Below are 114410 nucleotides of genomic sequence, written 5' to 3'. Positions count from 1 at the left end.
GGATGGTCTTGCCGTCCTCGCCGAGGATCGAGCCGAACCCGATGTGCACGGCGCTGTGGTCCCCGGTCAGCCAGCCCGCGTCCCGCGAGGCCGCGAAGACCATCTGGAAGTGCTGGGACTGCGGGGTTCCGACGACGTAGAGCAGATCGTCGACGTGCCGTTCGCCGGTCCAGTACCGGACCGTGGCGAGGTCGGTGCTGTGGTAACCGTAGCCGCCGTCGCTCTTGCGCATGATCAACGGCAGCGGCTCGCCCTCGCGGTTGGTGAAACCCGCTGGGAACACACACAAAGCGCCGTCGCTGACCTGGGTCAGTCCTTTGCGCTCGAGCTCTTCGACGGTGTCGGCGAGGTACGGGTTGTAGAAGCTCTCGCCGTACAGGTCGTCGTGCGTGAGCCCGATGCCAAGCAGCTCATAGGCTTTCTCGAAGTGCCGGGTGGACTCGTCGACCAGGTCCTGCCACAGCGCCAAAGTCCGCTCGTCGCCGCCCTGCAGCAGCACCACCCGGCGGCGCGAGCGGTCGGCGAAGTCCGGGTCGGCGTCGAACTTCTTGCGCGCCTCCTGGTAGAACCCGTTGAGGTCGCTGATCTTGTGGTCCGCGCCGGTGCCCTCGTCGAGGAGGTGCTCGATCAGCATGCCGAACGGCGTGCCCCAGTCGCCGAGGTGGTTGTGCGGGATGACCTCGTGGCCCTGGAACCGCAGCAGCCGGGCGATCGCGTCGCCGATGATGGTCGACCGGATGTGCCCGATGTGCATCTCCTTGGCCACGTTCGGGCTGGAGTAGTCGATCGCGATCCGGCGCGGCGACTCGGCGGCCGGCACGCCCAGCCTGCGGTCCGCGAGCAGCGAAACACTGTGCCGCGCAAGGAACTCCGTGCGCAGGGTCAGGTTGACGAACCCGGGGCCGGCCACATCGGGCGTCTCCACCAGGTCATCGGCGTCCAGGGCGGCGACGATCTCCTCGGCCACCTCGCGGGGGTTGCGCCGGCCCAGGCGCTTGGCCAGGCCCATCGCCGCGTTGCACTGGTAGTCCGCACCCGGTCGCGTGGACGGGCGGATCAGCGCCTCGGCCGGAGTGATCTGAAGATCCAGCGCGGTGCGAACCGCGTCCGCCACCCGGCGGCCGAGTTCCTGTCCGATGTCCCCATGCAGCAGCTTTCCCACGTCATCGAGTATCCCAGCGGGCGCTACCGGCTTTGCAGCTGGTCCCAGTGCTCCTGCGCGGCCGGTCGCCATTCCTGGTGCCTGCGGTGGAACAGCTGCGCGGCCTGCTTGCCGCGCCAGTTCTCCGGCAGCAGGTCCGACGGCAGCTGCGGGTCGAGGAACGGGAACCGCCGCCACTCGTGCACCAGCAACGTCTGCGCGTGCAGCACGGCCGGCCCGTCGAGGAGTTCCAGCTCGCTGAACCCGGCGATGAAGTCCTCGTACCGGCGCTCCACTTCGGACAGATCCCAGGCGCGGGCGACCATCGAGCCGACCTCGCCGATGGTGCCGTAGGTGGCCACGAACGACATCGCGCCGCGGGAGAGGTCCAGCGAGTCGAGGATCTCGGCCGCCTCGTCCTGGCGGCTGACGTCCGGCGAGATCCACACGCCCGCCTCCGGTGAGCCGAACCCGGCCCAGGTCAGCCGGGTGCGCAGCCGGTGCCGGAGATCCCTTTTGGACTCCGGCACGGACACCAGCAGGACCAGCCACTGCCCGTCCCACGGCCGTTCCGACTTGCCGAACTCGTAGATCCGGCGGGCGCCCTCGGTGAGCAGCTTGCGGCCGGGCGCGGTGAGCGACCAGCGGACCCGCCGCCCCACCCGGTCGGACTCCATCCAGCCCTCGGCCGCGGTGCGGGCCAGCGCCTGGCGCGCCGACTTCTCCTCGACGTCGAACGTGGCCAGCGTGTCCACCAGCGCGGACGTCCAGACGGGGACTCCGCGTGGCAGGACGTACTCACCGAGTAAGGTCATCAGCAGGGAGCGCGCACTGGTGTGGCTGACCTCCCGGCGCCGGGTGACCACAGGCTTGCTCATCCGCCGGATCGTACAGGATTCCCAATATCCGCCAGGGTTTTGTAGAAAATTAAACTCTCAACGGTTGCCGGACCGGCGTCAGCGCGAGCGCGGCCACGGCCAGCACCTCGGTGAGCAGCATCCCTCGTTCGACCGCGCCCAACGGGATCGCCAGCCACCACCGCGTTCCCGTCACCGGCTGCATGAGCACCGCGCCCAGGATCACCGCGAACCACAGGAACGACAGCACCCCGAGCCACAACGGCCACGGATTGCGGGTCATCCGGCCGACGATGATCGCGGCGAGCGGCAGCGCGACGAACGCCACCACGCTCGCCGTCCGGTGCACCGTCCCGCCCATGCTCGGCCCGATCGCCCAGTTGTTCTTCGGGAACGCCACGATGAGCAGCAGCGACGCGCTCCAGACGGCGATCAGCGCGGACGGTACCGAGATCGGCTTGATCACAGCACGACTGACCAGTGACACGATCACGGCCAGGGAACCGATAGCCAATGCTGTGACCCCGAGGTTGAACACCCACCCGTCCTCCAGCAGCGCGTATTCGCTGATGGTGCGGCGGACGGCGCTCACCTGTGACGAGGGCGGGACGACGTGCAGCACGCCGATCAGCAGGATCGCCAGCGCGACCCCGGCCAGGCCGAGCGTCCTGGCCACCTTCGTCACGGCCATTGGGAGTACCTCCAAGGGGGAGCAGCTGGGACGAACGGACCAACTTGGAAAAGTTCGGCGTGGTTCCCGCCGACACATGTTTGACAGCTTTGAAGAGGGGGTATCCCGCCGCCATGTTTGTCGGCGCCGAAGACCGCATGCTAGGCCCGTTGGTCTGGGTTCACCTGGTCATGTACCGGCCCGTTTTGCTGCCGGACCGGCCAGTCCCGGACGTCGTGCGCGATGTGGAGGACCTGGCCGGGCACATGGCCGACCTCCTCGCGACCGACCCGGCGCAGCAGCCGTCCGCGATCGCGGCGGCCAACCGGGTGCTCGACGCGTGCTGTGAGTTCGTCGAGCGCTGGACCGTGGGCGGCGCCTCGCCGCACGGGTTCCGCGGCGACGTGCTAAGGCTGCGGATGCGACTGGACGTGATCGCCAACCGGCTCGTACCGGCGGATCTCGAACTCGACCGCGTCGCGTCCTGACCCATGCCTGCTGGGGAGCACATCCGCTGGGCCGGCTACCGCAAGGCGCTGGCGGATGTGCCACAGGCGGAGGAGACCGCCCTGGTGGCCTCGGTCCTGACCGACCCGGACCAGGTCATCGCCGAGGCGGCCGTCTCGGAGCACATCGAACGCCGGGCCACCGCGTTGTTGCGCTGCCAGGGTTTCGCCGAGTGGGCGGCCCGCGTGGCGCCGGTCGTCGACGGTCACCCGTTTCTCACCCAACGCCTGCAGGAATGGGCTTTGCTGCGTGCCATCACCCGCACCGAGCCCTGGAGTCCTGCCGCTCTGCTGACGGCGTCCGACTACCTCCAGCGCTTGGTCACCACCCACACCGACTGCCCTGAGGCGTTGACGTTGCTGGCCGAGAGCGGCAAGACCCGCCGCATCCGCACCACGGCGAAGGCCAAGATCTCCTAGGGGGACGTGCAGGCGACGGTGGGGGTTTCGGGGTTGGGGCCGTTGGTGTTGGCGAGGAAGCCGAAGGTCGTGGTGCGGTCGACAGCGGTGTTCCAGGCGGCGGGTTCGACCTTGGTGGTCGAGCCGTCCTGGCTGTAGGTGCCGTTCCAGATCTGCTTCATGCTCTGGCCGCCCGGGAACGTCCAGCTGACGGTCCAGCCCTTCAACGGTTTGGTAGCGCTGTTCTTCACCGTCACCAGGGCTTCGTAGCCGTCCGGCCAGGAGTTCGTGATCTCGTAGACCGCCTCGCAGCCGACGGAGACGGGTGTCGTGGTGGTGGTTGTTGCCGGGGCCAGCAAGCCGGGCTGGCCCGCTTGTTGCTGCGGGGGAGTGCCGCGGACGAGAAGTCCTACGGTCAGACCGGCGCCCACCAACGCGATCGCTGCCGCGGCGGCCAGCAGACGCGTCTTTTTCCTGCGGGGAACGCCTTGCGGCGGCAGGGTTTTGGTGTCGGTGCGGGGCGCGAACACGGGCGGCGGCTTGCCGTTCGCGAGGTGGTCCTGGGCCTGGCGCATGGTCGGGCGTTCGCTCGGGTCGGACCGCAACAGCCACATCAGCAACGGCCCCAGCGAACCCGAGCGGCGCGGCGGGTTGGCGTCCCCTTTGGACACCTTGAGCAGCATGGCGATGGTGTTCTCGTCCATGCCGAACGGCGGAACGCCCTCGGTCGCCGCGTACAAAGTGGACCCGAGCGAGAACACGTCGGACGGGAACCCAGCTGTACCACCGGCTGCGACCTCTGGTGCGAGGTACGCGGGGGTGCCGGCGATGATGCCGGTCTTGGTCACCGACGCGTCGCCGATCGCCTTGGAGATGCCGAAGTCGGTGATCTTCACCGTGCCGTCCGGCGCCAGCAACACGTTGTCCGGCTTGACATCCCGGTGCACGATGCCGGCGTCGTGCGCGGCCGCGAGCGCGGCGGCGACCTGGGCGCCGATCCGCGCGACCTCGTCGGACGGCAGTGCCCCACGCTCGGCGATCACCTCGGACAGGCTCTGCGACGGCAGGTACTCCATCACCAGGCACGGGTGGTCCTCGTGCTCGACCACGTCGTGGATGGCGATCGCGTTGGGGTGCTGGAGCTTCGCGGCCAGCTGCGCCTCGCGCATGACCCGTTGCTCAAGGTCACCACCATCGCTGCCGTTGAACACCGCCTCGAACGACAACAGCTTCACCGCGACGATCCGGTCCAGGCGCTCGTCGCGTGCCTGCCAGACCACACCCATCGCACCCCGGCCGATCCGGCCGACCAGCCGGTAGCGCCCACCGATCAGGTCACCCTTTCCCGTCACAGAACCGATTCTAGGTTCGGCTACGCCATTCGGCAGCGAGGATCGACCAGACCTGCACGTCGTAGCGGGTGCCGTTGAGCGTCCCGAGGTCCCGCAGCACGCCTTCGCAGGTCAGCCCTAGTCGTTGTGCCGCAGCGATACTGGGTTTGTTGTCGACGTTGCAGTACCACTCGACCCGGGACATGCCGCGTGCGCATACCGCCCACTCGATCATCCCGCGCACGGCCGTGGTGACCAGGCCGCGCCCGGTCGCGGAGGGCTCCAGCCAGACCCCGACCTCGCACACGCCGACGCGGGCGTCGAACGTCCGGAACAGCGTTCCGCCGACCAGGGTGCCGTCCAGCCAGATGCCGTAGATCCGGCGGCCGCCCTTCGCCTGGTCGTCGGCGAAGGACTGCAGGAACTCGCGCGCGGTCTGTTCGTCGACGATCGTCGTGCCCCAGGGGATCCACGGCCTGAGGTGGTCCCGGGCGCGGGCGACGTGCTCGGCGAACTCGCCCGCGTTCCACGGCTCCAGTGCCCGCAGCTCGGCCCCCTCGGCGAGGTGGTGTGTCAGCATCCGAACCTCCGTACCAAACGTTTGTTATGTACTCTACCCACATGGCACCCCCTCGCGGCGACCACGAGGCCCGGCGCCGGGACGTCTCCGAGGCGGTCTGGCGCGTGCTGGCGGCGCACGGCTTCGGCCAGCTCACGCTGCGGGCCGTGGCGGCCGAGATGGGCGTGTCCACCGGCCTGCTGACGCACTACTTCCCGACCAAGAAGGCGCTGGTCCGGTACGCGCACGGCATCGCCGAGGAACGCACCCTCGCGCAGCTGCAGCGGGACATCACCGAGGAAGGCCTGCCCGCGCTGCGGTTGGCGCTGCTCGACGTGCTGCCGTTGACCCCCGAGTCGTTCGCGATGAACCGGGTCTGGGTGAGCTTCTGGGACGCGGCCATCGGCGACCCGGAACTCGGCGCGAGCGAGACCGCCCGGTACGAACGCTGGCGCGGCAAGCTGCGCGTCCACGTCGAAGCCGCCGTGAAACTCGGGCAGATGACCGGCGATGTCGACGCGCTCGTCGTCGCGTGTGCCGCCTTCACGCACGGCCTGGTCGTCCAAGCCCTGTTCGACACCGACCGGTTCACCCCCGAACGCCAAACCCAGCTGCTCAACGACTTCCTAGTGAGGACGACACCGTGCCCATCGAAGAACGGCTGACCAGCACCCCCGGCGTGTTCGCGATCCCCGGCCTCGCCCAGGCCGTGGTCACCTCCGGCCGCACCGCGCACATCTCCGGCCAGGTACCGCTGGACGAGGACGGCAACCTCGTCGGCGCCGGCGACCTGCGCGCCCAAGCGACCCAGGCGTTGACCAACCTCGAGCGCGTCGTCAAGCAACTGGGCGCGACCTGGCACGACGTCGTCCGCTTCACCTGGTTCACCACGGATCCCCATGGGGTGCAGACGATCCGGGACGTCCGCGACGAGTTCCTCGGCGACGCACCGAAACCCGGCAGCTCGCTCATCGTGGTAGCGGGTTTGTTCCATCCGGACGTGGTGTTCGAGGTCGAGGCGGTCGTCGCGCTGCCATAACGATGTTCGTGCTGGTGGGCGGCTGGCCCGCGTCGGGCAAGAGCACGGTCGCGGCGGCACTGGGACCCGAGCTGGGCCTTCCGGTGCTGGCCAAGGACGAGATCAAAGAGGCGATGGCGGACGGGCTGGGCCGCCCTTCGACCGTCGCCGAGTCACAGGAACTGGGCCGCGCTGCGGTTCTGGTCGCTTTGCGGGTTGCTTTGCGTTGTCCCGGCGCGGTCATCGACAGCACGTGGTTCGCGTACACGCGACCGCTGGTGGCGGCGCTGCCTGGGCCGATCGTGGAAGTCCGTTGCGTGGTCCCGATCGAGGTCGCCCGGGAGCGGTACTACGCGCGAGCGGCCGAGCGGCATCCCGGCCACCTCGACCTGGACCGGACCACCGAGGAACTGTGGGGTTCGCCGGTACTGCCGTTGGGGGTGGGGCCGGTGGTGGAGGTGGATACCACTGTGCCGGTTGATATCCCGGCCTTGGCGGCGGCGATCCGGTCGCACTGCACTAATGGCGGTAGCACGGACGGCTGGGCGGCGGGTACGCCGGAAGGATGAGAACCGTGTGGCGTGGCACCGTGTCCATCGGGCTGGTGTCGATCGGCGTGCGGGTCGTCGCCGCCACTGAGGACCACGACGTCCGGTTCCGGCACGTGCACCGCTCGGACGGCGGGCAGATCCGGTACCGCCGGGAGTGCGAGGCGTGCCTGGAGGACGTCGACTACACCGATGTCGCGCGCGGCTACGAGCTGGACGACGGCCGCATGGTGCTGCTGGAGAAGAACGACTTCGACTCGTTGCCCAGTGCCGCGGACAAGTCGATGCGCGTGGTGCACTTCGTCCCGGTGCACGAGGTGCATCCGATTTTCTTCCAGCGCAGCTACTATCTGGAGCCCGAGGACAACGCGGTGCACTCGTACGTGTTGCTGCGCCTCGCACTGGAACGCACCCAGCGGATGGCCATCGTGAAGGTCGCCATGCGCCGCCGCGAGATCCTGGCCGCCGTGCACACCCGCGACGACATGCTGATGCTGCACACCATGCTGTGGCCGGACGAGGTGCGGACCCCCGATTTTCCTTTCCTGCAACGAGAGGTGACCGTCAAGCCGCAGGAACTGGCCGCCGCCACGTCCCTGGTGGTGAGCATGGGCGACACGTTCCGCCCCGGCGAGTTCACCGACGAGTACCAGCAGGCCCTCGCCCAGCTCATCGCCGCCCGCACCACCACCGCCCAGCCTCAGCCCATCCCACCCCAGCGTGACGGCGACACGCCGATGGATCTGTTGGAGGCGTTGAGGTTGAGCGTCGAACGCACCCGCTTCGAGGACTAGGGCGCCCGGCCGGTCCTCAAGCGACTCGGTGTGGACAACGAGCAGCAAGCCAGCAGCCGCAAGGAAACACCGTCATCGGCGGTCCATGTGGACGGTGGTTCCCAGCCGGATTTCACGGCCTCGCGGTAGATGTCGTCGGTGTAGATCGCCAGCAGGACCACGTACGGGGTGGGGGTGAGGGCGGCGCGGGCGGTGCGCTCGGCGTCGAGGTGGATCCTGATCGCCTGGACGTGCTGGTCCAGCGCCGCGGCCAGGCCGGGGTCGCGCTCGACCGCCGCTCGGCCGGACTCGAGCCGGGAACGCAACCGGCGGAGCCAGCGACGAGCGGACCACTGGGCGGCGAGGTCCCATATGTTCAACAGCGCGGTCTTCGTTTGTCGGCGGAAAGGGACGGCCGCTCAAACTTACGCTCCAGCGGCCGTCTTTCTCTCACACTGTCTCGGGAACCCGTTCGGGCTGCTCCGTTTGCCCGACGTGGCGGGCGAGTGTCTCACCCTCGACGTCCACGTTCGGGGTAATCCGATCGAGCCAACGGGGGAACCACCATGCCGCCCGGCCGAACAAGGTCATCAGGGCGGGCACGAGGGTCATCCGGATGACGAACGCGTCGATCAGCACCCCGAAGGCGAGCGCGAAGCCCATCGACTTGATCACCGTGTCGTGGGAGAACACGAAACCCATGAACACCGAGGTCATGATGAGGGCGGCCGCTGTGACGACCCGTGCGCTGTGGCCGAACCCGTTCACCACGGCCTGCTTCGGCGTGTCGCCGTGCACGTAGCTCTCCCGCATACCGGACACCAGGAACACCTCGTAGTCCATGGCGAGGCCGAACAGGATCCCGGTCATCAGGATCGGCAGGAAGCTGATGATGGGCGCACCGTGCGTGACGCCGATCAGCGAACCGAGCCAGCCCCACTGGAAGATCGCCACGACCGCGCCGATCGAGGCAGCCACGGTGAGCAGGAACCCGGCGGTCGCCTTGACCGGCACCAGGATCGACCGGAACATGATCGCCAGCAGGATCAGCGACAGCCCCACGATCACGACCAGGTACAGCGGCAACGCGTCCGACAGCTTCTGCGAGACGTCGATGTTCAACGCGGTCTGCCCGGTCACGCCGATCGACGAGCCGGTCTGCGAGTGGATCTCCGGGGTCAGCGACCGCAGCCGCGCGACCAGGTCCTTCGTCTCCTGAGTGGACGGTCCGCTGGCCGGGATCAGCTGCAGCACAGCCGTTGTGCCGTCCTGCGACACACCGGCGGGAACCACCCGGGTCACGTCCTGGACCGTGCTCAGCTTGCCGACGAGGGCACCCATGGCGTTCTGCGGGTTCACCCCGGACGGCAGGTCGGCCACGACGATGAGCGGGCCGCTGAAGCCGGGCCCGAACGCCTCGGTGACCAGCGCGTTCGCCCGCTGCTGCGGGCTGCCCTGTGGCGCGGTGGAGTCGTCCGGCAGGCCGTTCTCCAGCGAGAACGCCGGAATCGCCAGCGCGCCAAGGGAGAGCACGATCAGCACCAGTGCGGTGACCGGCCGCTTGGACACGCCGCGGGCCCAGCGGTAGCCGAAGGCCTCCTTGCTGTCCTCGGCCTTGGCCCGCGCCTTCGCGGACACGATCCGCTTGCCGACGAACCCGAGGATCGCCGGGACCAGCGTCAACGCGATCAGCACGGCGACGGCCACGGTCGCGGCGGCCGCGAGGCCCATCACCGACAGGAACGGAATGCCCACAATGGTCAGCCCGACGAGCGCGATGATCACCGTCAGACCGGCGAAGAACACCGCGCTGCCAGCGGTTCCGATGGCCCGCGCGATCGACTCGTCGACGTCCATTCCGGACAGCACCTGCTTGCGGTGCCGGTGCACGATGAACAGGGCGTAGTCGATGCCCACCGCGAGGCCCAGCATCATCGCCAGCACCGGCGCGGTCGAGGACATGTCGATCACGCTGGTCAGCGCGTACAGCCCACCGATCCCGATGCCCACGCCGACCAGCGCGGTCAGCAGCGGCAGCCCGGCGGCCACCAGCGAGCCGAACGTCAGCACCAGCACCAGGGCGGCGATCAGCACGCCGATGCCCTCGGTGGCGCCGATCGCGACCATCTGGCCGGCGATCTCCTGGCTGTAGGCCACTTCCAGGCCCGCGTTGCCCGCCTGGCCGACCGCGGCCTTGATGGCGTCCTTGGTCTGGTCGGTGACCTCCGGCGGCGACACGGAGAACTGCACCTGGGCCAGGCCGATCCGCTGGTCCGGCGAGATCGCCTTGGTGACCGACGGGCTGAACGCGCCCGCGACCTGCGAGGTCTTGCCGACCTGGGCCATCACGCCGTCGATCAGCGCCTGCGTCTGCGGGTCGGTGATCGTTTTGCCCTGCGGGGCGGCGAACACGATCCGGCCGGACGCGCCGGCGGCCTGTGGCAGCTTGTCCCGCAGGTGGTCCAGGGCCTGCTGGGAGGCGGTGCCCGGGATGGAGAACTGGTTCGTGGTGCTGCCGGACAGACCGATGGCCCCTCCCGCGGCGATGGCCAGGATGAGCAGCCAGACGCCGAGGACGAGTCCCCGGCGGCGTCTCGCGAAGTGCGCGAGCCGATAGAGCAGCTTGGCCACGATCGGGCTCCTTAAAGCTGAGTTTCAGGCGGTTGTGTGGTGAACCGATCAGCGTTGATCAGCCCGATGTAGTGGGATCGAACCCCGTGCGCAGGTAGTGGAACGCCTCGTCTATGAAGCCTTCGACGTCGCTGCCGGGGGTCAGCGCGGCGCAGCCGAACGCCGCGGCGAGCACCGCGAACGTGGCGTGCACCAGCGCGAGCGAGTAGAACCCGGAGCACTGGTCCGAGGTCAGCCGCTCAGCCAGCGCCTCGTGCGCGGCGGTGACCATGTGCTCCCGGTTGGCCAGCTCGTAGGGCACCAGCTCGGGGTACTCCCGGCCGAGCGTCATCGACCTGGTGATCAGCTCCCGGTTCTCGGCGGTGCTGATCAGGGTGGCGACCGCGCGCAGGGACTCGAACACCGGCTCGTCGGCCGGGCGTTCGCGCAGCAGCGCCATCCCGTCCTCGAAGACGAACCCGCCGACCGCGACGACCGCTTCTTCCTTGCGGGTGAAGTAGTTGAAGAAGGTCCGGCGGGAGACTCCTGCCTCAGCGGTCACGTCCTCGACGACGAACCCGTGCAACCCGCGCTGCACGGCCAGCTCCTGCGCGGCGAACCCGAGCGCACGTCGCGTCTCGTGTTTCTTCGCCTCGCGGCCGACCGGTCTGGGTGTCACACGATCAGGCTACGAGTAGTTTTGCCCGGCGTGCAACTTTGCCCGTTGTGCAAGACCTGTGACCTTGATCATGCGTTACGGTGCGTTCGTGGACGTGTTCGACCCGCACGTGTTCGCCCGCGGCCTCCCGCACGAGCAGTTCCGGCAGCTCAGGGACACCGCGCCGGTGTTCTGGCAGGAGGAGCACCCGGTGCTCGACTGGCCCGCCGGGCCCGGCTACTGGGCCGTGACGCGCTACGACGACGTCAAGCACGTCCTGCGTACGCCCGAGGTGTTCTCGTCCTGGCTGGGCGCCACCCAGATCCGCGATCCGCAACCGGCCGATCTGGACTTCATCCGCCGGATGATCCTGAACATGGACCCGCCCGAGCACATGCGGCTGCGCAAGGTCGTCTCCGCGGTGTTCACCCGCCGTCGCCTGGAACGGTCGACCGAGCAGATCACCTTGCGGGCACAGGCTTTGCTCGACGCGGTGGCGTCTCGCGGGTCGTGCGACCTGCCGGTGGACGTGACCGACGACTTCCCGCTGGCCAACCTCGCCGACCTGCTCGGCGTGCCGATGGCCGACCGGAACCTGTTGCTGCGCTGGACGAACCGCGTGATCGGCTACCAGGACCCGGAGCACGCCGAGGTGCTGCGGGACCCGTCCGGCAAGCCGGTCAACCCGCGGTCACCGGCCGCGCTGGCGGACATGTTCGGTTACGCCAGCGAACTGGCCGCGTACAAGAAGGACAACCCCGGCGACGACCTGATGACCGCGCTGGTCAACGCTTCCGTGGACGGCCGTTCGCTGGACGACGCCGAGCTGCGGATGTTCTTCTTCCTGGTGGTGATCGCGGGCAACGACACCGTTCGCAGTGCGTTGCCCGGCGGTGTGCTGGCTCTGGTCGAGCACCCGGCCGAGTACGCGCGGTTGCGGGACGATCTCTCGTTGCTGCCCTCGGCGGTGGAGGAGGTGCTGCGCTGGCATCCGCCCGTGCTCTCGTTCCGCCGCACGGCCACTCGGGACGCGGTGCTGGGATCGCAGGAGATCCGGGCGGGCGACAAAGTGGTCGTGTACCACGCTTCCGCGCACTACGACGAGCGGCAGTTCCCGGACCCGTTCCGGTTCGACATCACCCGGTCACCGAACGACCACATCGCGTTCGGCCAGGGGCCGCACCTGTGCCTTGGCGCCCACTTTGGACGGTTGCAGCTGCGGATCTTCTTCCGGGAGTTCCTGACCCGGCTGCCAGTGGTTCAGCTCGCGGGGCCGCCGGTCCGGCTGACGTCGAACTTCATCAACGGAATCCTGCACCTGCCGCTCAGCTGGTGACCTCGGCCAGTACGGCGTCGCTGAGCACCGGCCACACCTCGGCCGCCCATTCGCCGAACGCGCGGTCGGTCAGGGCGACGCAGGCGATGCCGGCGACCGGGTCGACCCACAGGAACGTACCCGACTGTCCGAAGTGGCCGAACGTCTCCGGCGAGTTGTTCTTGCCGGTCCAATGTGGACTCTTGTGGTCCCGGATGGAGAAGCCCAAGCCGAAGTCGTTGGGTTTCTGGAAACCGAACCCGGGCAGCACTCCGTTGAGGCCGGGGAACACGACGTGGGTCGCCTCGTCGAACAGCTCCCGCGAGATGAGACGTGGCGCGAGCAGCTCGGCGGCGAACTTGGCCAGATCGGCGACGGTCGACTCGCCCGCGTGCGCGGCGCTGCCTTTGAGTGTCGTGTTCGTCATGCCCAGCGGGCCGAACACGGCCTCGGCGAGGTAGGCGTTGAACGGGATGCCCGAGGACTGCTGGACGGCCTCGGCGAGCGCCTCGAAGCCCTTGTTGGAGTAGATCCGTTTGGTGCCCGGCTGGGCCTGGATCTTGTCCTCCTGCATGGCCAGCCCGGACGCGTGGGCGAGCAGGTGGCGGATCGTCGACCCCTCCGGCCCGGCCGGCTCGTCCAGCTCGACCGCGCCCTCCTCGACGGCGATCAGGGCCGCGTAGGCGGTCAGTGGCTTGGTGACCGACGCCAGCGGGAACACCCGGTGCACATCGCCCCGGGTGCCCAGCTGCCGGCCTTGCCGCCCGACGACCCCCACCGCGACGTTGTCGACGGGCCACTCGTCCACCAGTTCCAAGCTCCGCATGGCAGAGACGTTAGCCGGGCGGGACGCCTCGTGTCCCACCCGGCCGATCGCTACTTGGCCGACCCGAGGCAGATCGTGGTCGGCGGCTCGGGGAAGGTCATGGCGATACCGTCGTCACCGCAGAGCTTCTCGTCGGCCTTGCCGGTGTCCACCTTGGTGACCTTGACGACCTTGCTGCCACCGTTGCCGCAGGCGGTCTTCGGGTACGACATGTCCGAGCTGGCCATGTCGTAGCAGGCGCCCTCGGCGAGCTTGGGCACCAGGCACAGCTTGGTGGACGGCGCGTTGCGCCCGGTCAGCGTGAACTCGTCGTAGTCACCGCCGCACGAGGCCGACGTCGAGGACAGCGCCTTGCCAACGGTGTGCGTGACCTCGGCCGAGCCGCAGTCGACCTTCTTGTAGTCCGGTTTGGACTCGGTGCCGGACACGTGCGCGCAGTCACCCGCCTTGGCCTGCGCGACATCGCTCGTGAAGTAGTTGAAGGCGTAGACCCCCGCGCCCACCACGACGATCGCGATCAGGCTGATCAGCCAGCGCGGGAAGCCCTTCTTGCGCTTGGGTTGCGCGGCGCCCTGCGGCCACTGGCCCTGACCGGGCGGCGGCGGCAGCTGGCCGACCGGCTGCCCCTGGGGCGGTGGCGGCATCATCGGCTGCTGCGGATACCCCTGCGGCGGCGCGATGGGCGGCGGCGGTTGCTGACCGTACGGCTGCCCCTGGGGCGGCTGTAACGGCGGGTTCGGAGCGGACATTTCGGACTCTCCCCTTCCTGGACAACAGGACCGGACGCGCACTGTAGAACACATACCGGACACCGTTGCGATGGGGGTCGCATTCCCGATGGGGAGCGCCGATCCGCTGTTGCCCCAAGGGTTTTTCCACCGCCGCGGGAAGCACATCGCCCGCGGCGGCTCCGGCACCGGCTAGCTCACGGTTTCCTCGGCGTCCAGGTGGGTGGCGATCAGCCTCAGGAGGAGGTCGTTGTTGACGGGTTTGGTGACGTAGTCGTTGGCGCCGGCGGCGAGGGTGCGTTCGCGGTCCTCGGGCATGGCCTTGGCGGTCACGGCGATGACGGGAAGGTCCTTGTGGGACGACATTTCGCGGATGGCGCTGATGGTGGCGTTGCCGTCGAGCTCGGGCATCATGACGTCCATCAGGACGAGGGCGATGTCCTTGTACTGCTCCAAAGCGCGCACGCCGGCCACGCCGTTGTCCGCGTAGACGACGTCGAGGCCGTGTTGTTCCAGCATTGCGGTGAGGGCAAAGACGTTCCGGAGGTCGTCGTCGACGATCAGGATCTTCTCGCCGTGGAAGCGGGCGATCGCCGGTGACTCGTCGGTCTCGTCGGTGGCCTCGATCTGCGGGATCGAGGGGCGGATCACGTCCTGGGCGTTGGAGACCGGGAGGTACAGCGTGAATGTGCTGCCGGCGCCCGGTTCGCTGGTGACGTGCAGCTCGCCGCCCAGCAGTTGAGTCAGTTCCCGGCTGATCGACAGGCCCAGGCCGGTGCCGCCGTACTTGCGGCTCGTCGTGCCGTCGGCCTGCTGGAACGCCTCGAAGATCACCGCGAGTTTGTCCGGGGCGATGCCGATTCCGGTGTCCTCAACCACGAACGCGACGACAGCCGGGGCTGTGCGCAGCGCGGTCGTGTGGGTGACGGCGGGGTCGGCGAGGGTGATGCGCAGCCGGACGCTGCCCTCGTGGGTGAACTTCACCGCGTTGGACAACAGGTTCCGCAGGATCTGCTGCAACCGGTGCTCGTCGGTGTACAGCGTCCCCGGCACCGGCGGCTCGACGACGACCGAGAAGTCCAGGCCCTTCTCGGTGGTCAGCGGGCGGCACAACGACTCCACGTAGCTGACCAGCTCGGGCAGCGCGGTGTCGGTCTTGTGCGGCTCCAGGTGCCCCGCCTCCACTTTGGTCAGATCGAGGATGTCGTCGATCAGCTGCTGCAGGTCGCTGCCCGCGGAGAAGATCGTCTTGGCGAACTCGCGCTGTCGCGGCGTGAGGTTGCCCTCCAGGTTGTCCGCCAGCAGCTTCGCCAGGATCAGCGCGCTGTTCAACGGGGTCCGCAGCTCGTGCGACATGTTCGCCATGAACTCGGACTTGTACTTCGACGCCGTCGCCAGCTGCCGCGCGCGGTCCTCCAGCTCCTGGCGCGCCTGCTCGATCTCCGAGTTCTTCACCTCGATGTCCCGGTTCTGCCGGGCCAAAAGCGCCGCCTTCTCGGCCAGCTCGGTGTTCGACTTCTGCAGCTCGTCCTGCTGGGCCTGCAACTGCTCGGACCGCGCCCGCAGCTCCCGGGTCAGCCGCTGCGACTCGGCCAGCAGCGTCTCCGTGCGGGTGTTGGCGAGCAACGTGTTCATGTTGACGCCGATGGTCTCCTTCAACTGCTCCAACAGGTCGTGGTGCACCGAGGTGAACTCGTTGACCGACGCCAGCTCGATCACGCCGAGAACCTGACCCTCGAACAGGATCGGCAGCACGATGACGTTCTTCGGCGCGGCGGAGCCAAGTCCGGACGACACCCGGATGTACTCCGGCGGAGCGGCGGTGATCAGCAGCGTCCGCTTGTCCACCGCGGCCTGCCCGACCAGCGACTCACCCAGCGCGAACCGGACCGTGCCGTTGGCCTCCGCGCGTCCGTAGCTCGCGATCCGCTTGAGCCACACCGAATCGTCGGCCGTCTCGGCCAGGAACACCGCGCCGTACTGGGCCCGCACCAACGGCGACAGCTCGCTCAGGATGAGCGACGCCACCGCGCCCAGGTCCCGGTGGCCCTGCATCAGACCGGCGATCCGGGCCAGGTTGGTCTTCAGCCAGTCCTGTTCCTCGTTGGTGCGCGTGGTCTCCTTGAGCGTCAGGATCATCTGGTTGATGTTGTTCTTCAGGTCGGCCAGCTCACCGGACGCGTCCACGGTGATCTGCCGGGTCAGGTCGCCGGCGGTCACGGCGGTGGCGACCGCGCCGATCGCGCGCACCTGAGTGGTCAGGTTGCCTGCCAGCTGGTTCACGTTCTCAGTCAGCCGCTGCCAGGTCCCGGACACGTCGACGACGTTCGCCTGACCGCCGAGCTTGCCCTCGGTACCCACCTCACGGGCCACCCGCGTGACCTCGTCGGCGAACGACGACAGCCGGTCCACCATGGTGTTCAGCGTGTTCTTCAGCTCGAGGATCTCGCCGCGGGCGTTGACGTCCATCTTCTTCGACAGGTCACCGTTGGCCACCGCGGTCGTCACCTGGGCGATGTTGCGCACCTGAGTGGTGAGGTTCTCGGCCATCACGTTGACGTTGTCGGTCAGCTCTTTCCACGTACCCGCCACGTTCGGCACGCGCGCCTGACCGCCCAGCGTGCCCTCGGTACCCACCTCGCGCGCCACCCGGGTCACCTCGTCACCGAACGCGCGCAGCGTGTCGACCATACCGTTCATGGTGTCCGCCAGCTGGGCGACCTCGCCCTTGGCGTCGACGTTGATCTTCTTGCCCAGGTCGCCGTTGGCCACCGCGATGGCGACCGTGGCGATCGACCGCACCTGAGTGGTGAGGTTCTCGGCCATCACGTTGACGTTGTCGGTCAGGTCCTTCCAGGTACCCGCGACGCCTCGCACCTGAGCCTGGCCGCCCAGCTTGCCTTCGGTGCCCACCTCACGGGCCACCCGGGTGACTTCGTCGGCGAAGGCGGAGAGCTGATCGACCATGGTGTTCATGGTGTTCTTCAGCTCGAGGATCTCGCCGCGGGCGTCGACGTTGATCTTCTGGGTGAGGTCACCGCGCTGGACGGCGGTCGTCACCTGGGCGATGTTGCGGACCTGGTCGGTGAGGTTGCCGGCCATGAAGTTCACCGAGTCGGTGAGGTCTCGCCACGTTCCGGCGACCCCGGGAACCTGCGCCTGGCCGCCCAGCCGCCCATCGCTACCGACTTCACGCGCCACTCGGGTGACTTCGTCGGCGAAGGCGGAGAGCTGATCGACCATCGTGTTCAGCGTGCTCTTCAGCTCCAGGATCTCGCCCCGGGCGTCCACGTTGATCTTCTGGGTGAGGTCACCGCGCTGGACGGCGGTCGCCACCTGGGCGATGTTGCGGACCTGGTCGGTGAGGTTGCCGGCCATGAAGTTCACCGAGTCGGTGAGGTCTCGCCACGTTCCGGCGACCCCGGGAACCTGCGCCTGACCACCGAGGATGCCCTCGGTGCCGACCTCGCGGGCGACTCGGGTGACTTCGTCGGCGAAGGCGGAGAGCTGATCGACCATCGTGTTCAGCGTGTTCTTCAGCTCGAGGATCTCGCCCCGGGCGTCGACCGTGATCTTCTGCGTCAGGTCACCACGGGCCACAGCGGTCGCCACGGTCGCGATCGACCGCACCTGGGTGGTCAGGTTCTCGGCCATGACGTTGACGTTGTCGGTCAGGTCGCGCCAGATCCCGGCGACCCCCGGGACCTGCGCCTGACCGCCCAGCTGGCCCTCGGTGCCGACCTCGCGGGCGACTCGGGTGACTTCGTCGGCGAAGGCGGAGAGCTGGTCGACCATCGTGTTGAGGGTGTTCTTCAGCTCGAGGATCTCGCCGCGCGCGCTGACGACGATCTTCTGGGTCATGTCACCCCGCGCGACCGCCGTCGCCACACGGGCGATGTCACGCACCTGATTGGTGAGGTTGCCGGCCATGAAGTTCACCGAGTCGGTGAGGTCCCGCCACAGGCCCGCGGCGCCGGGGACCTGGGCCTGACCACCCAGGATGCCCTCGGTGCCGATCTCCTTGCCGACCCGGGTGACCTCGGTGGCGAACAACGACAGCTGTTCGACCATGCCGTTGACGGTGTGCCCGAGCTCGAGGAAGTCGCCGGTGAGCTGGTGGCCGCTGACCTCCAGCGCCATCCGCCGGGTCAGGTCACCCTCCGCGACCGCGGCGAGCACCCGGTTGAGCTCCAGCGTTGGCCGGGACAGGCTGTCGATCAGCTCGTTGACCACGTTCGTGGCGACCGCCCAGCCGCCTTCGCCCTCGACCTTGCGCAGCCGTTCGTGCAGCGCACCCTCGGCCGCCACGCTGTCGCGCACCCGCAGCAGCTCGTTGACCAGCTGCTGGTTGCGTTCGGCGATCTCGTTGAACGCGGCCGCCAGACGCGCGGTCCGGCCGTCACCCTTGGTGACGATCCGGCGGCGGAAGTTGCCCTCGCGCAGGTCCTCCATCGCGGCCAGCAGCCGGTCGAGGGTGGTCTCCTCGCCGTCCTGGCTGGTGGGCTCGGTCTCGATGCGCGTCGTCACAGCACTGCTCCTGGTGATCGAGGCGGGGGTCAGGCCTCTAACCTTGCCACGGTTCCACGCGGATGGTGACGCAGGCGCTACGGTAGGGGCGAAGTTGCCGAAGCGTCAGCGAGGTGCGGAATGACCGATGCAGCGGCATCGGCACGTCCGGCCGACGCTGCTCAGCAGCGTGACGTCGCCTTTCTCGCCGAGGTCGGCGGGCGGCTGTGCGGGCGGCTGGACACCGAGGGCACCGCCGCGACGGTGGCCGAGCTGGCCAGCCCGGTGCTCGCGGACCGCTCCGTGGTGCTGATGCCCGCCAGCCGCGGCCGGTGGGAGTGGTGGTGTCACAAGCTGGACGGCTCGGCGGGGCACGGGAAGGTGCGCCGGCTGGCGCCCTCGGCCGCTCCGGTGCTGGCCAGAGCCATGTTCGCGACCCAGTCGACGATCCGGGTCATCCCCCCGGCCGAGCTCACCGCGCTGCCGGGGGTGCTGCGTGAGCAGCTGACCGGGTTCAACGAGGTGAGCGCGGTCCCGCTGGTCTCCGGCCTGGGCGACACGCCCGGGGTGCTGCTGCTGGCCCGGTCCGAGTCACTGGCCGACTCCGAGCGGCACGTGGTGCGGGAGTTCGCCGAACGGGCGGGCGCCGCCCTGGGTTCGGCGAGCCTGTTCGGCAAGCAGCAGGCCGCGATCGAGGGCCTGGAGACCACGCTCCACCCCGCGGAGATCCCAGCGGTCCCCGGCGTGCAGATCGCCGCGCACTACAGCCCGGCGGCCGGCCCGTTGCGCGTCGGCGGCGACTTCTACGACGTGCACCCGCGGTCGGACGGGACGCTGTTGTTCCTGCTCGGCGACGTGTGCGGCAACGGCCCCGAGGCCGCCGCCCTGACCGGCAACATCCGGCACGCGCTCGGCGCGTTGCACCTGGTCGAACGCGAACCGGACCGGCTGCTGGACCTGGTCAACACCATGTTGCTGGGCAGCGGCGGCAGCCGGTTCGCCAGCCTCGTGGTGGGCTCGATGACCTCGCGGAGCGCGGACACCATGCGCCTGGCCCTGGGCTCGGGCGGTCACCCGGCGCCGCTGGTGCTGCGGTGCGACGGCACGGTCGACGAGGTGATCATCTCCGGCATGCTGGTCGGCGTGACCAGCGCCGCCCGGTTCGGCCAGGAAACGGTGGAGCTGCACAGCGGCGACGTCTGCCTGCTCTACACCGACGGCGTCACCGAGGCGCGCGGCGGCCCCACCGGCGACGAGATGTTCGGTGAGGAACGCCTCAGCCACCTCCTGGGGACCTGCTGCGACCTCCCCCTCGAGACCATCCTCGCCAAGATCAACGCCGCCGTCGCGGAATGGCTCGGCGGCAACGACCACGACGACATCGCCCTGCTCGCCATCCAGCCCCAGGCCTCATAGCAGGTCAGCGAAAAAGACGGGTGAGATCCAGCGTTATCGGGACAGGCGCCGCGGTGACCGTCGCCGGTCCGTCGGCCTGGATCTTGTTCTCCAGGGTGTACTGACCGTCCTGCAGGCGGAAGGCCGTCAAAGTCAGGCCGTGCAGGCTGTTGCCTTGATCGACGGTCCACACGAACGGCACTTTGGCGCCCGCGTATCCGGCGAGTTTGGTCTCGCGCTCGTCCCGCGGGTTGCCTGGCGACCACACCTCCACCGCCAGAACGAGGTTCTCGGCGTCGAAGATGACGTCTGCCGGTTCGCAGTTCAGCACCGCGATGTCGGGGATCACCGCGGTGCGCCATCCGGTTGAGATCCGTACGTTCACGGCGGGGACGACGTACAGGTCATGTCCCTCATCCGCCTCCAGTACGTCCTCCAGCCAACGTGTCAGGCGGGAGGTGGCGCGCTGGTGCGGCCCCGAAGGAGCAGGAGTCATCAAGAGGTGTCCCAGGATCAGTTCAAGGCGCGACCCGTCCGCGGGGTTGTCCATGGCCAGCCATTCGGCAACGGTGTGCGGGCCGATCATCGGGTGCTTGAGAGCTGCGGACACGCTCCACCTCCATGCTCGACTCACAGTCTAAGGGTGGCACAGCTGTAATGGTTTGGTTGCAGTGGGTCATCGCGGCTGGTGAGACTGGGTGAATCTGGATTCTCGACAGGTGCGGTGGGTGAGAGGGCGCGACTCTCTGCTGTGGGCACAAGGTTCTGTAAAGATCCAGTCCCTAGACTCTGGGGTAAGGGCCAGTATGACCAGGGGTGAGGGGATCGGTCATCAGGATGGCGGCGGTGCGCGCGCTCGCGGAAGCGGCGCCGCGGTATGCGCTCTGGTTGCGCGCCGCGATCGTGGTGCTGTCAGGGGTGTTCAGTCTGGGGTCGGACGCGAGGTTGTGGTGGTTGGTGGCCATCGCAAGCTTGTGGTGTGCCGTCAGGATCGCGTGGAAACGGCAGCCGGTGTGGGTTCTCGGCGGGGATGGGCTGCTTGTTGTTGTCGTCGGGCTGAGTCAGCTCGCGTATGGCTCACAGTCGGTCAGTAGCTGGGTGTTCGCGGTCGCGTCGATCAGTTCCGTGACGTGCCACTACGAGTGGGGCGCCAGGGGGTGGATTGTCGCTGGGCTGAGCATCGGCGCGTACACGGCGGGCAACGTCATCGCCGGACCCGACCCGGGCCTGGCCGGCCTGACAGGCAGGCTCATCGTCCAGTCGATCCTGTGCTACCTCAGCCTCCGGTTCCTGCGGCGCGCCGCGAAAGCAGCCGACGCGACAGCCGCCAAAGCGGCCGCGAGAAGGCGCGCAGCGGCGGTGGCCACAGCCCGCAGGAACGCCGAACGCGAATACCTGGCGACCCTGCACGACACGGCCAGCACGACCCTGCTGATGGTCTCGTTGGGCACAAGCAGCGACTGGCTCCCGGAACGCGCCCGGCGGGACCTCGAAGCCCTGAGCGTGCACGACATCCCCGAAGGCGACGTCGACCTGGCGGCGATTCTCAAGCCCCTGGCCGACGAACCCGACATCACCGTCACCCTGCACCTCGACGACGACCTGACCATGCCCGCCGCCCCCGCGGTCGCGATCTTCCTCGGCCTGCAGGAAGCCCTCACCAACGTGCGGCGGCACGCGGGAGTCGACGCGGTCACCCTGCACGCCCAGCGCGACAACGACCGGATCAGCGTTGAGCTCAAGGACAACGGCCGCGGCTTCGACGGGATAACCCCGCAGAAACGCGGGATCCAACACTCCATCAAAGGCCGGATGGACACGGTCAACGGCGACGCCGAAGTGACGTCGGCACCCGGCCAGGGCACGACGGTGCGCTGGAGGTGGCCCGGTGAGTGACCGTCTGATCCAGCGCAGCCTGCTCAACGCGGCCCGCACGGCCCTTCTGCTCATCGCGATCGTCGTCCAGTTCGGGCTCAGCTTCGCGCCCGGAACCCAACGCCCGCAAGGCGCGGGCTGGGGTCAGACCGTCGCGTTTGGACAGTTGGCGGTCATTGCCATCGCCGGACTTTTCTACCTCCGCAAGCCGATCGGGCCGAGACTCCGCTGGGCCGGGGTGGCCTGGCTGCTGAGCGCATCGGTGATCCTGACGATCACATTGCCGCGAGACCCGGTGATCCGCGCCGAACACTGGTCGTTCGGACTGATCGGCTGGTACGCGCTGTTCCTGTTGTTCGACCAGCGACTCAGGACGACGGCGACGTTCCTCGCCGTCCACGCCCTGATCACGATCGTGCCCGTTTTCGGCTTCACACCAGGGTTCTCGGCGATGGCCATCTCGGTCGTGTCGGTGATCGGGTTCCAGATCGGGGTGGCGATGGCGGCCGCGGTCATCCGCCGGATCGCCGCCACCGCGGCGCAAGCCCAGCGGGAGGAGGAGAACATCAGCACCCGCGAGGCCGCCGCCGAACTGGTCCACCGCGACCGCGAACGCAACCACCAGGACCTGCTCGCCACCACGATCCCGGTCCTGACCGGCCTGGCGAACGGCACGCTTGATCCGTCCGAAGAGGACACAAAACGACGCTGCGCGATCGAGGCCGCCCGCATGCGCAGGCTCTTCGCCGAACGCGACGAAAGCCCGGATCCCCTTGTACACGAACTGAAAGCCGCGATCGACGTGGCCGAACGGCACGGCGTGGAGGTCCACCTCGCGACCCGCGGCGAACCGGGCGACCTGCCCATCGAGGCCAGGCGCGCCCTGCTGGACCCGGTCTCCGAAGTCCTGGCCGCCGCCGTCGACAACGCCCGCGTCACCGTCATGCGCGGCCCGGACTCGGTCCGGCTCAGCGTCAAATGCGAGGTCACCGCGGTACCAGGACTCGACCAGAACCCGAACCTGCGCCTGGACACGATGGGGAGTTCACTGTGGATGGAGGTGCAGTGGAGAAGCCGTTGACGGTGGCGATCGTGGACGACCACCCCGCGATCCGCGCCGGCCTGCGTGCCTGGTACGCCGCCGCCGACCCGCCCATCCAGGTCGTCGCCGCAGGCCCGACGCCGATGGTCGCGTGGACCCCGCCGGGCGACGGCGCCGACGTCGTGATCTTCGACCTGTACCTGGTCCCGGAACGCCCCGCGGCCTACGGCGAGCTGCGGCGGCTGGTCAACGCGGGCCGCAAGGTGATCGTCTACACCATGCGCGAGGACGAGGACATCGCGCTGAACTGCCTGGACCTGGGCGCGGTCACGTTCCTCACCAAGGCCGAGGGCGAGCGCTACCTCGTCGAGGCCACGGTCGCCGCCGCCGGGGACCGCCCCTGCATCCCGCCGGCCCTGGCGGGCGCGATCGCCGCGAGCGCCCGCTCGACCCAGCCGCGGCTGTCCGACCGGGAACTGGAAGTCCTGGTCGAGTGGTTCCAGAGCGAGTCGAAACAGCTTGTGGCGCAACGGATCGGCATCACCGTGCGGACGGTGAACACCTATCTCGACCGCGTCCGGCTGAAGTACGCGAACGTCGGCCGCCCCGCCTCCACCAAGGCCGCGCTGGTCGCCCGCGCGATCCAGGACGGCCTCGTCGCCGCGGAGGACCTCTAACTGTCCACAGTGGTCAAAGCCGTCAGCGCGTCGGCTACCGACGGGTAGATGGGCAGCACGTCGTCGAGGCCGGTGACCCGCAGCGGGCGCTGGATCGGGCCCTCACCGGCCACGACGGCCCACCGGATGTTGCGGCGCTCGGTCTCCTGATGGGTCTCCACCAGTACCGAGAAGCCCAGCGACCCCATGAAGGTCACCCCGCCGAGGTCGAGCACGAACACCTCGCCGCTCGCCAGCCGCTCGGCGACGCCCTCGCGGAACTCCTCCGCGGTGGCGAGGTCGATATCGCCGGTCACGTGAGCGACGGTCACCGCCGGGGTGTGCTGTTCCAGTGAGATCCGGATCACCTCGGACAAGGGATTCGCTCTCCTTACTGTCGTTTCCTGCGGAAGGTGCGCTGCAGCACCAGGGTCGCCACCGCGCCCGCCGCGACCAGCCAGCCCATCGTTGCCAGGCGCATCGGCTCCGCCGGTTCGGTCCGGTACTCACGGTACCGCGTGGGCCGCGCCACCGGTTCCCGGACGGGAGTCGCGACCCAGGCCGCCACCAGCAACAACATCCGCGCCACCAGGTAGATGAACACCAGAAGACCAATGACCGAACCGAATGCCGCACTGGTGGGGGACTTGCCAAGCAGGCTCAGGTAGATGTTCGCGGCCTGCTTGAGGATCTCGAACCCGACCGCCGCCGCGAGCGCACCCCGCACGGCGTTGCGCGTGTCGACCTTGTGCCGCGGCAGCCGCGCGAGCACCCACAGGAACACCAGCCAGTCCGCGATGATCGCCAGCGGCACGGACGCCAGCGACAACACCGTTCCGGCCCACGGCTCGTGGGACAGACCGACCAGCCGCAGCAGCACCTCGTTGAGCCAGCCGCCCGCCGCGGTCAGCCCGAACGACACCACGAACGCCACCGAAAGGCTGAGCAGCGAGAGGAAGTCCATCAGGATCGTGCGGAAGAACGGCATCGGCGGGCGGTCCCGGTCCCACATCGCGGTCAGCGCGTCCCGCAGCGCGTTCATCCAGTTCCAGCCCGTGTACAGGCCGATCACCAGACCGAACACCCCCAGTGAGGTCCGCTGAGTGAGCAGGGTGTCGTACACGTCGGTGGCGAACGAGCCCAGCCCGGCCGGCAACGCGACGATGATCGTGTGCCGCAGCTCGTCGATCACCTGCTTGTCGTCGGCGATGATGAAACCGGCGACCGACAGCCCGACCATCAGGATCGGCACCACCGACAGCACGGTGAAATAGGTGATCGAGGCCGCGTACTGGTACGCGTTGTGCCCGATGTACCGGTCCAGCGCCCGGACGACGTGATCGAACCACACGTAGCGTGCACGCACGCGTCTGATCAGGGACTCCTCCGCCACACGGCGATTGTTCCGTACCGGGATGGGTACTACGCCATTGGACGGTAATCACTGCCCCGGAAGCCGGATTCTCCGCCCAGCGGAGTTTGTCCGGACCGCCCGGGTGGCATTACCGGTCAAGACCAGCAGAGGAGGTCATGATGTCTACGGGTGCGATCATCGCCATCGTCGTCGTAGTCGCATTACTCATCGCCGCCGGCGTGTTCTTCCTGCTCCCACAGCTGCGCAGCCAGCGTCTGCGCCGCACGTTCGGGCCGGAGTACGACCATGTGGTGGACCGCCACGGTGACCGCCGTGCGGCGGAACGTGAGCTGACGGAACGGGAATCGCGGCACTCGCAGTACGAGCTGCGGCCGGTCACCCCGGAGGTGCGCGACCGGTACCGGCAGGAGTGGACCCGCGTGCAGGAGAAGTTCATCGACTCGCCGCGTGACGCCGTCGGCGAGGCCGACCGGCTGGTCAACGGCCTGGTCGCGGAACTTGGTTACCCCTCCGAGGGTTACGAGCGCCAGCTGGCGGATCTCTCGGTGCGCCATGGCCATTCGGTCAAGCACTACCGCGAGGCGCATGAGACCGGGCAGCGCGAGGACGTCAGCACGGACGACCTGCGCACGGCCCTGATCGGCTACCGCAAGGTGTTCGAGGACCTGCTGGAGCACGGCACGCGAGACAACAAGACGCGAGAGAAGGTGCGGCACTGATGTCGACGGAGTTCAACGACAGGGCCGCGCACGACCGGCCCCTCAACGACCGGCTTTCCGACGTTCCCCCGCGGGACCGGGACACCGATGACACCCGCGACACTCTCGACACCGCCGACACCGGCGAAACTCTCGGCACCGCCGACACCGGCGAAACTCTCGGCACCGGCGAAACCTTCGGCAGCGGCGACACCGTGGCCGAGGGCGCGGAGACCGACGAGCCCAGGAGCACCGCGGCCAAGGGCCGGACCCGCTTCGAGCAACCCGAGTCCGGGGTGGACACCGAGCCGGAGTCCCGGATGGACGTCCGGGCCGAGCCGGTGACCGACGAGCTGCCCGCCCAGGAGACAGCCGCCGGGAGCGCGCAAAACGTTGTGCCGCAGCAGGAGAACCGGACCAGCCTGTTCGAGGAGCAGGAGGCCGAGAAGTTCCGCACGCAGTGGCGCGAGGTCCAGTCCACCTTTGTCGACGAGCCCAAGACGGCCGTGCGCGAGGCGGACACGTTGCTGGCCAAGATGATGGACGAGCTCAAGACCCGGATCGAGTCGAACCGCAACGACCTGGGCAACGGCGACACCGAGCAGATGCGGCTGGCCATGCAGCGCTACCGCTCGCTGTTCGATCAGATCTTGTCCGTCTGAGTCACGGCGAGCCTCCCGGTGAACGAGCCCTTCATCGGCTTGGATCCCTGCTGTGGCACGTAAAAGAAAATCGGCTCCCACCACCCTCGGCGGCGCCGTCGCCCTGCTGTTGCTGATCTCGCTGGCCGTGTGGTGGGCCAACCGCGACCAGTCCACGGCCAGCGCACCGCCACCGGCGCCCAGCAACACGCCGGCGCTGGCCTCCCTGGTGGTCGCGCCGGCCGGGCCGATGACCGGCTACAGCCGCGACCGGTTCCCGCTGTGGGCCAGCGGCCCGGACTCCTGCGACACCAGGGAGACCGTGTTGCAGAAGCAGGGCAGCGGGGTCACCCGCAACGGGCAGTGCAAGGCCGTGTCCGGCACGTGGACCAGCCCGTACGACGGCGTCGTGATCACCGACGCGGCCAAGGTCGACATCGACCACGTCGTCCCGCTGGCCGAGGCGTGGCGGTCCGGCGCGGCGAGCTGGACCGACGAGCAGCGCAAGCAGTTCGCCAACGACCTGACCAACCCGCAGTTGTTCGCGGTGTCGGCGAACGCCAACCGGTCCAAGGGCGACAAGGACCCGGCCGAGTGGAAGCCGCCCGCGCAAGGGTTCTGGTGCACCTACGCGAGGGACTACGTCACGGTCAAGGCCGCGTACAAGCTGACCGTGGACCAGGCCGAGCACGACGCGCTCGCGCAGATGCTAGGCACCTGCCCGAACTAACCGCCGCACCACCTGCTGAAGTTCTTCCCTTGGGCCGGACCAGGCGACCACCTGGTCCGGCCGGACCAGGACCGCTCCTTGCCTGGTGAGGCCCGGGATCTCGACGTCCACCCGGTGGACCTTGACATCCGGGCTCGTCCAGCCGGTGTGGGTCAGCACGGTGAACCCGTCGATCAAGTCCAATGTGGACACTTCGGGTGTGACCCAGACGTGGGGCAGGCGGGAACCCGGATCGCCGTTGAGGTTCAGCGCGAGGTCCTCGGTGGATACGAGTTCCGGCTTGGCGCCGACGATCGCGGCCGAGTCGTACCGGTACCCCATGTGGACGACCGGAGCGTTGATCACGCCAGCTTTCGCGCGTTCCTCCGGGGCCTCACGCCAATGCAGTTCCGGGTGCCTCGCGCGCAACAGGGACTGTTCGAGGGCCATTGCCGCGACTGGGCGCCGTTCGGCGTCGTAGGTCTCGAGGAGCGCGGGGTCGTGGCCGTCCAGCACCGCGGCGAGCTTCCAGGCGAGGTTGTGGGCGTCCGCGATGCCCGTGTTGACGCCGAATGCGCCGAGTGGCGGGACAGTGTGCGCCGCGTCGCCGACCAGGAATACGCGTCCTTTGTGGAACATGTCGGCCAGAACGCCCCTGGGGCGCCAGGGAAGCACGCTCAGGATCTCGACGTTCAGCTCCGGATCGCCGATGGCCTTGCGGATCAGGTCCTGGCAGCGCTCCTCCGGGAATGCCGCGCCGTCGTCGACATGGTGGAACACCCAGTCCTTCTCGTTGTCGACCGTCACCAGCATGCCTGGCGCCTCGGGCGTGGTGATGTCGCAGACCGTGAACGACTGCTCTTTGGTGTACTCGCTGAGGTCGGCCCGGAACAGGATGTTGACCAGCGGGTTTCCCAGTTTGCCCGGCCCGGAGGTGGCAATCCCCACGGCTTCGCGCACTTGGCTGCGCACGCCGTCGGCGCCGATGAGGTAATCGGCGGTGACCCGCTCGCCGGTGTCGAGCGTTGCCGTGACACCGTTTTCGTTCTGCTCGAACCCGATCAGCGTTGTGCCGTACCGGATCTCCGCTCCGCGTTCGCGGGCCGCCGACAACAGGACGGCGTCCAGACGGTTCTGCGGGCACATGCCGCGTGGCCGGACCGGGCTGAGCGGTGACCCGGCGGGCGCCGGAGCGGGCGGCGCGGCGCCCAGGTCGGCCTCGGCGAGCGTCCGGGTCACGATCTTGCCCAGTCCGCCGCCCGGCATTGGCACCGAGGCCGCGTTGAGGGCGTCCTCCAGGCCCATCTGGCGCAGGATCTCGCGAGTGCGCAGGCCGATCCCGGTGGCGCGCGGGTGGATGGACGGACCGGGCTGACGTTCCACCAGCATCACGTCAACCCCTTGATGGGCAAGGAAAACAGCGGCGGACAGGCCGACCGAGCCGCCTCCGGCGATGAGCACCCCAGGCATTTCCGACTCCTTATAGCTACAGTGTTCGCAACTTGAGAACACCGTAGCCACTCCGGTAGGGTGTTGGCAACAACCCGAGGAGGCAGCGGATGGACCCGGCGCTGGTGTGGCAAAAGGACCGGCGGACGCCGCGGCGGCAGGCGCCGAGTGTCGAGCAGATCGTGGCGACGGCCATCGCGATCGCGGACACCGAAGGGCTAGAAGCGTTGTCGATGCGGCGCGTCGCGGGCGACCTCGGCTCGGGAACGGCGTCGCTGTACCGGTATGTGGCCAGCCGCGACGAACTGCTGGACCTGATGATCGACGAGGTCCGGTCCGCGCCGGTCGAGTTGACCGGCGACTGGCGTGCCGACCTCAGCGCGATCGCGCGGGACATCCGGGCCACGTTGCTGCGGCACCCGTGGCTGGTGGCGGAGCTGGCCGGGCGCCCGGCGCTAGGCGCGAACTCGTTGCGGCACTACGACACCACGCTTGCGGCGGTGGCTTCGCTGACTCCGGATGTCGACCTCGCGGCGGGGATCGCGGCGACGGTCACCGCTTACGTTCGCGGCGCTGTCAGCGGTGAACTCGCTGAACTGCAAGCCCAACGCCGCTCGGGCATGACGAAAACCCAATGGCGGCACAGCGTTGGGGCGTACGTGCGGGATGTCATCGAGAGCGGCGAGTACCCGCATTTCGCCCGCCAAGTGGTCGAGGGGAGCGACCGCTCGGCGGACGAACGCTTCGAGTTCGGCCTCGCGTGTGTGCTGGACGGGATCGCGGCTAGATCGTGAAGGGGAGCGCTTTCGCGACCTTGTGGCCGAGTTCCTGGTCACCGTCGAAACGGATCTCGCCGAGCCGGTCGTCGATCGGCGTGCGGCCGCCGCACAACCGCGTGAACAGCGTCGAATCCATGGCCAGTGTGGTGGTCGCGGGTCCGTCGAGCGTCTCGACGACCTTGGCGCGGCCGTCCACGGACACGTTGACCGAGCGCTCGATCGGGCCGGTCAGCTGGATCGTCACGGTGGAGCCGCTCGGTGCCTGGGCTCGTTTGCCGACGATGTAGCCCATCGCCGCGGTGATCTCGTCCAGGGACAGCTCTGCGGCCAGACCGGTCTCGTTTCCCTTGCGGCCGACGGCATCCCGGATGTCCTGCTCGTGCATCCAGCAGTCGAACACCCGGATGCGCATGTACCGGGCGTAAGTGTCCTCTCCGGACGGTGTCCAGCATGGCGCCTGGAAGTCCGCCGCGGGCATCGCCTGCAGCGTCTGCGACCGCGTGGAAGTGGCCTCGCGGAACAGGTCGTGCAAGTGCTGCGGGGTCTCGTCGCGCAGCCAGTCCACCCAGTACTCGTTGACCACGCCGATCTCGTTGCGCACATGGTCGAACGCCTTGACGTCCTTGGTCATCGGCGGCGTCTGTCCACAAAGGCCCAGTTCGGCGCCGACGATGTGCGACACGACGTCCTGCACCGACCAGCCCGGCAGCGAAGTCGGCCGGGACCACTCGGCGTCCGGCAGGCCGGCCAGCAGGCCGTCGATCGACGCCCACTCCTCGTCCAGCGCCCTGACCACGGTGTCTTTCACTGTTGGTTCCCTTCGAAGGACACGATCTCGCCCCGGTTCACGCTCACCCAGTCCCGGCCGTCCAGGTACGGCCGCAGGCGCCGGGCGATCAGCTCGAGATCCTGGGGCGACTTGGGTCGTTGGATCTCGTAGACGTGCGGGAAGGACTGCATCCCGGTGACGACGTCCCACAGCCGCAGCGCGTCGTCGCCGGTGGGCGGGTCGACCAGGACCGGCCCGAACAACGGTGAGCCGTCGGGGAAGAACAGCGTCGGCACGCCGAAACCGCCTGCCGCGACGACCCTTTTATGGTCGGCCTTGATCTCGTCGTGCGTGGTGGGGTCGTTGATGGCCTCGTCGAGCAGATCGGGTGAGTGGCCCAGGCCCGCCAGGATGCGGCGGGCCTCGTCGGGTTCGTGCGGCTTCTCGCCGTCCTCGTGCAGGGCTTTGCCGATCGCGGCGTACCAGTCGTCCAGGTCCCGCATGCTCCCGCGGCGCAGCAGGGCGCCGATCCGCATCAGCGACCAGCCGTAGGACCACGGGCGTTCCCACGGGTGCTTCTTGCCCTCGAACCGGTTGACCTCCTCCAGTGAGAAGAACCGCCAGCCGATGGTGATCCCGGTCTGCTCGCGGACATCTCTGATCCACAAGGAGGTCTGGTACGCGAACGGGCACATCGGGTCGAAGTGGAAGTCGATGTTCATGCGGTCACTCCGGCGATCAGGGTGCGCAGGCCCGCGGTGATCTCGGCGGCCGGCCGCTGCTGCACCTTGGCCAGCAGGATCAGCCCCTGGATCTGGGCGAGGATCATCCGGGCCGTCTCGTCGGGCACGTCGTAGCGGCGGCAGGCGGCCAGCAGCCGCTGTTCCCACCGGGCGAACACATCCGCGACATGGGCCCGCAGCTCGTCGTCCGTTGTGGACAGTTCGGCGGCCAGGTTGCCGAACGGGCAGCCGACGATCCGGCCGAACCGTTCCTCGAACCGGCCCTGCACCTGGGTCACCGCAACGGCGACCGCGTACAGGCCCTCGTCCTGCGCGGCGGTGAGCTGCTTGTCGAACTCGGCGGCGTGCAGGTCGATCACGGCCTTGGCCAGGTCGGCCTTGGACGGGAAGAAGTGGTAGAAGCTGCCCTTGCGGACATCCGCGGCCGCGCACAGATCCGCGATGCCCACGGCGTGGTAGCTGCGGGTCAGGAACAACTTCGCCGCCGCGCGCACGATCCGCTCCCGCGTCTGCTCCATCCCCACCTCCCAGTCATCACCCTCCCCCTCCCCACCCGCCCCACCCACCACAACCCCTCCCCACCCCCGCACCCTAACCACCCCTTGACTGACCGGTCAACTACCCGCGTGTCCCACACTCGCCGCCCCCGTGTCCCACATTCACGGCCCCCGAAATCCCCGCCCGATCCGTCCCGTCGCGGACGAATGTGGAACTCGACCCCCACGAACGTGGGACACGGGGTGCGCGAACGTGGGACACGCGCGGGGTGGGGACTGGCAGACTCGGGGCGTGCCTACTGGTCGTGATGTCCTGGTCGCAGCCCTGGTGGCCTTCGGCGTGCTGGCCAGCACGTTCCTGCAGGACCAGGTGCAGGGCGGGGTTCAGCTCGACTGGGCCGGGGCGCTGCTGATCGTGGTCACCGGCGGGCTGCTGGCGTTCCGGCGGCGGTTCCCGGTCTGGGTCGGCGTGGGCACGCTGATCGGGTGCGGGATCTACTACCCGTTCGTGGGCGCGAGCGGGCCGATGCTCGCCACCTTCGTCATCGCCCTCTACTTCGTGGCCGCCGCCGGGAAGATGATCGCCGCGATCGTGCTCTCGGTGGTGGCCATGGTGGCGATCGTGCTCGGCGAGATGGCGTCCACGGTCCGGCACGTGGACAACGTCGCGATGTTCATGCTGGTCGGCTGGCTGGTCGCGATGATCGCCCTCGGCGCGGTGAGCAACGGGCGCCGGGCGTACGCGGCCGAGGCGTCGCAGCGGGCGACCACCGAGGAACGCCTGCGGATCGCCCGCGAGCTGCACGATGTCCTGGCGCACAACATCTCCCTGATCAACGTGCAGGCCAGCGCGGCGCTGCACCGCAAGGACCAGTCCGAGCCCGCGCTGGAGGCGATCAAACAGGCGAGCAAGGACGCGTTGCGCGAACTGCGCGGCACACTGGGGGTGCTGCGCCAGGTCGACGAGCCCGCGCCGACCCGCCCGCCGGGCCTGAACCAGCTCGCCGACCTGGTCGAACGAACCCGTGCGACCGGCCTCGACGTGACCGTCGACGGTGAGGTGCGCCAGCTGCCGTCCGAGGTCGACCTCGTCGCGTACCGGATCATTCAGGAGGCGCTGACCAACATCACCCGGCACGCCGCCGCGCACACCGCTCGTATACACCTTGTGTACAACGTGGATACCGTGTGCATACAGATCGTCGACGACGGGCGCGGCGGGAAAGTGGTGGCCGGCAACGGGATCCGGGGGATGACCGAACGCGCGCGATCCGTCGGTGGGACACTGTCGGTCGACAGCGGGCCGGACGGCGTCTCCGTCGCGGCCACACTGCCTTTGGGGGCCTCATGATCACCGTGGTGCTGGCCGACGACCAGCGGCTCGTCCGCGCGGGCTTCCGGTCCATCCTGGACGGTGAGCACGACATCTCGGTGGTCGGCGAGGCGGCCAACGGCGCCGAGGCCGTCGAGCTGGCCAGGTCGCTGAAGCCCGACGTGGTGCTGATGGACGTCCGGATGCCCGAGCTGGACGGCCTGGAGGCGACCCGCCGGATCTTGGCCGCCACCAACGATGTCAAGGTCGTCATCCTGACCACGTTCGACCTCGACGACTACGTCTACGGCGCCCTGCGAGCGGGCGCGAGCGGGTTCCTGGTCAAGGACACCGAACCGATGGAGCTGATCCACGGCGTCCGGGTGGTCGCCCGGGGCGACGCCCTGCTCGCGCCTTCGGTCACCCGGCGGCTGATCGCCGAGTTCGCCGGCCGGGTCGACCGCCCCGGCCCGAGCCCGCGGCTGAACTCGTTGACCGAACGGGAACGCGAGGTCATGGTCCTGGTCGCTGCGGGCCTGTCGAACGACGAGATCGCCGCCAAGCTCGTGCTCAGCCCGGCCACCGCGAAGACCCACGTCAGCCGGATCATGACCAAGCTCGCCGTGCGCGACCGCGCCCAGCTGGTCGTCCTGGCCTACGAGTCCGGGATGATCACTCCCGGCTGGCTGAGCTGACCAGCCGCGCCTTCTCGCCGCCCACGGCCACGACGTCACCGTCGTGCAACTGGGCGCCGCGCCGGGTCTCGGGGCGGCCGTTGACGGTGACGTCGCCCGCCTCGATCAGGTCCTTGGCGTGGCTGCCGTTGTCGGCCAGGTCGGCCAGCTTCAGGAACTGGCCGAGCCGGATCGACTCGTCACGGATGGAAACCTCACGGATGGTCATCGCCTGCGAGCCTACGGCTCAGGCGTGTTCGAGCGCGACCTGGGGCAGCCGGCGGTCCAGGCCACGGGGCAGCCACCAGGCGGCGCGGCCGAACAGCCGCATGACCGCCGGCACGATCAGGCAGCGGATCACCAGCGCGTCGAGCAGCACCGCGACCGCCAGGCCGAGGCCGAACTGCTGCAGCATCCGGTCCTCACTGAACAGGAACGCCCCGAACACCACGATCATGATGGCCGCGGCGGCGGTGATCACGCTGCCCGTGCTCGCCATGCCTTCGCGCACAGCCAGTTGCGCGTCGCCGGTGCGCCGCCATTCCTCGTGCATCCGCGACACCAGGAACACCTCGTAGTCCATGGACAGGCCGAACACGATCGCGAAGATCAGCACCGGCACGAACGCCTCGATCGGTCCGCTCTGCCCGAACACCAGGGTGATCACGCCGAGCGAGGCGCCGATGCTGAGCAGGTTGAGCACCGCGGCCTTGAGCGGCACCAGAATCGACCGGAACACCACCATCAGCAAGATCGCCGAGAGTCCGACCACGACCAGGATGAACAGCGGCAACCGGTCGCTGACCGCGCTGGCGAAGTCGTCCGCGGCCGCCACCTGGCCGCCGACCAGGTACCCGTCGCCGAGTTCGGTGCGCAGCCGGTCGACCAGCTCATCGGTGGCCGCGTCCTGTGGTGCGGTTGTGGGAAACAGGATGACCGTGTTGCCCTGTGGCGGCAGAACCCTTGCGACGCCTGGGGTTGTTGTTGCCAGGTCGTAGGCTTTCCTGCCGTCGCCGACGATCACGAGCGGACCGTTGAACCCGGGCCCGAACCCCTTGGCCAGCAGGTCATACGCCTGCCGGGTGGTCGAGGACTCCGGTGCGGTACCGGCATCGGCGAACCCGAGCCGCATTCCGAGCGCTGGCAAGGACAACGCGCCCAGCGCCACGACCGCGATGACGAGCGCGGGCCAGGGACGTTTCTGGACGGCACCCGCCCAGGCGCGCCACCGGTCGCCGTGCGGCTTGCGCTTGCGGATCGTCTTTTCCAGCCGTGGCCCGAAGATGTCCAGCAACGCGGGCAGAAGCGTGAGCGACGCGACCAACGTGAGCAGCACGGTCAACGTGACCGCCAACGCTAGTCCTTGCAGGGAGCCAAGTCCGAGCGCGAGCAGACCCAGCAGCGCGATGATCACCGTGCAACCGGCGAACAACACTGACCGGCCCGCGGTGTCCAGCGCCTTGACCGCGGCCGTGCGGCGGTCGGTGCCGTTCTGGATCTCGGTGCGGAAACGGGCGAAGATCAGCAGCGCGTAGTCCACCCCGACTCCCAGCCCGACCAGGATCATCACCGGCGGCGCGTAGCTGGGCAGGGTGACCAGGTGCGACGCGATCATGATCACGCCGACCGTGCCGCCGACCGCGAAGACCGCCGTGAGGATCGGCAGCCCAGCGGCGAGGATCGAGCCGAACATGAAGACCAGGATCACCAGCGCGGCCAGCATCCCGATGCCCTCGGACGCGCCGTTCGACGACTCCTCGGCGGCCTTCACCGCGTCCCCGCCGAGCTGCGCGCCGTTGGCCTTGGCCACGTCCAGGATCGCCTTGACGTCCTTACTGTCCACTGTGACCGTTGCGTAGGAGATGTCGTCCTTGCCGGTCACCGGTTCGCTGACGTCTTTGACGTGGGGAAGGGGCCGGATCTGCGCCAGGACTGGGGCGATGTCGCCCTGTTTGACGACCTGGACGCTCTCGGCGCGGGGGAGGAGGTCGGCGACGCGCTGCGACTGCGTGCCGGGCATGGAGTTGTCGTTGTGGTAGTCGCTGCCGATCGCCTGCGCGCCAACGGTGATCCCCGCCACCGCCACCACCCAGAGGATGACCGCCAGCCAGCGGTGCCTGCGCGACCAGATCGCCAGCCGCTCGAATCGACTCTGTCCGTTCATGCCGCACAGAGTCCGGCAGCGGCCCGGTTTTCAGCGTCGGACCAGGGCGGACACTTGGCCTACTCCCGCGGTTGTGCCCTACGGGCGATCCCGTACTCCTGGGGTTGCGGTTAATTCCCGGGCGTGCCGATCAGCCGGATTGCTAGTGTCCCGCGCCGTGGAGTCCTTCCCTGAAATAGCCGAGAGATTTGTGAACGAGTACAAATCGTCGTTACCGAACCACCCGTTCACGACGGTCCTGTTCAACGATCGCGCGCTGCCCACGGGCTCGCGCACCACCCCGTGCCCGCCGGCCGAATTCGCCCAGCGCTACGAGCAGATCCGCACCTACAACGCCACGTGGGGCATCATCCTCAGGGCCGATCATCCACTTAACAACACCCTCGTCGTCACCATCGACCACACCCCGGGTCCCGTTGCCGAGCCGGACCGGTTCCTCCTGGTCAACTTCGATATTCCGGAACGCTGACCAGCCATGGATGCGGCCCATAAGTCCGGCGAACGGCCGCGTGCAACCTCGGCCTCGTCGGCCATCACCTGAACCCGCCAAGGCCGGTCCGGCCCGGTCCGGCACCAGATGTCGTGCACCTCCGGTGCCAGTACCTCGCCGTCCGCCCATGGCCGCAACGTCCCCGGGGGATCCGCCGCCCACAGTTCCCAGCCGGCCAAAACCCGTTGTACGGCAGGCAAATCCCGGCGCAACACCAACACGTCGATATCGCCGTGCTCCCGGAACGGCCGCCCCACGGCATGCTCGATCGCGAACCCGCCGGCGATCCACCAGTCCGGAACGTCCGCGAACAGCTCGGCGACCTCTGCCACGGACGCCGGTTCCCACATCGTCGTCCACAATGGACGTCAGCTCACTCCTCGACGGGCGGTTCGGCCGGCTGGGTGGCGCGCGGGATCTGGGCCACGTCGTTCACGAGCTCGCCGAGCTCCCGGACGATGTCGCCGGCCGCTGTCGCCATGATGCCCGCGATGCGGCTCAGGTGGTGCGCCGCGGTCTCGATCACTTCCTGGATGGTCTCCGTCTGGCTGGCCATGGGTTGCCTCCCCCGACTCCTTGGTCTGGTGTCCACCGTAGCCGGATTTGGTCAAGTCAGGCGTAGACATCGGATGTATCAAGGTGGTAAACCTTTTCAGAACCGTTGACTCGGGGCAAGGCATCCGATGAAATCCTCCGCACAGAGCGGCAAGGAGGCCGGCGATGAGAAAGGTCTGGGCCTTAGGGGCGGCCGTCGCGGTCTGCCTGACGGCCTGTTCGGTCAAGCAGGACACGGGCGGCGGCGGCACCGGTTCCACGGGCGCTGGTTCGACGGGGACTAAGGAGATCAGCTTCCTCACCTTCGAGACGCCCAACCTGCCCCCCACCTACTGGGACGCGGCGATCAAGCGGGTCACCGACAAGTACCCCGACATCAAGGTGAACAAGCTGGTCGCGCCCACCACACAGGGCCGCACGCCCTATGCCAAGCAACTGCTGCAGTCCGGCCAGTTCCCGGATGTGATGATCGCTGTCGACCCGGCCGGGTTCGCCGAGGCGGGCAACCTCTACGACTGGAAGCCGGACGAGCTGAAGGACTTCCAGTTCCCGGAGGCCAACCCGATCAAGGGCGGCCACCACCAGCTGCCGGCCAACACGCAGACCATCCCGCCCGTCTACTACAACAAGAAGCTGTTCGCCGACGCCGGCATCACCAGCACGCCGAAGACCTGGGCCGAGCTGCTCGCCGCGTGCGAGAAGCTGAAAGCCAAGGGGACACAGCCGTTCGTGATCGGCGGCGGCAAGGACGGCTTCCCGGCCAGCATGATCATGACCGGCCTGGTCAGCGTCGACGTGTACGGCAAGACCCCGGACTGGCTCACCCAGCGGCGGGCCGGCAAGGTCAAGTTCAGCGACCCGGACTTCACCAAGGCGGTGCAGAAGTTCGCGGACCTGTCCACGAAGGGCTTCCTGAACAAGGACAGCGTGTCGCGCGACTACGCCGCCACCGAGCAGGCGTTCCTCAACGGTGAGGGCGCGATGTACCCGATGGGCAACTGGTTCGCGGCCAACGCCGACACCAAGAAGCACGACTTCGACATCGGCGTGTTCAACTTCCCCACGGACGACGGGAAACTCGTCGTGCCCGCGTACACCGGCGGCGGGATGAGCGTGAACGCGCACTCCAAGAACCTCGACGCGGCAAAGAGGTTCGCCATCGCGTTCCAGACCGACAAGGGCCAGATCGACGCGTCGGTCAAGGCGGACGGCCTGGTCCCGGCGATCAAGGGCTACCAGATGCCCTCGGACATCGGGCCGGTGCTCAAGGCGGGCTACGACCTCTACAAGGAGGCCGTGGACAAGAACGCCATCGTGAACTCGTTCGGCTGGGAGACCGCGGACGACGGGCTTCTGCCTGGCATGAAAGAGAAGTTCTACGCGGTCGCGCAGGACATCGTGACCGGGCGCAAGAGTGTGGCGGAGGCGTGCGCCTACCTCGACACCGAGTGGGAAAAGGCGAAGTAGGGGGATGGCCGCCGCCACTGAGGTCACCGCACCGCCGGAGAGTTCTCGCAGGGACGGCGGTGCGGTGACCGAGGGCCGCCGCAGACGCCCAGTGTGGCCCCGGATCTGGCACTTCGTGTCGTTCGGGGCCCCTGGCGTGCTGGTGTACGTGTGTTTCGTGCTGGCCCCGATCGTGATCAGCTTCGTCTACAGCCTGACCAACTACAACCCGTTCAACCCGCCGATCACGTTCGTCGGTCTGGACAACTTCGGGCTGTTGTTCCAGGACGACGAGTTCCTCACGGCACTGAGGGTCACCTCGATCCTCACGTTGATCGTGGTGATCGTGCCGAACGTGCTCGGCCTCGGAGTGGCGCTGCTGCTGGACAAACGCGGTGGTCTGTACAACGCGCTGCGCAGTGTCTTCTTCACGCCGGTGATCCTGAGCTCGGTCGTGGTCAGCATCATCTGGTCGCGGCTGCTGGACAGCCAGGGGCCGCTGAACCAGTTGCTGCGCTGGCTGGGGGTTGCCAAGCCGCCGGGGTGGCTGTCCGATCCGGACATCGCGCTGTACTCGGTGGCGTCCATTGTGTGCTGGCAGATGCTCGGGTTCTGTGTGGTGGTCTACCTCGCTGGGCTGCAAGGGGTTCCGCAGGAGTTGTTGGAGGCGGCCGCGATCGACGGTGCCGGGCCGGTGCGCCGGTTCCGGGCGGTCACTTGGCCCTTGCTGGCGCCTTCGTTGACGATCAACACGGTCGTGCTGTTGATCTCGGCGTTCAAGACCTATGACTTCGTCAAGGTGATCACCAACGGCGGGCCGGGAACCGGTGCCACCGCGACGATCGCGTTCAACGTGCTGCAGACCGGCTTCGACGCCAACCATGTCGGGTACGCCTCCGCGATGGCGATCGTGATGCTGATCATCGTCGCGGTCGTCACCGCGATCGTTTTGCGGCTGCTGCAACGCCGGGAGGTGGACCTGTGACCCGGCCGTGGGTGCGCCCGGCGGTGGCCATCCTGGTCAGCGCGATCTTCTTCGTGCCGCTGTACCTGGTGCTGGCCAACGTGTTCAAGCGCGGCGACCTGATCTCCTCAGACCCTGCGTCGCCACCGTGGCCGCCCACTTTGGACAACATCACGGCGGTCGTTTCCCGGCCCGATCAGCTGTTCTGGGTCAGCCTCACCAACAGCATCGTGGTGACTGTGCTTTCCGTTGCGGTGCTTACGGTGTTGTCCGCGATGCTCGGGCACTACCTGGCCCGCACGCGGAACAGGTGGACCCGCGCGCTGACCCTGGTGTTGTTGTCCGGCTTGATGATCCCGCCGCAGGTGATCCTCATCCCGATCTCGGACGTCCTGCAGATCGCCAACCTGATGACCACCCTCCAGGGGCTGGTCCTGTTCAACGTCGGCTACTACGTGCCGTTCGGGGTGTTCGTGTTCTCCGGGTTCATCCGCGGTGTGCCGCTCGAGCTGGAGGAAGCGGCCATCCTGGACGGCGCCCGCCGCGGCCAGGTGTTCTGGCGCATCGTGTTCCCGCTGCTGCGCCCCGCCACCGCCAGCGTGATGATCTTCCTCGGCGTCTGGATCTGGAACGACTTCATCGACCCCCTCATCATCCTCGGCCCCAGCCAGGGCACCACCGTGACGACGGGCATCTACCGCTCCATCGGCCAGTACCAAGCCGACTTCGGCAGCGTCTTCGCCCTCATGTTCCTGGCCACCCTCCCGGTGCTGATCTTCTACCTGTTCCTGCAGAAGCACTTCGTCAAGGGCCTCACCGGCGGCGCCACCAAGGGGTGATCGTGCCGGTGCCCAATTGGGCGGCTGACCAGTTGGTCGCGGAGGGGCAGGCGGGTGCCGGGGTCGCCCGTTTCCCGGAGCATGGCGACGACCTCGCCCAGGTCAAGCGCCGGATGGAGCAAAACGGGGTCCTCGTTCGTTATGGGGATATGCCCGTTCTGCTCTTGTTGGTGGGGATGGCGGTCGAGATCACGGTGTTGATCGCGATCGGGTCGGCGATCGGTGTGCTGCCGACGATTCTGCTGGTCATCGCGGCGACGGTGGTCGGCGCGATGCTGCTGCGGCGGGAGGGGACCAGGGCGCTGCTGGCGTTCCGGTCCAAGATCCAGTCGGGGCAGCCGCCGCGCGCGGAGATGCTCGACGGGGTGCTGATCGCCGTGGCGGGCATCCTGGTGGTGCTGCCCGGGTTCGTCAGCGACCTGGTCGCGATCGCGCTGCTCATCCCGGCCACGCGCCGGATGATCGCCAAGCGTGTGCTGCGCCGCGTCGAGGCACGGCAGCAGCAGCGGCCGGGTCAGATCTTCATCGTCGACGCCAAGCCCTAGTTGCTGTCCAGCAGAACGGCTCCGGGCGCCGCCAACATGTGGTGCACGGTGTTGCGGTAGCGGTGTGATGTGATCAGCCCGGCCTCGCGCAGGACGGCGGTGTGCTGGCTGACCGTGGCGGCGGACGCGCCGATCCGGCTGGCCAGCTGGGTGGTGGTCGCGCTGCCGTCGCTGATGGCCCGCAGGACGGTCGCGCGGGTACGGCCGAGCAGGTTCGCCAGCGCGCGGGCGGGTTCGCCCTCAGCCCAGACACCGGGGGTCAGCGGGACCGGGTACACGAGAATGTGCTGCTCGTCGGGGTTGCCCGGGACCAGCAGCACCGGTTCACGCTTGAAGAACGAAGGCGCCAGCACGATGCCACGGCCGTCGAGATAGATGTCCCCGTGGTGTGCGGGACAGAGGGTCTGGGTCAGCACGGGAGGTTCCCACCGCACGGTGGGATGCAGGGTTTCGAACAGCCCGTCGACGCCGCGGTCCAGCAGGATCTGGCTGCGCACGAGGCGATCGGCGTCCAGCTGCGCCTGGATCCTGGACCACCGCGGACCGACCGCGACATCGTGGTAGTCCACCAGGCCGTCGACGAACAGCCGCCTGGCCACGAGATCGTCGTCCAGCCCGGCCAGGACCGGAGGCAGCCCGCCGCACGCGTCGGCGTAGTGGTCGAGCTCGAACCGGAAGTCGCCGGCCCGGCCGGCCAGCAACGACTCCCGGCCGTGCGCCACGGTGAGCGTCGGCCGCGACGGCGAGATCAGGTCGAGCCAGACGTCCTTGCCCGGGGACATCGCCGTGAGCACATCCCGCCGCAGGCCGGTGGCGGCGCGCACCTGCCTCCGCCAGCCGCCGAACATCGCGTCGTCGACGCGCCCGCGCAACGTCAGCAGGCTGAGCATGGCCTCGGCGAGGGGCCCGAGTGTCGGCAGCAGCCGGACCCTGGCCAGGTCGTCCCCGGTGAAGTACAAACGGCGCACACCATGATTCTCCCGGGTTATTAAACCCAGGCCAAATGTCATACGTGCCAGCGTCCGGGACCTGACAGGCTTGCGTGCGGAACCCGCCCGCGGGCCGCTCTGGGGGTGCGGGCCCGCGGGCGGGATCCCCGCCTACCGCTTGAGCCGCAAGGTCAGGATCTGGAACGGCCGCAACGCCACCGGGACACCGCCGTCCCGCACCTCAGCGGTGTCGGTCCGCCGCTCCAGCAGATCGGTGACCTCGACGCCCGCGATCGGGAAGTTAGCCCGGACGAGGGCCTCCGCGCGGCCGCCGAGTGACTCGTACAACCGGACGATGACATCCCCGGACCGGTCATCCGCCAGCTTCACCGCCTCGACGGCCACCGCGTCACTGTCCACTGTGACCATTGGTGCCGGGGCGGTGCTGCCCTGGACGACCCGGACCGGCAGGTTCAACGCATACCCCTCGGTCACCGTGTCCGAAATGGACGCACCCGGCAACAGAGAGTACGTGAGTACGTGCTTTCCCTGGTCGGCGTGCGGGTCCGGGCACCTCGGTGCGCGGACCACGCTGAGCCGTACTGTGGTCGTGCCTCCGTTGCGGCTGATGTCGTGGCCGTAGGTGGAATCGTTGAGCACGCCCACGCCGTAACCCGGTTCGGCCACGTGCACCCAGCGGTGCGCGTAGATCTCGAACCGGGCCGCGTCCCAGCTGGTGTTGGTGTGCGTGGGACGGAAGACGTGCCCGAACTGGATCTCCGCCGCCGAACGGTCGGCGTGCACGTCGATCGGGAAGGCCGCCTTGAGGATCTTCTCCTGCTCGTGCCAGTCGATCTCGGTGCGGATGTCGATCCGCGGGCTGCCCGCCCGCACGCTGATCACCTGGCTGATCCGGGACGAGCCGAACGACCGCTCGACCTTGATGGCGCCCTCGAGTCCTTCGCTGACAACGGTGATCGCGTCGACGCCGGTCAGGTCCACGTGCCTGCGCTTGTAGTGCACGTCGATGTCCCAGGCGTCCCAGAAGTTCGGCAGGTCCGGGTGCAACTGCAGCAGGTTGCCCGGTCCGCTGAGGACTTCCCGGTTGCGCACCAGATCGCGGACCGACCGGAACAGGCCGTCGTCGTCCAGCTCGACCCGAACCAAACCGTTGTCCAGCAGACGATCCGTGACCGTCACGGCGTCCGCTGTGACGCTTTCCACCGCTGCGGCACCGGATCCTGGGACATGAGTGAGGACGCCGTCGACGACCTCGGCACGCGGGCGTGGGCTGGTGTTGAACACGATCGGTTGCGCGGGTTCACCAGCGAGGGAGGCGATGGCCGCGTCGGTGATCGCGTTGAGCTCGGCGGCGACCCGGGCGTAGGTCGCCTCCGCCTCCTTGTGCACCCACGCGATCGAGCTGCCCGGCAGGATGTCGTGGAACTGGTGTAGCAGAACGATTTTCCACAGCCGGTCGAAGGCCTCGTAGGGATAGTCGAACGTCCCGGCCGAAGCGGCGGTCGCGGCCCACAGTTCGGCCTCACGCAACAGGTGCTCGCTGCGGCGGTTGCCTGCCTTGGTCCGCGCCTGCGAGGTGTACGTGGCGCGGTGCAGCTCCAGGTACATCTCGCCGGACCAGACCGGCGCGTCCGGGTACTCCGCCTGTGCCTTGGCGAAGAACTCGCTCGGCTTCTCGATCTCCACCCGGGCGGTGCCCTCCAGGTCCTTCAGCCGGCGGGCGCGTTCCAGCATCTCGCGGGTGGGGCCGCCACCGCCGTCGCCGTACCCGAACGGCACCAAAGACCTTGTGCCGCGGCCTTTCTCGGCGTAGTTGGCGACCGCGTAGGCCATTTCCTTGCCGGAGAACTCGGAGTTGTATGTGTCCACCGGAGGCAGGTGGGTGAAGACGCGGGTGCCATCTATGCCCTCCCACCAGAACGTGTGGTGCGGCATCTTGTTGGTCTGGTTCCAGGACATCTTCTGGGTCAGGAACCACTTCGTCCCGGCCAGCCGGGCCAGCTGCGGGAAGGCCGCGGTGTAGCCGAACGAGTCGGGCAGCCACACCTCCTCGCACTCGTAGCCGAACTCGTCGAGGAAGAACCGCTTGCCGTGCACCAGTTGCCGGGCCAGCGCCTCGCCGCCGGGCAGGTTCGCGTCCGACTCGACCCACATCCCGCCGACCGGCGCCCACTGGCCGGACTTCACCGCCGCCGCGATCCGGTCGAAGATCGCCGGCTGGTGGTCCTTGACCCACGCGTACTGCTGCGCCTGGGAACACGCGAAGATGAACTCCGGGTACTCGGCCGCCAGCGCGGTGACGGTCGCGAAAGTCCTTGAGGTCTTGCGGATCGTCTCGCGCTGCGGCCACAGCCACGCGCTGTCGATGTGCGCATGGCCGACGGCCGACAACCGGTGTGCGCTCGCATGTGCCGGCCTGGCAAGGACTTCGGTGAGCTCAGCACGCGCAGCGGCTGCCGTGCCGGAGATGTCGTCAACCTCGATCACATCCATGGCGCGTTCCAGCGCCCGCAGGATCTCGTGCCGCCGGGGGTCCGAAAGGGACAGTTCGGCCATCAGCTGGCTGAGGACCTCCATGTCCAGCTCCAGGTGCCAGACGTCCTCGTCGAGCAGCTTCACGTCCGCGCCGGCGAACGTGTACAGCGGATCCTTGCCAGCGGTCTCCTTGTCGCCCAACGGAGTCGGCTGCATCCCGCCGTGCAGGATGTCCGGGTTCGCCGCGGCCTCGAACAGCAGGCCGACCGTGTCACCGGTCAGCGGGACATGGTTGTTGCGCGGTGCGATGCCCTTGATCGGCGTGCCCGCCAGGTCGTAGGCCAGCGCTTCGGCCTGGAACCCGGCCTGTGCCGTGGTGAACCCCAGGTCCACCACGGCTTCCACCTTGCGGCCACGCCATTGCTCAGGCACCGCACCACGAACGCGGAACCAGCTCGTCGACCACGGCGCACCCCAGCGCTGTCCCACCGCGAAGGGCTCGAAGTCGGCCGCCAGCGCCTCCGCGACCGGCACCGGCTCGTCCGGCACGTGCCAGACCTCGATGTCCAGCGGGACGGATCCGGCGTACCGCGCCGGCGCGAGCCTCGTGGTGAGCATCCGGCGCAGCCGTTCCTCGACCAGCCGCCGATCGTCATGCACGGTGACCTCCTGAAATGTGGGTTCCCGTGCGACGGTATACCAGGACGGCGGCTTATTCGGCCCACGGCAGCGGATGCCGGTCCGCACTGCCCGGAACGGTTGCGTGACCGCCGACTGCCATGCACACAACGGCTTGCACCGGCCCGGCGACGACGGCGACCTGCCGCACCTCACCCGCGGGCAGGATCGCGGCCTGCCCGGCCGGAACTGACATGGTTTCGCCGTCCACAGTGAACGCCAGCTCGCCGGTGAGTGGCAGCCACACCTGTTCGCGGTCGATGGCGTGGACCGGACCTTGCGCACCGGGCTGCATCGTGATGCGCCAGGTGCAGATCTCCGTGCTGCCCAAGGAGGGCGTGGCCAGGCTGGCCAGGGCCGCGTTCGGGGTCTCCATGGGGCGCGCGGTGGTGACGATCAAGTGGGTCTCCTCTGAGTCAAGTAGCTTTACTTGGTAGTGAGTAAAGCGGGTTGACTCACCTGTGTCAAGATAGTTCCGTGACCGATGACCCATTGGCCTCGACCGAGCTGACTTTCCTGCTCGGCATGGGGTTTCAGCTCGTACTCGGCGAGTTCGTCGCCCGGGTGTCCGCCGCCGGGTACGCCGATCTGCGGCCCGTGCACGGTGCGGTGTTCCAGGCGCTGAAGCGCTCGGGGGCGACGAGCTCGGAGCTGGCCGCGACCCTGGGGGTCACCAAACAGGCCGCCGGGCAGATCGTGGACGAGTTGGAGCGCAAGGGATACGTGCGCCGCGAGCCGCATCCCGAGGGTGGGCGGCGCAAGCTGGTCGTGCTGACGCCCGCGGCTCATCGGCATCTGGAGGTCGCCGGGCGGATTCTGCACGAGCTGGAAGCGTCGCTGGGCGATGTGTCCGTTCTGCGTGCCGAGCTGACCCGACTGATCCGGTCGCTAGCTGGGGAAACGCTGCCCGCGTTGCGCCCGGTCTGGTAACTAACCCCACGAGGGGGTATATATGGGGGTATGCCAAAGATAAACGTGTACCTGCCGGACGACCTGGCCGAGGCCGTCAAGCAGACGGGCGTGCCGGTCTCCGCGATCTGTCAGCGTGCTTTGGAATCTTCGGTGAAGAGGGTGGCTGCCATGCGTGCGTTGACGTTGTCGGACCTGGGGGAGGGGCCGAAGCTCGAACGGTTCACCGAACGGGCAAAGACCGCGCTGCGCCTGGGAATCGAAGCGGCCCACGGCGAAGTGGGCACCGAGCACCTGCTTCATGGGCTGATCACCGAGGGGACGAACCTCGCTCTGCAGATCCTGCGGGTGATGGAGATCCAGCCGGCCAGCTTGACGGTCTCGTTGCCTGACGGGGAAGGATCCGCCACGAGGTTCACCTCGGCCGCGGCGAACGCGCTGGAGCTGGCCGTGACCGAGGCGATCACTTTGGGGCACAACTACATCGGGTGTGAACACATGCTGCTCGGGCTCGTCGCCGAGCCGGAAGGAGATGGGGGACAAGTGCTTCGAGCCGCGGGCGTGGACATGAAGTCAGTGCGGGCCGCGGTGACCGCCGCGACCGCTGGGTATGCGCATCTGCGGGCACAGGCTTCGCCGTTGGACGCGTTGGTCAAGCGGATCGAGCGGCTCGAGGAGCGGCTGCGATGATGCTCATCCTGGCCATCGTCGTCGTGATCCTGGTTGGAGCCTTGTGAAGACAGTTCTCTTGCTCGCCCTCGGCGACACCATCGCGCACCGGCGGGGTTCGGTGGCCACTGGGGCCGAACTCGTTGCCTCGCTGGGGACCTTGCCGGTGCGGGTGGTCGCCGAGGACCTGATGGCCGAACCGTCGTGGGACGTGTCCACGGGAACCATGCTCGCCGTGGCCCGGCGGGTGCGTTCTGCCTTGGTGGACGACGAGTTCGCGGGCGTGGTGGTGTCCCATGGGGTGGACAACCTGGGGGAGATGGCTTTCCTGACGGACCTCCTGGTGTCCGCGCGGGGTGGGATCGTGTTCACCGGGGCTTTCCAGGGCTGGGACGCCTCGGGCAGCGACGGGCCCCGCAACCTCGCGGATTCCCTTGTGGCCGCCGGTGATCCGGTACTGGCCCGGGCGGGGGCGTTGGTGTGCCTGGACGGGAAGCTGCATCCGGCCCGGACGTTCGCGCTGGGCGGGGCGCCGGTACTCGACCTGGACGAGCTGCCCGAGCGGTGGCCGGAGTTCCGGGGCGAGCCGGAGACGGATGTGGCTCTGCTGCGGGTCTACCCGGAGCTGCCCAGTGCGGTGATCGACACCCTCGTCGATCGTGGAGCGAGGGCCATAGTGCTTGAGGGGACCGGGCGGGGCAGCGTTCCGGTCGAACTGTTCGGGACCATCGGCGGAGTGTCCAGCTGGGACATCCCGGTCGTGGTCGCCGGGCGGGGACGCGGGGATTCGTTGGGGGCCGGGATGGTTCAGCAGATGGGCGCCATCTCCGCCCGATGGCTGTCCGCCGGGCACGCCCGCATCGCCACCATGGTCGCCCTCGGCAACGGCGGCGGCGCAAAAGCCGTCGCCGAATGGTTCGACCGGATCTAGGGGGTGCGGCGGGGCCAGGCGGCGCGGCGCAGGGCGGCGAGGAAGTCGTTGGTCTTGGGCTGGATCTCGGCCATGTACTCGTCCAGGGACTTCGGCGGGGCCTCCTGGGTGGCCTCCGGCGGACGGCCCGGCATGATCCACGGCAGGCCGGTCATCCGCGCGATCACCTCCCGCCACCAGGCCTGGATCTCCTGGGACGCCTGGGTTTCCCGGGCGGAGGCGGACTTGATCTGCTTGTCCGCCTCCCGGATCTCGGCGGCCAGCTCGAGGGTCCGCCTGCGTTCCAGCTCGGCGATCTTCTGCGACGCCTGCCGCGGGATGTCCAGGATCTCCTTGTACTGCGCGACGGGGTCGTCATACGGGTCGGTCACGTCAGGTCCTGGGTGTCGAAGGGGATCAGCACGTCCGGGGCGCTGTGCGTGGACTTGTCGAAGAAGATCGCCCGCCGCGGCCGCGGCGACCAGTCGATCACCTGGCCGGCCGCGAGCGTGTTCAGCTCCGCGCCCTGCACGTCGAGCGCGACCCAGGCGCCGATGTCGTCGGTGCCGGAGAAACCGAGCGTGTCCTTGAGCCGGCCCGTTCCCCGCCACCAGCCGAAGATGTGCACATGGTGGGCCGGGCCGTTCTTCAGCAACGCCCGCAGATCCTCCAGCTTCGCCCGCATCAACGGCGGTTCCTTGGTCTCCAGCCACTGATGAGCGGCGTCGACGGCGAAGAAGAACACGAACCGGGGCCGCTCGGCGGTCGACGGGGTCAGCTCCGCGATCGACTCGTCCAGCCGCAGATCCACCGAGTGCTCGCCCAACGCGGCCGCTAGCCGGGAAACACGAGGCGCCAGCGCGGGAACCGGGCACCACAGGCTGAAATCGCACGAACCGGGCGGGTGCAAACGTGCCAGGGTCAGCGCCGAACTCTCCATAATGGACAGGGCGTCCTCGGTGGCGGTCCCGATCACGGCCAGGTTCCGGCCGGGCACCGGGTCCAGCGGGATCGTTGCCGCCCGGCCGGACACGTCGATGACCTGACCCAGCAACGGCCCGGTGGGCTTGGCGAAGTCCGCCGAGCCGGCGAGCAACGGCTGGTGCGCACCGTCGAAAAGCCTGGGCGGCAACGAGTCCCCGTGCGCCCACAGCCGGGACTGCAGCTTGTCGAACGTGCCCTTGGCCGAGGCGTCCGGGATGTGCGCGACCTGGTTGCCGTGCGCCACACCGGAATCGTGGTTGATCACGGCATGCCAGCGCGGCAGGCTGAACGCCGCGTTGTTCGTCTCGGCCAGCACCCGCTTGGCCTTGGGCATGGCGATGCGCAACGTGCACTGCTCGAACACGGCGGGCTTGCCCCAGAACGCCTCGATCCCGGCGATGTCCTGGCTGGCGAGCACGAGGTGGATGCCCTGCGAACGCCCGCGCCGCGCCACATCCTCCAGCAACACCGTGGCCTGCTGGGTGATCCGGTCGCGGCCGCTGAACAACGCCTGGAACTCGTCGATCACCGCGACGATCCGCGGCCAGTGCCCCTCCGGCTCGGCCTCGCGGAGCTCGGCGAGCTTGGTGACCTCCTGGCGCTTGGCCGCCTCCGCCCGGCGGGCCAGCTCCTGGGTCAGGAACCGCAACAGCGCCAGGCCGAACTCACGGTCGGTGTTGACGTTCACGCCGACCAGCCGCGCCTGCGGCAGCCAGCTCGGGTCCTTTCGGCCCGGGGCCAGCCCGGCGAACGACACGCCTTCCTTGAAGTCCAAAAGGTACAGTTCCAGCTCGTCCGGGGAGTACCGCGCGGCCAGCCCGCCGAGCATGGCGTACAGGAAGTTCGTCTTGCCCGAACCGCTCGGCCCGGCGATCAGCGCATGCGGTGTGGCGTCACCGAGAACGACCTCCACCGGTACACCGTCGGCGAAGCCGACCGGCGCCCGCAGCTCCTCCTGCGAGGTCAGCTGCCCCAGCTGTTCGGGCAGCAAATCGGCGAACGTCCGCGGTTTGCCCCGCCGGTCGACCAGGTCCTTGGCGATCTTGGCGGCCGCTTCCCTGGCGGTGGCGGCATCGGGCGCGGGATCCGCCCGGAACGTCACACCGGGCCCTGTCATGCTCGTGGTGGCGTGCTCGGCGTCGGTGAACGTGATCGTCTCTTGTGGACTGTTCGCCGAGACCGGCATGTCCACGGCGATCAGGTGCACCCCGGCGTCCAGCCCGGTGCGCGCGACCCGTTGCAGCTCACGGTGTTGCTCGTCGGCCAGCCGCTCGGTGTTGCCGAACAGCACGACCACCCGCCACGGCTCGATCCGCTCGCCCTTGGCCACGCACACCGACCGCAACGACGTCTCGCCCTCGCGCATGGCCCTGGCGTGCACCCGCCGGATGTGCCCGGCCAGCTCGGCCAGCAGGTCGTCCAGCCGGGTCGGGTCGTGCACGGTCAGCAGCCCGGCCGCGGTCAGCGGCTGCAGGTTGGGCAGCGACCCGGTCAGATGCCCGATGTCCCACAGGTGAACCCGCACCAGGCCGGGCGTGAACGTGCTCAACAGCCGCAGCAGCAACGTCTCGACCAGAGAGTCCACAACGGACCGGCTGTCCGGCACGGTGTTGATCCGCAGGTGCGCGCGGTCCAGCAACGGGATGGCGACCGGGAACTCCTGCGTGTCGGGCGCCTGGGCCACCACCGCGGTGCCGATCCGCCACATCGGCGGCGCGATCCAGCCGGAGTGCCGGCCGATGCCGCCCAGCCAGGTCTCCCACGGCTGGCCGGCCGGGCCGGGCGCCGCCTTGTCCACCAACCGGTGCAGCCGGCCCGGATCCCAGCCGCGGTAGATCTCGTCCCGCTCGGCCAGGATCTTCTGCCAGGTGACCGCCAGCTCCGGACGTGTGCGCGCCTCGGCGATCGCCGGGTCGAGCCGCGCCTTGGCCAGGCCGAGCCGCATCACCGACTGCTCGAACTCCAGCTGGTCCTTGCGGACCTGTGCGGCCCGGCTCGCCGCCGCGGCCGCGCCCATGGCCAGCCGCAGCACGTCGCGCAGCTGGTTGAGCGCATCCTTGGCGCGCTGCCGGCGTTCGCCGATGCCGAACATCTACAGCCTCATCAGGTAGTCCAGGATCGCCTGCCGGGCCTGCGCGATCTGCGCGCCCGCCGTGCCCAGCTCCGCGATCGCGAGGTCCAGTTCCACCGGTTGGTACCCGTTGGGCTCCTGTCGTACCACCATCAGGGCCGCTTTCGCTTCGGCCAGCAGGGGAACGACGCTCGATGTCAGGGCACGGGACTGCTCCAGCGTGACAGTGACCTCACGCAGCGCACCGGCCAGCTCGGAGATCGTCAAAGCCTGGCCGCGTATCCCTCGGCGGATGTGATGCTGGCCTGGATCGCCGCCTGGGCACCGGCCAGTGTCTGCAACGCCTCGGTCAGTAATCCCTGCGCCTGGGCCACGTCCGCCTGGCTGCTGCCCTGCGTCGCCGCCAGCAGCGCGTTGCGCGCGTCGTCAAGTTGCAGGGAAGCCTGGGTGATCGCGGCGATCCCGGCAAGGGACTTCTCGTTCGCCAACGCGATTCCAGCTCGGATTTCCTCCACGCCCGCCATGCCTCACAAGGCTACATGTTGATCATCCGTCCAACCGGGGCAGGCCCCTACTGAAGCCGATCGAGCAACTGCGATACTTCGGCGGCTGAGCGCCGGTCGCCACTGCGCCGGTGCGCCTCCAGCGAGGACGTCAGCAACGCCACTGCCTGCGCATGCTCGCCGTTTCCCAGGTATATCTCGCCGATGTGCTGGCGCGCGTACGCGACGCAGTGATCGTCGCCGAGGTGCTCGAACACGTCCGTGGCGGTCTCGAGGTGGTCAAGCGCACGTTCAGGTTCACCCTGTCGGCTGCGTAGGCTGGCAAGTCTTTGCAACGCGTGCGCCTCGCGGTGCCGGTCGCCGATCTCGACGGCCTGCCGGCGGGCGTCGGTGAGCCATTTCTCGGCGAGCGGGAACCGTTGCTGGGCAAGCAGAACCGTACCGACCGCGAGCCGGGCGGCGGCCTCGAGGCTGGGCTGCCGGGCGCGCACGAAGATGCGCAGGGCCCGCCGCTGGCTGGCCAGCGCGGGTCCGTACTCGCCGCGAACCCGCTGAACAGTACCGATTCCGGCCAATGAGACGCCGACGCCGCTCTCGTCCTCGGTCCGGGTGAACAGCCGCATGGCCTCCCGCAGCGCGTTCTCGGCGGCGGTATACCTGTCCTGGTAAAGGTTCACCTGGCCGAGGTTTCTCAGGACCACTGCCGTGCCGTGCGGGTCGTCCGCCGCCCTGGCGCCGCGCAACGCGAACTCGTTGGTCCGCTGCCATTCGCCGTGCTCACCGCGAAGGTCGAAATACGGCGCGTACACAGCCGGTATACGCCATGCATACGTGTGGAGTCCCAGTCGTTCGGCGAGATGGAGCAAGGACAGGACAGTCGCGCGCTCGGTGCCGAACCACTCGACCGGGTCGCCGTCGAAGCCTCCGGTGACGGCATGACGCGGCAGCAGGCCGAAGAACGGGATCGGCATGCGCATGGCCGCATGTGTTGCCTCGCCGAGATATCCGGACAGCGCGCGCTTGGCGGCGGCCTCGATCTCCCGGCGCGGCTCGGCGGTGATCCGTTCGCCCGCATAGCAGCGGAACACCTCGGGCAGCCGGTAGCGCGGCGTGGCCCCGGCGACTTCCAGAAGGTTGGCGTCCACCAACGAGTCCAGGACGTCGTCGGCGTTCGGGCGGTCCAGCAACGCGGCCAGCGCCCAGCCGGGGAACCAGGATGGCCCCAGCAGCCCGGCGAACCGGAAGGCCCGTGCCGCCTCGGGAGTCAGCCGTTCGTAGCTGTCGGTGACGCTGGTCCGGACCGCCAGGCTGCCGATGGTCAGCTCATCGAGCCTGCGCCGGTCATCGCGTAACCGGTCGGCGAGCACGCGGACCGGGACCGACGGCCGCGCCGCCAGTTTCGCCGCGGCCACCCGGATGGCGAGCGGCAGGTTGCCGCAGGCGGCGAGGATCTCGTTGGCCTGAACCGGTTCTTCGGCGATCCGGCGGCCGGCGATGCGGGCGAGCAGTTCGCGTGCCTCGTTGTCGGTCAGCGCGCCCAACGGGACGGGCACCGCGCCGACGAGGTCCGGCATGCGGTGGCGGCTGGTGATGATCACCGCGCAGCCACCGGATCCGGGCAGAAGCGGCGTGATCTGGCCGATGTCGGTGGCGTTGTCGATGACGACCAGCATCCGGCGGCGGGCGAGCGCGGACCGGTACCGCGCCGCGCGTGCGGTATGCGAGCTGTATACATCTGGTATACCGAGTGTGTCCAACACGTATGCGAGCGGGTCGGTGGTCTGCCGCAGGTCGATGTACAGCTGGCCGTCGGGGAACTCACCGGCCATCCGGTGTCCGATGTGGACGGCCACTGTGGACTTTCCCGCGCCGGGCGGCCCGGTGACCGCGACGACCAGCGGCAGGCGCCCGCGCAGGAGGTCCTCGATCGTCGTCACCGCCGCGGCGCGTCCGGTGAAGTCCGCAACGTCCAGCGGCAGCTGGCAGACCGGGAAGACGCTGATCTCTTCGTAGGCCTGGCGCAGTTGCGGGCCGGGCCGGGTGCCGAGTTCGGTGGCCAGGACGCGTGCGGCCTCGGCGTACGCCTGGGCGGCTTCGGCGTCCCGGCCGCTGCCGTGCAGCGCGAGGACCAGCTGCCGCCAGAGTTCCTCCCTGAGCGGGTGCTCGGCCAGCAGCCCGCGCAACTCGGGAACGCCGAGCCGGCACTTCTCCAAGACGTCGAGCCGCAGCTCCTCCAACCGGGCGAGCGTCGGCTCCCATTCGGGACAACACGGCAGATCCGCCAACGCACGTCCGCGCCACAACTCGCGGGCCGCGTCGAGCGAGCCTCGCCGGGCGTGCGCCTCGAACTCGGTCATGTCGAGTTCGCCCGGCTCGACCGCGATCTCGTAGCCGCCCGGCCGCGACCGGACCCGGGTGCCGATCGCCGCCCGCAGCGAGTGCGCGTACGTGCGGATGTTGGCCACCGCGGAGCGCGGCGGGTTCTCCGGCCACAGCACGTCGACGAGCGTGTCGACGTCCACCGTCGTGTTCGGCGCCAGCAGCAGCGTCGCGAGCAGCATGCGCGGTTTCCGGCCGCCCAACGGCACGGCCACGCCGGCCACCGTCACCTCCAGCGGCCCCAGTACCCCGAACGCGATCTCGACCATGGCATACGCCCCCGCCTTGGCGTCTTCGTCCCCAGGGCGCGATGGTAAATCCTTGACGAGGTGGGCGGGAAGAGTTCGTCAAGGAGTAACCGGATGTCCGGTCTCCCGCAATGTCCACGCCTCGCCGCTGCAGGTGAGCCGCGTATACGACAGCGGCAATACGTCGATCCGCCAGAACGACTTCGGCGGGGCGCCGAGCACGTTGATCAGGGCGGCGCGGACGACCGCGGGGTGGGTGACCGCCACGACCCGCCTGCCGGTGCCGATCAGCGCGTCCAGCCAGGCCCGGATCCGGGTGAGCAGGTCGTGGATGGACTCGCCGCCGTGCGGGGCCGCCTCGGGGTTGTTGAACCACCGGATGGCATCGGTCTCCGGGACCTCGTGCAGGGGTAAACCGCGCCACTGGCCGAAGTCCAGGTCAGCGAGCACCGGGTCGAGCCGGGTGACCCAGCCGAGGCCCTCGGCGGTCTGCTGGCAGCGCAGCTCCGGGCCGCGCAGGTAGTCCGTGTGCCTGCCGATGTCCAGTGGTTCGGCCAGTGCACGTTCGAGCGGTTCGTCATCGGGGAATGCGCCACTCCGGGTCGCCGTCGTTGGCGCGTGCGACACCAGGATGATTCTGGTGGCCGCATTTGGGTGAGGACCGTCTCCCGACGTTGACACAGCGTGTTTCTCCTGCCTACGGTCTTGCCGCCAATGGTTTCGGAGTAAGCCGGTGAGAGCCCGGCACGGTCGCGCCACTGTATGCGGGAGCAATGCCCGTGTAGTCAGACACTCCAGCCGCCCGCCCGCCTACCCATGGGTCGCGTCAGCCCGAGGAGGTCTTCACCGGTGACAACCGCAGCCGTTCCCGTTCCGGTTCCCGTCCGCATCCCCGTCCGCGAGATTCTGCCCTGGGCGATCTTCGCCGGGATCCTGATGCTGGTCCTGCTCTACTTCGTCGGCAGTGAGCAGGGTGCGCTCGCCATCTTCAGTGGTTCGGACAACTACATCCACGAGTTCGTCCACGACGGCCGCCACCTGCTCGGCTTCCCCTGCCACTGAATCGCAACGCACAAGGGCTCGACAAATGAAAATGGGAAACCTGCTGGTCCGAGGCATGCTCGTCGGACTGGTCGCCGCCGCGTTGGCGCTCGCCTTCGGGTCGATCTTCGGTGAGCCGCAGATCGACACCGCCATCTCGTTCGAGTCCTCGCACGGGGCCGAAGGACACTCCCATGGCGGCGCCGGGGCTCCGGCCGAGGAGGAACCGGAGCTGGTCAGCCGGGGTGTGCAGAGCACCATCGGCCTGGCCACGGCCGTCGGCGTCTACGGCGTCGCGTTCGGCGGGCTGTTCGCGCTCGGGTTCGCCTTCGCCTACGGGCGGCTGGGCCGGCTGAGCGCCCGGGCGACCTCCGCTGTGCTCGCGTTCGGCGCGTTCGTCGTGGTGTTCGTCGTGCCGTACCTGAAGTACCCGGCCAACCCGCCCGCGGTGGGCCAGCCGGACACCATCGGCATGCGCACCACCTGGTACTTCACCATGGTGCTGATCTCGCTGGCCGCCGCGATCGGCGCGGTCTCGCTGGGCAGGCGGCTGTCCGCCCGGATGGACACCTGGTACGCCGTGCTGCTCGGCACGCTCGGGTACCTGGTGGTGGTCGTGGTCGCCGCGCTGGTGCTGCCCACGGTCAACGAGGTTCCCGCGGAGTTCCCGGCCACCGTGCTGTGGAGCTTCCGGCTGGCGTCGCTCGGCACCCAGCTGGTGCTGTGGACGGCACTGGGTCTGCTGTTCGGCGTATTCACCGAGCGCCGCCTCCGGCGTGTCGCGGCAGAACGAGCCAGTCTAGTCGCCTGACCTGCGAAATCAACACCCCTTGAGCCCCGGATTGGCCCCTGGTTGTAGTCAGGGGACTAACCCTGTGGTCCACGTCACGTTTGGTCACGTACCATGGGTGATGGCGATAACGGGGATCGCTCGAACGGAGCAACAGGGACCTGTGGGGTGTGAGGACATTGACCGCATCAGTAATGACAACGATGACACAACCGGCGCCAGACTGGCTACGTGAGCTGTACGCCGCTCGCGCCAACTACGAGGAGCTCATGGGGTGGCCGGTCTCGGTGCACGTCGGCCAGCGTCAGCTGGTCGTGGCCCTTGGCCAGACCCTCGACGCGATCACCATGCCCGCCGAACTGGCCGCTCGCGTCCAGTCCCAGCTGGGCATCGCCATGCTGTCCGGCCCGGTGATCGCGCACCCCTCCGGCGACCGCTGGACCTTCCTGACCCAGGGCGCCACCACGATGCCGGGGGACGTCGTCGACGGCCTGGGCGACCACGAGGTGAAGCACGCGGCGGCGGGGGCCTACACCGTCGTGCCCACCGAGTGCGGTGCTGGGGGCTGGACCTGGATCAACGAGCCGCGGCCACACCAGATGCTGCCCTCCGCCTACGCGGTCATCGCGACCGCCCGGCGGCTGTGCGCGGCGGTGGCCTGACGGCTTCCCTCTTGGGCGGCGCAGGGGACTCCCTGTGCCGCCCTTTTGTGTGCAGCTACCGGCAGCCGCTCAGTCCGGTAAGAGTTGCGCAGCGGCGTCCTGGTGGAGCGCCACAAGTTCGGTCAGCGCGAGGACCTTCCGCGAGACGGGCCCTCGCCAGGCGACAACCGGCCTGGGAACGGCGAAGGCGGCTCCTGGGGTGCAGGAGCCGCCTCTTTCTTTCCCCGGTCAGCCGTTCTTGACGGCGGTGATCAGTTCACCGCCGGTGGTGTCGCCGGACAGCTCCCAGAAGAAGGCGCCGCCGAGGCCCTGGCCACGGGCCCAGCTCATCTTGCCGCTGATGGTGCTGGGGGTGTCGTAGCTCCACCACTGGCTGCCGCACTTGGCGTACGCGGTGCCGGCGATGGTGCCGTTGGCGGGGCACTTGGTCTTGAGGACCTTGTAGTCGTCGATCCCGGCCTCGTACGTGCCGGGGGCGGCGCCGGTGGCGCTACCGCCGGGGGCCGTCTGGGTGACGCCGGTCCAGCCGCGGCCGTAGAAGCCGACGCCCAGCCACAGTTTGTTCGCCGGGACGCCGCGGGCCTTCAGTTTGGCGATGGCGTCGGCGGAGTCGAAGCCCTGCTGCGGGATGCCCGCGTACGAGGTCAGCGGCGAGTGCGGGGCGGTGGGGCCCTGCGGGCTGAAGCCGCCGAAGAAGTCGTAGGTCATCACGTTGAACCAGTTGAAGTACTGGGACGCCGCGCCGTAGTTGGTCTTCTCGATCTTGCCACCCGCCGAGGCGTCCGCGGTGATGGCCGCGGTCACCAGCTTGGAGCCGAACCGGCTGCGCAGCGCCTGGCCGAGCTTGGTGAAGGCGTCCGGGCCGCTGGTGTCACAGGAAAGGCCGCAGGCGTTGGGGTACTCCCAGTCGATGTCGATGCCGTCGAACACACCGGCCCACCGGGAGTCGTTCACCAGGTTGTAGCAGGAGTTGGCGAACGCCGTCGGGTTCTTGGCCGCCTGGCCGAAGCCGCCGGACCAGGTCCAGCCGCCGAAGGAGAAGATCACCTTGATGTTCGGGAACTGCTTCTTCAGCTTGCGCAGCTGGTTGAAGTTGCCGCGCAGGGCACCGGTGTCCCAGGTGTCCGACACACCGTCCACACTGGACGCCGCGTCGTAGAACTTGTCGTAGTCGGCGTAGGTGTCGCCGAGCACGCACTGGCCGTTGACCACGTTGCCGAACGCGTAGTTGATGTGCGTGAGCTTGGCGGCCGAGCCGCTCGTCTTGATGTTCTTCACGTGGTAGTTGCGGGCGTACACGCCCCACTGGGCGAAGTAGCCGAGCACGTTGCCGTTCGGCGAGGCCTGCGCGGGGGCGGCCGCGACCGACACGGTCAAAGCGGAGGCGATGGTCACCAAAGCGGTGCCCAGCGCGGCGAGCCTGGTTCTGAACATGCGTTCTCCGTCGGTGGAGGCGGTACCGGAGCACCGCGCACAGCAGGGAACCGCAGAGCCCGCGCCTGGCCGGCGGTTGGGACGAACCACACCCAAGCTAGAGTGGACTAGACCAATCCGTCAAGGCTGTACGTCACCAATGTCCGTCTTCGAGCACCCGCTTGAGCACCTTCCCGGTGGCGTTGCGCGGCAGGTTGTCCACGAAAACGACGTCACGCGGCACCGCGAACCGGGCCAGTCGCTGGTGGACGTAGGTGCGCACGCTGTCGGCGTCGAGGTTCGACCCGGGCCGCAGCACGATGTACGCGGCCAGCCGCTGGCCATACTCACTGTCCGGGACACCGACCACCGCCGCGTCACGGACCTGCGGCAACGCGAGGAGAATCTCCTCCACCGGGCGCGGGAACACGTTCTCCCCACCGGACACGATCATCTCGTCGTCGCGCCCGGCAACGAACAACCGCCCGTCCGCGTCCAGATAGCCGCGGTCACCGGTGTCCATCAGCGTGTGCCGCAACGCGAGCTGACCGCCGTCGGTGTACCCGTCGAACAACATGTCGTTGCCCACGAAAATCCGCCCGATCGTGCCCGGCGGCGTGGCAAACCCATGGCTGTCCAGGATTCCGATGCGGGTACCGATCGGCGGGAGCCCGGCCGTGGTCCGCGCCGCGCGCAGGTCGGCCGGGTCGGCGATGGTCGCCCAAGAAACCTCGGTCGAGCCGTACAGGTTGTAGAGCACGTCCCCGAACGCATCCATGAACCGCTCGACCAACCGGCCCGGCAGGGCCGACCCGCTGCTGGCAACGACCCGCAAGGACGAGGTGTCGTACCGGGACCGCACGCTCTCCGGCAGATCCAGCATGCGTTGCAACATGATCGGCACCGCGAACATCGATGTGCACCGGTACTTGGCGATCGCCGCCAGCGCCGCCTGCGGGTCGAACCGCCGCTGCAGCACCAGGCTCGCCCGCAACGGCATGCCCAGCTGCAACGCGGCCAGCCCCCAGGTGTGGAACAGCGGGGCGGCCACGAACATCTTCTCCCCGGCCCGCAACGGGATCCGCGACAGCACCGCGGCGGCGTCGCCGAGACCGCGCGGCGTCGGACGGCGCGCACCCTTGGGAGAGCCCGAAGTTCCGGACGTCAGCACGACGATCCTGCCCGCTTTCGACGGCGGGGTCAGCTTCTCCCGTGACCCGCCGGCGATCAGCTCCTCGACCGTCAGCGCGTTGCCAGGGGCGTCCGACCACGTGCTGACCCGCGGGATCGGCTGCTCGATGAACTGGATCAGCGGGGCGAACTCGTCGTCGCTGAGCAGCACCGAGGGGTTGTGCAGGCGGACGACCTCGGCGACCTGGTTGGCGGCCAGCCCGGTGTTCAGCAGCACCACGTCCGCGCCGAGCTTGCCGCAGGCGATCAGCGACTCGATCATCGCGCCGTGGTTGCGGCACAGCAGCGCGACCCGGGACTGCGGGCCGACCCCGTACCGGGACAGCGAGTTGGCCAGCTGGTTGGTGCGGATCTCCACCTCACCGAACGTCCGGTGCGCGTGTTCGTCCTGGTAGGCGAGCTCATCCGGGCCGCGCGCGGACGATGCCTGGTAGCCGCCGGTCACGGTCGCACCCCAGCGCGCCAGCTGAGCCAGCTGCCTCAACGTGCGATCGGGCCGCGCCGGTGCCAGAACACCGGCCTTGATCAGGGTTTTCGCCACGCTCAACGCCGATCCGCGCGCCGACGAAGGATCACGGGGCTTGGGCGGCAGCGGGGCGGGCGTGCCGTCGAGGTGGTCGCTCAGCAGGCCGAAGGCCTCGTTGATCCGGCGGCGGGCCTGGGCGAGCGCGATCGGGAAGTGCTTGTCGCCGTCCGGCGCGATCAGGGTGAGCAGCACCTGGATCTCGGTGCCGCTGCGGGAGGTCTCGCGCAGCCGGATGGACAGCCGGTGCCTGCCCTCGCGCACGCTCGACCAGGTCAGGTGCTCGTCGTCACGGTAGATCAGCACCTCGACCTCGTCCTCGACCTCCACGCGCAGCAGGTAGCGCGCGCCACGGCCGCGCTGCGGGGTGATGCGCTCGACCCAGGTCAGTCCGCGGACGAACCTCGGGTACAGCTCGGGGTCGCCGATCACCTCCCACACCGTTGACGGTGGGTGGCTCACGACGGTCCGTTCTTCGACGTACTCGGATCGCATGGACCGGCCTTCCCATGACAGAGCTACTGATGGGTAGCAGTGTGCCGCTGACCGGTTCAAGGGGCTGGTCGGGTTCGACCAACCACTGTCGCCCAAATGGACTAGCCGGGGGAGCGTACCTGGGTTCGCGCAAGTCTAGGTGCCGGGCACCGCGCCCGGTTCGGCATTCCTTCGCCGGACACGGCATGACCTGGGCGAACACCACTCCAGATTAGTTCCGTCGCAGGTCAGCGCCGACTTGCAATGCAGCACGGGCATTGGTCAGGCCAGTGCCTGGCGCAGCTCCCGCTTGAGGATCTTGCCGACCGGGTTGCGCGGCAACGCATCGGTGAACTCGAACCGCTCGGGCAGCTTGAACGAGGCGATCCGGCGGCCGCGCAGGTACTCGAGCAGCTCGTCGGCGGTCGGCTCGGTGCCCGGCGCCGCCACGACCACCGCGCAGGTCCGTTCGCCGAGCACCGGGTCGGGCACGCCGATCACCGCGACATCGGCGACCGACGGGTGCGACTGCAGCAGGTTCTCCAGCTCGGCCGGGGCGATGTTCATCCCGCCGCGGATGATGATGTCCTTGGCGCGGTCGACATACCGGAGGTACTGGCCGTCGTCACCGGCGATCTCGAAGACGTCGCCGGTGCTGAAGTAGCCGTCCGCGTCGAACGGATCGCCGCCGGTGCCGGGCAGGTAGCCGGCGAACACGGTCGGGCCCTTGATCCGCAGCTCGCCGGGAACGCCGGGCTCGGTGATCTCTTTTCCCGCGGCGTCGGCGAGTTTCAGCGAGGTGCCGGGGAAACCCCGCCGCGGGAAGTAGCGGGCGCGCAGCTCCGGGTCGGGGAACTGGGCCGGCGCGGACAACAGGGCGACGCCTTCGTTGGAGCCGAAGAAGTTGATGATCGCGATGCCGTGGCGCTCCTGCCAGCCGCGGACCATCGCCTCGGGCAGCGGCGCCGAGCCGGAGCCGATCGCCCGCACGCTCGAGATGTCCACTGTGGACATGAGTTTCTCGTTGTGCAGCAGCATGGTCAGCAGGGCCGGTGGGGCGAGGGTGTAGGTGACGCGTTCGCTCGCCAGCTGGCCGAGGAACGTCGGCAGGTCGAACGGGTGGTGCAGGGCGAACACGCATCCGGTGCGCAGCCACGGGATCACCGTCCCGCCGAGCGCGGCCATGTTGATCACCGGGAACGGGTTGAGCAGCACGTCGTCCGCGGTCAGCTCCGGCGCCTTGGCACAGGGTTCGGCGATGGCGAGCCAGTCGTAGTGCGTGCGCGGCACGCCTTTCGGCGTCGACTCGGTGCCCGAGGTCCAGCAGATCGTCACGCAGTCGTTCGGGTCGAGCGGGTGCGGCTCGGGTTCGGCGGGCGGCTCGTTGTCCAGCGCCACAACGCCTTCCGGGACCTCGCCGAAGCCGAGCACGGTCATCTCGTGGCCGCCCAGCCGTTCGGGGAACGCGGTCACGATCGCCTTGAAGTCCGCCAGCTTGGGCAACAGGCTCAGCTCGTGTTCACGGTACTGAACCGGCAGGGGAGAGGCGACCGCGCCGATCCGGATCACCGCCAGCAGGCTCGCGACCAGCTCGACACTGTTGGGCATCTGCAGACCGACCACATCGCCCGGCTGGATCGCGTGCCGCTGCAGGGCGGCGGCGATCCGGTTCACCTCGGCGTCCAGCTCGGCGAAGGTCAGCCGCCGCACCGGCAGATCGCTGAACGCAGGTTTGTTGGGTGCGTCAACTATTGCCGGCCGGTCCGGGCGCTCGGCCGTCCGCGCCCGCAGCAGCGAGTCAATGGTGTCCGCGCGCCACCAGCCGCGTGCGGTGTAGTCGGCGACCCGGCCGGCGGGGTGCAGTCCCATGGCCGGAACTTAGCGTCCCGCACCGGAGGTCCGCCACCCTGGCACTAGCCGAAGTTCCAGCGGATTCCGGTGCGCGAGACCGGTTCGTGACACGAGGTGCAGCGCAGGTAGGGCGTCATCACGTTGGCGCAGGCGGTGTGGTTGATGGCGACGTCCGACCCGGGCGGCCCGGAGTACCAGCGCTGCCCCCAGTCCACCAGGAACGCGTAGACGCCGAAGAACGCCTGGCCCTTCGTGGTCAGCCGGTACTCGCCGCCCTTCTGGCAGAACACATCCAGCTCGGTGAACCGGCGCAGCCGGTCGGACAGGATGGACGGCGGCGGCCTGAGCTTCAGCTCGAACTCGGAGAACCGCCGGTAGCGCATGAAAGCCGCGGCCAGCACCACCGTGCTCCACCGGTCGCCGAGGATCTCCATGGTGGCGGGCAGGTAGGACAGTGCGTCGTCGCGCACCTCGCGCACGGTCTTGCGGTGCAGGCGAGGGCTGCTGACGTGGCCGAAGTTGGTGTTCTCCTGGCGGGTCATGATCGTGTCCCGCGCGGCCACCGGCGCCTTTCCGCAGTGCGTACAACCCAGTTCGACGTCCGCCGGCCTGCCGCAGCCGGCATGCACCAGCTCCGGTAAGGGATGCGGGCGCTGCACCCAGCTGCGTTCCCACGACCAGATGGACACCAGCAGCGGCCACAGGTCGATGGCCTTGGGCGTCAGCCGGTACTCCAGGCGGGTGCGGCCGTTGCGGTAGGGCACCGGTTCCAGCAGGTTGCCGGCCACCATCTCCTTGAGCCGCCCGGCCAGTACCGACTCGGACATCCCCAGCTCGTCGCGCCAGTCGGCGAACCGCCTGGTGTGCTTGAGGAAGGCGCGCTGCAAGATCAGCAGAGTCCACTGGTCGCCGATGGCGAGCAGCGCCTGTCCGATCGCGCTGGGTTGCACGGGTGCACCTTATCCGTTCAGAGCCGTGGATACCGTTGACACCTGACTTCGACTATCATAGCTTGGTTTCTCATGACCCACGTCGAACAGCCGGTTGCGGTCGCGCATGACCTCAGCACGGACAATCCTTACCTGCTCGGCGTGTACGCGCCGGTGGCCGAGGAGATCACCACCGGCGAGCTCGAGGTCATCGGCGAGATCCCCCATGACCTCAACGGTGTGTACCTGCGCAACGGGCCGAACCGGCAGTTCCCCGCGGCTGGACGTTATCACTGGTTCGACGGTGACGGCATGGTGCACGCGATGCACTTCGAGAACGGCAAAGCCAGGTACCGCAACAGATTTGTGCGGACTAAAGCGTTTAAGGCGGAGTCCGCGGCCGGCCGGGCGCTGTGGACCGGCGTGATGGAGAACCCGGCGGGCAACCCGTTCGGCAACACCCACGGCCTTGGGCTGAAGGACAGCGCCAACACCGACGTGATCTTCCACCGCGGCAAGGTGCTGGCGACCTGGTACCTCTGCGGGTCGCCGTACGCGCTGGACCCGTTGTCCCTGGAGACCATTGGCGCGGAGGACTTCCTCGGCACGCTGGCCGGGGACATGATGGCGCACCCCAAGGTGGACGAGGCCACCGGCGAGCTGTTCTGGTTCGACTACGGCCCGCAGCCGCCGTACCTGCGTTACGGCGTGATCAGTCCGGAAGGGACGGTCCGGCACGTCACCGGCATCGCCCTGCCCGGGCCGCGGCTGCCGCATGACATGGCGTTGACGGCCAACTACGCCGTGTTGATGGACCTGCCGTTGCTGCAGGACCAGGACGCCCGGCGGGCGGGCAAGTACCGGATCTCCTTCGACCGGTCGCTGCCGTCCCGGTTCGGCGTGGTTCCGCGCTACGGCACGGATGTTCGGTGGTTCGAGGCCAAGCCCTGTTACATCTACCATGTGGTGAACTCGTGGGAGGAGGGCGACGAGATCGTCATGGATGTGTGCCGGGTCAAGAACCCCAGTCACGTGCCCAGGACGCGCTCGCCGCTTGCCGCCATGCTCGCGTACCTGCGGCTCGACGCGCACCTCTACCGCTACCGGTTCAACCTGCGTACGGGGGAGACCGCCGAGAGTTCGCTGGACGACGGGAACATCGAGTTCCCGAGTGTGGACTCGCGGATCGTCAGCCGTCCGCACCGGTTCTCCTACAACATGCGTCTGTCCAATGACGACACTCTGTTGTTCGATGCGTTGGTGCGCTACGACTCCAGCACGGGCGAGAAGGTCACGCACGAGTTCGGCGCCGGCCGGTGGGGTTCCGAGGCGCCGTTCGCGCCGCGTGACGGATCGCGGGACGAGACCGACGGGTACCTGGTCAGCTTCATCACCGACGAACGCGAGGGGCGGTCCGAGGCCGGGATCTTCGACGCGGCCGACGTCTCGGCCGGCCCGGTCGCCCGAGTCCTGCTCCCGCAACGAGTCCCTGTCGGGTTCCACGCCACTTGGGTGAGGATGGACCAGCTTCGCTCATGAAACTCTCCGTGTCCTTGGGATATTGGCAGGACCGTCCGCCGGAGGAGGCCCTGGCCACCGCCATCCACGCGGACCGCTTGGGCTACCCGGAGCTGTGGCTGGGCGAGATGGCGACCTATGACGCCTTCGCTTTGGCGACGGCCGTTGGCCTTCGGACCACGCAGATCGGGTTGACCGTTGGGCCGCTTGCCGTTTCGGTGCGCGATCCGATGAGCATCGCGCGCGGGGCGGCCTCCGTGGCCGCCCTGACGGGGCGGCGGGTGGACGTGGCCATTGGAACGTCCAGTCCTGTCGTGGTTTCCGCCTGGCATGGCCGGGATCGCAGCCGGGCGGGCCGGGCGTTGCAGGAGTCGGCGGTCGTGTTGCGGCAGTTGCTCGACGGGGAGAAGTCGGACTTCGCGGGGTCGGTCGTGAGCAGCTCCGGGTACCGGCTCCGGCTGGCCCCGCCCAAGTCCTCGCTGACCATCGCCGCTTTCGGCGCCGGTGCGGTGAAGACGGCCGCCTTGTACGGGGATCGGTTGGTGCTCAACCTGTTGACGCCCGCGTCCGCCGGGGCTCTGGTGTCGCGGTTCCGGTCGGAGTCGCTGGGGCCGGTGGCGGCGTGGCTGGCGACGGCGGTGGATCCGGCGCCGGACGCGATCGAGCAGCTTCGCCGTGGGGTGGTGCCCTATCTGGCCGCGCCAGGGTACGGCGAGATGTTCATCGAGGCGGGATTCGGCTCTGTGGTCCGGTTCGCGCGGACCGGGCCGCATCCGCGGGCGCTGCTCGACGCCGTGCCGGTGGAACTGGTCAAGACGGTGTGCCTGCTCGGCAGCGCCGATGAGATCAGGGCGCGGATCGCCGAGTACGAGGCGGCCGGTGTCGCCGAGATCGCGCTCGTACCGTCCAGTGTGGACAGCGACCCTGGCGGGGCGCGTACATTGGCGGGACTGCGCTGACGGTGGCGAGAACCGGCCGAATTCCGGGCTATGGGTGCGAAAGGGCAGGCTTGGAGAGCTTTTCGCGAAGACCGCGTGCTTTCGGCCCGCTGAATTGATCAACATTGGCGGCATGAAGCTTCTGGTCGCCACGACCTTGGCGTTCTCGTTGTTGACTGTTCCCGCCGAAGCCGCCACGGCCCCCACCATCGCGTGGGGGCCGTGCTCGGACCAGGTCCTGGCCGCGGGCGGCGCGCAGTGCGGGACACTCGACGTCCCGATGGATCCGGCCGACCCATCGAGCCGGTCGATAACCCTTGCGGTGTCCCGGGTTCAGCACAAGACCGCGGTGTCCAAGGGAACCGTGATCGCGGTTGCGGACCCGTACACCGGCAGCGGCTACCAGTCGTCGCTGCTGGGCGCGCGGATGGCCGGCGGGGACTCGTTCGACTGGGTCGGGTTCGCGCGCCGCGGTCAGACCCCGAGCGTGCCCGCGCTGGCCTGCACGCCACCCGACCACTTCGCGTTCAACCGGCCCTCCTACATCGCGACCCCGATCACCGAGCCGCAGTGGACGGCTCGCGTCAAGAACTACGCCGACGCCTGCGCCGCCAACCAGCCTTCGTTGCTGGAGCACATGAAAACCGTGGACACCGCCGCGGACATGGATCTCATCCGAGCCGCCGTCGGCGCCGACCGGGTCAGCCTGTTCGCGCAGGCCTACGGCACCTACACCGCCGAGGTCTACGCATCCCGGTATTCCTCACGGGTGCAACGGATGGTGCTCGACACCGCCATCGACCCGGCCCGCGTCTGGTACCAGGCCGGGAACCTGGACCAGGACCAGCCGATGCAGCGTGACCTGGAGCTGTGGTTCGACTTCCTTGCCTCGCAGGACTCCGTGTACCACCTCGGCACCACAAAGGCTGCGGTGCAACAGGTCTGGTACGACCAGCTGCGCAAAGTCTCGCTGGAGCCGGCGGATGGTGTGATCGGCTACAGCGAGTGGATCGACCTGTTCCTGTTCACCGCCTTCACCCGGCAGACCTGGGAACTGCTCGGCGGTGCGTTCAGCAACTGGGTGCACAACGGTGATGGAGCGACCCTGCGCGCTCTGTTCAGCCAGTTCTACCTCGTCGGCGCCGACAACACTTACGGCACCCTCCTCGCCCAGATGTGCACCGACGCCCCCTGGCCCGCCTCATGGACCCAGTGGCGCAACGACACCTGGTCGGTCTTCCCCCAAGCCCGCGACACCGCCTGGGGCAACACCTGGTTCACCGCCCCCTGCCTCTACTGGCACGCCAAACCAGGTACGCCGGTCGCGGTCGGTGGCACGGCAAGCACCTTGCTGGTCACCGAGTCCCTGAACGTCGTCGCCTCCGTCGACAGCAGCCTCGAAGTCCGCTCCCGCTTCCCCAACTCCGCGTTGGTGACAGTGCCAGGCGGCATCTCGTTCGCGAACGCCCTGACCGGAAACGCTTGCGTGGACGGCACGATCGCCACTTTCCTGGCCGCGGGCACCCTGCCCACCCGCAAACCCGGCCGCCAGCCCGACGCAACCTGTTAACCAGGCAAGTCGCAGTACGGGTACAGCTCGGTCCGGGCATCGTCGGCGGCCGCCGGCGTGCCCGGATTGGGCGCTATCCAGGTGTCGCGTTCACCGGGGAGCATGAGGACGTCGGCGGAAGCTCAGGCGCGGGCGCGGAGGGCGGCGGCGGCCCAGGTGCACCAGGCCTCCTGCTCGCGTTCGTACATCCGGCCCCGCGTTCCGGCGAGGTACGGGCCGATGTTCTCGGCCGTGCGGAGGTACATCTCCTCGGGCTGGCCGTTGCGGAGTTTGGCCAGTTGTTCGTCGAGGTAGTCGGCTTTGGCCTTGGACTGGGCCGCGCGCTGGTCGAGTTGCTCGGCGAGTTTCTCGGGGTCGGCCGCGTGCGCGCCGTAGGCCTTCACCAGGAGATCGTCGCGGATGGAGGTCGGTTTGGTGGGGGCGAGGGTGAAGCGGGTCAGCTCGTCGAGGCCGGCGTCGGTGAGGGCGAACACGCGTTTGTTGGGGCGGCCCTGCTGGACCACCTCGTGGCCGGTGAGCAGGCCGTCGGCCTCGAGCTTGGCCAGCTCGACGTAGAGCTGCTGGGACGCGGCGTGCCAGAACGACGACACCCCGAGGTCGAACAGCTTGGTCAGCTGGTACCCGCTCAGTTCGCGGTCCAGCAGCGCTGCCAGCAGGGCGTGCCGAAGAGCCATGTGTCTCCCGTCTCTTGTGGCCAGGGTACTCAAGGATATGATTACTCAAGAAATTGAGTATGGGAGGCGCGCGTGAAGCTCGGATTCCACACCGGCTACTGGTCGGCCGGCCCGCCCGAGGGCGTGCAGGAGGCCATCGCCGAGGCCGAACGGCTGGGTCTCGACTCGATCTGGGCGGCCGAGGCGTACGGGTCGGACTGCCTGACGCCGCTGGCCTGGTGGGGAGCGAGCACCAGCACGGTCCGGCTGGGCACGAACATCCTGCAGATGTCCGCGCGCACCCCGACCGCGACCGCGATGGCCGCGCTCACCCTGGACCACCTCTCCGGCGGCCGGTTCGTGCTGGGCATCGGCGCGTCCGGCCCGCAGGTCGTCGAGGGCTGGTACGGCCAGGCCTACCCCAAGCCGCTCGCCCGCACCCGCGAGTACATCGACATCGTGCGCAAAGTCGTTGCGCGCGAACGGGTCCAGTACGACGGCCAGTTCTTCCAGCTGCCCTACCATGGCGGCACCGGACTGGGCAAGCCGTTGAAGTCCACAGTGCATCCACTCAGGACGGACATCCCGATCTTCCTGGCCGCCGAGGGACCCAAGAACGTCGCGCTGGCCGCGGAGATCGCCGACGGCTGGCTGCCGATGTTCTTCTCCCCGCGCAGCAACGACTTCTACCAGGCCGCGCTGCGGGAGGGCTTCGCCCGCGAGGGTGCTCGCCGGAGTTTCGACACGTTCGAGATCCCCGCGTTCCTGCCGGTCATCGTCAACGACGACGTGGAGAAGGCCGCCGACTGGGTGCGTCCGATGCTCGCGCTGTACATCGGCGGGATGGGCGCCAAGGGCGCAAACTTCCACTTCGACGTGTTCGTCCGGCTGGGCTACGAGGCCGACTGCGTCAAGATCCAGGAGCTGTACCTGGACGGCCACAAGGCCGAGGCGATGGCCGCCGTGCCGACCGCGATGGTCGAGGACATCGCGCTGGTCGGACCACTGGCCAAGATCCGGGACGAGCTGTCCGCATGGCGGGAGAGCGTCGTCACGTCCCTGCTGGTGAACACCGATGTGGCCACCCTGCGGGCCCTCGCGGAGATCGTCTGATGAGCAGCACCCCGGCCCCGCCCAGTGCTCCCGCCCAGTGGGAGGCGTGGAAACGCAAGGAGACCCCGCCCGTCGAGCAGGTCAGGGATGGCCTGTGGTCGGTGCCCGTGCCGATCCCGCACAACCCCTTGCGGTACACGATCAGTTACATTTCCGAGGGCGCGGCCGGGCTGCTGGTCGTCGACCCGGGCTGGTTCGCGCCGGAGACGTACGACGCGCTGACCGCGGGCCTGGGCGTGATCGGGGCATCAGTGTCCGATGTGGCCGGTGTGGTGGTCACCCACGTGCACGCCGACCACCACGGGCTGTCCGGGCGGATCCGCGAGGAGTCCGGTGCGTGGGTGGCGATGCACCCCGCCGAGGTGGAGACCCTGCCGGTCCGGTTCTCCGAGACGCTTTCGTCCACAGCGGACCGTGACTGGCTGACCCGCAGCGGCATGCCCGCGGACACCGCGGAGGCACTGCAGTTCTCCCGGGCAAGCATGAAACCGTTCCTGGACATGGTGGTTCCGGACGTGCTGCTGTCCGATGGGGACGTTGTGCCGCACGGCGAGAAGACCCTGCGCGCGATCTGGACCCCGGGTCACACCCCCGGACACCTGTGCCTGTACGACTCGGCCAGGGACGTCCTGCTGACCGGCGACCACGTGCTGCCGCGGATCAGCCCGAACATCGGCCTGACGTTCGCCGAGGACGACCCCCTGTCGAGCTTCATAGCTTCACTCGAACGTGTGGCGGAGTTCGAGTCCGCTGAGATCCTGCCCGCGCACGAATACCGGTTCCGCGGCATCTCGGCGCGGACCGTGGCGCTGATCGAGCACCACAAGGAGCGCTGCGACGAGATCACGGCGGTGCTGCGGGAGCTGGGTGAGGCGTCGGCGTGGGACGTCACCGAGCGGCTGACCTGGTCGCGTGGCTGGGAGAACGTCAAGGGCGTCATGCGCCGGGGTGCGCTGGCCGAGACGTGCGCGCACCTGCAGTTCATGTGGAAACGCGGCGACGTGGAGATGGTCGACGGCGAGGTTCGCCGCTGGCGCAACGGAATCTAGCCGTTCGCTCCCACGAACGCGGCACACACCCTGGACGTACGGGGAACTCACCCGGGAGGAACGGGGGACACGCCCGGGAGGAACGGGGGACACGCCCGGGAGGAACGGGGGACACGCCGTCGGTGAGTGTGGGACACGGGGGCGGTGAGTGTGGGACATGCGGGGTTGGGGTGGGCTGATGCAGGACGCCGGCCTGCCCGGTGGTCGGGCAGGCCGGCGCTCCGCGTCTGTGACTAGGCGTCTTCGCCCAGGTCGGCGAGGGCCTGCTTGACCTTCGCGACCTCTGCCTCGAGCTCGCGCAGCCGCGACTCGTGCTGCTCGCGCGCCGCGTTGATCACCTCGGCGATCTTCTCGGCGATCTCCGGGTGCAGCTCCTGGGCGGCCTTGGCGACCGCCGCGGCCGGGACGGAGAGCCCCTGCACGACCCGCGTGGTGCCGTGCATCAGGTCGGCCTGCCAGTTGCCGTCCAGGGTGCCCGTGACCGTCAGCGTCAGCTCGACGGTGCGGGTCTTCTTCGCGGTGCTCTTGGTGCGAGTGCCGCGCTTGGGCTTCTCCTCGGGTTCCACGGCCTCTGCCGCTTCGGAGCCGTTGGTGCCCTGTCCGTTGGTCGAGGCAGGCACCTCCTCGTCACCGGGAGCGCTTGCCGCCTCGGCGGTTGGAGCGGTCATCCTGGTCCTTTCGTGGTCACGTGGAGGGGGACCCACATCCTAGAACACGTGTTCGACCGTGTGTGTCCGAGGGGGTCCTCAGAACACTATCCCGATAGGGTCGGCCGCGTGAGCGGAGGCCTGCTGGTGGCCGGGACGTCGTCGGACGCCGGCAAGAGTGTGCTGGTCGCGGGGCTGTGCCGGTGGCTGGCCCGGCAAGGGGTCCGGGTGGCCCCGTTCAAGGCGCAGAACATGTCGAACAACTCCGTGGTGACCCTGGAAGGCGGCGAGATCGGCCGCGCACAGGCACTGCAGGCGACCGCGGCGGGCCTGGCGCCGAGCGTCCGGTTCAACCCGGTCCTGCTGAAGCCGGGCGGCGACCGCAGTTCCCAGGTAGTGGTACTCGGCAAGGCGGTCGGGCACGCGACGGCGATGTCCTATCGCGAGCGCAAACCCGAGCTGTTCGAGACCGTGCTGTCCACTCTCGAGGGCCTGCGCGCCGAGTTCGACGTGGTGATCTGTGAGGGTGCGGGGTCGCCGACGGAGATCAACCTCCGGGCCGACGACATCGCCAACATGGGCCTCGCGAGGGCCGCTGACCTGCCGGTTCTCGTGGTCGGGGATATTGATCGAGGGGGTGTGTTCGCCCATCTCTACGGGACTCTGGCGCTGCTGTCGCCCGCGGACCAGGCGCTCGTGGCCGGGTTCGTGATCAACAAGTTCCGGGGGGACCCGGCGTTGCTGCAGCCTGGGTTGGACCAGTTGCTGTCGCTGACCGGGCGGCCGGTGTTCGGGGTCGTGCCCTGGAACCGGGATTTGTGGCTGGATGCCGAGGATTCCCTGTCGTATACCCCCGATCGGGTAGTTGGGCGGCCGCGCGGGCCGGTGGGCGAGGACTGGTTGCGGGTTGCGGTGGTTCGGTTGCCGCGGATCTCGAATGGGACCGACGTGGAGGCTTTGGCTTGTGAGCCTGGGGTTTCCGTGCGGTTTGTGACTGAGCCTTCCCGGCTGGCCGATGCGGATCTCGTGGTGTTGCCGGGGTCCAAGGCGACCGTGAATGACCTGGAGTGGTTGCGGGGGAACGGGCTTGCCGACGCTGTGGTGGCGCATGCCCGGCAAGGGAAGCCCCTTATGGGGATATGTGGTGGGTTTCAGATGTTGGCTGCTGGGATTGTTGACTCGGTGGAGTCCGGGGTTGGTGCTGTCGCGGGGTTGGGGTTGGTGGATGTGGATGTTGAGTTCGGGGTGCAGAAGGTGCTGGCGCGGCCGGACGGGGTGGCTTTTGGGGCTGTCGCCACGGGTTATGAGATTCATCATGGGCGGGTGGTTCGGCGCGGTGATCTCGACGGGTTGGTGCGGTTGGCTGATGGTTCGGTCGAGGGGGCTTTGGTGGGGGGTGTCGCGGGGACGCACTGGCACGGGTTGCTGGAGAATGATGAGGTTCGGCGGGGCTTTCTGCGGTGGGCCGCCGGGTGGGCCGGGCGGGATTTCGTTGTGGCGGAGGGGACTGAGTTCGCCGCGGTTCGGGAGGGGCAGCTGGACTTGCTGGCCGACTTGGTTGAGACACACTTGGATACTGGGGGGTTGCGGCGGCTTCTGGCGGAGGGGGCTCCCGGTGGGTTGCCCGTTTTGCCTCCGGGGGCGCCTTAGGTTTGGCTTGGGTGCCCTAGGTTTGGCTTTTAGGTGGCGTTGACTGGGTGGGTGGAAAGAAGCGCTCGCCGCGCGGCAGCGCCACCCAGAGGGATGAGGGGCCGTGCCCTCTTCCTCCGGTATGGCCTGCCCGGAGGGAACCACATCTGTCAAGTGGGGGCCGGGCTTCCAGCGGGGTGCCGGTCCGTATGGCTTTTGCTTGTGGTTGCGTGCCGCTCCGGACCGGCGATTGGTTTTCAGGCCCCCACTTGACAGATGCGGTTGCGCAAGCGCCAGGCCATACCGGAGGAAGAGGGCACGAAGGCGGGGTTTGGGCGCTGCGCTTGGGCTTTGCGTCCGCGGATGCGGATGCGAAGCCTTGCGGTTGCGGTTGCGGATGCGGGCTTTGCGCTTGTGGATGCGGATGCATGCTTTGCGATGTGGATGCACTGGCTTTGCGCTGTGCTCGCGGATGCAGATTCCGGGGTGTGGGCGGGCTGACAGGCGGGGGGATACGTGGGGCTTGGGCTTGGGCTTGGGCTGATGGGCGGGGTGGGTGGCTATTTTGGCTCGGGCTCGGGCTCGGGCTCGGGGTGGGGTGGTGGTTCGTGGGTGGGTGGCGGTGTGGGGTGGGCGGTGATCGTTGTCTGGTGGACAGGGGTGGGGGATTCGGTTGGCCTGGGTGGGTGATTCCACTTTGGTCATATGGGTGCGAGTATTGGGTGTTGACAACGTTGTCAGACCTCCGTCCCCTGCAGGAGTGTGTTGATATGCGTGCTCTCGCCGCGATATCGGCCTTCGCGGCGGCGCTTGCGTTCGCCGCCATCCCCGCAGTCGCGCCTGTCGCCGCTGCGGTCACTGACCCCGCCCAGTACGTCAACGCCTTCGTCGGGACCCGGCCCGGTGGGCCTGATTTCGGCCATGGTGGAGGCGCCGGGATGACCTTCCCGGGGGCCGACGCGCCCTTCGGGATGCTCCAGTGGTCCCCGGACACCGTGACCCACCAGCACGGTGGTTACACCTACGACGACAACCGGATCCGTGGGTTCAGCCTGACCCACATCTCGGGCCCGGGCTGCAGCGACTACGGGAACATCCCGTTCATGCCCGCCCTCGGCTCCAGTCCGGTCAGCCAGTACACCTTCAACCACGCCAACGAGTCCGCGTCGCCCGGTTACTACTCGGTGACCTTCGACAACGGGCTGCGGACCGAGCTGACCACGACCCAGCGGTCGGGGATGGCGAGGTTCACCTATCCGGCCGGGCAGCGCGCGTCGCTGAGTGTGGACGCGGCCAAGGCGTTCAACTCGGCGAGTGGGTCGATCACGATCGGGAGCAACACGTTGTCCGGGTACACGGATGGCGGTGGCTTCTGTGGCGCTGGGAACCGGTACCGGATCTACTTCCAGGCCACGTTCGACCAGCCGTTCAGCAGCTCGGGTGTGGCCAGCGCCGATGGGAAGGTCGACACCTCGCGTAAGTCGATCGAGGGTGCCAGCAAGGGCACGGTGCCCGCGTCGCCGAAGACCGCGCAGCAGCAGTCTGGTGTGGACAGTCGTAAGGCTCCGGCGCCGACGGCGGTGACCGGGGATGCGCAGATCCAGGCGGCGGCCGCCTTCGTGTCGTTCAACAGCAGCACTGTGACCGCCCGGGTGGGGATCAGCTTCGTGAGCCTGGCCAATGCGCAGGCCAACCTGAGTGCTGAGCAGGGCTCGAAGAGCTTCGACGAGGTTCGCAACGGGACCCGCAACGCTTGGAACGGGTATCTGGGGCGGATCAACGTGTCCGGTGGCACGGACACCCAGCTGCGTACGATGTACACGGCGCTGTACCACTCGTTGTTGCACCCCAACGTGTTCAGTGATGTCAATGGTCAGTACATGGGCTTTGACAACCAGGTTCACTCGACGGTGAGCGGGCATGTCCAGTACGCCAACTTCTCCGGGTGGGATGTCTACCGGTCGCAGGTTGCGCTGGTGGCGTTGTTGGCGCCCAGTGAGGCCGCGGATATCGCGCAGTCGGCGATCAACCAGGCCAAGTATGGTGGGTACTTCGATCGGTGGACGGTGGCCAACGGTGGTACCGGTGTCATGAACGGCGACCCGATCTCGGCCATTGTCTCCACAATGTACGCGTTTGGTGGCACCGACTTTGACGCGGCCGATGGTCTGAACCGGATTGTGGCTGGTGTCAACGATGTCCGGCAGCGGCCCGGGTGGTTGCAGTACAACCAATATGGGTATGTGCCGACGGGCTTGCCGGATGTGTGGGGATCGGCTTCGACGACGCTGGAGTACACCAGCGCCGACTTCGCCATCTCGCAGTTCGCCGCCAGGCTCGGGGATTCCACCAACGCCGAGTACTTCCTGCGGCGGGCGCAGAACTGGCGCAGCCTGTTCGAGTCCGGCAGCAAGTACCTGCAGCCGCGCAACACCGACACCTCGTTCCCGGCGTTCAGTCCGACCCAGCAGAACGAGTACGTCGAAGGCAATGCCGGTCAGTACACCTGGTTGGTGCCGTTCAACTACCGTGGTCTGTTCGATGCGATGGGCGGCAACGCGGCCGTCACGCCCAGGCTGGACTCGTTCTTCTCCGAGCTGAACGCGGGCCCGAACAAGAACGCGGCCTACCTGGGTAACGAGCCGACGTTGAACACGCCGTGGGCGTACGCATACGCGGGTGCGCCCTACAAGACGCAGGACATTGTCCGCCGTGCGTTGACGTCGATTTTCAAGCCCATCCCGGAAGGCATGGTGGGCAACGACGATCTCGGTGAGATGTCCTCGTGGGCGGTGTGGGCCGCGATCGGTATGTACCCGGAGGCGCCAGGGCGCGCCGAACTGGTGCTGGCCAGCCCTCAGTTCCCGTCGACGACGATCACCCGCGGCAACGGCAAGACGATCACGATCAACGCGCCGGGCGCCTCGGATTCCGCCAAATATGTGCAGAGTCTGCGGGTGAACGGCGCCACGTCGAACCGGGCGTGGCTGCCGGAGTCCTTTGTGGCCAATGGTGGCACGCTCGACTACACCCTCGGCACGTCCCCGAACACCTCGTGGGCGTCCGCGGCGAGCGATGCGCCGCCGTCGTTCGACGTGGGTCCGGTGCCGTCGCGGACCGGGGCGGTCGTCGGGCTGGCGAACAAGTGCCTGGACGGTGACCCGAGCAACAACAGCAACGGCGCTGTCGTCCGGCTCTGGGACTGCAACAGTTCCGCGGCCCAGCAATGGACTCGGGCGTCCGACGGCACGATGCGGGCGTTGGGCCGGTGCCTGGACGTCAGCGGCAGCGGCCGGAACAACAACACCAAGGTCCAATTGTGGGACTGCAACGGCACCGGTGCCCAGCAGTGGTGGCCGAAGTCCAACGGCTCGTTGGTGAACTCGCCGTCCGGCAAGTGCCTGGATGTCCCGAACAGCAACACCGCCAACGGCATTCAGCTGCAGATCTACGACTGCAACAACACCGGCGCGCAGGTCTGGCGCGTGCCCTAGTCCGCCAGGTGGAGGTCGCGGCCCTGGAACCGTTCCAGGTCCGCGACCTCGGCCAGCACCGCCGACCGGTCGACCGGTTCGAAGTCCTCGATCTCGATCACCCCGGACCGGTTGCGCCACGTGCCCACGATCCGGCCGTCGGCCACGATCGTGGGCTTGATCAACCCGCCACCGGCGTTGACCCGCTTCGCGAACTCCGCCGCGACCGGCCTTTCCCGGTACCCCAGAACGAACGTGTCGAACGCGGGCAGCAGCCGCAGACCGTCCATTCTGGACTCTGTAGCGTCGGGCGCGACCTGGCGGGCCTGGCCAAGTGGAATTCCGGCCCAGAAGGCGAAATCCTCGGGAGTGGCCGGACCGAAAGCCGAGTGGTAACGACGTCCCAGTTCCTGGAGCGGGTCGGCGGGGGTGAACCGGTCGCTGACGAACTCGTCCATGAGCACATAGGACGGTTCGTCCTTGGCCAGGTCCGGTCCGCGGCAGACCAGCCCGGAAGCGGCGGCGTAACCCATCATGTGCGCGGGCGCCTGCCCCCTGGGCTCGATCGGGACCCCGCTGGAAATCAGCCGCTGAACCACCTCCGCGCGGCTCAACGCCGTCCCGGTCAGAATCTCCTTCAGCGCGGGCAAAGCACGCGCGCACAACGCATCGGTGAGCCCCAGCTCGGCCCGGCGCCGACGTTGCCCCTGAATGAACCGCGGCCCGAAGAACGCCGTGAGCCAGTGCACATCACGAGCCGCGACCATGTGCAAAGTCCCGCGCATCAACCAGGTCCGCACCACAACACCCTCCGCGCACGCCTGAGTGACGTCCGTAGCCGTAAGACCGTGTGTGCGAGGCCGGACCGAGAGACGGCAGGCCGCGGTGTCCTGAGCCTGCAACCCACCCGAAGCCACCACGGCATCGAGCACAGTGGAATGCCGTCCATCCAGCCCCTGAGCGAACATCCGCCGGCCACCCTCGGTCATGGCGCGGAATCTATCTCAGCCGGTAGCTCACCGCGAAAGCCGGGAACGGCCCGGACTCGGATGACCGGACGTATGTGGCTGCGCGGGCTGACGGTTGTCCCACACCGGTCTGAAGCGCCGTTTGGTGGCAGGTGCTGGATCGCCGCCAGGAAGCCGGGTCTCGCGGGCGATCGGGACGGTATCCGGGGAGTCCGCTGTGGACTCCAGCTCTCCAACAACCCGTAGCAGTGGATGTGCGACTCGCGGTGATGGTGCTGCACCATCGAGGTGAAGGCTGCTTCGTCCAAGTTGTCCATACCGCGGTTGCAGGCTTTCTCCCTACTGCGTCTGATGGACAGTCGTAGGGGAAAACATCGGGGATATTCAGGGATCATCCGGATGCCTGGGATCGGCGGGGTTCGACACACTTCTGCGCGAGGGGGATCGCCGGCGATCCCGTTGTGTGCACAGATCCAGTCCAAGTAGGGGGAGCCGTCATGGCCACGCCTGTCGATACCGCACGCCCGCTTCCGCCGCCGCCACCCGGCCCGAAGACGAGCACAAGACGTTCACGGTGGCTCTTACCCGCGTTGCTGGTGGTCGGCTGGTTGGTGTTCGCCATGGTGGGCAGCCCGTACCAGAGCAAGCTCAGCGAGGTCATGGAGAACTCCAACTCCGCGTTCCTGCCGAAGTCCGCGGAGGCCACCAAGGTCGACGAGCTGGTCAAGGGGTTCGCCGAGCGCGAGGACATCGCCGGGATCCTGTTGTTCGAGCGGGAGACCGGCGTCACCGACGCGGACCGGCAGTTCATCGCCGGCCGGCTGGCCGAGGTCAAGGACATGACGATCGGGCAGCAGAACGTCAGCCTCGCCGACCGTGTGTCACCGGTCATCCCGGCCCAGGACGGCAAGGCCGCGCAGGTTCTCGTGGCGTTCCCGGAGGAGCTGCACGACCAGGTGCCCGGCGCGACCAACAAGCTCAGGGAGATCACCAAGGCCGGTGTCCCCAGTGGGCTCACCGTGTTCGTCACCGGTGAGGCCGGGATCTCCGCCGACTTCTCGGAAGCGTTCGACGACATCGACGGAATGCTGCTGTGGGTGGCGATCGCGGTGGTCGTCGGCATTCTGATCCTGATCTACCGCAGTCCGCTGCTGCCGCTCGTCGTGCTGATGTCCGGCGGGTTCGCGCTGATCACCGCGTCGATGGCGGTCTACTTCCTGACCAAGGCCGGCGTGCTGACGTTGAACGGGCAGAGTCAGGGCATCCTGATGGTCCTCGTGCTCGGCGCGGCCACCGACTACGCGCTGCTGCTCGTCTCCCGTTACCGCGAGGAACTCCGGCTCAACGCCAGCAAGTACGAGGCCATGCGCAAGAGCCTCCGCGCGTGCGTCGAACCGCTTGTCGCCTCGGGCGGAACGGTGATCCTGGGTCTGCTGTGCCTGTTGCTGTCCGACCTGAACAGCAACAAGAGCCTCGGCCCGGTCGCCGCCATCGGCATCCTGGCGTCCCTGCTCACCGCGCTGACCTTCCTGCCCGCGATGCTGGTTCTGCTCGGCCGGGGCGCGTTCTGGCCGTTCCGCCCCAAGGAGGGCACGGTCGGCAGCGAGTCCAAGGGCATCTGGGCGCGCGTGGCCACGCTGGTCGGCAACAAGCCGCGCCTGGTCGGCGCCGGGACCGCCGTCGTGCTGCTCGGCTGCCTCGCGTTCCTGCCCCAGTTCAAGGCCGATGGCCTGCAGTTCTCCGACGCGTTCACCAGCAAGACCGAGTCGGTGCGCGGGATGGAGGCGTTCGCCAAGCACTACCCGGCCGGCACCGGCACACCGACCACGATCATCACCAAGTCGGACTATGCGGGCCGGGTCGCCGACGCCGCCCGGACCGTGCCCGGGGTGGCCTCCGTCGAGGTCCAGCCCAAGATCGTGAACGGCCTGCAGGTGGTGGACGCGACCCTGGACGACGATCCGTCGTCGACCGCCGCCCAGACCACCGTCCAACGTCTGCGCACGTCCGTGCACGGCATCCCGGGCGCTGACGCGCTGGTCGGCGGGGCGACGGCGGCGTGGCTGGACACACATGACACGTCCGTCCGCGACCTCCAGGTGATCATCCCGGTGGTGCTCGTGGTGATCCTGCTGGTCCTGGCCCTGCTGTTGCGGTCGCTGGTCGCGCCCGTGCTGCTCACGCTCACCGTGGCCATCTCGTACGGCGCCACGCTCGGGGTCGGCGCCCTGGTGTTCGAGCACATCTTCGGGTTCGCCAACTCCGACCCGAGCCTGCCGATGTTCGCGTTCGTGTTCCTGGTCGCCCTGGGCATCGACTACAACATCTTCCTGATGACCCGGGTCCGCGAGGAGGCCCAGAAACTGGGCACCAGGCAGGGCACGCTCAAGGGCCTGGCGGTGACCGGAGGCGTGATCACCTCGGCGGGGGTGGTCCTGGCGGCCACGTTCGGGGCGCTGGCCCTGCTGCCGATGGTGTTCCTGGTGCAGATGGCCTTCCTGGTGGCGTTCGGTGTGTTGATGGACACCCTGATCGTCCGGTCGCTGCTCGTCCCGGCGCTGACCCTGCAGATCGGCCGCAAGATCTGGTGGCCGAGCAAGCTGGCGAAGGGCCGCGCCTAGTTTGGTCGATGGGCGCGCGGGATGCGACGATGCCTGAGGCGAGGGTGTGGGAGGAAACCGGTGCGACTCCGGTGCGGTCCCGCCACTGTGACCGGCTGATGCCGGGAGCCAGACACTCCGCTCCTCGCTTCGGGCCCGCTCCCGCGCGCCCGGACGTCGACTTCGGGCGCGGACACCCGGGGAAGGACCTGGCGGATGCTCTTCCCGTTCTCTGCCGTTGTCGGTCATGACGATCTGCGGATGGCCCTGTTGCTCAACGCGGTCCATCCGGGGATCGGGGGAGTGCTGGTCCGGGGGGAGAAGGGCACCGCGAAGTCGACCATCGTGCGGGCCCTCGCCGCCCTGTTGCCCGCGGTGAACGTCGTGCCCGGCTGCCGGTTCGCCTGCGACCCGGCCAACCCGGATCCGAACTGCCCGGACGCGCCGCACACCGGCACCGGCACCCGGCCCGCGCGGCTGGTCGAACTGCCGGTGGGGGCGACCGAGGACCGGCTGGTCGGGTCACTCGATCTGGAGAAAGCTCTCACCGAAGGTGTGCGTGCATACCAGCCGGGTCTGCTGGCGGCTGCGCACCGTGGCGTCCTGTACGTCGATGAGGTGAACCTGCTGCACGACCACCTCGTCGACCTGCTGCTCGACGCGGCCGCGATGGGCCGCGCGCATGTCGAACGGGAGGGCGTGTCGGTCTCGCACGCGGCGAGCTTCCTGCTGGTCGGCACGATGAACCCGGAGGAGGGCGAGCTGCGGCCGCAGCTGCTCGACCGGTTCGGCCTGACCGTGCACGTGCTCTCGTCGCGCGATGTGGCCGTGCGTACCGAGGTCATCCGGCGGCGGCTGGCGTTCGAGGCCGACCCGGCCGGGTTCGCCTCGGCCTGGGCCGCCAAGGACGCTGAGCTGGCTGAACAGATTGTGGCGGCGCGGGCGCAGTTGCCGAAGGTGTCGTTGCCGGACAGCGAGGTGCGCCGGATCGCCGCTGTGTGTGCGGCTTTCGAGGTCGACGGAATGCGCGCGGACCTTGTCGTCGCGCGAACCGCGGTGGCGCACGCGGCCTGGCGGGGTGCGGACACGGTCGAGGAGGCGGACGTCGAGGTCGCGGTCCGGCTGGCGCTGCCGCACCGCCGTCGCCGCGATCCCTTTGACGAACCCGGAATCGACGAGCAGCAGCTGCAGGACGCCATGCGGGACGCCGCCGAGCAGGCCGACGAGCCCGAGCCTGACCCTGATCCGGATGGTCCGGATGACGGCGGTGGTCAGCTGCCCGAGGGCACCTCACCGCCGTCGTCGTCAGGGAACGGTGGCGGCGAACAGCCTCCCGTCCCGCCTTCGCCCGCGTTCCGGGCGCGGCTGTTGCAGGTTCCCGGGATCGGTGAAGGCGCGCCCGGACGGCGATCCCGCGCCACCGCCCGCAACGGCTACACGGTTCGAGCGTCTACTGTGGACGGTAACGGCCTGCACCTCGTTGGGACCATGTCCGCTGCCGCGCCTTACCAAGCGGCGCGTGGCCGTGAGGGCGCCGGGCTCCTGTTGAAGGCGGGCGACCTCAGGCTGGCGGTTCGTGAGGGCAAGGAAAGCAACCTCGTTCTGTTCTGTGTGGACGCTTCCGGCTCGATGGCCGCCCGCAAGCGGATGTCCGCTGTGACCGGCGCGGTGCTTTCGCTGCTGCGGGATGCCTATCAGCGCAGGGACAAGGTCGGCGTGGTCACCTTCCGTGGCACCGCTGCCGAAGTGACCTTGCCGCCAACGTCCTCTGTGGACGCTGCCGCCGCAAGGCTGAAACGGTTGCGCACCGGCGGCCGGACTCCGCTCGCGGACGGGCTGCTGCGGGTGCGCCGAGTGCTTGCCGCGGAACGACTTCGCGACCCGCGCCGACGGCCTTTGCTGGTCCTGCTGACCGATGGCCGCGCGACCCAGACCGCGGGCGGGCGCGACCCGTTCGAGGACGCCATGCGCGCGGCCGGACTGCTTGCGGCGGACGGGATCGCGACCATCGTCGTGGACTGTGAGCAGGGCCCGGTCCGGCTCGGCCTGGCGCCCCGGCTCGCCGAGGCGATCGGCGGGACGAGCATCCGGCTGGCCGAGCTGTCCGCCGACCAGGTCACCGGAGTCGTCCGAGCCGCCCGAGCCGCGTGAGGAGAGCCAAGTGCCGCAAGGAAAACCCGCTGTCGTGCCGGAGGACGGCCTGACCACCCGGCAGCGCCGCAACCGCCCGCTGGTCATGCTGCACACCGGTGAGATGAAGGGCAAGTCCACCGCCGCGTTCGGGCTGGCCCTGCGTGGCTGGAACCAGGGCTGGCCGATCGGCGTGTTCCAGTTCGTCAAGTCGGCCAAGTGGAAGGTGGGCGAGGAGAACGCTTTCCGTGCGCTGGGCCGGTTGCACGACGAGACCGGCGAGGGCGCGCCGGTGGAGTGGCACAAGATGGGCGAAGGCTGGTCCTGGAGCCGCAAGCAGGGCACCGAGGAGGACCACGCGGCGGCTGCGTTGGAGGGCTGGCGGGAGATCGCCCGGCGGCTGGCCGACGAACGCCATGGCCTGTACGTGCTGGACGAGTTCACCTATCCGCTGCACTGGGGCTGGGTCGACGTGGACGAGGTGGTGTCCACCCTGGCCGGCCGCCCGGGTCACCAGCACGTGGTGATCACCGGACGGCACGCGCCGCAGGCCCTGATCGACGCCGCGGACCTCGTCGTGACCATGACCAAGGTCAAACACCCGATGGACGCGGGCCAGAAAGGCCAGCGCGGCATCGAGTGGTGAGCTGCTAGAACTCGACCGGCAGTGAGTCGAGGCGGTGGCCGAAGGGGCGGATCACGGTCAGGTCCGCCGCCCCGCCCCGGTGGATGCCCGGGAACCGGTCGAGCAGGATCCTGAAGCACTCGTGCGACTCGACCCGGGCGAGCGCGGCGCCCAGGCAGTAGTACGAGCCCATGCCGAAGGCCAGGTGCCGGTTGTTCTCCCGGGTGATGTCGAACCGCCGCGGCTGCGGGAACACGGCCGGATCGTGGTTGCCGGTGTACAACGCGAGGAACACGTGCTCGCCGACCGGCAGGTCGTGCCCGGCGATCGTGACCGGCTCGACGGTCTCCCGCACCACCGTGGTGACCGGGCCGTCGAACCGCAGCATCTCCTCGACGGCGGACTGGGTCAGCTCTGGCCGGGACTTGAGCAGCTCCAGCTGGTCCGGGTTGTCCAGCAACAGGTTGAGCCCGTGCGCGATCAGGTTGGCCGTGGTCTCGTGCCCGGCGAACAGCAGCAGCACGCAGTTGGCGACGATCTCGTCCTCGTTCACCACGCCCTCCCGCTCGGCCACGGTGAACATGGTGATCAGGTCCGCACGCGGCCGCGCCCGCCGGTCGGCGACGATCCCGCGCAGGTAGTCCTGCATCTCCAGCACGCTGACCTGGCTGGCCCGCAGCCGTTCGGCGGTGGCGTTCTGGAACACCGCGGCGATCTGCCGCGACCATTCCCGCAGCTTGTGCCGGTCGGCGGCCGGCATGCCGAACATGTCGGCGATGATGTTGGCGGGCAACGGGTAGGCGAGATCCCGGACGACGTCCATCCGGCCGTCGAGGGCGTCGAGCAACTCGCCGGTCAGCTCCCGGACCCGGGGCCGCAGCCCGTTCACGGTGGCCGGGGTGAAGTAGCGCTTGAGCAGCTTCTGGAACCGGTGGTGGCCCTCGGCGGTGGTGTGGCCCATCCACATGTCGATCGAGGTGCGCAGCGGCCGCAGCTCCGCCTGCTCGGCCTCGGTGAGCTGTTCGAACCCCTGGGTGGCGTTGGCGGCCCGCAGACCGCCGTCGCGCAGTGCGGCCAGGACGGTGTCGTAGCCGGTGACCAGGTAGGCGCCCAGCGCCGGGACCCGGCTCAACGGTGCCTCGGCGGCGATCTCGAGCAGGTACTCGGCCGAGTCCTGCTCGTCACGCAGGTCGTAGGACGGAATGGTGGTGGTCGGATTCCCCATACGACCAGTGTCCTCGCCGACCGGGTCGCTGTGTGATCATCCGACTACATTTTGTCGCCACCTAGTATCACCAGACGTGACTGCTCGTCTGGTGATCGCTGCTCCCGCTTCCGGTACCGGCAAGACGACGGTGGCAACCGGGCTGATGGCGGCCCTGACCCGGCGGGGTACCAGGGTCGCGCCGTTCAAGGTCGGCCCGGACTACATCGACCCCGGCTACCACACGCTCGCCGCCGGACGGCCCGGCCGCAACCTGGATCCCGTGCTGGTCGGGGAACACCAGGTCGCGCCGCTGTTCGCACGCGGTGCCGAGGGCGCGGACATCGCGGTGATCGAGGGTGTGATGGGCATGTTCGACGGCCGGCACCCCACCTCGGACTTCGGCTCGACCGCGCACCTGGCGAAGTTGCTGCAGGCGCCGGTGGTGCTTGTGGTGGACGCGTGGGGGCAGGCGCGGAGCATGGCGGCGCTGGTGCACGGGTTCCGGGTGTTCGACCCCGAGGTGCGGCTGGCCGGGGTGATCGCCAACCGCGTCGGGTCGACGTATCACGCGGAGATCCTGACGCAGGCGTGCGAGGAGGTCGGGTTGCCGCTGCTGGGGGCGTTGCGGCGGGCGGACGCGCTCGCGGTGCCGTCCCGGCATCTGGGGTTGGTGACCGCCGCGGAGCACGGGCCCGAAGCCATCCGCGCGATCGACTCCATGGCGCATTTGGTGGCGGGTGGGGTGGACCTGGACGCGGTCGTCGCGTTGGCGCAGCAGGCCGGACCACTGGACGCTCAGCCGTGGCAGCCGGACGTGGAACCGGTGGGACGGCCGGTGATCGCGGTCGCCGGCGGGGCCGCGTTCACGTTCGGTTACGCCGAGCACCCCGAGATCCTGGCGGCTGCCGGTGCCGAGGTCGCGGTGTTCGACCCGTTGCACGACAAGGCATTGCCCGAGGGAACTCAGGGTTTGGTGCTGCCCGGCGGATTTCCCGAGCAGCACGCGGTGGGGCTGTCCGAGAACGCCTCGCTGCGGGCGGCGGTGGCGGCGTTCGACGGGCCGGTGCACGCCGAGTGCGGCGGGTTGTTGTTCCTGGTCAAGAGCCTGGACGGGCATCCGATGTGCGGGGTGCTGCACGCCACGGCGGAGATGACGCCGACCCTGTCGCTCGGCTACCGCGATGCCGTCGCGCCCGGCGATTCGGTGCTGTGCGGGGCGGGAACGCGGTGGACCGGGCACGAGTTCCACCGGACCGTCGTGCGCCCAGGCCAGGGTGAACAGCCGGCGTGGATCTGGCGGGACCGGGCCGGGGATGCAGTGCGTGAGGGGTTCGTGCATGGCCGTGTCCACGCGTCCTACCTGCACACTCACCCCGCCGCGAACCCGGCCGCGATAGCCCGGTTCGTGCGGTCGTGCGCATAGGTGGCAGGGTAGGGGCCTACCGGGAGTGAGGTGGGCCATGACGGTGACTGTTGTCGGGGTGGATGGCAAGACCCTGCCCGAGGGCGCGTCCAACGCGTTGACAGCGGCTGACCTGGTCATCGGTCCCCAGCGGTTGCTGGACGCGCACGCCCCCTCGGACACGCCGATGCTGGAGCTGGAGCGCGGCCTGGCCGAGGTGACCTCCGCGGTGAACGCGGTCGTGCTGGCCGACGGCGACCCCACGTTCTTCGGGATCATCCGGACGCTGCGGGAGAAAAGCCTCCGCCTGGTCGTCCTGCCCGCGGTGTCGTTGCTGCAACGGATGTTCGCGGCGCTGGGGCGGCCGTCGGACGACGTGTCCGTCGTGCAGGGCACGGACTTCAACCAGGCCGTGAACGTCTGCCGGGCGCGTGGCGCGGTGGCCGTGCTCGGGGCGAACCCGGCGGAGCTGGCGGTCGCTTTGGGCGGCTGGCGGCGGACCCTGGTGGTGGCCGGGCCGGACGGTGAAGTGTCCACTGTGGACCTCGTGGACGCGGCCAACCGGACCTGGCCGGAGCCGTGGGTGGTGCTTTGCCTGGCGGAGCTGGACAAGCTGCCGCCGCGGGGCTGGATCGCCGGTGCGCAGCCGTTGAGCGGTGGCTGGGCGTTGCCGGAGGACGAGTTCGCCTCGCGCGACGGTTTGGTGACCACGGCCGAGGTGCGGGCGGTCGCGCTGGCTCGGCTCGCTCCCGCGCCGGGCACGTTGATCTGGGATGTGGGCGCCGGATCCGGTGCGGTCGCGGTGGAGTGCGCCCGGCTGGGCGCTGCTGTGCTCGCGGTGGAACGGGATCCGATGCAGTGCCTGCGGATCATGGCCAACGTCAGCAAGTTCGACGTGGACGTCCGGGTGGTGGAGGCCGAGCTGCTCGCCGCGATCAGCACGCTGCCCAAGCCGGACGCGATCTTCATCGGCGGGGGCGGTGAGACGGCCATCCGGGCGTGTCATTCCGTTGGCGCGCCAAGGATGGTGGTCGCCGTGTCGTCGATCGACTCGGTGGCGATCTCGATGGACGCCATGCGCAAGGCGGACTACAAGGTCGCCGGGACCCAGGTCGCCGCGGCCCGGCTGGACGAGTTCGCCGACGGCACGACCCGGCTGGCCGCGGTCGACCCGGTGACCGTGCTCTGGGGTGAGAAGTGATCGGCTTGTTCGCGCTGACCGACCCGGGCCGCCGGCTCGCCGGTCAGGTCGCCTCCGGGCTGGGCTCGGACGCGGTGCTCGTCGAGGGGCCGGCCCGCTCGGCGCTCACCCGGATGTGGCCGCAACTGGGCGCGGCGGTGTTCTTCGTCGGCGTCGGCGCCGGGATCCGTTTGGTGGCGCCCCTTCTGGAGAGCGGACGGCCCAACCCGGCGCTGGTGTGCGTGCACGGCGGGTACGCGGTCGCGTTGAACTCCGGCGGGAACGTGCTCGCCGCGGCCATCGCGGAGGCGATCGACGTCGTCGTGGTGCCCACCTCGGACTACCTCGGATCGTCCCCTGTGGACGAACTGGTGCAGTCCCTGGAGACCGCCGTCGATGGCGATCTCGCCGAGTGCAGCGCCGCTGTGCTCAACGGCGATCCGGTGCGGCTGCTGAACCCGCTCGGGTTCGTCCTGCCGGACCTGCCGGGCAACCTCCAGCCGGACAACTACGGGACGGAGTGGACGGTCCTGATCGACGACCGGCTGCCCCTGGTTCGCCCGCGCGGCAAGCTGTTGCGGCTGATCCCGCGGACCCTCGTGGTCGGCGTCGGCTCGACCCGTGGCGTCACCGCCGAAGCCGTGAGCGAGGCCTTGGGGCTGCTGGAGTCCGAGCACGATCTCGACCCGCGCGCGGTGCGGTCGTTCGCCACCATCGAGGCCAAGGCGGGCGAGCGCGGCATCGAGGCCGGCCTGGAGGACTGGGCCTTCTGGCACGGCGAGGGCGACGGCTGCGTACCACCGCTGGCCTTCCACACCGCCGCCGAACTGGCCACAGTGGACGTCCCTCATCCGGCCGATTCCGTTGCCGCGGAGGTGGGAACGCCCAGCGTCGCGGAGGCCGCGGCCCTCTTCACGGCCCGCGAGCTCGGTTCCCGCGTGGAGCTGGCCGCGCCGAAGACCAGCACTGCCACCGTGACCGTCGCCGCCGCCCGAATCCTGCCACCCGAGTAACATCCCGGCGCGGGCTGCGATCCCATCCTGGGGGATGGGGCACACCCGTCTGAGTACTGGGGGATTCGGGTGGATAAGGCTGTTCTGTCCGTTCCAGTGTGGACGCCATCCACGCGCCAAGGGGTCGACACCGACCGCGCGGTGGCGCTGCACGTGCGCAATCTCCACCGTACGCACTTGGCAGGGCGGCCCGCGGCTGACCGGCGCGACCTCGGCGTGACCCCTCACCGTCGCCGATGGCGGCGAACTCCCGGCCGTCATCCGTCTGGCCCCGGTCGATCTGGTCGTGGTTTCTGCCCCGGTGACCGGGGCATCAACAGAGAAAGGGGCGGTCGAGGTGGATGACACCCTGAAGTCCTTGCCGGTGTGGACACCGCCGGGCGATCGGGCGGTGGACTTCGACACGGCGGTGGACTTGCGGCTGCGGAGCCTGGCCTGGACGCGGCGCATGCTCATCAGCGGTGTGGTGAGCCAGGTGGTGCTCGCGGTTTTCGTGCTGCTGCCGGGTGATCCGTGGTACGGCGCCGGGGTGGGGCTGCTGGTGTTCGCGTTGTTCACGCTGGGGCGGCTGGTGCTGTTCCAGCTGCGCTGGGGCCGGTGGATGGGGGCGGCCCGGACGATTCTCGGCGTGGTGACTGCGCGACGGGTGACGGCCGAGGTGATCACGTGGAAGGGCCAGAACGTCGTGCTGTCGCTCGACGGTGGTCAGTCGCGCGTGCGAGTCGGTTCGGTGCACCCCACCGTGCGCGCGGTCATCGCCCGCACCGGCGAGGTCTGGCTGGCCGGCCCGGATGAGCGCGGCATCGCGTTCGTGTTCGCCAATGGACTGCCGGTTCCGTTGCACGCGAAGGTGATCACCGAGGCACCGGCGCCGCGGACGCCCGAACCGCCACCGCCCGCCTCGATGCTCGTCGCCGACGACGCGCTGCCGTTGGCCTATGCCCGGCGGCTCGCGGCGATCCAGGGGGCTCAGCTCGCGGCGCTGCTCGTGTTCGCCGCCGCGGCGATCACCTGGGGTGGGCCCACGCACAGTCTTCGAATCGCCTACGGGGTGTTCATCGGCCTCATCGTGATCTCCGGCTTCGTCCGGCTGGCGCCGACGCTCAGGCTGCCGGCGCTGTTCAAAGACGGCCGCTGGCAGTCCTTCCAGGCCCGGACGAACACCTGGACCGGCGACCCCAAACCCACCGGCGCCCTCGGCGTGACCATCACCCTCCCGGACGGGACCGAACTCCCGGCCGTGATCAAGATCGCGCCGGCCGAGCTGGTCGCCAACATCGTCGAGACCGGCCTGATCTGGATCAACGGAACCCCGATGCTGGAGGACACCCGGGCCGTTGGCCTACCGGGACATCCCATCGCCGCCGCGGCGAAGTTCGTCCGCCACCCCAAGCTGCACTAGCGACCGGTCCAGCGGGGGCTGCGGCCTTCGGACCAGGCCGCGTAGAACTCGGCGTGGTCGTTGCTCTTCATCAGCAGGGCCTGGGTGATGGCCTCGAGTTCGATGGCCGAGCCGAGGTCCATGTCGAGTTCGCGGGTGAGCAGGACTTTGGTGGTGGAGTAGGCGAGGGCGGGCCCGTCGGCGAGGCGATGGGCCAGGGCGGCGGCCTCGGCGGGGAGGTCGTCGACGACCTTGGTGGCCAGGCCGATGGATTCGGCCTTGGCCGAGTCGATTTTGTCGCCCAGCAGCAACAACTCGGTGGCGCGGCCCAGACCGATGAGGCGCGGCAACAGGTACGCCGAACCCATGTCCGCGCCCGCGAGGCCGACCTTGGTGAACAGGAACGCGAACGCGGCCGAACGGGCCAGCAGCCGGAAGTCGCTGGCGAGGGCGATGACCGAGCCCGCGCCCGCGGCGATCCCGTTCACGGCGGCGATCACCGGCAGCGGGCACTCGCGGATCGCCTTGACCACCGCGCCGGTCATCCGGGTGAACTCCAGCAGCTGCGCCGGTTCCATCTTCTGCAGCTCGCCGATGATCTCCTGGACGTCGCCGCCCGAGCAGAACCCGCGGCCCTCACCGGTGATCACCAAAACGCGCGCGTCACCGCGGTGCGGCAGCTCGGCGAGCAGGTCCCGCAGGTCCGCGTAGCTGTCGAAGGTGAGCGCGTTCAGCTTGTCCGGCCGGGAAAAGGTCACGGTGGCGACCCCGTCCGCGACGGTGAAGCCGAAATGCTGCCAGTCCGAGGTGAAACCGGCGGAGGCCCGGAAGGTCACGCGTCTTCTCCTTTGAGCGCCTTGCGATCCAGCTTGCCCGAAGCGGTCTTCGGCAGCGCGTCGACGAACCGCACGTCCCGAGGGTACTTGTGCGGGGCGAGCTTCGAGCGGACGAAGTCCTGCAGTTCCGATGCTTCGACGGAACCCGACGACACCACGAACGCGCGCGGCCGGGTCAGCCCGTCCTCCTGATAGCCCACGACCGCACACTCCACAACGGACGGATGCGCCAGCAGGCAGTTCTCGATCTCCGCGGGCGCCACCCAGACGCCGCCGACCTTGAGCAGGTCGTCGGCCCGGCCCTGGTAGTAGAAGAACCCGTCCGCATCGCGGGTCACCAGGTCGCCGGACACCACCGTGTGCGGGGCGGGGAACGTCTCAGCGGACTTCTCCGGAGCCTGGAAGTACTCCAGCGCAATGGTTTCGCCGACGATCTCCAGCCGGCCCACCTCGCCGTCCGGGACCGGCGCGCCGTCCAGGTCGACCACCCGGGCCCGGTACCCCGGGACGACCTGGCCCAAGCTGCCGCGTTTGGCCTGGCCCGGCCGGTTGGACAGGTAGATGTGGTACGCCTCGGACGACCCGATCCCGTCCACGACCTCGACGCCGAACGTGTCCATCCACCGCGCGTGCAAGGAAGCGGGCAGGGCCTCGCCCGCGGAGGTGCACAGCCGCAGCGAGCTGAAGTCCTGTTCGGACGCTTCCGGATGGGCGACCATCGCGCTCATCATCGTGGGCACGTTGACCAGGATCGTCGGCCGGTACCGGGCGATCAGCTCGAACAGCTTCTCCGGCGTACTGCGTTCGGCGAACACGATCCCCGCGGCACCAACCCCGAACGGGAACAAAGCGGTCAGATCCCGCGCATACCCGAAGAACAGCTTGGGAACCGGCAGAACAACATCATCCGGCTGGATGTCCAACACGCCCTGGGCGTACCAGGAAAAGCTCAAGAGAGGGCTGCGCGCGGTGAGCACACACGCCTTGGGTGCGCCCGTGCTGCCTGTGGTGAACTTCCAGATGGCCACGTCGTCCTTGGAGGTCGGCGCGGCCGCAAGCACATCGGACCCCGAGAAGAACGAAGAGTCCACCACGACAAGGTTCTCGGCACCGGCCGAACGCAGTTTGTCCGCTGTGGACTCATCGGCGAGCACGACCCGCGGCGACACGTAGTCCACGAAGTACTTGTAGTCCTTGACTTGAAGGTACGTGTAGACCTCAGCGGTGACAGCGCCGATCTTCTGCGCCCCATACCAGACGGCGACGAACTCCACGCTGTCGTTCATCGCGATCAACACCCGGTCACCGCGCTGAACACCCAACGCCAGCAACGCGTTCCCCGCCTGGTTCACCAACGAAGCCAAAGCCCCATAGGTGACCGGGCCGGACGACGTCAGCAAAGCCGTGCGGGAGGGCGGGTTGCGGTCGACGAACTGGGTGGCGAGGTTGAACGACCGCGGGATGTCCTCGTAGCGCATCAGATCTCCTCGATCAGCTCCAGGACCATGTCCGCCAACGTCTCGTACGTCTGCTCACCCTCGGCCGCGGTCGCCGACGCGGGCGAGCCGCAGTAGGCCTTGTCCATCCCCATCTCGAGGAAGTCCTTGTGCCCGGCGGACATCGCGGCCGGCATGTCCACCGTGAACGGCGGCAACGCGGCCATCTGCTGCTGGTCCACCAGATCCGGCCGGGCGGCCAGCACCAGCGAGGTCTCGTACTGACCCGCGTGACATGACCCGCTCTGGAACTCCGGGGTCAGCCGGGCGGCGTTGCGGCGCCGCACCAGGTCCAGGTAGCCGACGTTCAGGAAGGTCGTGGCCCGGCGCAGGGTCGCCACGTGCTCGGGCTCGAAGTGGTTGTTCACCACGATGATGTCGACGAACCCCTGTTTGATCAGCGACGAGCACACGTCGACCACGATCGCGTACAGCGTCTCCTCACTCACATGCACGGCGCCCGGGAAAGCGCTGGCATATCGGGTGACGCCGTAGGGCAGCGGTGGCAGGACCAGCGCCCGCACGGTGGGGTGGGACGCGAGGCGGCGGACGGCCCGTTCGCAGACCTCGACCGAGATCAGCGGGTCGGTGCCCAGCGGCGCATGCGGGCCGTGAGGCTCGATCGCGCCGACCGGAAGCAGCAGCACGGGCCGTCGCGGCCCGGTCAGCAGCGCCGCGACCTGCGGCGACGTCAGCTCGGCGAAGGAGAGCACCCGGGAAACTTTACGGTTGACCCCGCTGAACAGTCAACTATGCTCGCGGCATGGCCGAGGCACCCCAGGACCTGGTGATGACGCTGCTGGGCGCGCACCTGAACCCGCGCGACCGGCAGGTCTGGTCCGGCGGCCTGGTCGACCTGCTCGCCGAGTTCGGGTTCTCCACCGGAGCGGCCCGGGTCGCGCTGACTCGCCTGGTCCAGCGCAACCTGCTCGACCGGGTGAAGGACGGCCGGCTGGTGCACTACACGATCACCCCGCGCAGCGCGGCCGTGTTCGAGGAGGGCGACCGGCGGATCTTCAGCCTCGGCCGGGACGTCCCCGAAGTTCCACAGTGGACGGTGCTGTGGCACGCCATCCCGGAGGAACGCAAGGTGGCCCGCACCCGGCTGGTCCGGCGGCTGCGGTTCCTCGGCTTCGGCCCGGTCCAGGACGGGACCTGGATCGCCCCGCACGACCGGGAACGCGAGGTGACCGCGTTGCTGAGAGAACACGGCGTCAGCCAGCACGCGGGCCTGCTGCTCGGCAGCCCGGCGGCCTCGCTGGACTTCCGCTCGTTCGTCGGCCGGGTCTGGGACCTCGACGAGCTCGGCGACCGTTACCGCGTGTTCGTCCAGGAGTACGGCGGGCGTGATCTCGCCGGCCTGACCGACCGGGCCGCGCTGGTGCTGCGGACCAGGATGACCCACACTTTCCGCCAGTTCCCGTTCCTGGACCCGGAGCTGCCCGCCGGGCTGGTCCCGGCGCCGGCCTGCCGTGCGGATGCCGTGCGGTTGTTCCACGATCTCTACACCGCGCTGGCTCCAGCGGCCACGCGCCACTTCGACGAGGTGATGCAGCCGTGACCGACCACTCCGCCGCCCTGACGTACTCGTCCTACCTGGCCCTCGACGAGGTGCTCGCCGCGCAGCGGCCCCGCTCCGACGAGCACGACGAGTTGCTGTTCATCATCATCCACCAGGTCTACGAGCTGTGGTTCAAACAGCTGATCCACGAGTTCGGCAAGCTGCAGCGCGCGCTGACCAACGGCGAGACCGCGCACGCGAGCCACACGCTGGTGCGGATCCGGGCCATCCTCAAGGTGATCGTGGCGCAGATCGACGTGCTGGAGACGATGACCCCGCGCCAGTTCACCAGTTTCCGGGCCCGGCTGGACGCCTCCAGCGGGTTCCAGTCCGCCCAGTTCCGGGAGATCGAGGCAGTGCTGGGCCGCCGGGATCCCCGTGTGTTCAACCACTACCCGCCCGGCCCGCAGCGGGAACGGATCGAGGCGGCGATGAACCGTCCGTCCATTTTCGACGCTTTCCTCAGCTATCTGGTGCTGCACGACTACCAGGTGCCACATGACCGGCTGCACCGGGATGTCTCGCTGCCGCTGGAGGCCTCGCCGGACCTGCAGAAGACGTTGCTGCAGGTGTACAAGGACGACGCCGGGCCCGCGCAGATCTGCGAGCGGCTGGTGGACCTCGACGAAGGCCTGCAGGAATGGCGCTACCGGCACGTCAAGATGGTCGAGCGGGTCATCGGCGACAAGAAGGGGACCGGTGGGTCGGCGGGCGCGGCCTACCTGCGGACCACCCTGTTCACCCCGATCTTCCCGGACCTGTGGGCGGTCAGGAGCGAGCTGTGACCGACCAGTCCGCACGCCTGGCCCCGCACTACTCGAAGTTCCGTGTCGCAGAACGACTTCTGCTGTCCGCGCACTCGCACCAGGCGTGGCCGGACGTCGCCCTCGAAGGGCAGGCCGAGGCCTTCGAGGACGCGGCCGACGGCGTGGACGACAAGTGGGCCAAGGCTTTCGCCAAAGCGGACCGGGTCAGGGACGGCTTGCGGCTGTTCCTCGGCGACCCGTCCGCCGCGTTGGCGTTGGGGCAGAACACGCACGATCTGGTGCTGCGGTTCCTGTCCAGTGTGGACCTCCGGCGGCGGCCGCGACTGATCACCTCGGACGGTGAGTTCCACACCCTGCGGCGGCAGTTGGCCCGCTTGGGCGAGGAGGGAATCGAGCTGGTCCGGGTACCAGCCGCCCCGGCGGACACCCTCGCGGCCCGGATGGCCGACCTCGTCGACGATCGCACGGCGGCGGTCCTGGTCTCGGCGGTGTTGTTCGAGACGTCCAGGATCGTGCCCGGTCTGGGTTTTCTCGCCGAAGCGTGCCAACGGAACGGCACGGAACTGCTGGTGGACGCCTATCACGCGCTCGGCGCGATGCCGTTCTCCACGGCGGAGTTCCCGGCGGCGTGGGTGGTCGGCGGCGGCTACAAGTACCTCCAACTGGGCGAGGGCAACTGTTTCCTGCGCCTGCCACCGCACGCCGACACCTTGCGCCCGGTGATCACCGGCTGGTACGCGGAGTTCGCCGAGCTGTCCGACGACCACAGCGCCGCAACCATCGGCTATCCCTTGGGTGAGGCCCGGTTCGCTGGATCCACCTACGACCCGACCAGCCACTACCGCGCGGCCCGCGTCTTCGACTTCTTCGAGGAGCAGGGCCTGACCCCGGTGTTCCTGCGCAAGGTCTCCCTGCACCAGACCACCTTGCTGGCCAACAGGTTCGACGCGCTGAACGCCCCCGGCATCACCCGGGACCTGGCACCTCGCGAGGAGTTCGGCGGGTTCCTGTCCTTGCGAACGGCCGACGCTCAGCGACTGCACCGCCGTCTGGCCGAAGTGGGCGTCCGGACCGACAGCCGCGGCGAGTACCTCCGCTTCGGCCCGGCTCCCTATCTGTCCGACGACCAGCTCCACAAGGCAATGGACCTGTTCGAAACTGTTCTTTGACGTTTCGGAACGGAGATCAGTTCTTGACGGGTCAGTTCTTGTCGCCGAGCAGCCGCATCGCGCGCAGCGAGATCTCCATGTGGAAGCGGTCGTCGGGATCATTCAACCGATCACCGAACAAAGCCTCGAGCTGGTGCAAACGATAGCGAACGGTTTGCGGGTGGACTTTCAGCCGCCCGGCGATTTCCGGAGCGCTTCCACTCGTTTCCAGCCAGGCCAGCAACGTTTCACCGAGACGTTCGCGTTGTTTGACGGTCAGCGTCGCGAGTGGGCTCAATGTCCGTTCCGCGAGTTCCCGGGCCAGAAACTCGTCGGTGAGCAGCCACAGCGTGGAAAGGTGGTCCCCGCTCCAGACCACCGGCGTGTCAGCCAGCAGACCCCGGTGCACCAGCTGCAGTGCCTGGCGGGCCAGCCGCAAAGAGGTCCGGGCCTCGGAAAGACGCACCTTCGGCCCGACCACGACCCGCCAGCCCGGCAGCTGTTCATGCAGGCTGTGCATATGCGGGCTGTCCGCGGCCATCACCAGGCACGGTTCGGCGGCTTCCAGGTCGTCCAGAACACCCTCGTCGAACGTGGGCAGCTCGAATTCGGAATTGCGCCGTTCCAGCGCCACCACCACGATGTGCTCGGGCAATGTCCAGGCCGCCGACAATGCCAGTTCGGCCAGCGTCTGCGGGGAGGCGGGCGGCTCGGACAGGATCATCTCCAGCAGCCGCCTGCGCCGCCGTTCCAGCGCCCCGGCCGCCCTGGCCTGCGCGGAGGCGTACCCCTCCAGCGACAGCACGGAGATCTCGTCGATGTAGTCGAACACCGCCTCGGCGAGCTGACAGATGGTGACCACCGGCAGGTTCAGCGCCTGGCCGTGCTCGGCGATCCGCCGCCAGGCGACCCGCGCGCCGATCCGGTAGGCGCTCTGCAGGGTGTCCACGCTGCGGCCTTCGGCCACTTCAAGGCGGCCGAGGTGGCGGAAGATCTTGGCGCGGTCCTCGCGCGGGGCGCTGGGGTCGGCGAGCCGGTCGATGAACTGCCCGACCGCCTCCTCGACACCGCCCGTGACCACCGGGCCGAACGGGCCGTCCAGCAGGCGCGCGTACTCCGGGATCGACCTGCGGATCTCGTGCACGACGGCGACGGCCACCTCGGCGGCGCGCGGACGGAACAGCGCGGCCAGCTCGCGCGGCAGGGTCGCCCAGATGCGCTGGGTCGGGCCCGGCGACCGCGGCGGCGGCAGCAGGCCGTCGAGTTTCGCGGCCGGCGCGGCAGGAGTGCGGCGGGCACTCGTGTCGGTCACGGCGTCGTCCTTTTGAGCGGCAACAGAAACCTGTCTTATCGTCGTTGATATCGCCCAAGAAGTTATAACTTGCGCACTATATTTTGGTCTCAGGTTTGCTGTCAACGGCTCACCAGCTGGGACTCCGGTTGGCCAACGCCATTCGGAGTAGCGTCGTTAGACCACTCACGCCAGTGACAACTTTCGCCCCCGTTTGTGTCCGGTGGCGGATATGTTTGGGCTGATCAGCCCATGGTGGAATACTCCGGAGGTGGTCCGCGCGCATCGCGGTAACAAAGATCAACACCGTTGTACGTCGTGTCGTGACAACTTTCGGAGTCACCAAATGGACATTTAGCGAGGTCTTGTTAGCCCTGTCTCACCGAAGTAACCTACTCGCTGGTAGGTCTGCGGGGCGAATCAATGCGGACCTACACCAGCCGCGTTCTCACTCCCTGTCGGTGAGAGCATGAGGAGGTAGGTAAATGAAGCTACGCGACCTGAGATTTTCGGGGAGACGTATTGCTACCGTAGTTGTTACCGCAGCCATGGCAGCAGCGACCATCACGGTCGGTACTGCCCATGCGGTATCGGTTACGAAGAACCTCACTTACAGATGTACGTTCCCGTTGGTCGGCCCGCAGGACGTGGCCGCCACGGTCCAGATCACCTTCCCCGACACGGGCACCACCGGCGCCCGGATCGTCAACGGTGACCTGAGCATCGTCGCCACGCTGAGCGCCAACGTCGTCAGCGCCCTGCGTGCGTTCCAGACCGCCACCACCGAGGGCTCCGCGGTGGCCGACGTGGACGCCTCGCACCTCACCAACAGCTTCACCCTCGGCGTCTCCGGCCTGAAGATCGCCAAGCAGAACGTGCCGGCCTCGGGCACCATGCCGGTGCAGATCTCCGGCCCGACCCCGAGCATGATCGTCTACAAGGCCGGCAACGTGGTGATCAAGGCCGGTCAGCAGTTCAACGCCAAAGTGGACACCCGCAAGGCCAACGGCCAGCCCACCGCTCTCGGTGTGCTGAACGTGCCCTGCACGGTCAAGGCGACCACCCCGGCGCAGGACCTGAGCCTGGCGACCATCCCGGTCACCGGTGCCGACGTCACCCCGCCGGACCAGGGCACCCCGGCCTCCGGCCCGGTCGACAAGACCCTCGTGTACAACTGCGTGTTCCCGCAGAGCGGGGCCGTGGACGTGCCCGGGCACATCACCGGCACCATCCCGGCGACCGGCACGGTCAACCAGCGCCTGCAGCCCAACCTGAGCATCGCCGCGACCCTCCCGTCCTCGGTCGCGGATGTCCTGCGGGCCAACAGCGCTGCCACCGTGTCCGGTAGCGGGCAGGCCGACGCGGACGCCTCCTACAACGGCTCCAACATCACCGTCGGCATCCCCGGCCCGGTTCCCTCGGTCGCCGTCCCGGCGTCCGGTGACCTGACCGCCACGCTCGCCCCGTCGGTGCCCAGCCTCGCGGTCCCGGCCGCCGGCTCGATCGTGCTGTCCGCGGGCCAGCAGCTCAACGGCACCTTCACCCCGCTGAAGGCGGACGGCACCCCGACCGCCCTCGGCACGTTCTCCGTCCCCTGCACGCTGAACCCCGGCCAGAACCCGGCGCTCGGCACCATCGTGGTTAGTTGATACAGCTCCTGAAGCTTTTCAGCTAACGCAGCGCTACCTGAGAACAGGGCCGGTGCGACCACCTCCCGGTGGCCCGCACCGGCCCACAGGTCCTATTAGGACTACCAGGACCCGAGACGTTGGAGCCGCCGTGTCAGCACGAGTCCGGACCGGTGCGGCGATCGCGGCCGCGGTCGTCAGCATCTCGATGGCCGTCGCCACCGCCAGTTCGGCCGACCCGACCACGTCCGCCGGGGCACCGCCACCGCCCGCGCCGAGTGCTCGCAGCCTGACGAACGACTGCGAGTTCCCCTTGGGCGGCAAGCAGGTGATCACCGCGGACTTCCGCGCGCAGTTGCCGGACACGGTGGCCGCGGGCCAGGCTGTCACGTTCACCGACGCGGCTTTGAAGTTCGCGTTGCCCGAGGCGATGGTCGGCGCGCTGCGCGAAGGCGGTGTCGCGACGCTCGAAGGCAGCGCTGCGGTGGGGGTTCTGTCCACTGTCAGCAAGAAGACCACCGCGATGGTGGAGATCCCCAAGACTCCCTTGCCGGACAAGGGTGACCTCGTGCTCGACCTGCCGGCCGAACTCACCCCGGAGGTCAAGCCCGCCAAGGCCGGTACGGCCTCGTTCACGGTGGGACCGTTGGAAACGCTGTTGCTGCCGCGGGATGCCAAGGGCGAACCCGTTCCCGGCGCGAAGAAGGTCACCTGCACGTTGGCCGAGGGGCAAGATGCCGCGTTCGGCACGGTGAAGGTCACGCCGCCGGTCTCGGCCAAGCCCGCGGACCAGCCGGGTTCCGGGGCGCCGGCCCCGTCGAGCCGGGCACCGCAGCCCGGACCGGACAAGAAACCCAAGAAGGGCAAGGCAAGGCTGCAGGACGACCCGCCGCTCTGCGGCGACCCGGTGGACCCGTTCGGGTTCTGGACGTACTACCCGCTCAACGGGCACGTCGACGTGAAGAAGCTCGGTTCGGGCATCGACTTCGGCCCCGGCTACCTCAGCGCCCAGCTCAACACCTGGACCGACCCGAACAGCGGCGCGCTCTGTAACAATCTGCTCGGCGACTTGCTCTGGCCGCCCGCGCACGGCAAGTTCATCGTGTTCCGGTTCATGCCAACGGAGGCAGACGTCACGGTGACCCAGACCGCGCCCACACAAGGACTTCTGGACAATGGTGTGTTCATTGGCGGCGCCACCACCGACATGCGGATGACCAACGTCACCGTGAACGGCACCCCGCTGGACGCCGGGCCGAAATGCCATACCAGCCAGCCGGTCCGGATCGCGCTGCACTCCAAACCCGAGGAGTGGAACCCGTTCGGCTCGCCCGCCGGGTTCATGGAGGCCGACTTCGACATCCCGGCGTTCGCCGGCTGCGGTGTCGGCCAGGACCTCAACCCGCTGTTCACCGGGCTGATCTCCGGCCCGGGCAACCACATCCGGCTGGACTTCGGCGACATCGTGTTCTGCGAGGACGGCTCGCAGCCCTGTGCCCCGCCGGTGGCGGCGAAGCAGGCGAAGAAGGGACGCAGGTGACCACCCCCAGGCTGTCCTCCCGCGGCCTCAACGCGCTCCGTGAGGTCGGGCGGCTGTGCTCGCTCGGCCTGGACGTGTTCCGGCTGACCTTCCGCCGCCCCTTCCAATTCCGCGAGTTCGTGCACCAGTGCTGGTTCATCGTGTCGGTGACCATCCTGCCCGCGGCGCTGGTGGCGATCCCGTTCGGCGGCGTGATCGCGTTGCAGCTGGGGTCGCTGACCCGGCAGATCGGCGCCCAGTCGTTCACCGGTTCGGCCAGCGTGCTCGCGGTGATCCAGCAGGCCAGCCCGATCATCACGGCCCTGCTGATCGCGGGCGCGGGCGGGTCGGCGATCTGCGCGGACCTCGGCTCGCGCAAGATCCGCGAGGAGATCGACGCGATGGAGACCCTCGCGGTCTCCCCGATCCACCGCCTCGTGGTGCCCCGGGTGTACGCGGCGATCGTGATCTGCGTGCTGCTCAACGGGATGGTCAGCGTCGTCGGCGTGCTCGGCGGGTACTTCTTCAACGTCATCCTGCAGGGCGGCACGCCGGGCGCCTACCTGGCGACGTTCTCCGCGCTGGCCCAGCTGCCGGACCTGTGGATCAGCGAGATCAAGGCGATCATCTTCGGCTTCATCGCGGGCGTCGTGGCCGCCTACCGCGGTCTGAACCCCAAGGGCGGCCCCAAAGGCGTTGGCGATGCGGTGAACCAGGCCGTGGTGATCACGTTCCTGCTGCTGTTCTTCGTGAACTTCGTGCTGACCACGATCTACCTGCAGGTCGTTCCGCGGAAGGGGCTGTAGGCCATGGTCATGGAACGGCAGCTGGACCAGTTCGGCCGGCTCGGCGACCAGCTCTCCTTCTACGTGAAGGCGTTGCTGTGGATCCCGCGGGCGGTCCGGCGCTACCTCAAGGAGATCATCCGGCTGCTGTCCGAGGTCAGCTTCGGCTCCGGGGCGCTGGCGGTGATCGGCGGGACCATCGGCGTGATGGTCGGCATGTCCGTGTTCACCGGGACGGTCGTTGGCCTGCAAGGGTTCTCGGCGCTGAACCAGGTCGGCACGTCGGCCTTCGCGGGCTTCCTCTCGGCGTACTTCAACACCCGGGAGATCGCTCCTCTCGTTGCCGGACTGGCGTTGTCGGCCACGGTGGGCGCGGGTTTCACCGCTCAGCTGGGCGCGATGCGGATCTCCGAGGAGATCGACGCGCTTGAGGTGATGGGCGTGCCCAGCATGCCGTTCCTGGTCACCTCGCGGGTGGTGGCCGGGTTCATCGCGATCATCCCGCTGTACGTGATCGGCCTGCTGACCTCGTACCTGGCCGCGCGGACCATCACCGTCGAGTTCTACCAGCAGTCCGCGGGCACCTACGACCACTACTTCACGCTGTTCCTGCCGCCCGAGGACGTCCTGTGGTCGTTCCTCAAGGTGATCGTGTTCAGCGTGGTCGTCATCCTGGCCCACTGCTACTACGGCTACCGCGCCTCCGGTGGCCCGGCGGGCGTGGGCATGGCTGTGGGCCGGGCGGTGCGATGGTCCATCGTGGCCATCAGCATCCTGGACTTCTTCCTCAGCCTGGCCATCTGGGGCACCACCACGACGGTGAGGATCGCCGGATGAGCGAGGAGCGCTACCACAGCACCGGGCTGCGGCTGCTCGGCGTGGTGTACGTCGTGGTGATCGCGTCGTTCCTCGCGCTGACGGTGGCCATCTACGTCGGCGCGTTCTCGGACGACCCCAAGGTCACCCTGCGCGCCAACCAGATCGGCAACCAGATGCAGCGCGACGCGGACGTCAAGCTGCGGGGAGTCATCGTCGGCCGGGTCACCTCGATCAGCAGCGACGGCGGCGGGGCTCGCCTGGAGCTGGCGATGGATCCGGCCACTTTGGACCGCATCCCGAAGAACGTCTCGGCGAGCCTGCTGCCCAAGACGTTGTTCGGCGAGCGGTACGTCAACCTGGTGATGCCCCCGGCGCCGAGCGGGAAACTCGGCGGCGGCGACGAGATCAAGCAGGACAGCTCGGCCGCCACGGTGGAGATGGAGCGGGTCCTGAACGACCTTCTCCCGTTGCTGCAAGCGGTTCAGCCGGAGAAGCTCGCCGAGATGCTCAACACCCTGGCACAGGCCTTCGAAGGCCGGGGAAAGCCGTTGGGTCAGACGCTGACCCAGGTCGGCCAGTACATCGGCGACCTCAACCCGCAGCTGCCGCAGATCAAGGAGGACATCAGCAGGTTCGCCTCGGTCGCCGACACCTACGGCGACGCGGCCCACGACTTCCTGCAGGCGCTCAACGACTTCACGGTCACCAGCAAGACCATTGTGGACCAGCGAGACTCGCTGCTGACCTTGTACCAGGCCCTCGGCACGGCCAGCACGGACCTCACGACGTTCCTCGGCCAGAACCGCAACACCATCATCGGCCTGGCCGACACCAGTCGCGGCACGCTGGAGCTGCTGGCGAAGTACTCGCCCGAGTACGCGTGTCTGCTGACCGCGGTCGCGGACTACAAGCCTCGCATTGACAAGGCTTTCGGCAACAACGGCATGCAGGCCTCGCTGCATGTCAAGCAGTTCGACCGCGGGAAGTACATCCCGGGCAAGGACGATCCGGTGTACAAGGACAAACCCGGGCCGCGCTGCTTCGGGGTGGACGCGCCGAAGTTCCAGCCGATCGCGACCACCGTGCGGAACCTGCCGAACTCGCCGGCCGAGCAGCAGATGCTCGACGGGCTGCTGGGATCCACGATGGACACTGTGCCCGCCTGGAGCAGCCTGCTGGTCGGACCGCTGTACCGGGGTGCGGAGGTGACGGTCGGATGAGAGGACTCACCGCCCCGCTGATCAAGCTCGGCGTGTTCGCCGTCGTGACGGTGTCTTCGACAGCGTTGCTGGGGCTGACGATCGCCAACGTCGACCTGCGACCGTCCGAGGAGTACTCGGCCCGGTTCGGCGACGTGACCTCCTTGTCGGTGGGCGACGATGTGCGGATCGCGGGTGTGCGGGTCGGCCAGGTCGAGTCGATCGAGCTGGTGGACCAGCGCGTGGCCCGCGTCCAGTTCTCCATCGACGCCCGCCGCAAGCTGCCGGTGTCGGTGTCCGCGACCATCAAGTACCGCAACATGATCGGCCAGCGGTACATCGCGTTGGAGCGCGGTGTCGGCCCGTTGAACACCTTGCTGGCGCCGGGGTCGGAGATCCAGCTGGACCACACCAAACCCGCGCTGGACCTGACGGTGTTGTTCAACGGCTTCAAGCCTTTGTTCCAGGCGCTCAACCCGGACGACGTCAACAAGCTCTCCCAGGAGATCGTCCAGGTGCTGCAGGGCGAGGGCGGCACCGTCGAGAGCCTGCTCGCGCACACGGCCTCGCTGACGTCGGCGTTGGCGGACAAGGACAAGGTGATCGGCGAGGTGATCACCAACCTGAACAACGTGCTGGACACCGTGAACGCGCACAGCGACCAGCTGCGCGACCTGATCATCTCGTTGCAGCAGTTCGTCAGCGGGTTCGCCAAGGACCGCCAGCCGATCGGCGAGGCGATCAGCTCGCTGGACGAGCTGGCCGGCGCGACGGCGGGCCTGGTCGAGGACAGCCGCCAGCCGCTCAAGGAGAGCATCACCGCGCTGGGCCAGGTGTCGAAGAACCTGGCGGACAACGACCAGATCGTCGACCAGGCCCTGCGCAGCCTGCCGGTGAAGATGGCGGACATCGGCCGGACGGTGAGCTATGGCTCGTGGCTCAACACGTTCCTGTGCTCGGCCGACGTGACCCCGGGCGTGCCGATGCCGATCGCCGGCGGGATCCCCGTGACGCAGCCGAGGTGCAAGTGATGAAGTCGTTTCAGGAACGCAACCAGGCGGTCATCGGCTCAGTGAGCCTGGTTGTTCTCACGCTGATCGGGTTGGCCGCCTTCTACTCCGACGACCTGCCGATCATCGGTGGCGGCACGACCTACACCGCGCACTTCACCGAGGCCGCTGGGCTGATCTCAGGGACCGAGGTCCGGGCGGCGGGCGTGAAGATCGGTACCGTCCGCGAGGTCGGGCTGGAGGGCGACCACATCAAGGTCCGGTTCCGGGTCAAGGACGCGTGGATCGGCAACCGCAGCACGGTCGCCATCCGGATCAAGACCCTGCTGGGCGCCAAGTACCTGGCCGTCGACCCACAGGGGACGGACGCGCAGGATCCCGGCAAGCCCATCACCAGGGACCGGACCACCTCGCCGTACGACATCAACCAGGTCTTCGACCAGCTGGCCAACACGGTCAACGAGATCGACACGGACAAGCTCGCCCAGGCCCTCGGCACGCTCGCGGACACGTTCGCCGACTCGCCGCAACAGGTCCGCTCGGCGCTGGAAGGGCTTTCCGCGCTGTCCAAGACGATCTCGTCCCGCGACGCCGAACTGGCCCGGCTGCTGGCCAACACCCAGCAGATCAGCCACACGTTCGCCGACCGCAACGCGGAGGTCGAGAAGCTGCTCAACGACGGCGGGCTGCTGCTGGCCGAGATCCGCAAGCGGCGGGACGCGATCAGCTCACTGCTCAAGGGCACCCGCGATCTCGCGGCGCAGTTGACCGGTCTGGTGAACGACAACACCGCGCAGCTGCGGCCCGCGCTGGAGCAGCTGGACCGGGTCAACACCATCCTGCAACGCAACCAGGACAACCTGTCCAAGAGCCTGGCGCTGGCCGGGCCGTACTACCGGTTGCTGGGCAACGCGGGCGGCAATGGGCGCTGGCTCGACTTGTACGTGTGCGGCCTGGTGTTGCCGCCCTCCGGCGATTCCGGGGACTGCATGCCTCCGAAAGGCGGGTCGAAATGAGCCGGGGAGCGCGGGCGCTCACCGTCCTGGTCGTTCTCGCGCTGGCGCTGACCGGGGTGACGTACTGGATCTTCAGCCCACGCGGCGGTAAGCACATCACCGCGTACTTCTCCTCCGCGGTCGGGCTCTACGTGGGGTCGACGGTTCGCGTGCTCGGCGTGCCGGTGGGGACGGTCGACGAGGTCGTCCCGGCCGGACGGCAGGTGCGGGCCGAGCTTTCGGTGGACACCGACCAGCCGATCCCGGCCGAGGCGTCGGCCGTCGTGGTGGCGCCGAGCCTGGTGTCGGACCGGTTCGTGCAGCTGGCTCCGGTCTACACCAAGGGCCCGCAGCTGGAGTCGGGCGCGGTGATCCCCGTCGAGCGCACGGTGACTCCAGTCGAGCTGGACGACCTTTACAAGAGCCTGAACCAGTTGTCGTCCGCGCTCGGCCCGGATGGCGCCAACTCCAAAGGAGAACTCTCCCGGTTGCTGGACGTGATGGCGGCCAACACCAAGGGCAACGGCGCCCTGATCGGCGAGACCATCAAGCAGTTCGCCGACGCCTCCAAGGCCCTCGCCGCCTCCAAGGACCAGCTCTTCGGAACGGTCGAAGGTCTGGCGCAGTTCACCACCATGCTGGCGCGCAACGACAAGAGCGTCGCCGAGTTCACCGAGCAGCTGCGGGATGTGTCGGCATCCTTGGCGGCCGAACGAGGTGACCTCGGTGGGGCGCTGGCCGAGCTGGCGTCCGCGCTGGAACTGGTGCGGAGCTTCATCCGGGACAACCGGACCGCCCTGAAGTCCAATGTGGACAAGCTGACCGGGATCACCAGGATCCTGGTCGACCAGCGGCAGTCGCTGGCGGAGGCGCTGGATGTGGCGCCGAACGCGGTGACCAACCTGAACAACGCGGTCGACCCGGCCACCGGCCGGATGGAGGTCCGGCCGAACATCCTGGAGTTCTACCCGCCGCCGGTTCCGGGCGGAATGGTCGCCTGCAACGTCAAGCCGCCCAGCGGGCCGGTGACCAAGCTCCAGGACAACTGCGAGGCCATGAAACCAGGCACTGCCACGGGTGCTCCGCCGCTGCTGTTCCCGCCGATGGGCCAGCAGTACACATCGGAGGGTGGTCACTGACGTGCGTGCGCTCCTGCTCGCGGCCCTGCTGCTGACCACAACCGCCTGTGGCGCCGGTGGTTTCAACGGCGTCTACAACCTGCCGCTGCCCGGCGGCGCGGACCTCGGCGATCATCCCTACCGGGTTCGCGTGCAGTTCACTGATGTGCTGGATCTCGTGCCCCAGGCCGGGGTGAAGGTCAACGACGTCGCGGTTGGCAAGGTGGACGAGATCGACGTCGGTGGCGACGGCTGGACCGCCGAGGTGGTCCTGCTGGTCAACGGAGACGTCAAGCTGCCGGCCAACGCTTCGGCGGCCGTGCGCCAGTCCAGCCTGCTGGGCGAGAAGTTCGTCGAGCTGAGCGCACCTCGCGTGGACCCGGCTTCGGCCCGGCTCGCCGACAACGACCTGATCCCGGTGGAGCGGACCAACCGCAACGCCGAGATCGAGGAGGTCTTCGGTGCGCTGTCGTTGCTGCTCAACGGTGGTGGTATCGGACAGTTCCAGCAGATCGCGCGCGAGGTCAACAACGCGCTGGACGGCAACGAGTCCGGCATCCGGGCGCTGCTGTCCAACATGGACAAGTTCATCGGTGAGCTGGACGCGCACCGCTCGGAGATCACCCGGGCGCTGGAGAACCTCAACCGCCTGGCTGCCACGGTGTCCGCGCAACGCGACGAGATCGCCGGAGTGCTGAAGGATCTCAGTCCGGGCCTGGACGTACTGATCAAGCAGCGCAACGACCTCGTGGACATGTTGAAGTCGCTGGACAAGCTGTCCCAGGTCGCGGTCGACACGGTGAACAAGTCCAAGGACGACATCGTGGCCGACCTGAAGGCGTTGGCGCCCACCCTGCGCGGGCTGGCCGCGGCGGGGGAGAAGCTGCCGCAGTCGTTCGAGGTGCTGCTGACCTACCCGTTCACCGACAAGGCGGCCGCGGCCATCAAGGGTGACTACCTGAACACGTTCGTGACGTTGGCGGTCCCCGGCCCGACGAGCGCGCCGGACGAGCCGGCCGTCCCGTTGCCGCCGATGGACCCGCCCGTCTTCACCCGAGGGGGCCGCTGATGCTCAGCCGTCGGATCAAAGTCCAGGTGGCGATCTTCGTGGTGATCGCCCTGGTCGGGGTGAGCTATGTCGGCGCCAGCTACGCCGGTCTGGACCAGCTGTTCGGCGGTCGCGGGATCGTGGTGAAGGCTCAGCTGGCGTCGTCGGGCGGGTTGTTCACCAACGCCGAGGTGACCTACCGGGGTGTTCGCGTGGGCCGCGTTGGACCGATGCACCTGACCGATGACGGCATCGAGGTCGAGCTGCGGCTGGACCCGTCGGCGCCGCGAATTCCGTCCGATTTGGACGCCGCGATCGCCAACCGGTCCGCGGTCGGTGAGCAGTATCTGGACCTCAAGCCTCGCCGGGACGACGGTCCGTACCTGCAGGACGGGTCGGTGATCCCGCAGTCGGCGATCAAGATGCCGTTGCCGGTCGAGACGGTGCTGTCCAACTTGGACGATCTGGTCGCCTCGGTGCCGTTGGACTCGTTGCGGACCGTTGTGTACGAACTGGACGATGCCTTCCGTGGCCGCGGTTCGGACCTGCAGTCGTTGATCGACAACCAGGCCGCGCTGATCCAGTCCGCCAGCGACCACCTCCCGGCGACCGAGCGGTTGATCAACGACGGCGGCAAGGTCCTGCTGACGCAGGAACAACAGGCCGACGCGATCAAGTCGTTCAGCCAGGACACCCACCTGCTCGCCGAGCAGCTCAAGAAGTCCGACGGCGACCTGCGCAACCTGATCAGCGCCACCCCCAAGGTGTCCAACGAGATCAGCGGCCTGATCCAGGAGTCCGGCACCGGAATCGGCGTGGTGCTGGCCAACCTGCTGACCCCGTCCCAGGTCTTCTCCACCCGCGGCGACGCGTTCGAGGAGCTGCTGGCCTCCTACCCGCAGGCGGTGGCCAACGGCTACCGGTGGATCGGGCCGAACGGTGAGGTCAACCTGAACATGTTGCTGAACTTCAACAACCCGCCGCCGTGCTTCAAGGGCTATGAGGGCACGGCGCAGCGTCCCGGCAAGGACACCACCCCCGCCCCGTTGAACACCAACGCCCGCTGTGCTTTGCCATATGGGAACGAGAGTTCGGTCCGTGGCTCGCAGAACGCGCCCAAGGGCGGGCCGGTTCCGGCGCCCTCGGGGGTGATGGCCTTGACGCCGGTGCGAACCGGACCGCATTCGCTTGACGAGGTACTGGGAGGTGCTCGGTGATCCAGAAGGTGTTCGCCATCGTGCTCGCGGTGGCGGCGGCCGGTTTCGCCGGCTACGCGGGCTGGAGCTGGTGGCATGCCTCCGATACCGCCGGTGCGTACGCGGCCTCGCGCGAAGAGGTGCTGCGGGTCGGCGAGCAGGGCATCGCCAACCTGACCACTTTGGACTACCAGAAGGTGGACGAGGGGCTGGACCGCTGGCTGGAGTCGTCGACCGGGACGCTGCGGGACAGCCTCGCGCAGAGCCGGGATGACAGCCGCAAGCAGCTGGCGGAGGGCAAGTCGGTGACCGTGGGCAAGGTGACCGACGCCGCCGTGACCGAACTGGAGACCGATACCGCGCAGGTGATCGCGGCCGTGGAGATCACCGTGACGCCGGAGGGTGGGTCACCCGTGGTGAAACGCAACCGGTTCGAGGCCGGCCTGAGCCGCACCGACACCGGATGGAAGCTCAGCTCGCTGCGCGAGGTGACCGTGGGGGCATCATCATGACCGTGAAGCAGCGCCCCACCCGCCGCCCCCGCGTAGCCGGCCACAACCGCCGCAGCGCCGCACCCGAGACCCCCGAGGTCACCGACTCGCCAGGCGCCACTGCCTCGGGGAAAGCCGCGGATGCGGCGGAGGCCGCGGTGGGCCGGCCGACGGCGACCGAGGCTTCGGCGGAGACCATCGATGCCGCCGAGGCCTCGTCGGAGGCCGTCGATTCGGCCGGAGCCGCCGATGTGGCGGAGGGCTCCGGCACCTCGGTGCTGGAAGCCGAGGAGGCGCCGGGTTCGGACCTTGAGGCCGTCGACTCCGACGCTGTCGAGGGGAAGGCGCGATGGCCGTTCGCGCTGATCATCGCCGCCGCGCTGCTTGTCGGGGCCGGGGCGTTCTTCCTGGTGCGGGCCAACACCGTTGACAGCGGCGTGGACACGCGCGGGATGACCGAGGTGAACGGCCAGGTCAAGGACGCCGTGGAGAAGATCTTCTCGTTCAGCTACGACAAGGTCGACGAGTCCAGCGCCGCCGCCCGCCAGGTGCTCGCCGGGACCGCGGTCCAGGAGTACGACAAGCTGATCGCGCAGGTCCGCGAGCAGGCCCCGTCGCAGAAGCTGGTGCTGGCGACCCGCGTGACCGACATGGGCGTGAAGTCCATCGACGGCGACCACGCCGAACTGCTGGTGTTCCTCGACCAGGTGGCCACCCGGGTGGACACCAACAAATCGACCGGCAGTGCCGCGGCGCTCTCCGTGAAAGCGGAACGCCAGGACGGCACCTGGAAGATCGTGGAACTCCTGCCCCGTTAACCGGCTCGTGAGTGGTTTTGCTCGTTCGCACGGGCAAAACCACTCACGAGGGGTTCGGCGTGGCGGATCAGCCCCAGTTGATCTGCAGGGTCAGGCTCAGATTGTTGTCCGGGCCTGGAATGAGACCGTTCAGAATTCCGGTGGCGAGGTTGCAGTTCGCGAACTCCGGAATTGTGTAGGTGGCGAGCAGGTCGCCGCCTTCCAGTGGGTTGAAATCGGGCGCCGAGTGCAGGTGGATCTGCGCCGGGGTCTTGGTCTGGCACTTGTCGCCGACCAGCAGCGGGATGAAGCCGATCGCCTTCACGTCGGACAGCTTGATGTTGATCTTCGCGTTGGCGTCGACCACCCCGTCGACCAGCGTGCCGACCGCGTCGGTGGCCTCGGTCATGGTGACCGTGGCCGTGGTCGGGAAGATGCCGAAGATCTTGAAGCTGCCCTGGGCGGGCGGCAGGGTGATCTTCGACGTGAAGTTGCCGGTGGCGCCGTCGAGATCGACAACCAGCTTGCCGGGGCCGAGGGCAAGGTTCGCATTCAGTTTGTTGATCGTCGACGAGCCCTTTGTGACATCATAGGTGAAAACCGGCTCGGCGACCGCGGTGGTGGCTCCCAACAACACCCCGGTCAACGCGACGGCAGCGACAACAACGGGTCTCAGCATTGTGCATCTCCTCGGAAAAAACGCACTCCTCGGGTCGAACCTACTCGTGAGTACATTACCGTTGCGACCTGGGCCGAACAAGAGTTTCCGGCCGAGGAGAAATTGTCATTCCGGTGATGAGAAATACGCCTGCGCTTGTCTGGAGAACGCTATGACTCCGGCACTGCGAGATGATCCGCCGCGCGTGTGGGAGCAGGGCCGCGCCTTCTTCCGTGAGCCGGACCGTCCGGCGGTCGCGCTCGAACAGCTTGGTGCGCAACGACAGTTCGAGCTGGCGGAGCTGTTTGCTCAACGCGGGCCGCGAGATGAACAACGCGTCCGCCGCCCGCGTGAAGCTCAGCCATCCGGACTGAACGCGAAGGCGACACTGGGGGCGGCGGCGACCGTGCGCCTCGCCGGTCTGGCCGAAGAACTGGGATACACGTCGTGGTGGGCGGGCGAGCACGTCGTGCTGCCGAGCCCCGCACTCCCGAAACCCCGATGGAACCGACCGACCCGATCCTGGACCCGTTGGTACACCTCACGTACGTGGCCGCGGTGACCACGAAGATCCGGCTCGGCACCGCGATCGTGATCCCAAGCCGGAACTCGAGATCACCTTCATGCCGTGCCCATCGACCTCATGTCCCGGCGAACGCGTGATCGGTAGCCGACCAGGCAGCGCCGATCACGCCCGCCAGCTCGCCCAGCTCCGACAACACGATCGGCAGGTTCCCAGTGGCCAACGGCAGGCTGCGGCGGTAAACCGCGCTACGCACCTCGGCGAGGAGCTGGTGGCCGAGGCGCGAGACGCCACCGCCGATCACGACCATCCCCGGGTTGAGGAAGCTGACCAGCGACGCGACCACGTGGCCGAGGCGGCGGCCGCCCTCGCGGACGAGGTTGGCCGCGGCGAAGTCACCGGCGGAAGCGGCGGCGGCGACGTCCTTGGCGGACAGTTCACTTTGGTGTGCCAGCAGATCCGCGAGGTACGTCGACCGCCCGCTGCGGGCCAGCGTCAACGCGTCGCGGGCCAGGGCGGCGCCGCCGAAGTACGCCTCCAGGCAGCCGACCTCACCGCACGCGCACGCGGGGCCGTAGTCGTCGAGCTTGATGTGCCCGATGTCCCCGGCGGTGCCCGCGACCCCGCGGTAGACCCGGCCGCCGAGCACTATCCCGCAGCCGATGCCGGTACCGACCTTGACGAAGATCAGCTCATTGAGTGACCGCGCCACTCCGGCGTGTCGCTCACCGAGGGCCATCACGTTCACGTCGTTGTCCACTGTGACCGGGCAGCCCCACTGGCTGGACAGCCGGTCGCGCACCGGGAACCGGTCCCAGCCAGGCATGATCGGCGGCGCCACCGGCATGCCGTCCCGGAAACTCACCGGCCCGGGCAGCCCGACGCCCGCGCCGACCAGGCGTCCGGTGACCTCGCTCTGCACCTTGGCCGCTAGCTGGGTCAACCGCTCCAGCACCAGCACCGGGCCCTTGCGGATGTCGTAGTCCTCCACGACGTGCGACAGCACCTCGCAGCGCGCGTCCGTGACCGCCACCCCGATCGAGGTCGCCCCGATATCCGCGGCGAGAAATCGCAGGTCATCGGCCAGTTTCACGAGTGTCGAGCGGCGCCCGCCGCGGCTGGCGGCCGGCCCGCCGGACTCGACGAACCGCCAGTCGAACAGCCGCTCCAGCTCCGTGGCCAGCCGCGCCCGGGGCAACTCGAGGCGCTCACCCAGCTCCACCTTGGCCAGCGGTCCCTCGTCCCGGAGCAACGCGAGGAGCTGGGACTGCTGGCGGGTCTCGACCCGGGGAATGGCTTGCACGGTCACAGCTACATTGAACATCACACGGGGAGGAGAACGGGGAAATCGATGGACGTGCGGCTGCGGCCGGTCACCGCGGGCGATCTGGCCATGTTCGAACGGTTCGCGGTCGAGCCGGGTCTGGTCGGCCTGGACTGGGGCGGGTTCCGCGACGCGCAGGAGCCCGCGCGCCGGTTCGCGAAGGACGGGTACCTCGGGCCGGACGGCGGCCGGCTGATCGTCGAGGCCGAGGACGCCGCGACCGGGTTCGTGAGCTGGACGGCCAAGCAGTACGGCGGAGTGGCCGGGTGCTGGGAGATCGGGATCGCGCTGCTGCCTGAGTGGCGCGGCCAGGGCATCGGTTGGCGTGCGCAGGACATGTTGTGCGAGTACCTGTTCACGTACACCCCCGTGCAGCGCATCGAGGCCGGCACCCATCCGGAGAACACGGCCGAGCAGAAATCGTTGGAGAAGGCGGGTTTCCGGCTCGAAGGCGTGCTGCGGTCGGTGGAGTTCCGCGCCGGGCAGTGGCGCGACGGCCGGCTCTACAGCCGGTTACGCGACGACTGACCGGCGCAGGTGAGCGTGCCGTTCCATCTCCGCGGAGAACGGCTCGGTCAAAAGATCGTGGTTGACCATGGCCCCGGCCATGGATCCCGCGCCCGCGGACGCGATGACCTGCAGGAACGGCGTGACGATGTTCCCCGCCGCCCACACACCCGGCACGCTGGTCTTCCCGGTCGGGTCGACCACGGGTACACCGGCTTCGGTGAGGTCCGCCCCGAGCTGCACGAGAATGTCGTTGTTCGCTCGGAACGGGGGCCGCACGAACACCGCCGTGCGCGGGTAGACGCGGTCGTCGACCTCAACGCCTTTGACGCGGCCGTTCTCGCGCACGACCCGGGTGATCTCGCCCGGCACGATCCGGATGTCGCGGGCGGTGAGCTCCGCGGGATCGTCCAGCGGGGTGGTGTGCGGGAAGAAGATCAGGTCCTTCGACCACTGGCGGACCAGCAGGGCGTGTTCGGCGGACCCGATCACGGCGAGCGGCTCGTCGCGGACCTCGTAGCCGTGGCAGTACGGGCAGGCGATGACGTCCTGGCCCCAGCTTTCCTTGATGCCGGGGATGTCCGGCAGCAGGTCCGTCACGCCGGTCGCGACGATCACCCGGCGCGCGGCGATGATGTCCCCTGTGGACAGTTCGGCTTTGAATCCTTTGTGGATCGTGGTGACCGAGGCCTGGATGATGTCGACGCCGTAGCCCTCGACTTCCTTGCGGGCCAAGGCAAGGAACTCGCTCGGCGGCATGCCGTCACGGGACAGGAAGCCGTGCATGTGCGAGGCGGGGGCGTTGCGGGGGTTGCCCGCGTCGACGACCACGACCGTGCGGCGCGAGCGGCCGAGGGTGAGTGCCGCGTTCAGGCCGGCGGGTCCGGCCCCGATGATGAGTACGTCGTATGTCATGGCACGAGGGTGCGCGCGGCGATGCGGATCTGACAAACTTTGTTGCCGAAACTGGGATAACCTGGCCGGTATGGACGACGCCATCTCCGCCGCGCTCGCCGAGGTCGGGCCGCGGCTCAAACGGATCCGCACCGAACGCGGGGTGACCCTGGCCGAGCTGGCCGACGCCACCGGGATCTCCAAGAGCACGCTGTCCAGGCTGGAAGGCGGCCAGCGCAAACCCAGCCTCGAGCTGCTGCTGCCGATCGCGCTGGCCCACCAGGTGCCGGTCGACGAACTGGTCGGTGCCCCCGAGATCGGGGACCCCCGCGTCCGTCTCACCCCCCGCCGCATCAAACGCAGAGACGGCAGCACGGAGACGATCATCCCGCTGACCAGGCAACCCGGTGCGCCGCATGCCTTCAAAATGATCATCCCGGCCCGCGGCTGCGAGCCCACCCCGATGACCCACGAAGGCTATGAGTGGATGTACGTGCTGGCCGGCCGCGTCCGCCTGATCCTGGGCGCCAAGGAGACGATCCTCAGCCAGGGCGAGGCGGCCGAGTTCGACACCCGCATCCCCCACTGGTTCTCCGGCGCCGACGGCCACCCCGCCGAGGTGATCAGCATCTTCGGCAAACAAGGCGAACGCATGCACCTGCGCACATAGCAGCGGATCAGTAGCGCCACCGGCGGTCGAGAGCCAGTTGAACCAGCTGGTCCTCGTTCACGGCCGGAGGGGGCCGTGTGACGTGAGGCGGCTTGGCGTAGGGAGGAGCCGCTGGGTCCCCGGGCGGTGTTGCAGGTCCTCATCACGACCCGGACATCGTCGTGGTCCACTCGCACGATGGCGATGCTCGCGCCTTGGGTCTCCTGGTGCTCGATGTGGATCTGCTCGCCGTCCGGGCCGATCCTGCCGGTGCAGGACCCTTGGCAGGATGAGCATGGGGACGGTGGGCGGTCGGGCTGTTGACAGTGCCCTCGGCGACGCCCAACGCGGCCGCGGCGTCCGCGATGGACATGTCCTCGGCCTCGTGCCAGTCCCCGCACATGGCGTGGGCGAGGCGTCTGAGCCGTTGTGCCCGCCCGGCGAAGTACTCCTCGAAGTCGGGATCCCCCATCTCGCCCCTCTCGGTGTGTGTCCTGGACACCGGCGCGGGCGGCGGGGAGGTTCAAGTCGTGATGACAAGGATGTCAATTCACCGGACAAGCATCTTGTGACTTAGCGTCAAACTCGACTAACTTTTGCGGATACAGAACGAAAGCTCGTCCTAGCTATTGGTACTTTTGGCGGATTGCGTCCTAAGTGCCCCAGAATCCAAGGTTGCGTGTGAGCTAGCGCACCTTAGTTCGGCTAGTTTCCCAACGAAGTGGAGCGGAGTAGTGCCGGAGCAGCCGACCGACCGCGCCGCACTGCGCAGGGCCAACCTCGCGTGGGTCGTCCGCGTCCTGCGCGAACAGGGTGGACTGTCGCGCGCGCAGCTGGCCGTCCTGTCCGGACTGAGCAAGGCGACCATCTCCACGCTCGTCGCGGAGCTGACCGCACGCCGCCTGGTCCGGGCCGGTGGCATCGCCGCCGGGGGACAGGGCCGCCCCGGTCAGATCGTCGAACTCGACCCCAGCGGGGTGCGCGGGATCGGGCTGGAGGTCGGCGTCGACCACCTCGCCGTCACTTCGGTCGACACCGCCGGGCATGTGGTCGCCGACCGGCGAGTCGCGTTCGACGTGCTGTCCGCGGGGGTCGACCGCACCATGGACAAGCTCGCCGAAGTGGCCGGCGACGAGCTGACCGCGGTCGGCGCCGCCTACCCAGCGGGGATCACCGTGAGTGTGCCGGGGCTGGTCGACACCGCGCGGGGGGTCGTGCGGCTGGCGCCGCGGCTGCGCTGGCGCGAGGTCACGCTGGCCGACGGGCTGGCCGGCCGCCTTGGGTTCCCGCTCGACCGGCTGACCGTTGACAACGACGCCAACCTCAGCGCCACCGCCGAGTACGAGATCGGCGGCATGAAGGCCACCGCCGACCTGATCTACGTCACCGGCGACTTCGGCATCGGCGCGGGCGTGATCGCGGGCGGGCGCCTGGTGCGCGGCTCGATCGGGTACGCCGGCGAGGTCGGCCACATGTCGATGGACCCGATGGGACCGCAATGTTCCTGTGGCCGCCGTGGCTGCTGGGAGACGCAGGTCGGGCTGGCCGCGCTGTTCCACGCGCTGGCCGCGCCCGGCGACCCGGTGTCCGACCCGAACCGGCCGATCGAGGAGCGGATGGCCATCGTGCGCTCCCGCGCCGAACGCCGCGACCAGCGCACGCTGGGCGCGCTGCACCAGATCGGCGCCGCGCTCGGCGTCGGAGTGTCCATTGTGGTCAACGTGCTCAGCCCGGCGGTGGTGATCCTGGGCGGCTACTTCGCCGCCCTGCCGGACTGGCTGATCGAGCCCGCGCGGATCGAGGTGGCCGCCCGCGCGGTGGTCGCCGAGGCCGCGACGGTCCGGGTGGTCGGCTCGGACCTCGGCTTCACCGCCGCGCGCACCGGCGGGGCGCTGGCCGCCCTCAGCCGGGTCTACGACGACCCGACCCAGGCACCGGAACGAATGCAGAGTACGGAGGCACCGGCTTGACCCAACTGCTGACGATGACCGGGATCGTCAAGACATTCCCGGGCGTCCGCGCACTCGACGGGGTGGACCTGCAGGTCCAGGCCGGCGAGGTGCACTGCCTGCTGGGCCAGAACGGCGCGGGCAAGTCCACGCTGATCAAGGTGCTGGCCGGGGCGCACCAGCCGGACGAGGGCGAGATCCACTGGCTGGGCCAGAAGACCACGCTCAGCTCGCCGGTGGCCGCGCTGCGGATGGGCGTCGCCACGATGTACCAGGAGCTCGACCTCATTCCCGGGCTTTCGGTGGCGGACAACATCTTCCTCGGCCACGAGCGGGCCCGCTTCGGGTTCACCCGCGACCGGCGCGCCCGCCATGAGGCCACCGCGTTGCTCAAACGCCTTGGCCACGCGGAGATCCCGCCGGACCGCGAGGTCGGCCGGCTGTCGGCCGCGGGCCAGCAGCTGGTGTCGATGGCGCGGGCGCTCGCGCACGACGCCCGGCTGATCGTGATGGACGAGCCGACCGCCGCGCTGGCCGCCGACGAGGTGGACAACCTGTTCCGGATCGTCGAGGAGCTGACCGAGGAAGGCGTCGCGGTCGTCTACATCTCCCACCGCCTGGAGGAGATCCGCCGGATCGGCCACCGGGTCACCGTGCTCAAGGACGGCCGGACGGTCGCGACCGGCCTGCCGGCCGACACGCCGACTTCCGAGCTGGTCGCGCTGATGTCCGGCAAACGGGTCGAGACCGTCTACCCGGTGCGCGAAGAGTCCACTGTGGACGAGTCCAGGGAGGTCCTGCGGGTCGAGCGGCTGGGCCGCGACGACGAGTTCGCGGACGTCACCTTCACCGTGCACGCCGGGGAGATCCTCGGCATCGCCGGGCTGGTCGGCGCGGGCCGCAGCGAGATCCTGGAGACCATCTTCGGCGCCCGCCGGGCCCACGAGGGCAAGGTCTTCGTCAACGGCAAGCGGTTGCGCGCCGGTGACGTCAAGGCCGCGGTCGAGGCGGGCATCGGCCTGGCGCCCGAGGAGCGCAAGAGCCAGGCGCTGCTGATGGACATGTCGGTGGCCGACAACGTGACCTTGGCCAGCCTGGCCAAGTACTCCAGCTACGGGTTCACCGAGAACGGCAAGGAGCTCAAGGACTCCAGGGCCATGCTGGAGGACCTGGACCTGCGCCCGCCGGACCCGCGCCGCGGCATCCGGACGCTGTCCGGCGGCAACCAGCAGAAGGCCGTGGTCGCGCGCTGGCTGGTGCACGGCAGCCGGATCCTGCTGCTGGACGAACCGACCCGCGGCGTGGACGTGGGTGCCCGGGCCGAGCTGTACCGGTTGATCCGGGAACTGGCCGCCGACGGGGTGGCGATCGTGATGGTCTCCAGCGAGATGCCC

108 protein-coding genes and 1 riboswitch (2 of these 109 running past the window's edge) are annotated in these 114410 nt (G+C 68.6%); of the genes, 61 read left to right on the top strand and 47 right to left on the bottom strand.

The annotated features are described in order from the left end of the window. From argS to AB0J95_RS34305, 3 genes are all read right to left on the bottom strand, one after another. Positions 1-1153 carry the 5' portion of an arginine--tRNA ligase gene (gene argS / locus AB0J95_RS34315; RefSeq protein ID WP_364767808.1) on the bottom strand. Its footprint begins 575 nt before the window's first position, so only the first 1153 of its 1728 coding nucleotides appear in the window; it begins with the start codon at positions 1151-1153; its stop codon lies off the left edge, out of view. Positions 1154-1185: 32 nt separating this feature from the next. After that, entirely contained in the window at positions 1186-1956 is a 771-nt protein-coding gene (locus AB0J95_RS34310; protein ID WP_364767806.1) for a PaaX family transcriptional regulator C-terminal domain-containing protein, read from the bottom strand. A 112-nt stretch (positions 1957-2068) separates the two neighbouring features. Further along, positions 2069-2689, bottom strand: a complete 621-nt coding sequence (locus AB0J95_RS34305; RefSeq protein WP_364767427.1) for a DUF998 domain-containing protein — start codon at positions 2687-2689, stop codon at positions 2069-2071. Positions 2690-2838: 149 nt separating this feature from the next. Between AB0J95_RS34305 and AB0J95_RS34300 the strand changes: the two genes are divergently transcribed. Both AB0J95_RS34300 and AB0J95_RS34295 read left to right on the top strand, forming a co-directional pair. Beyond that, a complete protein-coding gene (locus AB0J95_RS34300) occupies positions 2839-3156 on the top strand; it encodes a hypothetical protein (RefSeq protein ID WP_364767424.1) in 318 nt (105 codons plus the stop codon). Between the two features lie 3 nt (positions 3157-3159). Further along, the gene (locus AB0J95_RS34295; RefSeq protein WP_364767421.1) at positions 3160-3594 is read left to right on the top strand and encodes a hypothetical protein; all 435 of its coding nucleotides are present in this window, start codon (positions 3160-3162) and stop codon (positions 3592-3594) included. On the opposite strand, the gene AB0J95_RS34290 is transcribed toward AB0J95_RS34295, so the two are convergent. Further along, entirely contained in the window at positions 3591-4925 is a 1335-nt protein-coding gene (locus AB0J95_RS34290) for a protein kinase (RefSeq protein WP_364767418.1), read from the bottom strand. The genes AB0J95_RS34295 and AB0J95_RS34290 overlap by 4 nt on opposite strands. Before the next feature lie 10 nt (positions 4926-4935). Next, complete coding sequence (locus AB0J95_RS34285) at positions 4936-5484, bottom strand: GNAT family protein (protein WP_364767415.1); 549 nt, start codon at positions 5482-5484, stop codon at positions 4936-4938. Between the two features lie 41 nt (positions 5485-5525). Between AB0J95_RS34285 and AB0J95_RS34280 the strand changes: the two genes are divergently transcribed. The 4 genes from AB0J95_RS34280 to AB0J95_RS34265 are packed head-to-tail and all read left to right on the top strand — an operon-like array spanning position 5526 to position 7823. Then, complete coding sequence (locus tag AB0J95_RS34280; protein WP_364767412.1) at positions 5526-6128, top strand: TetR family transcriptional regulator C-terminal domain-containing protein; 603 nt, start codon at positions 5526-5528, stop codon at positions 6126-6128. Beyond that, positions 6107-6502, top strand: a complete 396-nt coding sequence (locus AB0J95_RS34275; RefSeq protein ID WP_364767409.1) for a RidA family protein — start codon at positions 6107-6109, stop codon at positions 6500-6502. Before AB0J95_RS34280 ends, AB0J95_RS34275 begins: the two co-directional genes overlap by 22 nt. A gap of 2 nt (positions 6503-6504) precedes the next feature. Continuing rightward, a complete protein-coding gene (locus AB0J95_RS34270; protein ID WP_364767406.1) occupies positions 6505-7050 on the top strand; it encodes an AAA family ATPase in 546 nt (181 codons plus the stop codon). Then, positions 7047-7823, top strand: coding sequence for a Ku protein (locus tag AB0J95_RS34265; protein WP_364767403.1), 777 nt, complete (start codon positions 7047-7049; stop codon positions 7821-7823). The genes AB0J95_RS34270 and AB0J95_RS34265 overlap by 4 nt, the downstream gene beginning before the upstream one ends. Here the strand turns inward: AB0J95_RS34265 and AB0J95_RS34260 are convergent. The 3 genes from AB0J95_RS34260 to AB0J95_RS34250 all read right to left on the bottom strand — a co-directional run bounded on the left by AB0J95_RS34260 (position 7820) and on the right by AB0J95_RS34250 (position 11091). Beyond that, entirely contained in the window at positions 7820-8182 is a 363-nt protein-coding gene (locus tag AB0J95_RS34260) for a DUF6401 family natural product biosynthesis protein (RefSeq protein ID WP_364767400.1), read from the bottom strand. The genes AB0J95_RS34265 and AB0J95_RS34260 overlap by 4 nt on opposite strands. 70 nt (positions 8183-8252) lie before the next feature. Then, positions 8253-10433: an MMPL family transporter gene (locus AB0J95_RS34255; RefSeq protein ID WP_364767397.1), complete on the bottom strand. Its 2181-nt coding sequence runs from the start codon at positions 10431-10433 to the stop codon at positions 8253-8255. 58 nt (positions 10434-10491) lie between these two features. Then, a complete protein-coding gene (locus AB0J95_RS34250; RefSeq protein ID WP_364767394.1) occupies positions 10492-11091 on the bottom strand; it encodes a TetR/AcrR family transcriptional regulator in 600 nt (199 codons plus the stop codon). 88 nt (positions 11092-11179) lie between these two features. Between AB0J95_RS34250 and AB0J95_RS34245 the strand changes: the two genes are divergently transcribed. After that, on the top strand, positions 11180-12406 hold the full coding sequence (locus AB0J95_RS34245) for a cytochrome P450 (protein WP_364767391.1): 1227 nt from the start codon (positions 11180-11182) through the stop codon (positions 12404-12406). On the opposite strand, the gene AB0J95_RS34240 is transcribed toward AB0J95_RS34245, so the two are convergent. The 3 genes from AB0J95_RS34240 to AB0J95_RS34230 form a co-directional block, all read right to left on the bottom strand. Then, on the bottom strand, positions 12396-13211 hold the full coding sequence (locus tag AB0J95_RS34240; RefSeq protein WP_364767388.1) for a serine hydrolase domain-containing protein: 816 nt from the start codon (positions 13209-13211) through the stop codon (positions 12396-12398). The two genes, AB0J95_RS34245 and AB0J95_RS34240, sit on opposite strands and share 11 nt — an antisense overlap. 50 nt (positions 13212-13261) lie before the next feature. Next, the gene (locus AB0J95_RS34235) at positions 13262-13960 is read right to left on the bottom strand and encodes a hypothetical protein (protein ID WP_364767385.1); all 699 of its coding nucleotides are present in this window, start codon (positions 13958-13960) and stop codon (positions 13262-13264) included. A gap of 171 nt (positions 13961-14131) precedes the next feature. After that, entirely contained in the window at positions 14132-18391 is a 4260-nt protein-coding gene (locus AB0J95_RS34230) for a HAMP domain-containing protein (RefSeq protein ID WP_364767804.1), read from the bottom strand. A 195-nt stretch (positions 18392-18586) separates the two neighbouring features. Between AB0J95_RS34230 and AB0J95_RS34225 the strand changes: the two genes are divergently transcribed. Beyond that, the gene (locus AB0J95_RS34225; protein WP_364767383.1) at positions 18587-19861 is read left to right on the top strand and encodes a PP2C family protein-serine/threonine phosphatase; all 1275 of its coding nucleotides are present in this window, start codon (positions 18587-18589) and stop codon (positions 19859-19861) included. Between the two features lie 4 nt (positions 19862-19865). Here the strand turns inward: AB0J95_RS34225 and AB0J95_RS34220 are convergent, their stop codons facing one another. Further along, on the bottom strand, positions 19866-20450 hold the full coding sequence (locus tag AB0J95_RS34220) for a Uma2 family endonuclease (RefSeq protein WP_364767380.1): 585 nt from the start codon (positions 20448-20450) through the stop codon (positions 19866-19868). A gap of 236 nt (positions 20451-20686) precedes the next feature. Between AB0J95_RS34220 and AB0J95_RS34215 the strand changes: the two genes are divergently transcribed. The 3 genes from AB0J95_RS34215 to AB0J95_RS34205 are packed head-to-tail and all read left to right on the top strand — an operon-like array spanning position 20687 to position 23434. Then, positions 20687-21736: an ATP-binding protein gene (locus tag AB0J95_RS34215; RefSeq protein ID WP_364767377.1), complete on the top strand. Its 1050-nt coding sequence runs from the start codon at positions 20687-20689 to the stop codon at positions 21734-21736. Beyond that, positions 21729-22796, top strand: a complete 1068-nt coding sequence (locus AB0J95_RS34210; RefSeq protein WP_364767374.1) for a hypothetical protein — start codon at positions 21729-21731, stop codon at positions 22794-22796. Before AB0J95_RS34215 ends, AB0J95_RS34210 begins: the two co-directional genes overlap by 8 nt. Beyond that, on the top strand, positions 22781-23434 hold the full coding sequence (locus AB0J95_RS34205; protein ID WP_364767372.1) for a response regulator transcription factor: 654 nt from the start codon (positions 22781-22783) through the stop codon (positions 23432-23434). Before AB0J95_RS34210 ends, AB0J95_RS34205 begins: the two co-directional genes overlap by 16 nt. Here AB0J95_RS34205 and AB0J95_RS34200 read toward each other — a convergent pair. Both AB0J95_RS34200 and AB0J95_RS34195 read right to left on the bottom strand, forming a co-directional pair. Continuing rightward, positions 23431-23781: an STAS domain-containing protein gene (locus tag AB0J95_RS34200; RefSeq protein WP_364767801.1), complete on the bottom strand. Its 351-nt coding sequence runs from the start codon at positions 23779-23781 to the stop codon at positions 23431-23433. The genes AB0J95_RS34205 and AB0J95_RS34200 overlap by 4 nt on opposite strands. A 23-nt stretch (positions 23782-23804) precedes the next feature. Continuing rightward, complete coding sequence (locus tag AB0J95_RS34195; protein ID WP_364767369.1) at positions 23805-24806, bottom strand: YhjD/YihY/BrkB family envelope integrity protein; 1002 nt, start codon at positions 24804-24806, stop codon at positions 23805-23807. Positions 24807-24946: 140 nt separating this feature from the next. On the opposite strand from AB0J95_RS34195, the gene AB0J95_RS34190 reads away from it, so the two are divergent. Genes AB0J95_RS34190 through AB0J95_RS34180 form a run of 3 tightly spaced genes read left to right on the top strand, consistent with a single transcriptional unit; the run spans position 24947 to position 26857 of the window. After that, entirely contained in the window at positions 24947-25507 is a 561-nt protein-coding gene (locus AB0J95_RS34190) for a hypothetical protein (RefSeq protein ID WP_364767366.1), read from the top strand. Continuing rightward, the gene (locus AB0J95_RS34185) at positions 25507-26148 is read left to right on the top strand and encodes a hypothetical protein (protein ID WP_364767363.1); all 642 of its coding nucleotides are present in this window, start codon (positions 25507-25509) and stop codon (positions 26146-26148) included. The genes AB0J95_RS34190 and AB0J95_RS34185 overlap by 1 nt, the downstream gene beginning before the upstream one ends. Positions 26149-26200: 52 nt before the next feature. Further along, positions 26201-26857 (top strand): HNH endonuclease family protein, encoded by a 657-nt coding sequence (locus AB0J95_RS34180; RefSeq protein WP_364767360.1) that lies wholly within the window; start codon positions 26201-26203, stop codon positions 26855-26857. On the opposite strand, the gene AB0J95_RS34175 is transcribed toward AB0J95_RS34180, so the two are convergent. Continuing rightward, complete coding sequence (locus AB0J95_RS34175) at positions 26837-28306, bottom strand: FAD-dependent monooxygenase (RefSeq protein WP_364767357.1); 1470 nt, start codon at positions 28304-28306, stop codon at positions 26837-26839. The two genes, AB0J95_RS34180 and AB0J95_RS34175, sit on opposite strands and share 21 nt — an antisense overlap. An 89-nt stretch (positions 28307-28395) precedes the next feature. On the opposite strand from AB0J95_RS34175, the gene AB0J95_RS34170 reads away from it, so the two are divergent. Beyond that, positions 28396-29079, top strand: a complete 684-nt coding sequence (locus AB0J95_RS34170; protein WP_364767354.1) for a TetR/AcrR family transcriptional regulator C-terminal domain-containing protein — start codon at positions 28396-28398, stop codon at positions 29077-29079. Here the strand turns inward: AB0J95_RS34170 and AB0J95_RS34165 are convergent. The 3 genes from AB0J95_RS34165 to AB0J95_RS34155 are packed head-to-tail and all read right to left on the bottom strand — an operon-like array spanning position 29069 to position 31094. After that, positions 29069-29872, bottom strand: a complete 804-nt coding sequence (locus AB0J95_RS34165) for a maleylpyruvate isomerase family mycothiol-dependent enzyme (protein ID WP_364767351.1) — start codon at positions 29870-29872, stop codon at positions 29069-29071. The two genes, AB0J95_RS34170 and AB0J95_RS34165, sit on opposite strands and share 11 nt — an antisense overlap. Continuing rightward, entirely contained in the window at positions 29869-30555 is a 687-nt protein-coding gene (locus tag AB0J95_RS34160) for a DsbA family protein (RefSeq protein WP_364767348.1), read from the bottom strand. The genes AB0J95_RS34165 and AB0J95_RS34160 overlap by 4 nt, the downstream gene beginning before the upstream one ends. After that, a complete protein-coding gene (locus AB0J95_RS34155) occupies positions 30552-31094 on the bottom strand; it encodes a TetR/AcrR family transcriptional regulator (RefSeq protein ID WP_364767345.1) in 543 nt (180 codons plus the stop codon). The genes AB0J95_RS34160 and AB0J95_RS34155 overlap by 4 nt, the downstream gene beginning before the upstream one ends. Positions 31095-31365: 271 nt before the next feature. Between AB0J95_RS34155 and AB0J95_RS34150 the strand changes: the two genes are divergently transcribed. Then, the gene (locus AB0J95_RS34150) at positions 31366-32424 is read left to right on the top strand and encodes a sensor histidine kinase (RefSeq protein WP_364767342.1); all 1059 of its coding nucleotides are present in this window, start codon (positions 31366-31368) and stop codon (positions 32422-32424) included. Next, a complete protein-coding gene (locus AB0J95_RS34145; RefSeq protein ID WP_364767339.1) occupies positions 32421-33080 on the top strand; it encodes a response regulator transcription factor in 660 nt (219 codons plus the stop codon). Before AB0J95_RS34150 ends, AB0J95_RS34145 begins: the two co-directional genes overlap by 4 nt. Here AB0J95_RS34145 and AB0J95_RS34140 read toward each other — a convergent pair. Further along, positions 33058-33288, bottom strand: coding sequence for an RNA-binding S4 domain-containing protein (locus tag AB0J95_RS34140; protein WP_364767336.1), 231 nt, complete (start codon positions 33286-33288; stop codon positions 33058-33060). The genes AB0J95_RS34145 and AB0J95_RS34140 overlap by 23 nt on opposite strands. 18 nt (positions 33289-33306) lie before the next feature. Continuing rightward, positions 33307-35223 (bottom strand): MMPL family transporter, encoded by a 1917-nt coding sequence (locus tag AB0J95_RS34135; protein WP_364767333.1) that lies wholly within the window; start codon positions 35221-35223, stop codon positions 33307-33309. 145 nt (positions 35224-35368) lie between these two features. Between AB0J95_RS34135 and AB0J95_RS34130 the strand changes: the two genes are divergently transcribed. After that, positions 35369-35692, top strand: a complete 324-nt coding sequence (locus AB0J95_RS34130; RefSeq protein ID WP_364767330.1) for a hypothetical protein — start codon at positions 35369-35371, stop codon at positions 35690-35692. 394 nt (positions 35693-36086) lie between these two features. Here AB0J95_RS34130 and AB0J95_RS34125 read toward each other — a convergent pair whose 3' ends face one another. Then, positions 36087-36269 (bottom strand): hypothetical protein, encoded by a 183-nt coding sequence (locus AB0J95_RS34125; protein WP_364767327.1) that lies wholly within the window; start codon positions 36267-36269, stop codon positions 36087-36089. A gap of 164 nt (positions 36270-36433) precedes the next feature. Here AB0J95_RS34125 and AB0J95_RS34120 point away from each other — a divergent pair, with 164 nt between their 5' ends. From AB0J95_RS34120 to AB0J95_RS34105, 4 genes are read left to right on the top strand one after another with little or no spacing between them, the layout of a single operon-like run. Continuing rightward, the gene (locus AB0J95_RS34120) at positions 36434-37735 is read left to right on the top strand and encodes an extracellular solute-binding protein (RefSeq protein WP_364767324.1); all 1302 of its coding nucleotides are present in this window, start codon (positions 36434-36436) and stop codon (positions 37733-37735) included. A 4-nt stretch (positions 37736-37739) separates the two neighbouring features. After that, entirely contained in the window at positions 37740-38699 is a 960-nt protein-coding gene (locus AB0J95_RS34115; protein ID WP_364767321.1) for a sugar ABC transporter permease, read from the top strand. Then, on the top strand, positions 38696-39517 hold the full coding sequence (locus tag AB0J95_RS34110) for a carbohydrate ABC transporter permease (RefSeq protein ID WP_364767318.1): 822 nt from the start codon (positions 38696-38698) through the stop codon (positions 39515-39517). Before AB0J95_RS34115 ends, AB0J95_RS34110 begins: the two co-directional genes overlap by 4 nt. A gap of 2 nt (positions 39518-39519) precedes the next feature. Next, positions 39520-40062 (top strand): FxsA family protein, encoded by a 543-nt coding sequence (locus AB0J95_RS34105; RefSeq protein ID WP_364767315.1) that lies wholly within the window; start codon positions 39520-39522, stop codon positions 40060-40062. Here AB0J95_RS34105 and AB0J95_RS34100 read toward each other — a convergent pair. The 3 genes from AB0J95_RS34100 to AB0J95_RS34090 form a co-directional block, all read right to left on the bottom strand. Beyond that, positions 40059-41030, bottom strand: coding sequence for a winged helix-turn-helix domain-containing protein (locus AB0J95_RS34100; protein WP_364767312.1), 972 nt, complete (start codon positions 41028-41030; stop codon positions 40059-40061). The two genes, AB0J95_RS34105 and AB0J95_RS34100, sit on opposite strands and share 4 nt — an antisense overlap. A 132-nt stretch (positions 41031-41162) precedes the next feature. Then, on the bottom strand, positions 41163-44147 hold the full coding sequence (locus tag AB0J95_RS34095; protein ID WP_364767309.1) for a glycoside hydrolase family 38 C-terminal domain-containing protein: 2985 nt from the start codon (positions 44145-44147) through the stop codon (positions 41163-41165). Positions 44148-44199: 52 nt separating this feature from the next. Beyond that, positions 44200-44565 (bottom strand): cupin domain-containing protein, encoded by a 366-nt coding sequence (locus AB0J95_RS34090; RefSeq protein WP_364767306.1) that lies wholly within the window; start codon positions 44563-44565, stop codon positions 44200-44202. Positions 44566-44642: 77 nt separating this feature from the next. Here AB0J95_RS34090 and AB0J95_RS34085 point away from each other — a divergent pair, with 77 nt between their 5' ends. The 3 genes from AB0J95_RS34085 to AB0J95_RS34075 are packed head-to-tail and all read left to right on the top strand — an operon-like array spanning position 44643 to position 46674. Further along, a complete protein-coding gene (locus tag AB0J95_RS34085) occupies positions 44643-45095 on the top strand; it encodes a MarR family transcriptional regulator (RefSeq protein WP_364767303.1) in 453 nt (150 codons plus the stop codon). A 30-nt stretch (positions 45096-45125) separates the two neighbouring features. Next, positions 45126-45764: a Clp protease N-terminal domain-containing protein gene (locus AB0J95_RS34080; protein WP_364767300.1), complete on the top strand. Its 639-nt coding sequence runs from the start codon at positions 45126-45128 to the stop codon at positions 45762-45764. 43 nt (positions 45765-45807) lie between these two features. Next, positions 45808-46674, top strand: coding sequence for an asparaginase domain-containing protein (locus AB0J95_RS34075; RefSeq protein WP_364767297.1), 867 nt, complete (start codon positions 45808-45810; stop codon positions 46672-46674). On the opposite strand, the gene AB0J95_RS34070 is transcribed toward AB0J95_RS34075, so the two are convergent. From AB0J95_RS34070 to AB0J95_RS34045, 6 genes are all read right to left on the bottom strand, one after another. After that, positions 46671-47045 carry a hypothetical protein gene (locus AB0J95_RS34070; RefSeq protein ID WP_364767294.1) on the bottom strand — a complete coding sequence of 125 codons (375 nt, stop codon included), beginning with the start codon at positions 47043-47045 and terminating at the stop codon, positions 46671-46673. The two genes, AB0J95_RS34075 and AB0J95_RS34070, sit on opposite strands and share 4 nt — an antisense overlap. Further along, positions 47042-49729, bottom strand: coding sequence for an FtsK/SpoIIIE domain-containing protein (locus AB0J95_RS34065; RefSeq protein ID WP_364767291.1), 2688 nt, complete (start codon positions 49727-49729; stop codon positions 47042-47044). The genes AB0J95_RS34070 and AB0J95_RS34065 overlap by 4 nt, the downstream gene beginning before the upstream one ends. Beyond that, positions 49730-49975, bottom strand: a complete 246-nt coding sequence (locus tag AB0J95_RS34060; protein ID WP_364767288.1) for a hypothetical protein — start codon at positions 49973-49975, stop codon at positions 49730-49732. It abuts the gene before it with no gap. Continuing rightward, entirely contained in the window at positions 49972-50232 is a 261-nt protein-coding gene (locus AB0J95_RS34055; RefSeq protein ID WP_364767285.1) for a hypothetical protein, read from the bottom strand. The genes AB0J95_RS34060 and AB0J95_RS34055 overlap by 4 nt, the downstream gene beginning before the upstream one ends. Positions 50233-50279: 47 nt before the next feature. Next, positions 50280-52859: a BTAD domain-containing putative transcriptional regulator gene (locus AB0J95_RS34050; protein ID WP_364767282.1), complete on the bottom strand. Its 2580-nt coding sequence runs from the start codon at positions 52857-52859 to the stop codon at positions 50280-50282. Positions 52860-52937: 78 nt separating this feature from the next. Continuing rightward, on the bottom strand, positions 52938-53465 hold the full coding sequence (locus tag AB0J95_RS34045) for a histidine phosphatase family protein (protein ID WP_364767279.1): 528 nt from the start codon (positions 53463-53465) through the stop codon (positions 52938-52940). A gap of 222 nt (positions 53466-53687) precedes the next feature. On the opposite strand from AB0J95_RS34045, the gene AB0J95_RS34040 reads away from it, so the two are divergent. The 3 genes from AB0J95_RS34040 to AB0J95_RS34030 all read left to right on the top strand — a co-directional run bounded on the left by AB0J95_RS34040 (position 53688) and on the right by AB0J95_RS34030 (position 55331). After that, complete coding sequence (locus AB0J95_RS34040; protein ID WP_364767276.1) at positions 53688-53900, top strand: CbtB domain-containing protein; 213 nt, start codon at positions 53688-53690, stop codon at positions 53898-53900. A gap of 31 nt (positions 53901-53931) precedes the next feature. Beyond that, positions 53932-54690, top strand: a complete 759-nt coding sequence (locus tag AB0J95_RS34035) for a CbtA family protein (protein ID WP_364767798.1) — start codon at positions 53932-53934, stop codon at positions 54688-54690. A gap of 182 nt (positions 54691-54872) precedes the next feature. After that, positions 54873-55331, top strand: coding sequence for a hypothetical protein (locus AB0J95_RS34030; RefSeq protein ID WP_364767273.1), 459 nt, complete (start codon positions 54873-54875; stop codon positions 55329-55331). A 228-nt stretch (positions 55332-55559) separates the two neighbouring features. Here the strand turns inward: AB0J95_RS34030 and AB0J95_RS34025 are convergent, their stop codons facing one another. The 4 genes from AB0J95_RS34025 to AB0J95_RS34010 all read right to left on the bottom strand — a co-directional run bounded on the left by AB0J95_RS34025 (position 55560) and on the right by AB0J95_RS34010 (position 61733). Then, positions 55560-56765 carry a glycoside hydrolase family 18 protein gene (locus tag AB0J95_RS34025; RefSeq protein ID WP_364767270.1) on the bottom strand — a complete coding sequence of 402 codons (1206 nt, stop codon included), beginning with the start codon at positions 56763-56765 and terminating at the stop codon, positions 55560-55562. A gap of 133 nt (positions 56766-56898) precedes the next feature. Further along, positions 56899-58953 carry an AMP-binding protein gene (locus tag AB0J95_RS34020; RefSeq protein WP_364767267.1) on the bottom strand — a complete coding sequence of 685 codons (2055 nt, stop codon included), beginning with the start codon at positions 58951-58953 and terminating at the stop codon, positions 56899-56901. Positions 58954-59214: 261 nt separating this feature from the next. Further along, positions 59215-60801, bottom strand: coding sequence for a class I adenylate-forming enzyme family protein (locus tag AB0J95_RS34015; RefSeq protein ID WP_364767264.1), 1587 nt, complete (start codon positions 60799-60801; stop codon positions 59215-59217). Between the two features lie 44 nt (positions 60802-60845). Continuing rightward, positions 60846-61733 carry a helix-turn-helix domain-containing protein gene (locus AB0J95_RS34010; protein WP_364767261.1) on the bottom strand — a complete coding sequence of 296 codons (888 nt, stop codon included), beginning with the start codon at positions 61731-61733 and terminating at the stop codon, positions 60846-60848. Between the two features lie 72 nt (positions 61734-61805). Between AB0J95_RS34010 and AB0J95_RS34005 the strand changes: the two genes are divergently transcribed. From AB0J95_RS34005 to AB0J95_RS33995, 3 genes are all read left to right on the top strand, one after another. Beyond that, entirely contained in the window at positions 61806-63251 is a 1446-nt protein-coding gene (locus AB0J95_RS34005; RefSeq protein ID WP_364767258.1) for a carotenoid oxygenase family protein, read from the top strand. Next, positions 63248-64189 carry an LLM class F420-dependent oxidoreductase gene (locus AB0J95_RS34000; RefSeq protein WP_364767255.1) on the top strand — a complete coding sequence of 314 codons (942 nt, stop codon included), beginning with the start codon at positions 63248-63250 and terminating at the stop codon, positions 64187-64189. The genes AB0J95_RS34005 and AB0J95_RS34000 overlap by 4 nt, the downstream gene beginning before the upstream one ends. A gap of 112 nt (positions 64190-64301) precedes the next feature. Beyond that, the gene (locus tag AB0J95_RS33995; protein WP_364767252.1) at positions 64302-65738 is read left to right on the top strand and encodes an alpha/beta fold hydrolase; all 1437 of its coding nucleotides are present in this window, start codon (positions 64302-64304) and stop codon (positions 65736-65738) included. Between the two features lie 122 nt (positions 65739-65860). On the opposite strand, the gene AB0J95_RS33990 is transcribed toward AB0J95_RS33995, so the two are convergent. Beyond that, a complete protein-coding gene (locus tag AB0J95_RS33990; RefSeq protein WP_364767249.1) occupies positions 65861-66412 on the bottom strand; it encodes a PadR family transcriptional regulator in 552 nt (183 codons plus the stop codon). A 72-nt stretch (positions 66413-66484) separates the two neighbouring features. Between AB0J95_RS33990 and AB0J95_RS33985 the strand changes: the two genes are divergently transcribed. Together AB0J95_RS33985 and AB0J95_RS33980 are read left to right on the top strand one after the other, a co-directional pair. Continuing rightward, positions 66485-67504, top strand: a complete 1020-nt coding sequence (locus AB0J95_RS33985) for an LLM class F420-dependent oxidoreductase (RefSeq protein ID WP_364767246.1) — start codon at positions 66485-66487, stop codon at positions 67502-67504. After that, positions 67504-68553, top strand: a complete 1050-nt coding sequence (locus AB0J95_RS33980; RefSeq protein ID WP_364767243.1) for an MBL fold metallo-hydrolase — start codon at positions 67504-67506, stop codon at positions 68551-68553. Before AB0J95_RS33985 ends, AB0J95_RS33980 begins: the two co-directional genes overlap by 1 nt. 233 nt (positions 68554-68786) lie before the next feature. On the opposite strand, the gene AB0J95_RS33975 is transcribed toward AB0J95_RS33980, so the two are convergent. Next, complete coding sequence (locus tag AB0J95_RS33975) at positions 68787-69221, bottom strand: DUF6319 family protein (protein ID WP_364767240.1); 435 nt, start codon at positions 69219-69221, stop codon at positions 68787-68789. A 108-nt stretch (positions 69222-69329) separates the two neighbouring features. Between AB0J95_RS33975 and AB0J95_RS33970 the strand changes: the two genes are divergently transcribed. Both AB0J95_RS33970 and AB0J95_RS33965 read left to right on the top strand, forming a co-directional pair. Next, on the top strand, positions 69330-70850 hold the full coding sequence (locus AB0J95_RS33970; RefSeq protein WP_364767237.1) for a cobyric acid synthase: 1521 nt from the start codon (positions 69330-69332) through the stop codon (positions 70848-70850). A 749-nt stretch (positions 70851-71599) separates the two neighbouring features. Then, a complete protein-coding gene (locus AB0J95_RS33965) occupies positions 71600-74323 on the top strand; it encodes a lectin (RefSeq protein WP_364767234.1) in 2724 nt (907 codons plus the stop codon). Here the strand turns inward: AB0J95_RS33965 and AB0J95_RS33960 are convergent. After that, positions 74320-75291 (bottom strand): winged helix DNA-binding domain-containing protein, encoded by a 972-nt coding sequence (locus AB0J95_RS33960; RefSeq protein ID WP_364767231.1) that lies wholly within the window; start codon positions 75289-75291, stop codon positions 74320-74322. The two genes, AB0J95_RS33965 and AB0J95_RS33960, sit on opposite strands and share 4 nt — an antisense overlap. Positions 75292-75890: 599 nt before the next feature. Between AB0J95_RS33960 and AB0J95_RS33955 the strand changes: the two genes are divergently transcribed. From AB0J95_RS33955 to cobO, 3 genes are all read left to right on the top strand, one after another. Continuing rightward, the gene (locus AB0J95_RS33955) at positions 75891-77891 is read left to right on the top strand and encodes an MMPL family transporter (RefSeq protein ID WP_364767795.1); all 2001 of its coding nucleotides are present in this window, start codon (positions 75891-75893) and stop codon (positions 77889-77891) included. Positions 77892-77941: 50 nt separating this feature from the next. Continuing rightward, positions 77942-78009: riboswitch (cobalamin riboswitch) on the top strand. A gap of 77 nt (positions 78010-78086) precedes the next feature. Beyond that, complete coding sequence (locus AB0J95_RS33950) at positions 78087-80021, top strand: putative cobaltochelatase (RefSeq protein WP_364767228.1); 1935 nt, start codon at positions 78087-78089, stop codon at positions 80019-80021. Between the two features lie 10 nt (positions 80022-80031). After that, the gene (cobO, locus tag AB0J95_RS33945) at positions 80032-80646 is read left to right on the top strand and encodes a cob(I)yrinic acid a,c-diamide adenosyltransferase (RefSeq protein ID WP_364767225.1); all 615 of its coding nucleotides are present in this window, start codon (positions 80032-80034) and stop codon (positions 80644-80646) included. A gap of 4 nt (positions 80647-80650) precedes the next feature. Here cobO and AB0J95_RS33940 read toward each other — a convergent pair whose 3' ends face one another. Next, positions 80651-81850: a cytochrome P450 gene (locus AB0J95_RS33940; protein ID WP_364767221.1), complete on the bottom strand. Its 1200-nt coding sequence runs from the start codon at positions 81848-81850 to the stop codon at positions 80651-80653. Between the two features lie 76 nt (positions 81851-81926). Here AB0J95_RS33940 and AB0J95_RS33935 point away from each other — a divergent pair, with 76 nt between their 5' ends. The 4 genes from AB0J95_RS33935 (at position 81927) to AB0J95_RS33920 (ending at position 86829) form a co-directional block, all read left to right on the top strand. Continuing rightward, the gene (locus tag AB0J95_RS33935) at positions 81927-83255 is read left to right on the top strand and encodes a cobyrinate a,c-diamide synthase (RefSeq protein ID WP_364767218.1); all 1329 of its coding nucleotides are present in this window, start codon (positions 81927-81929) and stop codon (positions 83253-83255) included. Between the two features lie 37 nt (positions 83256-83292). Further along, the gene (gene cbiT, locus AB0J95_RS33930) at positions 83293-84435 is read left to right on the top strand and encodes a precorrin-6Y C5,15-methyltransferase (decarboxylating) subunit CbiT (RefSeq protein ID WP_364767215.1); all 1143 of its coding nucleotides are present in this window, start codon (positions 83293-83295) and stop codon (positions 84433-84435) included. Further along, the gene (locus AB0J95_RS33925) at positions 84432-85427 is read left to right on the top strand and encodes a cobalamin biosynthesis protein (protein ID WP_364767212.1); all 996 of its coding nucleotides are present in this window, start codon (positions 84432-84434) and stop codon (positions 85425-85427) included. The genes cbiT and AB0J95_RS33925 overlap by 4 nt, the downstream gene beginning before the upstream one ends. Positions 85428-85764: 337 nt before the next feature. Continuing rightward, complete coding sequence (locus AB0J95_RS33920; protein WP_364767209.1) at positions 85765-86829, top strand: hypothetical protein; 1065 nt, start codon at positions 85765-85767, stop codon at positions 86827-86829. On the opposite strand, the gene AB0J95_RS33915 is transcribed toward AB0J95_RS33920, so the two are convergent. From AB0J95_RS33915 to AB0J95_RS33905, 3 genes are read right to left on the bottom strand one after another with little or no spacing between them, the layout of a single operon-like run. Then, complete coding sequence (locus tag AB0J95_RS33915) at positions 86826-87644, bottom strand: enoyl-CoA hydratase family protein (RefSeq protein WP_364767207.1); 819 nt, start codon at positions 87642-87644, stop codon at positions 86826-86828. The two genes, AB0J95_RS33920 and AB0J95_RS33915, sit on opposite strands and share 4 nt — an antisense overlap. Next, positions 87641-89122 (bottom strand): benzoate-CoA ligase family protein, encoded by a 1482-nt coding sequence (locus tag AB0J95_RS33910; RefSeq protein WP_364767204.1) that lies wholly within the window; start codon positions 89120-89122, stop codon positions 87641-87643. Before AB0J95_RS33910 ends, AB0J95_RS33915 begins: the two co-directional genes overlap by 4 nt. Next, positions 89122-89853: a creatininase family protein gene (locus AB0J95_RS33905; protein WP_364767201.1), complete on the bottom strand. Its 732-nt coding sequence runs from the start codon at positions 89851-89853 to the stop codon at positions 89122-89124. The genes AB0J95_RS33910 and AB0J95_RS33905 overlap by 1 nt, the downstream gene beginning before the upstream one ends. Positions 89854-89903: 50 nt before the next feature. On the opposite strand from AB0J95_RS33905, the gene AB0J95_RS33900 reads away from it, so the two are divergent. Genes AB0J95_RS33900 through AB0J95_RS33890 form a run of 3 tightly spaced genes read left to right on the top strand, consistent with a single transcriptional unit; the run spans position 89904 to position 92637 of the window. Beyond that, entirely contained in the window at positions 89904-90701 is a 798-nt protein-coding gene (locus tag AB0J95_RS33900; protein ID WP_364767198.1) for a PaaX family transcriptional regulator C-terminal domain-containing protein, read from the top strand. After that, the gene (locus tag AB0J95_RS33895; protein WP_364767196.1) at positions 90698-91486 is read left to right on the top strand and encodes a tryptophan 2,3-dioxygenase family protein; all 789 of its coding nucleotides are present in this window, start codon (positions 90698-90700) and stop codon (positions 91484-91486) included. The genes AB0J95_RS33900 and AB0J95_RS33895 overlap by 4 nt, the downstream gene beginning before the upstream one ends. After that, positions 91483-92637 (top strand): kynureninase, encoded by a 1155-nt coding sequence (locus AB0J95_RS33890; protein ID WP_364767193.1) that lies wholly within the window; start codon positions 91483-91485, stop codon positions 92635-92637. Before AB0J95_RS33895 ends, AB0J95_RS33890 begins: the two co-directional genes overlap by 4 nt. Before the next feature lie 31 nt (positions 92638-92668). Here the strand turns inward: AB0J95_RS33890 and AB0J95_RS33885 are convergent, their stop codons facing one another. Beyond that, positions 92669-93928 carry a helix-turn-helix domain-containing protein gene (locus AB0J95_RS33885; RefSeq protein WP_364767190.1) on the bottom strand — a complete coding sequence of 420 codons (1260 nt, stop codon included), beginning with the start codon at positions 93926-93928 and terminating at the stop codon, positions 92669-92671. Positions 93929-94392: 464 nt separating this feature from the next. On the opposite strand from AB0J95_RS33885, the gene AB0J95_RS33880 reads away from it, so the two are divergent. The 12 genes from AB0J95_RS33880 to AB0J95_RS33825 all read left to right on the top strand — a co-directional run bounded on the left by AB0J95_RS33880 (position 94393) and on the right by AB0J95_RS33825 (position 106533). After that, a complete protein-coding gene (locus tag AB0J95_RS33880) occupies positions 94393-95556 on the top strand; it encodes a DUF6801 domain-containing protein (protein ID WP_364767187.1) in 1164 nt (387 codons plus the stop codon). A gap of 130 nt (positions 95557-95686) precedes the next feature. Beyond that, positions 95687-97075, top strand: coding sequence for a DUF6801 domain-containing protein (locus AB0J95_RS33875; protein WP_364767185.1), 1389 nt, complete (start codon positions 95687-95689; stop codon positions 97073-97075). Next, the gene (locus AB0J95_RS33870; protein WP_364767182.1) at positions 97072-97860 is read left to right on the top strand and encodes an ABC transporter permease; all 789 of its coding nucleotides are present in this window, start codon (positions 97072-97074) and stop codon (positions 97858-97860) included. Before AB0J95_RS33875 ends, AB0J95_RS33870 begins: the two co-directional genes overlap by 4 nt. A 9-nt stretch (positions 97861-97869) precedes the next feature. Then, positions 97870-98676 (top strand): ABC transporter permease, encoded by an 807-nt coding sequence (locus tag AB0J95_RS33865; RefSeq protein ID WP_364767180.1) that lies wholly within the window; start codon positions 97870-97872, stop codon positions 98674-98676. Continuing rightward, positions 98673-99878, top strand: coding sequence for an MCE family protein (locus AB0J95_RS33860; RefSeq protein WP_364767177.1), 1206 nt, complete (start codon positions 98673-98675; stop codon positions 99876-99878). Before AB0J95_RS33865 ends, AB0J95_RS33860 begins: the two co-directional genes overlap by 4 nt. Next, positions 99875-100888 (top strand): MlaD family protein, encoded by a 1014-nt coding sequence (locus tag AB0J95_RS33855; protein WP_364767174.1) that lies wholly within the window; start codon positions 99875-99877, stop codon positions 100886-100888. The genes AB0J95_RS33860 and AB0J95_RS33855 overlap by 4 nt, the downstream gene beginning before the upstream one ends. Continuing rightward, positions 100888-101883 carry an MCE family protein gene (locus AB0J95_RS33850; RefSeq protein WP_364767171.1) on the top strand — a complete coding sequence of 332 codons (996 nt, stop codon included), beginning with the start codon at positions 100888-100890 and terminating at the stop codon, positions 101881-101883. Before AB0J95_RS33855 ends, AB0J95_RS33850 begins: the two co-directional genes overlap by 1 nt. Further along, complete coding sequence (locus tag AB0J95_RS33845) at positions 101880-103001, top strand: MCE family protein (protein WP_364767168.1); 1122 nt, start codon at positions 101880-101882, stop codon at positions 102999-103001. The genes AB0J95_RS33850 and AB0J95_RS33845 overlap by 4 nt, the downstream gene beginning before the upstream one ends. Beyond that, complete coding sequence (locus AB0J95_RS33840; RefSeq protein WP_364767165.1) at positions 102991-104049, top strand: MCE family protein; 1059 nt, start codon at positions 102991-102993, stop codon at positions 104047-104049. The genes AB0J95_RS33845 and AB0J95_RS33840 overlap by 11 nt, the downstream gene beginning before the upstream one ends. Then, entirely contained in the window at positions 104049-105245 is a 1197-nt protein-coding gene (locus AB0J95_RS33835) for an MCE family protein (protein ID WP_364767163.1), read from the top strand. The genes AB0J95_RS33840 and AB0J95_RS33835 overlap by 1 nt, the downstream gene beginning before the upstream one ends. Further along, positions 105242-105736: a hypothetical protein gene (locus AB0J95_RS33830; RefSeq protein WP_364767161.1), complete on the top strand. Its 495-nt coding sequence runs from the start codon at positions 105242-105244 to the stop codon at positions 105734-105736. Before AB0J95_RS33835 ends, AB0J95_RS33830 begins: the two co-directional genes overlap by 4 nt. 2 nt (positions 105737-105738) lie before the next feature. Beyond that, the gene (locus AB0J95_RS33825; RefSeq protein WP_364767159.1) at positions 105739-106533 is read left to right on the top strand and encodes a hypothetical protein; all 795 of its coding nucleotides are present in this window, start codon (positions 105739-105741) and stop codon (positions 106531-106533) included. Between the two features lie 67 nt (positions 106534-106600). On the opposite strand, the gene AB0J95_RS33820 is transcribed toward AB0J95_RS33825, so the two are convergent. The 3 genes from AB0J95_RS33820 to AB0J95_RS33810 form a co-directional block, all read right to left on the bottom strand. Then, on the bottom strand, positions 106601-107191 hold the full coding sequence (locus tag AB0J95_RS33820) for a hypothetical protein (RefSeq protein ID WP_364767156.1): 591 nt from the start codon (positions 107189-107191) through the stop codon (positions 106601-106603). A gap of 55 nt (positions 107192-107246) precedes the next feature. Next, complete coding sequence (locus AB0J95_RS33815; protein WP_364767153.1) at positions 107247-107636, bottom strand: LysR family transcriptional regulator; 390 nt, start codon at positions 107634-107636, stop codon at positions 107247-107249. 175 nt (positions 107637-107811) lie between these two features. Further along, positions 107812-109002, bottom strand: a complete 1191-nt coding sequence (locus tag AB0J95_RS33810; protein WP_364767150.1) for an ROK family protein — start codon at positions 109000-109002, stop codon at positions 107812-107814. A 42-nt stretch (positions 109003-109044) separates the two neighbouring features. On the opposite strand from AB0J95_RS33810, the gene AB0J95_RS33805 reads away from it, so the two are divergent. Beyond that, positions 109045-109545, top strand: coding sequence for a GNAT family protein (locus tag AB0J95_RS33805; RefSeq protein WP_364767147.1), 501 nt, complete (start codon positions 109045-109047; stop codon positions 109543-109545). On the opposite strand, the gene AB0J95_RS33800 is transcribed toward AB0J95_RS33805, so the two are convergent. Next, positions 109531-110439 (bottom strand): NAD(P)/FAD-dependent oxidoreductase, encoded by a 909-nt coding sequence (locus AB0J95_RS33800; RefSeq protein ID WP_364767145.1) that lies wholly within the window; start codon positions 110437-110439, stop codon positions 109531-109533. The two genes, AB0J95_RS33805 and AB0J95_RS33800, sit on opposite strands and share 15 nt — an antisense overlap. 70 nt (positions 110440-110509) lie before the next feature. Between AB0J95_RS33800 and AB0J95_RS33795 the strand changes: the two genes are divergently transcribed. Beyond that, entirely contained in the window at positions 110510-111088 is a 579-nt protein-coding gene (locus tag AB0J95_RS33795) for an XRE family transcriptional regulator (protein WP_364767142.1), read from the top strand. A gap of 142 nt (positions 111089-111230) precedes the next feature. Here AB0J95_RS33795 and AB0J95_RS33790 read toward each other — a convergent pair whose 3' ends face one another. Next, positions 111231-111539 (bottom strand): hypothetical protein, encoded by a 309-nt coding sequence (locus AB0J95_RS33790; protein WP_364767139.1) that lies wholly within the window; start codon positions 111537-111539, stop codon positions 111231-111233. Positions 111540-111801: 262 nt separating this feature from the next. Between AB0J95_RS33790 and AB0J95_RS33785 the strand changes: the two genes are divergently transcribed. Both AB0J95_RS33785 and AB0J95_RS33780 read left to right on the top strand, forming a co-directional pair. Continuing rightward, positions 111802-113037 carry an ROK family transcriptional regulator gene (locus tag AB0J95_RS33785; RefSeq protein WP_364767136.1) on the top strand — a complete coding sequence of 412 codons (1236 nt, stop codon included), beginning with the start codon at positions 111802-111804 and terminating at the stop codon, positions 113035-113037. 14 nt (positions 113038-113051) lie between these two features. Beyond that, positions 113052-114410, top strand: the 5' portion of a protein-coding gene (locus tag AB0J95_RS33780) for a sugar ABC transporter ATP-binding protein (RefSeq protein ID WP_364767792.1). It continues 126 nt past the right edge of the window; only the first 1359 of its 1485 coding nucleotides appear in the window; it begins with the start codon at positions 113052-113054; its stop codon lies beyond the right edge, outside the window.

This window comes from Actinocrispum sp. NPDC049592, assembly GCF_040675465.1.
Lineage (GTDB): Bacteria > Actinomycetota > Actinomycetes > Mycobacteriales > Pseudonocardiaceae > Kibdelosporangium.
Note: the sequence above shows the minus strand (reverse complement) of the source record. Positions and strands in the feature narration are given on the sequence as shown.

Coding starts and splice junctions, on each gene's coding strand:
- AB0J95_RS34310 (WP_364767806.1), bottom strand. CDS start 1,956: ATGACCTTACTCGGTGAGTACGTCCTGCCACGCGGAGTCCCCGTCTGG.
- AB0J95_RS34305 (WP_364767427.1), bottom strand. CDS start 2,689: ATGGCCGTGACGAAGGTGGCCAGGACGCTCGGCCTGGCCGGGGTCGCG.
- AB0J95_RS34295 (WP_364767421.1), top strand. CDS start 3,160: ATGCCTGCTGGGGAGCACATCCGCTGGGCCGGCTACCGCAAGGCGCTG.
- AB0J95_RS34285 (WP_364767415.1), bottom strand. CDS start 5,484: ATGCTGACACACCACCTCGCCGAGGGGGCCGAGCTGCGGGCACTGGAG.
- AB0J95_RS34280 (WP_364767412.1), top strand. CDS start 5,526: ATGGCACCCCCTCGCGGCGACCACGAGGCCCGGCGCCGGGACGTCTCC.
- AB0J95_RS34270 (WP_364767406.1), top strand. CDS start 6,505: ATGTTCGTGCTGGTGGGCGGCTGGCCCGCGTCGGGCAAGAGCACGGTC.
- AB0J95_RS34265 (WP_364767403.1), top strand. CDS start 7,047: ATGAGAACCGTGTGGCGTGGCACCGTGTCCATCGGGCTGGTGTCGATC.
- AB0J95_RS34240 (WP_364767388.1), bottom strand. CDS start 13,211: ATGCGGAGCTTGGAACTGGTGGACGAGTGGCCCGTCGACAACGTCGCG.
- AB0J95_RS34235 (WP_364767385.1), bottom strand. CDS start 13,960: ATGTCCGCTCCGAACCCGCCGTTACAGCCGCCCCAGGGGCAGCCGTAC.
- AB0J95_RS34230 (WP_364767804.1), bottom strand. CDS start 18,391: ATGGAGGACCTGCGCGAGGGCAACTTCCGCCGCCGGATCGTCACCAAG.
- AB0J95_RS34225 (WP_364767383.1), top strand. CDS start 18,587: ATGACCGATGCAGCGGCATCGGCACGTCCGGCCGACGCTGCTCAGCAG.
- AB0J95_RS34190 (WP_364767366.1), top strand. CDS start 24,947: ATGTCTACGGGTGCGATCATCGCCATCGTCGTCGTAGTCGCATTACTC.
- AB0J95_RS34185 (WP_364767363.1), top strand. CDS start 25,507: ATGTCGACGGAGTTCAACGACAGGGCCGCGCACGACCGGCCCCTCAAC.
- AB0J95_RS34175 (WP_364767357.1), bottom strand. CDS start 28,306: ATGCCTGGGGTGCTCATCGCCGGAGGCGGCTCGGTCGGCCTGTCCGCC.
- AB0J95_RS34170 (WP_364767354.1), top strand. CDS start 28,396: ATGGACCCGGCGCTGGTGTGGCAAAAGGACCGGCGGACGCCGCGGCGG.
- AB0J95_RS34160 (WP_364767348.1), bottom strand. CDS start 30,555: ATGAACATCGACTTCCACTTCGACCCGATGTGCCCGTTCGCGTACCAG.
- AB0J95_RS34155 (WP_364767345.1), bottom strand. CDS start 31,094: ATGGAGCAGACGCGGGAGCGGATCGTGCGCGCGGCGGCGAAGTTGTTC.
- AB0J95_RS34145 (WP_364767339.1), top strand. CDS start 32,421: ATGATCACCGTGGTGCTGGCCGACGACCAGCGGCTCGTCCGCGCGGGC.
- AB0J95_RS34140 (WP_364767336.1), bottom strand. CDS start 33,288: ATGACCATCCGTGAGGTTTCCATCCGTGACGAGTCGATCCGGCTCGGC.
- AB0J95_RS34135 (WP_364767333.1), bottom strand. CDS start 35,223: ATGAACGGACAGAGTCGATTCGAGCGGCTGGCGATCTGGTCGCGCAGG.
- AB0J95_RS34125 (WP_364767327.1), bottom strand. CDS start 36,269: ATGGCCAGCCAGACGGAGACCATCCAGGAAGTGATCGAGACCGCGGCG.
- AB0J95_RS34120 (WP_364767324.1), top strand. CDS start 36,434: ATGAGAAAGGTCTGGGCCTTAGGGGCGGCCGTCGCGGTCTGCCTGACG.
- AB0J95_RS34115 (WP_364767321.1), top strand. CDS start 37,740: ATGGCCGCCGCCACTGAGGTCACCGCACCGCCGGAGAGTTCTCGCAGG.
- AB0J95_RS34080 (WP_364767300.1), top strand. CDS start 45,126: ATGCCAAAGATAAACGTGTACCTGCCGGACGACCTGGCCGAGGCCGTC.
- AB0J95_RS34065 (WP_364767291.1), bottom strand. CDS start 49,729: ATGTTCGGCATCGGCGAACGCCGGCAGCGCGCCAAGGATGCGCTCAAC.
- AB0J95_RS34055 (WP_364767285.1), bottom strand. CDS start 50,232: ATGGCGGGCGTGGAGGAAATCCGAGCTGGAATCGCGTTGGCGAACGAG.
- AB0J95_RS34050 (WP_364767282.1), bottom strand. CDS start 52,859: ATGGTCGAGATCGCGTTCGGGGTACTGGGGCCGCTGGAGGTGACGGTG.
- AB0J95_RS34035 (WP_364767798.1), top strand. CDS start 53,932: ATGGGAAACCTGCTGGTCCGAGGCATGCTCGTCGGACTGGTCGCCGCC.
- AB0J95_RS34030 (WP_364767273.1), top strand. CDS start 54,873: ATGACACAACCGGCGCCAGACTGGCTACGTGAGCTGTACGCCGCTCGC.
- AB0J95_RS34025 (WP_364767270.1), bottom strand. CDS start 56,765: ATGTTCAGAACCAGGCTCGCCGCGCTGGGCACCGCTTTGGTGACCATC.
- AB0J95_RS34020 (WP_364767267.1), bottom strand. CDS start 58,953: ATGCGATCCGAGTACGTCGAAGAACGGACCGTCGTGAGCCACCCACCG.
- AB0J95_RS34015 (WP_364767264.1), bottom strand. CDS start 60,801: ATGGGACTGCACCCCGCCGGCCGGGTCGCCGACTACACCGCACGCGGC.
- AB0J95_RS34005 (WP_364767258.1), top strand. CDS start 61,806: ATGACCCACGTCGAACAGCCGGTTGCGGTCGCGCATGACCTCAGCACG.
- AB0J95_RS34000 (WP_364767255.1), top strand. CDS start 63,248: ATGAAACTCTCCGTGTCCTTGGGATATTGGCAGGACCGTCCGCCGGAG.
- AB0J95_RS33995 (WP_364767252.1), top strand. CDS start 64,302: ATGAAGCTTCTGGTCGCCACGACCTTGGCGTTCTCGTTGTTGACTGTT.
- AB0J95_RS33990 (WP_364767249.1), bottom strand. CDS start 66,412: ATGGCTCTTCGGCACGCCCTGCTGGCAGCGCTGCTGGACCGCGAACTG.
- AB0J95_RS33980 (WP_364767243.1), top strand. CDS start 67,504: ATGAGCAGCACCCCGGCCCCGCCCAGTGCTCCCGCCCAGTGGGAGGCG.
- AB0J95_RS33975 (WP_364767240.1), bottom strand. CDS start 69,221: ATGACCGCTCCAACCGCCGAGGCGGCAAGCGCTCCCGGTGACGAGGAG.
- AB0J95_RS33965 (WP_364767234.1), top strand. CDS start 71,600: ATGCGTGCTCTCGCCGCGATATCGGCCTTCGCGGCGGCGCTTGCGTTC.
- AB0J95_RS33960 (WP_364767231.1), bottom strand. CDS start 75,291: ATGACCGAGGGTGGCCGGCGGATGTTCGCTCAGGGGCTGGATGGACGG.
- AB0J95_RS33955 (WP_364767795.1), top strand. CDS start 75,891: ATGGTGGGCAGCCCGTACCAGAGCAAGCTCAGCGAGGTCATGGAGAAC.
- AB0J95_RS33950 (WP_364767228.1), top strand. CDS start 78,087: ATGCTCTTCCCGTTCTCTGCCGTTGTCGGTCATGACGATCTGCGGATG.
- AB0J95_RS33940 (WP_364767221.1), bottom strand. CDS start 81,850: ATGGGGAATCCGACCACCACCATTCCGTCCTACGACCTGCGTGACGAG.
- cbiT (WP_364767215.1), top strand. CDS start 83,293: ATGACGGTGACTGTTGTCGGGGTGGATGGCAAGACCCTGCCCGAGGGC.
- AB0J95_RS33910 (WP_364767204.1), bottom strand. CDS start 89,122: ATGCGCTACGAGGACATCCCGCGGTCGTTCAACCTCGCCACCCAGTTC.
- AB0J95_RS33900 (WP_364767198.1), top strand. CDS start 89,904: ATGGCCGAGGCACCCCAGGACCTGGTGATGACGCTGCTGGGCGCGCAC.
- AB0J95_RS33880 (WP_364767187.1), top strand. CDS start 94,393: ATGAAGCTACGCGACCTGAGATTTTCGGGGAGACGTATTGCTACCGTA.
- AB0J95_RS33865 (WP_364767180.1), top strand. CDS start 97,870: ATGGAACGGCAGCTGGACCAGTTCGGCCGGCTCGGCGACCAGCTCTCC.
- AB0J95_RS33860 (WP_364767177.1), top strand. CDS start 98,673: ATGAGCGAGGAGCGCTACCACAGCACCGGGCTGCGGCTGCTCGGCGTG.
- AB0J95_RS33855 (WP_364767174.1), top strand. CDS start 99,875: ATGAGAGGACTCACCGCCCCGCTGATCAAGCTCGGCGTGTTCGCCGTC.
- AB0J95_RS33850 (WP_364767171.1), top strand. CDS start 100,888: ATGAAGTCGTTTCAGGAACGCAACCAGGCGGTCATCGGCTCAGTGAGC.
- AB0J95_RS33845 (WP_364767168.1), top strand. CDS start 101,880: ATGAGCCGGGGAGCGCGGGCGCTCACCGTCCTGGTCGTTCTCGCGCTG.
- AB0J95_RS33835 (WP_364767163.1), top strand. CDS start 104,049: ATGCTCAGCCGTCGGATCAAAGTCCAGGTGGCGATCTTCGTGGTGATC.
- AB0J95_RS33820 (WP_364767156.1), bottom strand. CDS start 107,191: ATGCTGAGACCCGTTGTTGTCGCTGCCGTCGCGTTGACCGGGGTGTTG.
- AB0J95_RS33805 (WP_364767147.1), top strand. CDS start 109,045: ATGGACGTGCGGCTGCGGCCGGTCACCGCGGGCGATCTGGCCATGTTC.
- AB0J95_RS33800 (WP_364767145.1), bottom strand. CDS start 110,439: ATGACATACGACGTACTCATCATCGGGGCCGGACCCGCCGGCCTGAAC.
- AB0J95_RS33795 (WP_364767142.1), top strand. CDS start 110,510: ATGGACGACGCCATCTCCGCCGCGCTCGCCGAGGTCGGGCCGCGGCTC.
- AB0J95_RS33790 (WP_364767139.1), bottom strand. CDS start 111,539: ATGGGGGATCCCGACTTCGAGGAGTACTTCGCCGGGCGGGCACAACGG.